This is a genomic window from Streptomyces sp. PH9007 (genome assembly GCF_059813725.1).
In genome coordinates, this window is sequence record NZ_CM187440.1 from 5,112,749 (window position 1) to 5,228,091 (window position 115,343).

Annotated in this window: 100 protein-coding genes and 1 CRISPR repeat array (2 of these 101 running past the window's edge); of the genes, 76 read left to right on the top strand and 24 right to left on the bottom strand. The window is 71.9% G+C overall.

The annotated features are described in order from the left end of the window. The 4 genes from ACTFAP_RS23590 to ACTFAP_RS23605 form a co-directional block, all read left to right on the top strand. Positions 1–662 carry the 3' end of an IucA/IucC family protein gene (locus ACTFAP_RS23590; RefSeq protein ID WP_500467332.1) on the top strand. Its footprint begins 1,273 nt before the window's first position, so only the last 662 of its 1,935 coding nucleotides appear in the window; its start codon lies off the left edge, out of view; its stop codon occupies positions 660–662. Positions 663–671: 9 nt separating this feature from the next. After that, positions 672–1,292, top strand: coding sequence for a GNAT family N-acetyltransferase (locus tag ACTFAP_RS23595; protein WP_400011624.1), 621 nt, complete (start codon positions 672–674; stop codon positions 1,290–1,292). Between the two features lie 96 nt (positions 1,293–1,388). Beyond that, the gene (locus tag ACTFAP_RS23600) at positions 1,389–3,080 is read left to right on the top strand and encodes an IucA/IucC family protein (protein WP_500469548.1); all 1,692 of its coding nucleotides are present in this window, start codon (positions 1,389–1,391) and stop codon (positions 3,078–3,080) included. 50 nt (positions 3,081–3,130) lie between these two features. Next, positions 3,131–5,143: an ATP-dependent DNA helicase gene (locus ACTFAP_RS23605; RefSeq protein WP_500467333.1), complete on the top strand. Its 2,013-nt coding sequence runs from the start codon at positions 3,131–3,133 to the stop codon at positions 5,141–5,143. 40 nt (positions 5,144–5,183) lie between these two features. Here the strand turns inward: ACTFAP_RS23605 and lexA are convergent, their stop codons facing one another. After that, a complete protein-coding gene (gene lexA / locus ACTFAP_RS23610) occupies positions 5,184–5,954 on the bottom strand; it encodes a transcriptional repressor LexA (protein ID WP_400011625.1) in 771 nt (256 codons plus the stop codon). Positions 5,955–6,388: 434 nt separating this feature from the next. Here lexA and nrdR point away from each other — a divergent pair, with 434 nt between their 5' ends. The 6 genes from nrdR (at position 6,389) to rnhB (ending at position 12,918) form a co-directional block, all read left to right on the top strand. Beyond that, a complete protein-coding gene (gene nrdR, locus ACTFAP_RS23615) occupies positions 6,389–6,883 on the top strand; it encodes a transcriptional regulator NrdR (protein ID WP_390121618.1) in 495 nt (164 codons plus the stop codon). 129 nt (positions 6,884–7,012) lie between these two features. Continuing rightward, complete coding sequence (locus ACTFAP_RS23620; protein WP_495682233.1) at positions 7,013–9,916, top strand: vitamin B12-dependent ribonucleotide reductase; 2,904 nt, start codon at positions 7,013–7,015, stop codon at positions 9,914–9,916. Positions 9,917–9,991: 75 nt separating this feature from the next. Next, the gene (locus tag ACTFAP_RS23625) at positions 9,992–10,777 is read left to right on the top strand and encodes an SDR family oxidoreductase (RefSeq protein WP_390121620.1); all 786 of its coding nucleotides are present in this window, start codon (positions 9,992–9,994) and stop codon (positions 10,775–10,777) included. A gap of 30 nt (positions 10,778–10,807) precedes the next feature. After that, on the top strand, positions 10,808–11,416 hold the full coding sequence (locus ACTFAP_RS23630) for a YdbC family protein (protein ID WP_453853552.1): 609 nt from the start codon (positions 10,808–10,810) through the stop codon (positions 11,414–11,416). A gap of 51 nt (positions 11,417–11,467) precedes the next feature. Next, the gene (locus ACTFAP_RS23635) at positions 11,468–12,151 is read left to right on the top strand and encodes a histidine phosphatase family protein (protein WP_500467334.1); all 684 of its coding nucleotides are present in this window, start codon (positions 11,468–11,470) and stop codon (positions 12,149–12,151) included. Positions 12,152–12,213: 62 nt separating this feature from the next. Beyond that, a complete protein-coding gene (rnhB, locus tag ACTFAP_RS23640; RefSeq protein WP_495682235.1) occupies positions 12,214–12,918 on the top strand; it encodes a ribonuclease HII in 705 nt (234 codons plus the stop codon). A gap of 13 nt (positions 12,919–12,931) precedes the next feature. Here the strand turns inward: rnhB and ACTFAP_RS23645 are convergent, their stop codons facing one another. Then, positions 12,932–15,136 (bottom strand): RecQ family ATP-dependent DNA helicase, encoded by a 2,205-nt coding sequence (locus ACTFAP_RS23645; protein ID WP_500467335.1) that lies wholly within the window; start codon positions 15,134–15,136, stop codon positions 12,932–12,934. 142 nt (positions 15,137–15,278) lie between these two features. Between ACTFAP_RS23645 and ACTFAP_RS23650 the strand changes: the two genes are divergently transcribed. From ACTFAP_RS23650 to ACTFAP_RS23670, 5 genes are all read left to right on the top strand, one after another. Further along, positions 15,279–16,475, top strand: a complete 1,197-nt coding sequence (locus ACTFAP_RS23650; RefSeq protein WP_495682237.1) for a DUF4192 family protein — start codon at positions 15,279–15,281, stop codon at positions 16,473–16,475. Further along, positions 16,475–17,248: an NUDIX hydrolase gene (locus ACTFAP_RS23655; protein WP_375879320.1), complete on the top strand. Its 774-nt coding sequence runs from the start codon at positions 16,475–16,477 to the stop codon at positions 17,246–17,248. The genes ACTFAP_RS23650 and ACTFAP_RS23655 overlap by 1 nt, the downstream gene beginning before the upstream one ends. A 180-nt stretch (positions 17,249–17,428) precedes the next feature. Next, complete coding sequence (locus ACTFAP_RS23660; RefSeq protein WP_495682238.1) at positions 17,429–18,394, top strand: FCD domain-containing protein; 966 nt, start codon at positions 17,429–17,431, stop codon at positions 18,392–18,394. A 321-nt stretch (positions 18,395–18,715) separates the two neighbouring features. After that, complete coding sequence (locus tag ACTFAP_RS23665; RefSeq protein WP_400011631.1) at positions 18,716–20,338, top strand: RNA polymerase sigma factor; 1,623 nt, start codon at positions 18,716–18,718, stop codon at positions 20,336–20,338. Between the two features lie 90 nt (positions 20,339–20,428). Then, entirely contained in the window at positions 20,429–21,253 is an 825-nt protein-coding gene (locus ACTFAP_RS23670; protein WP_500467336.1) for a S1 family serine peptidase, read from the top strand. Positions 21,254–21,370: 117 nt separating this feature from the next. Here ACTFAP_RS23670 and ACTFAP_RS23675 read toward each other — a convergent pair whose 3' ends face one another. Beyond that, positions 21,371–21,601, bottom strand: coding sequence for a DUF7455 domain-containing protein (locus ACTFAP_RS23675; protein WP_390121629.1), 231 nt, complete (start codon positions 21,599–21,601; stop codon positions 21,371–21,373). 414 nt (positions 21,602–22,015) lie between these two features. Between ACTFAP_RS23675 and ACTFAP_RS23680 the strand changes: the two genes are divergently transcribed. Next, complete coding sequence (locus ACTFAP_RS23680) at positions 22,016–24,133, top strand: DNA gyrase/topoisomerase IV subunit B (RefSeq protein WP_451750099.1); 2,118 nt, start codon at positions 22,016–22,018, stop codon at positions 24,131–24,133. A gap of 10 nt (positions 24,134–24,143) precedes the next feature. On the opposite strand, the gene ACTFAP_RS23685 is transcribed toward ACTFAP_RS23680, so the two are convergent. Together ACTFAP_RS23685 and ACTFAP_RS23690 are read right to left on the bottom strand one after the other, a co-directional pair. Further along, a complete protein-coding gene (locus ACTFAP_RS23685; protein WP_500467337.1) occupies positions 24,144–25,049 on the bottom strand; it encodes a ferredoxin family protein in 906 nt (301 codons plus the stop codon). Positions 25,050–25,229: 180 nt separating this feature from the next. After that, positions 25,230–27,704, bottom strand: a complete 2,475-nt coding sequence (locus tag ACTFAP_RS23690; RefSeq protein ID WP_500467338.1) for a DNA gyrase/topoisomerase IV subunit A — start codon at positions 27,702–27,704, stop codon at positions 25,230–25,232. Between the two features lie 217 nt (positions 27,705–27,921). Between ACTFAP_RS23690 and ACTFAP_RS23695 the strand changes: the two genes are divergently transcribed. The 3 genes from ACTFAP_RS23695 to ACTFAP_RS23705 all read left to right on the top strand — a co-directional run bounded on the left by ACTFAP_RS23695 (position 27,922) and on the right by ACTFAP_RS23705 (position 31,571). Next, positions 27,922–29,268, top strand: coding sequence for an insulinase family protein (locus tag ACTFAP_RS23695; protein WP_495682242.1), 1,347 nt, complete (start codon positions 27,922–27,924; stop codon positions 29,266–29,268). Further along, on the top strand, positions 29,265–30,683 hold the full coding sequence (locus ACTFAP_RS23700; RefSeq protein ID WP_400011640.1) for a M16 family metallopeptidase: 1,419 nt from the start codon (positions 29,265–29,267) through the stop codon (positions 30,681–30,683). Before ACTFAP_RS23695 ends, ACTFAP_RS23700 begins: the two co-directional genes overlap by 4 nt. Before the next feature lie 210 nt (positions 30,684–30,893). Then, positions 30,894–31,571: an FCD domain-containing protein gene (locus ACTFAP_RS23705; RefSeq protein WP_495682243.1), complete on the top strand. Its 678-nt coding sequence runs from the start codon at positions 30,894–30,896 to the stop codon at positions 31,569–31,571. A gap of 162 nt (positions 31,572–31,733) precedes the next feature. Here the strand turns inward: ACTFAP_RS23705 and ACTFAP_RS23710 are convergent, their stop codons facing one another. Continuing rightward, positions 31,734–32,015: an HPr family phosphocarrier protein gene (locus ACTFAP_RS23710; RefSeq protein ID WP_030730278.1), complete on the bottom strand. Its 282-nt coding sequence runs from the start codon at positions 32,013–32,015 to the stop codon at positions 31,734–31,736. 112 nt (positions 32,016–32,127) lie between these two features. Between ACTFAP_RS23710 and ACTFAP_RS23715 the strand changes: the two genes are divergently transcribed. The 4 genes from ACTFAP_RS23715 to ACTFAP_RS23730 all read left to right on the top strand — a co-directional run bounded on the left by ACTFAP_RS23715 (position 32,128) and on the right by ACTFAP_RS23730 (position 37,415). Continuing rightward, positions 32,128–34,845, top strand: coding sequence for a GNAT family N-acetyltransferase (locus ACTFAP_RS23715; RefSeq protein ID WP_495682244.1), 2,718 nt, complete (start codon positions 32,128–32,130; stop codon positions 34,843–34,845). A gap of 88 nt (positions 34,846–34,933) precedes the next feature. Continuing rightward, positions 34,934–35,521 (top strand): DUF5998 family protein, encoded by a 588-nt coding sequence (locus ACTFAP_RS23720; RefSeq protein ID WP_030730283.1) that lies wholly within the window; start codon positions 34,934–34,936, stop codon positions 35,519–35,521. Continuing rightward, complete coding sequence (locus tag ACTFAP_RS23725; protein WP_495682245.1) at positions 35,518–36,723, top strand: alkaline phosphatase family protein; 1,206 nt, start codon at positions 35,518–35,520, stop codon at positions 36,721–36,723. Before ACTFAP_RS23720 ends, ACTFAP_RS23725 begins: the two co-directional genes overlap by 4 nt. 17 nt (positions 36,724–36,740) lie before the next feature. Then, positions 36,741–37,415, top strand: coding sequence for a thymidine kinase (locus ACTFAP_RS23730; RefSeq protein ID WP_390121639.1), 675 nt, complete (start codon positions 36,741–36,743; stop codon positions 37,413–37,415). Here the strand turns inward: ACTFAP_RS23730 and ACTFAP_RS23735 are convergent. After that, positions 37,412–38,203: a VOC family protein gene (locus ACTFAP_RS23735; RefSeq protein ID WP_495682246.1), complete on the bottom strand. Its 792-nt coding sequence runs from the start codon at positions 38,201–38,203 to the stop codon at positions 37,412–37,414. The two genes, ACTFAP_RS23730 and ACTFAP_RS23735, sit on opposite strands and share 4 nt — an antisense overlap. A 129-nt stretch (positions 38,204–38,332) precedes the next feature. On the opposite strand from ACTFAP_RS23735, the gene ACTFAP_RS23740 reads away from it, so the two are divergent. Further along, positions 38,333–39,151, top strand: coding sequence for a sulfurtransferase (locus ACTFAP_RS23740; RefSeq protein ID WP_390121641.1), 819 nt, complete (start codon positions 38,333–38,335; stop codon positions 39,149–39,151). A 47-nt stretch (positions 39,152–39,198) separates the two neighbouring features. Here ACTFAP_RS23740 and sepH read toward each other — a convergent pair whose 3' ends face one another. Next, on the bottom strand, positions 39,199–40,185 hold the full coding sequence (gene sepH, locus ACTFAP_RS23745) for a septation protein SepH (RefSeq protein ID WP_390121642.1): 987 nt from the start codon (positions 40,183–40,185) through the stop codon (positions 39,199–39,201). Positions 40,186–40,657: 472 nt separating this feature from the next. Between sepH and ACTFAP_RS23750 the strand changes: the two genes are divergently transcribed. Continuing rightward, a complete protein-coding gene (locus ACTFAP_RS23750; RefSeq protein WP_495682248.1) occupies positions 40,658–41,785 on the top strand; it encodes a ferrochelatase in 1,128 nt (375 codons plus the stop codon). Between the two features lie 28 nt (positions 41,786–41,813). Beyond that, positions 41,814–42,632, top strand: a complete 819-nt coding sequence (locus ACTFAP_RS23755; RefSeq protein WP_451750089.1) for an inositol monophosphatase family protein — start codon at positions 41,814–41,816, stop codon at positions 42,630–42,632. A gap of 126 nt (positions 42,633–42,758) precedes the next feature. Here ACTFAP_RS23755 and ACTFAP_RS23760 read toward each other — a convergent pair whose 3' ends face one another. Beyond that, complete coding sequence (locus ACTFAP_RS23760) at positions 42,759–42,929, bottom strand: hypothetical protein (protein ID WP_390121645.1); 171 nt, start codon at positions 42,927–42,929, stop codon at positions 42,759–42,761. Positions 42,930–43,266: 337 nt separating this feature from the next. Between ACTFAP_RS23760 and ACTFAP_RS23765 the strand changes: the two genes are divergently transcribed. From ACTFAP_RS23765 to ACTFAP_RS23775, 3 genes are all read left to right on the top strand, one after another. Beyond that, entirely contained in the window at positions 43,267–43,920 is a 654-nt protein-coding gene (locus ACTFAP_RS23765; protein ID WP_030730307.1) for a response regulator transcription factor, read from the top strand. Between the two features lie 5 nt (positions 43,921–43,925). Next, positions 43,926–45,239: a sensor histidine kinase gene (locus ACTFAP_RS23770; RefSeq protein WP_390121647.1), complete on the top strand. Its 1,314-nt coding sequence runs from the start codon at positions 43,926–43,928 to the stop codon at positions 45,237–45,239. Positions 45,240–45,532: 293 nt separating this feature from the next. Beyond that, complete coding sequence (locus tag ACTFAP_RS23775; protein ID WP_030730311.1) at positions 45,533–45,829, top strand: DUF4193 domain-containing protein; 297 nt, start codon at positions 45,533–45,535, stop codon at positions 45,827–45,829. A gap of 21 nt (positions 45,830–45,850) precedes the next feature. Here the strand turns inward: ACTFAP_RS23775 and ACTFAP_RS23780 are convergent, their stop codons facing one another. After that, a complete protein-coding gene (locus ACTFAP_RS23780; protein WP_500467339.1) occupies positions 45,851–46,300 on the bottom strand; it encodes a DUF3093 domain-containing protein in 450 nt (149 codons plus the stop codon). 92 nt (positions 46,301–46,392) lie between these two features. Between ACTFAP_RS23780 and dut the strand changes: the two genes are divergently transcribed. The 7 genes from dut to ACTFAP_RS23815 all read left to right on the top strand — a co-directional run bounded on the left by dut (position 46,393) and on the right by ACTFAP_RS23815 (position 52,601). After that, the gene (dut, locus tag ACTFAP_RS23785) at positions 46,393–46,905 is read left to right on the top strand and encodes a dUTP diphosphatase (protein ID WP_234306823.1); all 513 of its coding nucleotides are present in this window, start codon (positions 46,393–46,395) and stop codon (positions 46,903–46,905) included. Position 46,906: 1 nt separating this feature from the next. Then, a complete protein-coding gene (locus ACTFAP_RS23790) occupies positions 46,907–47,662 on the top strand; it encodes a DUF3710 domain-containing protein (RefSeq protein ID WP_390121650.1) in 756 nt (251 codons plus the stop codon). Positions 47,663–47,760: 98 nt separating this feature from the next. Then, positions 47,761–48,042: a DUF6343 family protein gene (locus tag ACTFAP_RS23795; RefSeq protein ID WP_390121651.1), complete on the top strand. Its 282-nt coding sequence runs from the start codon at positions 47,761–47,763 to the stop codon at positions 48,040–48,042. 66 nt (positions 48,043–48,108) lie between these two features. After that, complete coding sequence (locus ACTFAP_RS23800; RefSeq protein WP_500467340.1) at positions 48,109–50,727, top strand: ATP-binding protein; 2,619 nt, start codon at positions 48,109–48,111, stop codon at positions 50,725–50,727. Next, positions 50,702–51,382 carry a response regulator gene (locus ACTFAP_RS23805; protein WP_400011654.1) on the top strand — a complete coding sequence of 227 codons (681 nt, stop codon included), beginning with the start codon at positions 50,702–50,704 and terminating at the stop codon, positions 51,380–51,382. Before ACTFAP_RS23800 ends, ACTFAP_RS23805 begins: the two co-directional genes overlap by 26 nt. A gap of 30 nt (positions 51,383–51,412) precedes the next feature. Then, on the top strand, positions 51,413–51,841 hold the full coding sequence (locus ACTFAP_RS23810; protein ID WP_390121654.1) for an OB-fold nucleic acid binding domain-containing protein: 429 nt from the start codon (positions 51,413–51,415) through the stop codon (positions 51,839–51,841). A 46-nt stretch (positions 51,842–51,887) separates the two neighbouring features. After that, the gene (locus ACTFAP_RS23815; RefSeq protein ID WP_030730345.1) at positions 51,888–52,601 is read left to right on the top strand and encodes a DUF3159 domain-containing protein; all 714 of its coding nucleotides are present in this window, start codon (positions 51,888–51,890) and stop codon (positions 52,599–52,601) included. 41 nt (positions 52,602–52,642) lie between these two features. On the opposite strand, the gene ACTFAP_RS23820 is transcribed toward ACTFAP_RS23815, so the two are convergent. Together ACTFAP_RS23820 and ACTFAP_RS23825 are read right to left on the bottom strand one after the other, a co-directional pair. After that, the gene (locus ACTFAP_RS23820; RefSeq protein WP_390121655.1) at positions 52,643–53,332 is read right to left on the bottom strand and encodes a potassium channel family protein; all 690 of its coding nucleotides are present in this window, start codon (positions 53,330–53,332) and stop codon (positions 52,643–52,645) included. Next, complete coding sequence (locus ACTFAP_RS23825; RefSeq protein WP_500467341.1) at positions 53,329–54,000, bottom strand: potassium channel family protein; 672 nt, start codon at positions 53,998–54,000, stop codon at positions 53,329–53,331. Before ACTFAP_RS23825 ends, ACTFAP_RS23820 begins: the two co-directional genes overlap by 4 nt. Before the next feature lie 267 nt (positions 54,001–54,267). Between ACTFAP_RS23825 and ACTFAP_RS23830 the strand changes: the two genes are divergently transcribed. The 21 genes from ACTFAP_RS23830 (at position 54,268) to mmuM (ending at position 80,694) form a co-directional block, all read left to right on the top strand. Beyond that, positions 54,268–55,626, top strand: a complete 1,359-nt coding sequence (locus ACTFAP_RS23830) for a class I SAM-dependent RNA methyltransferase (protein WP_390121657.1) — start codon at positions 54,268–54,270, stop codon at positions 55,624–55,626. A 361-nt stretch (positions 55,627–55,987) separates the two neighbouring features. Continuing rightward, complete coding sequence (locus tag ACTFAP_RS23835) at positions 55,988–56,191, top strand: cold-shock protein (protein WP_030730357.1); 204 nt, start codon at positions 55,988–55,990, stop codon at positions 56,189–56,191. Positions 56,192–56,489: 298 nt separating this feature from the next. Further along, on the top strand, positions 56,490–57,974 hold the full coding sequence (locus tag ACTFAP_RS23840) for a DEAD/DEAH box helicase (protein WP_500467342.1): 1,485 nt from the start codon (positions 56,490–56,492) through the stop codon (positions 57,972–57,974). Positions 57,975–58,045: 71 nt separating this feature from the next. Beyond that, positions 58,046–58,318 (top strand): SCO5918 family protein, encoded by a 273-nt coding sequence (locus tag ACTFAP_RS23845; RefSeq protein ID WP_500467343.1) that lies wholly within the window; start codon positions 58,046–58,048, stop codon positions 58,316–58,318. Positions 58,319–59,095: 777 nt separating this feature from the next. Further along, entirely contained in the window at positions 59,096–59,434 is a 339-nt protein-coding gene (locus ACTFAP_RS23850; protein WP_030730368.1) for a helix-turn-helix domain-containing protein, read from the top strand. A 263-nt stretch (positions 59,435–59,697) separates the two neighbouring features. Continuing rightward, positions 59,698–62,538, top strand: a complete 2,841-nt coding sequence (locus tag ACTFAP_RS23855) for a BTAD domain-containing putative transcriptional regulator (RefSeq protein WP_495682255.1) — start codon at positions 59,698–59,700, stop codon at positions 62,536–62,538. Between the two features lie 145 nt (positions 62,539–62,683). Then, positions 62,684–63,019 (top strand): hypothetical protein, encoded by a 336-nt coding sequence (locus ACTFAP_RS23860; RefSeq protein ID WP_390121661.1) that lies wholly within the window; start codon positions 62,684–62,686, stop codon positions 63,017–63,019. A gap of 27 nt (positions 63,020–63,046) precedes the next feature. Then, positions 63,047–63,361: a hypothetical protein gene (locus ACTFAP_RS23865; protein WP_390121662.1), complete on the top strand. Its 315-nt coding sequence runs from the start codon at positions 63,047–63,049 to the stop codon at positions 63,359–63,361. A 30-nt stretch (positions 63,362–63,391) separates the two neighbouring features. Continuing rightward, entirely contained in the window at positions 63,392–63,763 is a 372-nt protein-coding gene (locus ACTFAP_RS23870; RefSeq protein WP_400011661.1) for a hypothetical protein, read from the top strand. Between the two features lie 7 nt (positions 63,764–63,770). Continuing rightward, positions 63,771–65,273, top strand: coding sequence for a hypothetical protein (locus tag ACTFAP_RS23875; RefSeq protein ID WP_500467344.1), 1,503 nt, complete (start codon positions 63,771–63,773; stop codon positions 65,271–65,273). 119 nt (positions 65,274–65,392) lie between these two features. Next, positions 65,393–65,737, top strand: a complete 345-nt coding sequence (locus tag ACTFAP_RS23880; RefSeq protein ID WP_500467345.1) for a hypothetical protein — start codon at positions 65,393–65,395, stop codon at positions 65,735–65,737. Positions 65,738–65,807: 70 nt separating this feature from the next. After that, positions 65,808–68,222 (top strand): putative alpha/beta hydrolase, encoded by a 2,415-nt coding sequence (locus ACTFAP_RS23885; RefSeq protein ID WP_500467346.1) that lies wholly within the window; start codon positions 65,808–65,810, stop codon positions 68,220–68,222. Beyond that, on the top strand, positions 68,219–72,256 hold the full coding sequence (gene eccCa, locus ACTFAP_RS23890; protein ID WP_500467347.1) for a type VII secretion protein EccCa: 4,038 nt from the start codon (positions 68,219–68,221) through the stop codon (positions 72,254–72,256). The genes ACTFAP_RS23885 and eccCa overlap by 4 nt, the downstream gene beginning before the upstream one ends. Next, positions 72,253–73,698: a type VII secretion integral membrane protein EccD gene (gene eccD / locus ACTFAP_RS23895; RefSeq protein ID WP_500467348.1), complete on the top strand. Its 1,446-nt coding sequence runs from the start codon at positions 72,253–72,255 to the stop codon at positions 73,696–73,698. The genes eccCa and eccD overlap by 4 nt, the downstream gene beginning before the upstream one ends. Positions 73,699–73,706: 8 nt before the next feature. Beyond that, positions 73,707–75,161 carry a S8 family serine peptidase gene (locus ACTFAP_RS23900; protein ID WP_500467349.1) on the top strand — a complete coding sequence of 485 codons (1,455 nt, stop codon included), beginning with the start codon at positions 73,707–73,709 and terminating at the stop codon, positions 75,159–75,161. A 3-nt stretch (positions 75,162–75,164) separates the two neighbouring features. Further along, entirely contained in the window at positions 75,165–76,556 is a 1,392-nt protein-coding gene (eccB, locus tag ACTFAP_RS23905) for a type VII secretion protein EccB (protein WP_400011670.1), read from the top strand. Further along, entirely contained in the window at positions 76,553–77,704 is a 1,152-nt protein-coding gene (locus ACTFAP_RS23910) for a type VII secretion protein EccE (RefSeq protein WP_436978340.1), read from the top strand. Before eccB ends, ACTFAP_RS23910 begins: the two co-directional genes overlap by 4 nt. A gap of 26 nt (positions 77,705–77,730) precedes the next feature. Continuing rightward, positions 77,731–78,438: a hypothetical protein gene (locus ACTFAP_RS23915; RefSeq protein WP_390121672.1), complete on the top strand. Its 708-nt coding sequence runs from the start codon at positions 77,731–77,733 to the stop codon at positions 78,436–78,438. Between the two features lie 76 nt (positions 78,439–78,514). Next, positions 78,515–78,856 (top strand): MazG-like family protein, encoded by a 342-nt coding sequence (locus ACTFAP_RS23920; protein WP_495682264.1) that lies wholly within the window; start codon positions 78,515–78,517, stop codon positions 78,854–78,856. A 24-nt stretch (positions 78,857–78,880) separates the two neighbouring features. Then, positions 78,881–79,801 carry an LLM class F420-dependent oxidoreductase gene (locus ACTFAP_RS23925; protein ID WP_390121674.1) on the top strand — a complete coding sequence of 307 codons (921 nt, stop codon included), beginning with the start codon at positions 78,881–78,883 and terminating at the stop codon, positions 79,799–79,801. Next, positions 79,801–80,694: a homocysteine S-methyltransferase gene (gene mmuM / locus ACTFAP_RS23930; RefSeq protein ID WP_500467350.1), complete on the top strand. Its 894-nt coding sequence runs from the start codon at positions 79,801–79,803 to the stop codon at positions 80,692–80,694. The genes ACTFAP_RS23925 and mmuM overlap by 1 nt, the downstream gene beginning before the upstream one ends. A 287-nt stretch (positions 80,695–80,981) precedes the next feature. Here the strand turns inward: mmuM and ACTFAP_RS23935 are convergent, their stop codons facing one another. Further along, the gene (locus ACTFAP_RS23935; RefSeq protein ID WP_390121676.1) at positions 80,982–81,752 is read right to left on the bottom strand and encodes an alpha/beta fold hydrolase; all 771 of its coding nucleotides are present in this window, start codon (positions 81,750–81,752) and stop codon (positions 80,982–80,984) included. A gap of 71 nt (positions 81,753–81,823) precedes the next feature. Between ACTFAP_RS23935 and ACTFAP_RS23940 the strand changes: the two genes are divergently transcribed. Beyond that, positions 81,824–82,441 (top strand): class I SAM-dependent methyltransferase, encoded by a 618-nt coding sequence (locus ACTFAP_RS23940; protein WP_495682266.1) that lies wholly within the window; start codon positions 81,824–81,826, stop codon positions 82,439–82,441. A 2-nt stretch (positions 82,442–82,443) separates the two neighbouring features. On the opposite strand, the gene ACTFAP_RS23945 is transcribed toward ACTFAP_RS23940, so the two are convergent. The 5 genes from ACTFAP_RS23945 to ACTFAP_RS23965 form a co-directional block, all read right to left on the bottom strand. Continuing rightward, the gene (locus tag ACTFAP_RS23945; protein ID WP_500467351.1) at positions 82,444–83,877 is read right to left on the bottom strand and encodes a glycosyltransferase family 2 protein; all 1,434 of its coding nucleotides are present in this window, start codon (positions 83,875–83,877) and stop codon (positions 82,444–82,446) included. Then, positions 83,874–84,035, bottom strand: a complete 162-nt coding sequence (locus ACTFAP_RS23950) for a hypothetical protein (protein ID WP_168222790.1) — start codon at positions 84,033–84,035, stop codon at positions 83,874–83,876. Before ACTFAP_RS23950 ends, ACTFAP_RS23945 begins: the two co-directional genes overlap by 4 nt. A 106-nt stretch (positions 84,036–84,141) precedes the next feature. Next, complete coding sequence (locus tag ACTFAP_RS23955; protein WP_495682268.1) at positions 84,142–84,654, bottom strand: GNAT family N-acetyltransferase; 513 nt, start codon at positions 84,652–84,654, stop codon at positions 84,142–84,144. A 101-nt stretch (positions 84,655–84,755) separates the two neighbouring features. Then, on the bottom strand, positions 84,756–85,754 hold the full coding sequence (gene argF, locus ACTFAP_RS23960; RefSeq protein ID WP_500467352.1) for an ornithine carbamoyltransferase: 999 nt from the start codon (positions 85,752–85,754) through the stop codon (positions 84,756–84,758). 101 nt (positions 85,755–85,855) lie between these two features. Continuing rightward, entirely contained in the window at positions 85,856–87,091 is a 1,236-nt protein-coding gene (locus tag ACTFAP_RS23965; RefSeq protein WP_495682270.1) for an arginine deiminase, read from the bottom strand. Between the two features lie 112 nt (positions 87,092–87,203). Between ACTFAP_RS23965 and ACTFAP_RS23970 the strand changes: the two genes are divergently transcribed. Together ACTFAP_RS23970 and ACTFAP_RS23975 are read left to right on the top strand one after the other, a co-directional pair. Next, positions 87,204–88,496: an Nramp family divalent metal transporter gene (locus tag ACTFAP_RS23970; protein ID WP_495682271.1), complete on the top strand. Its 1,293-nt coding sequence runs from the start codon at positions 87,204–87,206 to the stop codon at positions 88,494–88,496. A 29-nt stretch (positions 88,497–88,525) separates the two neighbouring features. After that, a complete protein-coding gene (locus ACTFAP_RS23975; RefSeq protein ID WP_495682272.1) occupies positions 88,526–89,500 on the top strand; it encodes a CorA family divalent cation transporter in 975 nt (324 codons plus the stop codon). Positions 89,501–89,527: 27 nt separating this feature from the next. On the opposite strand, the gene ACTFAP_RS23980 is transcribed toward ACTFAP_RS23975, so the two are convergent. Then, positions 89,528–89,821 (bottom strand): hypothetical protein, encoded by a 294-nt coding sequence (locus tag ACTFAP_RS23980; protein ID WP_495682273.1) that lies wholly within the window; start codon positions 89,819–89,821, stop codon positions 89,528–89,530. 189 nt (positions 89,822–90,010) lie between these two features. Here ACTFAP_RS23980 and ACTFAP_RS23985 point away from each other — a divergent pair, with 189 nt between their 5' ends. From ACTFAP_RS23985 to ACTFAP_RS23995, 3 genes are all read left to right on the top strand, one after another. After that, positions 90,011–90,514 (top strand): hypothetical protein, encoded by a 504-nt coding sequence (locus tag ACTFAP_RS23985; protein ID WP_495682274.1) that lies wholly within the window; start codon positions 90,011–90,013, stop codon positions 90,512–90,514. A 63-nt stretch (positions 90,515–90,577) separates the two neighbouring features. Then, positions 90,578–91,138, top strand: coding sequence for a hypothetical protein (locus tag ACTFAP_RS23990; RefSeq protein ID WP_495682275.1), 561 nt, complete (start codon positions 90,578–90,580; stop codon positions 91,136–91,138). Next, complete coding sequence (locus ACTFAP_RS23995) at positions 91,135–92,325, top strand: MAB_1171c family putative transporter (protein ID WP_500467353.1); 1,191 nt, start codon at positions 91,135–91,137, stop codon at positions 92,323–92,325. The genes ACTFAP_RS23990 and ACTFAP_RS23995 overlap by 4 nt, the downstream gene beginning before the upstream one ends. Positions 92,326–92,327: 2 nt before the next feature. Here ACTFAP_RS23995 and ACTFAP_RS24000 read toward each other — a convergent pair whose 3' ends face one another. From ACTFAP_RS24000 to ACTFAP_RS24010, 3 genes are all read right to left on the bottom strand, one after another. Continuing rightward, positions 92,328–93,602: a hypothetical protein gene (locus ACTFAP_RS24000; protein WP_495682277.1), complete on the bottom strand. Its 1,275-nt coding sequence runs from the start codon at positions 93,600–93,602 to the stop codon at positions 92,328–92,330. A 101-nt stretch (positions 93,603–93,703) separates the two neighbouring features. After that, complete coding sequence (locus tag ACTFAP_RS24005; RefSeq protein ID WP_500467354.1) at positions 93,704–95,002, bottom strand: NlpC/P60 family protein; 1,299 nt, start codon at positions 95,000–95,002, stop codon at positions 93,704–93,706. Positions 95,003–95,402: 400 nt separating this feature from the next. After that, positions 95,403–96,053, bottom strand: coding sequence for a TetR/AcrR family transcriptional regulator (locus tag ACTFAP_RS24010; protein ID WP_500467355.1), 651 nt, complete (start codon positions 96,051–96,053; stop codon positions 95,403–95,405). A 191-nt stretch (positions 96,054–96,244) separates the two neighbouring features. Here ACTFAP_RS24010 and ACTFAP_RS24015 point away from each other — a divergent pair, with 191 nt between their 5' ends. After that, positions 96,245–98,551, top strand: a complete 2,307-nt coding sequence (locus ACTFAP_RS24015; RefSeq protein WP_500467356.1) for an MMPL family transporter — start codon at positions 96,245–96,247, stop codon at positions 98,549–98,551. A 110-nt stretch (positions 98,552–98,661) separates the two neighbouring features. Here ACTFAP_RS24015 and ACTFAP_RS24020 read toward each other — a convergent pair whose 3' ends face one another. Further along, entirely contained in the window at positions 98,662–99,114 is a 453-nt protein-coding gene (locus ACTFAP_RS24020) for an ATP-binding protein (RefSeq protein ID WP_500467357.1), read from the bottom strand. A 169-nt stretch (positions 99,115–99,283) separates the two neighbouring features. On the opposite strand from ACTFAP_RS24020, the gene ACTFAP_RS24025 reads away from it, so the two are divergent. Further along, positions 99,284–100,171 (top strand): helix-turn-helix domain-containing protein, encoded by an 888-nt coding sequence (locus ACTFAP_RS24025; RefSeq protein ID WP_500467358.1) that lies wholly within the window; start codon positions 99,284–99,286, stop codon positions 100,169–100,171. Continuing rightward, positions 100,168–100,359 carry a DUF397 domain-containing protein gene (locus tag ACTFAP_RS24030; protein ID WP_500467359.1) on the top strand — a complete coding sequence of 64 codons (192 nt, stop codon included), beginning with the start codon at positions 100,168–100,170 and terminating at the stop codon, positions 100,357–100,359. The genes ACTFAP_RS24025 and ACTFAP_RS24030 overlap by 4 nt, the downstream gene beginning before the upstream one ends. A 171-nt stretch (positions 100,360–100,530) precedes the next feature. Beyond that, positions 100,531–100,802: a CRISPR direct-repeat array (repeat unit 28 nt; unit sequence GGAACACCCCCGCAGGTGCGGGGACGAC). A gap of 156 nt (positions 100,803–100,958) precedes the next feature. Here ACTFAP_RS24030 and ACTFAP_RS24035 read toward each other — a convergent pair. Then, on the bottom strand, positions 100,959–102,488 hold the full coding sequence (locus ACTFAP_RS24035; RefSeq protein WP_030730432.1) for a helix-turn-helix domain-containing protein: 1,530 nt from the start codon (positions 102,486–102,488) through the stop codon (positions 100,959–100,961). A 180-nt stretch (positions 102,489–102,668) separates the two neighbouring features. Between ACTFAP_RS24035 and ACTFAP_RS24040 the strand changes: the two genes are divergently transcribed. The 10 genes from ACTFAP_RS24040 to dxs all read left to right on the top strand — a co-directional run. Further along, positions 102,669–103,394, top strand: a complete 726-nt coding sequence (locus ACTFAP_RS24040; protein ID WP_500467360.1) for a siderophore-interacting protein — start codon at positions 102,669–102,671, stop codon at positions 103,392–103,394. 178 nt (positions 103,395–103,572) lie between these two features. Then, on the top strand, positions 103,573–106,293 hold the full coding sequence (gene acnA / locus ACTFAP_RS24045; protein ID WP_500467361.1) for an aconitate hydratase AcnA: 2,721 nt from the start codon (positions 103,573–103,575) through the stop codon (positions 106,291–106,293). A gap of 209 nt (positions 106,294–106,502) precedes the next feature. Beyond that, on the top strand, positions 106,503–107,957 hold the full coding sequence (ngcE, locus tag ACTFAP_RS24050; RefSeq protein ID WP_500467362.1) for an N-acetylglucosamine/diacetylchitobiose ABC transporter substrate-binding protein: 1,455 nt from the start codon (positions 106,503–106,505) through the stop codon (positions 107,955–107,957). Next, complete coding sequence (locus ACTFAP_RS24055; protein ID WP_390121694.1) at positions 107,957–108,949, top strand: carbohydrate ABC transporter permease; 993 nt, start codon at positions 107,957–107,959, stop codon at positions 108,947–108,949. Before ngcE ends, ACTFAP_RS24055 begins: the two co-directional genes overlap by 1 nt. 14 nt (positions 108,950–108,963) lie before the next feature. Next, positions 108,964–109,824 carry a carbohydrate ABC transporter permease gene (locus ACTFAP_RS24060; protein WP_390121695.1) on the top strand — a complete coding sequence of 287 codons (861 nt, stop codon included), beginning with the start codon at positions 108,964–108,966 and terminating at the stop codon, positions 109,822–109,824. Positions 109,825–109,898: 74 nt separating this feature from the next. Next, entirely contained in the window at positions 109,899–111,068 is a 1,170-nt protein-coding gene (locus tag ACTFAP_RS24065; RefSeq protein WP_390121696.1) for an ROK family transcriptional regulator, read from the top strand. 216 nt (positions 111,069–111,284) lie between these two features. Beyond that, positions 111,285–112,400, top strand: coding sequence for a substrate-binding domain-containing protein (locus ACTFAP_RS24070; protein WP_500467363.1), 1,116 nt, complete (start codon positions 111,285–111,287; stop codon positions 112,398–112,400). A 76-nt stretch (positions 112,401–112,476) separates the two neighbouring features. Beyond that, complete coding sequence (locus ACTFAP_RS24075; protein ID WP_390121698.1) at positions 112,477–113,283, top strand: ATP-binding cassette domain-containing protein; 807 nt, start codon at positions 112,477–112,479, stop codon at positions 113,281–113,283. A 301-nt stretch (positions 113,284–113,584) separates the two neighbouring features. Beyond that, positions 113,585–114,811 carry a sugar ABC transporter permease gene (locus ACTFAP_RS24080; RefSeq protein ID WP_390121699.1) on the top strand — a complete coding sequence of 409 codons (1,227 nt, stop codon included), beginning with the start codon at positions 113,585–113,587 and terminating at the stop codon, positions 114,809–114,811. A 184-nt stretch (positions 114,812–114,995) separates the two neighbouring features. Continuing rightward, positions 114,996–115,343, top strand: the beginning of a protein-coding gene (dxs, locus tag ACTFAP_RS24085; protein ID WP_390121700.1) for a 1-deoxy-D-xylulose-5-phosphate synthase. It continues 1,557 nt past the right edge of the window; 348 of the gene's 1,905 nt are visible here — the first part of the coding sequence; its start codon is at positions 114,996–114,998; its stop codon lies off the right edge, out of view.

Consider the following 115,343-nt stretch of genomic DNA (forward strand, 5'->3'; position numbering starts at 1 on the left):
CCGCGCCGCGTCCCTGGCCGGGCGCCGGACCGTACCGGCTGCGTTCCCGGCTCGCCGACGTCGTGGGCACCCTGGCCGAACGCACCGGCCGCGGCGTCGCCTCGGTCTCCGCCGAGTGGTTCCTGCGCTATCTGCAGACGGTGGTCCGGCCCATCCTGTGGCTGGACGCGCAGGCCGGCGTCGCCCTGGAGGCCCACCAGCAGAACACCCTGGTGCTGCTGGACGCCGAGGGCTGGCCGGTGGGCGGCCGCTACCGCGACAATCAGGGCTACTACTTCCGCGAGTCGGCCCGGGAAGCACTCGACCGCCGGCTGCCCGGCATCGGTGAGCGGTCCGACACCTTCGTCAGCGACCAGGTCACCGATGAGCGCTTCGCCTACTACCTCGGCATCAACAATGTGCTCGGCCTGATCGGTGCCTTCGGCTCCCAGCGCCTGGCGGACGAGGCGCTGCTGCTCGCCGCGTTCCGCCGTTTCCTCGGCGGCCTGGCCACCGGCCGGGGCGAGCCGGTCTCCCGGCTCGCCGGCCACCTCCTGGACAGCGCCACCCTGCGCTGCAAGGGCAATCTGCTCACCCGGCTGCGCGGCCTGGACGAACTCGTGGGCCCGGTCGACGGCCAGTCCGTGTACGTCACGCTCCCCAACCCCCTCATCACCTGCTAGGAGGCGCCCGTGTCCATCCGCGAACCGGGCTGCGAGGACACCCTGGAACTGGAGCTGCCGCGCCCCGCCGCGCCCGCCCCACCGGTCGGTGCCATCGGTGACTGGGGCCCGGCCGGCACCGCGGGCGGAGAGTTCCGGCTGCGGCCGGTGGACCCGGAGCGCGACCTGGAGCTCATCACCGGGTGGATGAACGACCCAGCGGTGGACCGCTACTGGGCGCTGGCGGGCCCGCGCGAGCGCACCGCCGCGCACGTCGGCGCCCAGCTGGCGGGCGACGGCCGCAGCGTCCCGTGCCTGGGCCTGCTGGACGGGCGGCCGATGAGCTACTGGGAGATCTACCGGGCGGACCTCGATCCGCTCGCCCGCCACTACCCGGCGCTGCCCGAGGACACCGGCCTGCACCTGCTGATCGGCGCGGGCCGGGACCGCGGGCGCGGACTCGGCGCCGAACTGCTGCGCGCGGTGTGCGAGCTGGTGCTGCGGAACCGGCCGCGGAGCGGGCGGATCGTCGCCGAGCCCGATGTCCGCAACGCCGCCTCCATCGCGGCCTTCCGCGGCGCCGGTTTCCGCAAGACGGCCGAGGCCGACCTGCCGGACAAACGCGCCGTGATCATGCTCCGGGACCGCTGAGCGCGGATCCCGGCCGTCCATGTCCCCGACCGAGGAGTTCCGTTGCCCATATCCCCCGCGGCCTGGAACGACGCCGCGCGACAGCTGCTCGCCAAGATGCTCGCCGAGTTCGCCTACGAGGGCATCATCACCCCGGAGCCGGACGGCGCGGCCGGCCCCGGCGCGTACCGGCTGCCGGTCGCCCCCGGCACCGTCTACCGCTTCCGTGCCGACCGCGGCGCGTACGGCCACTGGCGCGTCGATCCCGCCTCGCTGCCCGCCGACGCCGACCCGCTCGCCTTCGTCGCCGCCGCCCACGACACCGTGCTCGGCCTCAGCGGCGACACCCTGGGTCATCTGCTGCGCGAACTCACCGCCACCCTCAGTGCCGACGTGGTGCTCGCCGAGGAGGCGCTCACCGCCGCCGAGCTGGCCGATCTGGACTACGCCGCGCTGGAGGGCCGCCAGGGAGGACATCCGTGGCTGGTCGCCAACAAGGGCCGGGTCGGGTTTTCGGCGGGGGACGCCGCCCGCTGGGCGCCGGAGGCGCGCACCCCGCGCGCGCTGCCCTGGCTCGCGGTGCACCGGGACCTCGCCCGCTACCGCGGGGTGCCGGCGCTGGCCGACCCCGGGACGCTGTACGCGCAGGAACTGCCCGAGCCGGTCCGCCGCGCCTTCACCGAGACCATCGCCGGGGCGGGAAGGAACCCGTCCGACTACCTGTGGCTGCCCGTCCACCCCTGGCAGTGGGACGAGACCATCGCCCCGCTGTACGCCCCGCAGCTCGCGGCGGGCCTGCTGATCGAGCTGCCCAGCGACGGGGAACTGCGGCTGCCGCAGCAGTCGATCAGAACGTTCCTCAACATCAGCAGGCCCACCGGGCGCAGCGTGAAACTGCCGCTGTCCATCCTCAACACCCTGGTGTGGCGCGGGCTGCCCACCGAACGGACGCTGGCCGCGCCCGCCGTCACGGACTGGATCCACACGGTCCGGGACACCGACCCGTATCTGCGCGAGACACGCGTGATCCTGCTGGGCGAGACGGCCTCGGTGACCGTCGCGCACCCGCTGTACGACCGGCTGCCGCAGGTGCCCTACCAGTTCCGGGAGCTGCTGGGCTGCATCTGGCGGGAGCCGATCGGGCCGGAGCTGGCGGCGGGAGAGCGGGCCCGCACCCTGGCGGCGCTGCTCCAGCGGGGACGGGACGGCCGGGCGCTGACGGCGGAGCTGGTGGGCCGCTCGGGTCTCCCCGCGGACGTCTGGCTGCAGCGGCTGTTCGCGGCGCTGCTGCCCCCGCTGCTGCACTTCCTGTACCGGTACGGCACGGTCTTCTCGCCGCACGGGGAGAACGCGATCGTGGTCTTCGACGAGCACGAGGCGCCGGTGCGGCTGGCGGTGAAGGACTTCGTGGACGACGTGAACCTCAGCGCCGAGCCGCTGCCGGAGTTCGACGACATCCCGCACGAGGTGCGCGAGGTGCTGCTGACCGAACCGGCGGACTTCCTGCCGCAGTTCATCCACTCCGGGCTGTTCGTCGGGGTCTTCCGCTATCTGGCGCCCCTGTGCGAGGAACAGCTCGGCGTGCGCGAGGACGACTTCTGGTCACTCGTACGGGCGGAAATTCTCCGCTACCAGCAGCGCTTCCCCGAACTGAAGAACCGTTTCGACGCCTTCGAGCTGCTGGCCCCGCGGATCCAGCGGCTGTGCCTGAACCGTAACCGGCTCCATCTGGACGGTTACCGGGACCGGGCGCAGCGGCCGCACGCCGCGATCGACGGCACGGTGGCGAACCCGCTGCACACCGGCTGAGGCCGATGTCCGACGGCACTGTCAGTGGTGCCACGTAAGGTGGCTGGCCTATGACTGTCACATCCGGGGGGCCGGCCCTCACCGACCTGCTGCACGCTGCCGTGACCGCCGTCGGCGGCAGCGAGCGGCCCGGCCAGATCGCGATGGCCGAGGCCGTCGCGGAAGCGATCGAAGGCGGCACGCACCTGCTGGCGCAGGCGGGCACCGGCACCGGGAAGTCCCTGGGGTATCTGGTGCCCGCGCTCGCCGGCGGTGACCGGGTCGTGGTGGCCACGGCCACGCTGGCGCTGCAACGGCAGCTGGTGGAGCGCGATCTCCCGCGCACGGTGGAGGCGCTGCGCCCGCTGCTGCGCCGCCGCCCCGAGTTCGCCACCCTCAAGGGGCGGGCCAACTATCTGTGCCTGCACCGGCTGCACGAGGGGGTGCCGCAGGAGGAGGACCAAGGTCTCTTCGACCCCTTCGAGGCCGCCGCCGCTGCCGCCGAGCGTGGGGGCGGCGGCCCCAGCAGCAAGCTGGGCAAGGATCTGCTGCGCCTGCGGGACTGGGCGGACGAGTCCGAGACCGGCGACCGGGATGAGCTGACCCCGGGTGTCTCCGATCGTGCCTGGTCGCAGGTGTCGGTCTCCTCCCGGGAGTGCCTGGGGGCGAGCAAGTGCGCCTACGGTGCCGAGTGCTTCGCCGAGGCGGCGCGCGAGCGCGCCAAGGTGGCCGATGTCATCGTGACGAACCACGCGCTGCTGGCGATCGACGCCATCGAGGGCGCGCCGGTGCTGCCGGGCCACGAGGTGCTGATCGTGGACGAGGCGCACGAGCTGGTCTCCCGGGTCACCGGGGTGGCCACCGGCGAGCTGAACCCCGGCGGTGTCGGCCGGGCGGTGCGCCGGGCCGCGAAGATCGTGGACGAGAAGGCGGCGGACGCGATGCTCACCGCGTCCGAGACCTTCGAGCGGCTGATGGAGACGGCGGAGCCCGGCCGGCTGACCGAGCTGCCCGAGGACCTGGCCTACGCCCTGGTGGCCCTGCGGGACGCGGCGCGCACCGTGATCACGGTGCTGGGCGCCACCCGGGACAGCTCGCTGAGCGACGAGGACGCGGTGCGCAAGCAGGCACTGGCCTCGGTGGAGCACGTGCACGAGGTCGCCGAGCGGCTGGTGGAGAGCTCGGAGTTCGACGTCATCTGGTGCGAGCGCCACGACCGGTACGGGTCCTCGCTGCGGGTGGCGCCGCTGTCGGTGTCGGGGCTGCTGCGCGAGAAGCTGTTCACGGAACGGTCGGTGGTGCTGACCTCGGCCACCCTCAAGCTGGGCGGGGACTTCAACGGGGTGGGGGCCTCGCTGGGGCTGGCACCCGAGGGAGCGCACGGCGAGGAGTCCCCGGAGTGGAAGGGCCTGGACGTGGGCTCCCCCTTCGACTATCCCAAGCAGGGGATTCTCTATGTGGCCAAGCATCTGGCGACCCCGGGCCGGGAGGGCAGCCGCGGGGACATGCTGGATGAGCTGGCCGAGCTGATCGAGGCGGCGGGCGGGCGCACGCTGGCTCTCTTCTCCTCGATGCGGGCGGCGCAGGCGGCGGCCGAGGAGCTGCGCGGGCGGCTGGAGATGCCGATTCTGCTCCAGGGCGAGGAGACACTGGGGGAGCTGATCCGGGCCTTCGCCGAGGACGCGCCCACCTGTCTGTTCGGCACACTGTCGCTCTGGCAGGGCGTCGATGTGCCCGGGCCCAGCTGTCAGTTGGTGGTCATGGACCGCATCCCGTTCCCCCGGCCGGACGATCCGCTGCTCAGCGCGCGGCAGAAGGCCGTGGAGGAGGCGGGGGGCAATGGGTTCATGGCGGTGGCCGCGACCCACGCGGCGCTGCTGATGGCCCAGGGCGCGGGCCGGCTGGTGCGGGCCACCGGGGACCGCGGAGTGGTGGCGGTACTGGATCCCCGGCTGGCGAAGGCGCGGTACGGAAGCTTCCTGCGGTCGTCGATGCCGGACTTCTGGACGACCACGGACCGCAATCAGGTGCGGCGCTCCCTGGCGGCGATCGACGCGGCAGCGCGGAACGCTGCCGCGTCCTGAGGCGGGCCAGGGAGGGAGAAGGGTGCGGCGCGGGCTCGGATCAGACGCGCCGCATGACGGCGACGACCTTGCCCAGGATGGTGGCCTCATCACCGGGGATGGGCTGGTACGCGGGGTTGTGCGGCAGCAGCCAGACCTGGCCGTCCTCACGGCGGAAGCGCTTGACGGTGGCCTCGCCGTCGAGCATGGCGGCCACGATGTCGCCGTTCTCGGCGACCGGCTGGCGGCGGACGGTGACCCAGTCACCGTCGCAGATGGCGGCGTCGATCATGGAGTCGCCGACCACCTTCAGCACGAACAGCTCTCCGTCGCCCACCAGCTGGCGGGGGAGCGGGAAGACGTCCTCGACGGACTCCTCGGCCAGGATCGGGCCACCGGCGGCGATCCGGCCGACCAGCGGCACGTAGGAGGCGGCGGGCTTGCCCGCGGTGTCGGCGGGGGGCGGGGTGGGGGTCTCGGCGCCCCGCACCTCGTAGGCGCGCGGCCGGTGGGGGTCGCGGCGCAGGAAGCCCTTGCGCTCCAGCGCCATCAGCTGATGGGCCACCGAGGAGGTGCTGGAGAGCCCCACGGCCTGGCCGATCTCACGCATGGACGGCGGGTAGCCACGACGCTGCACGGAGTCACGGATCACCTCGATCACCCGTCGCTGGCGGTCGGTGAGCCCCGAGCTGTCGGCGCGGATGCCGGGTGGCCGGCCGGGCAGTGACCGTGCGGCGCCGTTCTCCGGGCGCAGTGTCGCGCCGTGCTGTACGGACAGCCGCTCCTGGCGGCGCTCAGCGGCGGCGATGGCGTCGTCTGCTGCGGTGGTCATGTCGGCCCCTTCGTGGTGGTACTCCCTAGTCACACAACGGTAGTTGCTATCGAAAGGTTGCGCCAAACACACGTTCGAGTGAAATATCGCTGATCAGCTGACGTGATTGGTCACCGAGGTGTATGCGACGGCAACCGGTCACAGGCTGATGCGATAGCCTCCCATGCGCGCGTCCGCCGCGCATCGCCGCCCACCCCCTTCGCCGCACGACACGCGGCCCCGGCGCGTTCGCGCCGTAACCCTAGATCTAGTGGTTTGATGATGCGCGGCATCCCACAAGTTGTGGTCCCCCGTCATCGTCGGCGCAGCGGATCGCCTATGCTGGGGAGTGCTCAGGGGGTACGCCAGTGGCCCCCGTGAGGCTTGATGCGCCATGTCGGAGAGCAGCTGGCGAGCACGCTGCGTCATCGCGGCCAGGAGAAGGGAGAGGCGGCATGCACTGCCCCTTCTGTAGGCACCCGGACAGCCGGGTCGTCGACAGCCGCACCGCGGACGACGGCACGCTGATCCGGCGGCGCCGCCAGTGCCCGAGCTGTTCGCGGCGCTTCACCACGGTGGAGACCGCCTCGCTCATGGTGATCAAGCGCAGCGGCGTCACCGAGCCCTTCAGCCGCACCAAGGTCATCGCCGGGGTGCGCAAGGCGTGCCAGGGCCGTCCCGTCACCGAGGACGCCCTGGCCCTGCTCGGCCAGCGCGTGGAAGAGGCCGTCCGGGCCACCGGCAGCGCGGAGCTGTCCACGCACGATGTCGGCCTCGCCATACTGGGCCCGCTCCGCGAGCTGGACCTGGTGGCCTACCTGCGGTTCGCGTCCGTCTACCGGGCGTTCGACTCGCTGGAGGACTTCGAGGCGGCCATCGCGGAGCTGCGCGAGCGGGACCCCGCCGGCGGTGCCGGCACCGAGGTCGCGGTGGAGCCCGCCGCCGGATAGCCGGCGCCCGCCACCGGGACCCCAACAGACCGGCCGGAGCGCACAGCCGCGCCCCGGTCGGCGGAACAGACACCGTGACCGAGGAACAATCCGGTCACACCAGGGCGTTGTGCCCGACAGGGAGGCGGAATGACTGAGACGACGAGCGGCCCGGCACGGGGCGGCTCCCGCGCAAAGGGCGGCAAGGGCGTCGGAGGCAAGACCGGAAAGGGGCTGCGGATCGAACGGATCCACACCACCCCCGGCACGCATCCGTACGACGAGGTGGTCTGGGAGCGCCGCGACGTCGTCATGACGAACTGGCGCGACGGCTCGGTCAACTTCGAGCAGCGTGGCGTCGAGTTCCCCGACACCTGGTCGGTGAACGCGGTCAACATCGTCACCAGCAAGTACTTCCGGGGCGCGGTGGGCACCCCGCAGCGCGAGACCAGCCTGCGACAGCTCATCGACCGCGTGGTGCGCACGTACCGCGAAGCGGGCGAGAAGCACGACTACTTCGCCTCGCCCGCCGATGCCGAGATCTTCGAGCACGAGCTGGCGTACGCCCTGCTCCACCAGATCTTCAGCTTCAACTCCCCGGTGTGGTTCAACGTCGGCACCGCGCAGCCGCAGCAGGTCAGCGCCTGCTTCATCCTGTCCGTGGACGACTCGATGGAGTCGATCCTGGACTGGTACAAGGAAGAGGGGATGATCTTCAAGGGCGGCTCCGGAGCCGGCCTGAACCTCTCCCGCATCCGTTCCTCCAGGGAACTGCTCTCCTCCGGCGGCAACGCCTCGGGCCCGGTCTCCTTCATGCGCGGCGCGGACGCCTCCGCCGGCACCATCAAGTCCGGCGGCGCCACCCGCCGGGCCGCCAAGATGGTCGTGCTGGATGTCGACCACCCCGACGTCGAGGCCTTCATCGAGACCAAGGTGAAGGAGGAGGAGAAGATCCGGGCGCTGCGCGACGCCGGCTTCGACATGGACCTGGGCGGCGACGACATCACGTCGGTGCAGTACCAGAACGCCAACAACTCGGTGCGGGTGAACGACACGTTCATGCGCGCCGTGGAGAGCGGCGGGACGTTCGCGCTCACGGCGCGGAAGACCGGGGAGACCGTCGAGGAGATCGACGCCCGGGCGCTGTTCCGCAAGATGGCCGAGGCGGCGCACGCCTGCGCCGACCCCGGGATCCAGTACGACGACACGATCAACCACTGGCACACCTCGCCCGAGTCGGGCCGCATCAGCGCGTCCAACCCGTGCAGCGAGTACATGCACCTGGACAACTCCTCGTGCAACCTGGCCTCGCTCAACCTGATGAAGTTCCTGCGCGACGACGACCAGGGCCACCAGTCCTTCGACGCCGAGCGGTTCGTCAAGGTCGTCGAGCTGGTCATCACGGCGATGGACATCTCCATCTGCTTCGCCGACTTCCCCACCCACAAGATCGGTGAGACCACCCGCGCCTTCCGTCAGCTGGGCATCGGTTACGCCAACCTGGGCGCCCTGCTGATGGCCACCGGCCACGCCTACGACTCGGACGGCGGCCGGGCACTGGCCGGTGCGATCACCTCGCTGATGACCGGCACCTCCTACCGGCGCTCCGCCGAGCTGGCCGCGATCGTCGGCCCGTACGAGGGGTACGCGCTCAACGCCGAGGCGCACAACCGCGTCATGGAGCAGCACGCCCGGGCCAACACCGACGCGCGGCGGATGGACGACCTGGACACCCCGGTGTGGGCCGCCGCCACCGAGGCGTGGCAGGACGTCCTGCGGCTCGGCAGGAAGAACGGTTTCCGCAACGCCCAGGCATCGGTGCTGGCCCCCACCGGGACCATCGGCCTGATGATGGACTGCGACACCACGGGCATCGAGCCCGACCTGGCGCTGGTGAAGTTCAAGAAGCTGGTCGGCGGCGGGTCGATGCAGATCGTGAACAACACGGTGCCCAAGGCCCTCAAGCGGCTCGGGTACCAGCCCGAGCAGGTCGAGGCGATCGTGGCGCACATCGCCGAGCACGGCAATGTGGTCGACGCCCCGGGGCTGCGCACCGAGCACTACGAGGTCTTCGACTGCGCCATGGGCGAGCGCACCATCTCGCCGATGGGCCATGTGCGGATGATGGCGGCGGCCCAGCCGTTCCTGAGCGGGGCCATCTCCAAGACCGTCAACATGCCGAGCACCTCCACCGTCGACGACGTCGCCGAGATCTACCTCCAGGGCTGGAAGCTGGGCACCAAGGCGCTGGCCGTCTACGTGGAGAACAGCAAGGTCGGACAGCCGCTGTCGGCGAAGAAGACCTCCGCCAAGGAGAAGGAGGCGGAGCAGCCCGCCGCGTCGGCCGAGCCGGAGAAGGTGGTCGAGTACCGCCCGGTCCGCAAGCGGCTGCCGAAGGGCCGTCCGGGCATCACCACCTCGTTCACGGTGGGCGGCGCCGAGGGCTACATGACCGCCAATTCCTACCCGGACGACGGTCTGGGCGAGGTCTTCCTGAAGATGTCCAAGCAGGGCTCCACGCTCGCCGGCATGATGGACGCCTTCTCCATCGCGGTCTCGGTGGGCCTGCAGTACGGGGTGCCGCTGGAGACGTACGTCTCGAAGTTCACCAACATGCGCTTCGAGCCGGCCGGTATGACCGACGACCAGGACGTCCGGATGGCGCAGTCCATCGTGGACTACATCTTCCGCCGCCTGGCGCTGGACTTCCTGCCCTTCGAGACGCGCTCGGCGCTCGGCATCCACACCGCCGCCGAACGCCAGCGGCACCTGGAGACCGGCTCCTACGAGCCGGGCGACGACGAGCTGGACATCGAGGCGCTGTCCCAGTCCGCCCCGCGCGGCCTGGACACCTCCCCGCCGCGCCCGGAGCCCGAGGTCGCGGCCGAGGAGCGCCCGGCGCCGCGTGAGGCGCACAGCTCCACCGAGCTGCTGGAGATGCAGCTGGGGCTGAACGCGGACGCGCCGCTGTGCTTCTCCTGCGGTACGAAGATGCGCCGCGCCGGCAGCTGCTACCTGTGCGAGGGCTGCGGCTCCACCAGCGGCTGCAGCTGATCCGCCCCGGGGCCGGGGAAGGACCGTTCGGCGGTTCTTCCCCGGCCCCGGCGCGTTCGCGCCCACAATGGCGCCATGGTGGCGAAGCGCGGGGCGATCGTGGTGACCGGGGGGACGGGAACGCTGGGCCGGCAGGTGGTGCGGCGGCTGCTGGAGGACGAGCACGAGGTGCGCGTCCTCAGCCGGCACCCGCATCCGCGGGCCGACCGGACGCCCAGGGAGTGGGCGGTGGGCGACCTCACCACCGGCGAGGGACTGGACGCCGCGCTGGAGGGGGCGGGCGTGGTGGTGCACTGCGCCAGCGCCCCGGCCAAGGACGACAGGGTCACCACGCGCCATCTGCTGGAGGCGGCCCGGCGCGGCACACGGCCGCATCTGGTGTACATCTCCATCGTGGGCGTCGACCGGGTACCGCTGCGCTATTACCGGCGCAAGCTGGCGTGCGAGCGCCTCGTCGAGGAGTCGGGGCTGCCGTGGACCACCCTGCGGGCCACGCAGTTCCACGATCTGGTGGCCGGGCTCACCACGGCGCAGCGGCTGCTGCCGGTGGTGTTCACGCTGGGTGGGGAGGTCCGGCTGCAGCCGGTGGAGGTGCGGGAGGTGGGGGAGCGGCTGGCGGAGCTGGCGGTGGGGGAGCCGGCCGGGCGGGTGACCGATCTGGGCGGGCCGCAGATCCGTACGCTGCGGGAGCTGACCGGCCTGACGGTGCGGGCCCGGGGATGGCACCGGCCGGTGGTCCCGCTGCGGTTGCCGGGCAAGGTCGTCGGCGCGGTGCGCGGGGGCGGGCTGCTCACGCCGGAACACGCGGACGGGCGCGGCACTTTCGAGGAGTTCCTGGCCGCGCGGGGCGCGATGCGGTGAGGGTCCCCCGGATGGCCGTACGATGGCGCGGTGCTGGTCAAGTGGATGCGCTGCACCGTGATCGACCGAAGCGGCTTTCATCGGGGGCAGCAGGGATGGGCGGTTCTGCCCGGTGAGCCGGGATTCCGGGGGCAGGGCGGCGGCTGGAGCCGGCGGGATCCGGGGGTGGTGCATCTGTTCGCGTTCTGGGAGAGCCGTTCGCAGTACGACTCCTTCATGGCGCACTCCCACGAGCGCCTGGAGGCCGCGCAGCGGGACAGTTACCGGGACATGGCGGTGCGGCTGTTCGAGTACCGCTTCGACGTGAAGATGGGCTTCGAGCCCAGGTTCACGGACGCCGACCTGCTGCGGGTGGCGCACTGCCGGGTGCACGAGGACCGCGCCGAGCACTTCGCGCTGATGCAGGAGCGGGTGTGGAACCCGGCGATGGCCGGCTCGCCCGGGATGCTGCGCGGGGTCTTCGCCGAGGCGGCGCAGGATCACGAGTTCCTGGTGCTGTCGATGTGGAACTCGGCGGCCGAACGCGCCAAGTACCGGGCCGAACGGGTGGAACGGCTGGGCGTGCGCGCCCAGACCGGGGACGACATCGCCTCGCTCACCGGTGACGTCATCGATGTGGAGCCGTCCTGGACGGTGTGACCCGTTCGGGCGGTACGGGCGGCACGGCCCGCCGGGAACTAGGCTGACCGTATGGCACAGCCCAGGCGCATTGTTCTGCTCCGGCACGGAGAGTCACAGGGGAACTACGACGACTCGGTCTACGAGCGCATCCCCGACCATGCCCTGGAACTGACGGAGAAGGGGCGCCATCAGGCGGCGGAGGCCGGCACCCGGCTGCGGGAGGTCTTCGACGGGGAGGGCGTCTCGGCGTACGTCTCCCCCTACCGGCGCACCCTGCAGACCTTCCATCTGCTGGGGCTGGACCCGACGCTGGTGCGGGTGCGCGAGGAGCCCCGGCTGCGGGAGCAGGACTGGGGCAACTGGCAGGACCGCGAGGACGTACGGCGGCAGAAGCGCGCCAGGGACGCCTACGGGCACTTCTTCTACCGCTTCGCCCAGGGGGAGTCGGGCGCGGATGTGTACGACCGGGTGGGTGCCTTTCTGGAGAGTCTGTGGCGCAGTTTCGAGTCGCCCGACCATCCGCCCAATGTGCTGCTGGTGACCCACGGGCTGACCATGCGGCTGTTCTGCATGCGCTGGCTGCACTGGTCGGTGGCCGAGTTCGAGTCGCTGTCCAACCCGGGCAACGGGGAGACCAGGGAACTGCGTCTGGGGCGGGACGGCCGCTACCACATCGACCGTCCCTTCGAGCACTGGCACACTCCCGAACGCCCCTTCGAGAACGCCGGCATGAGGCCGCCCAGCCGTCCCTGAACAGCCCGCCGGGGCCCCGCGGTACGGCGCCGGCGCGGGCGCCGACTAGGCTGGGAAGTGCCATGGCCTACGAACCTCCTACTCATCGTGTCGAGCGGTCGCTGCGCGCCACCACCGGAGCGCGGATCGTCGCTGGGGTGGACGAGGTCGGCCGCGGTGCCTGGGCCGGTCCGGTCACCGTGTGCGCCGCCGTCACCGGGCTGCGCCGGCCGCCCGAGGGGCTGACGGACTCCAAACTGCTCACCCCCGCCCGCCGGGTCGCGCTCGCCGAGGTGCTCGGCGGTTGGGTGACGTCCCACGCGCTGGGCCACGCCTCGCCGCAGGAGATCGACGCGCTGGGCATGACGGCCGCGCTGCGGCTGGCCGCGGTGCGCGCCCTGGAGGGGTTGCCGGAACGACCCGACGCGGTGATCCTCGACGGAAAGCACGACTATCTGGGCCTGCCCTGGCAGGTCCGCACGGTGATCAAGGGCGATCTGTCCTGCGTGGCGGTCGCGGCGGCCTCGGTCATCGCCAAGGTGCACCGGGACGCGATGCTCGCCGAACTGGGCCGCGAGCACCCCGCCTTCGGGTTCGACAGCAACGCCGGTTATCCCTCACCGGTGCACCGGGCCGCGCTCGAGGAGCAGGGCCCCACCGAACACCACCGCCTTTCCTGGGCCTACCTCGACCAACTGCCGCGCTGGCGCCATCTGAAGCTGCCGCCGCACCGGGAGGCTCCGGAGCGTGAGTCGCTGGAGGACGCCGGCCAGCTGGGCTTCTTCTGACACCGGCGCCCGCTCACGCCTGCACGGCGAGCACCAGCGGCAGGACCGCGGTGGCGCCGGAGGTACGCAGCAGCCTGGCCGCCACCGCCAGCGTCCATCCCGACTCCGTGTAGTCGTCCACCAGCAGAACCGGGCCACCGGCCGAGCGCAACGCCTCGGCCAGCGAGCCCGACAGTTCGAGTGAGCCGTGCAGCGCCCGCAGCCGCTGGGCGCTGTTGCCGGGTGCGACCGGCCCCGCCGAGCCGTTGTGGTGCACGGTGCCCAGCAGGGGGAGCCGGCCCACGGTGGCGATCCGTTCGCCGAGCGAGTGCACCAGGCGCGGCCTGGTCCTGGAGTCCAGCACCACCACCCCGACCGGCCTGGCGGGGGCATCCGGGTCGCCCGAGGCCCAGCCGCCGGGGCCCTTGGCCCAGTCGGCGAGCACGGTGACCACGGCCTGGGCCACATCGTCGGGCACCGGGCCGTCCCCTGCGTCCGGGGTCAGCATCGGGCGCAGCCGGTTGCCCCAGCCGATGTCGGAGAGCCGCCCCAGGGCCCGCCCCGTGGACGCCTGTTCCTGCTGCGGGATGCGCCCCTTGAGGTCGAGACCGATCGAGGGCAGCCCCGTGGGCCACATCCGGCGCGGCTCCACGGCGGTTCCGGGCCTGGTCAGTTCGCCGTGCGCCGCGGCCAGGGACCCCGGGGCGACGACCGCGTCGAAGCGGGCGCCCGCGCAGTTGTCGCAGCGGCGGCAGGCGGTGGCCTCCGGGTCGTCCAGCTGCCGGCGCAGGAACTCCATGCGGCAGCCGTCCGCCGAGACGTAGTCGCGCATGGCCTGCTGCTCGGTCGTCCGCTGCCGGGCCACCCAGGCGTAGCGCCGGGTGTCGTACTCCCAGGGCTGCCCGGTGGCGATCCAGCCGCCACGCACCCGCCGTACCGCGCCGTCCACATCGAGGACCTTGAGCATCATCTCCAGCCGGGAGCGGCGCAGATCCACCAGAGGCTCCAGCGCGGGGAGCGACATCGGCGCGCCGGCGCCCTCCAGCGCGCGCAGGGTGCCGCGTACCTGTTCCTCGGCGGGGAAGGCCAGCGAGGCGAAGTAGCGCCAGATGGCCTCGTCCTCGGGCCCGGGCAGCAGCAGGACCTCGGCCTGCTCCAGGGCGCGCCCGGCGCGGCCGATCTGCTGGTAGTAGGCGATGGGGGAGGAGGGGGAGCCGAGATGGACGACGAAGCCCAGGTCCGGCTTGTCGAATCCCATGCCCAGCGCGGAGGTGGCGACCAGCGCCTTGACCCGGTTGGCCAGCAGGTCGGCCTCGGCGGCCTCGCGGTCGGCGTTCTCGGTCCGTCCGGTGTAGGAGGAGACGCGGTGGCCGCGTGCGCGCAGATAGGCGGTGACCTCTTCGGCGGCGGCCACGGTGAGGGTGTAGATGATGCCGGAGCCCGGCAGCTGCTCCAGGTGTCCGTCCAGCCAGGCGAGCCGGTGCGCGGCGTCCGGCAGCCGCAGGACGGACAGCCGCAGGCTCTCGCGCTCCAGCGGCCCGCGCAGCACCAGGGTCTCGCCGTCGCTGTCGGCGCTCGTCTCCAGCTGTTCGGCGACGTCGGCGGTCACCCGGGCGTTGGCGGTGGCCGTGGTGGCCAGCACCGGCACCCCCGTGGGAAGTTCGGTCAGCAGGGTGCGCAGCCTGCGGTAGTCGGGGCGGAAGTCGTGGCCCCAGTCGGAGATGCAGTGCGCCTCGTCGACCACCAGCAGACCCGTGGAGGAGGCCAGTTCGGGGAGCACCTCGTCACGGAAGTCGGGGGAGTTGAGCCGTTCGGGAGAGACCAGCAGGACATCCACGTCGCCCGCCGCCACCTCTGCGCGGATGGTGGCCCACTCCTGCGGGTTGGCCGAGTTGATCGTGCGGGCCCGGATACCGGCCCGTTCCGCGGCGTCGATCTGGTTGCGCATGAGCGCGAGCAGCGGGGAGATGATCACGGTGGGCCCGCGGCCCCGCTCGCGCAGCAGGGCGGTGGCCACGAAGTAGACGGCCGATTTGCCCCAGCCGGTGCGCTGGACGACCAGGGCCCTGCGCCGGTGGGCCACCAGCGCCTCCACGGCGCGCCACTGATCGGGGCGCAGCCGGGCGGTGCCGGTGGTGTCGGCCACCAGCCGCGCGAGCACGGCGTCGGCGGCCGTGCGCAGGTCCTCGGTCTCGGACGGGGAGAGCGGGGCGGGCCCCGCGGTGGTCTGCTGCTCCATGCGCCCCATGCAAACGGAAAGGGCGGCCGGATGCGAATGCGGGCTGTGGAAAACCGGGCCGACAATCCGCAAATAAAGCAGTATGTCCAGGGTTGTGGATAACTTTCGGCACGGATCGCGTGATGTCAGGCACAGTCATCGCATGACTCCACACGGCAACACCACGCAGCCCGTCACCGCCCTCGACTCCGACGTCACCCTGCGCAGCCCCGGCGACCTCGCGGACGCCCTTCCCTATCTGCTCGGCTACCACCCCGAGGACTGCATCGTGATCGCCGGTCTCTACGGAACGCGCGGCCGGGTCGTCGGCCGCATCCGCGCCGCACTCCCCGCCGACCCGGCCGAATGGCCCCTCCAGGCCGACGCGCTGGCGGCGGCCCTGGTGAGCGGCGGCCCGGTCGGCCCCGAGCCGCTCACCGGCGCCGTCGTCTACCTGTGCCCGAACGCCGATGACCCCGGCACCGGGCGCGAGGGCATGGAACGGCTGCGTCCCCTGGCCCAGTTGCTCCGCACCGCCTGCGGGGCCCGGGAGATCCCGGTGTGCGAGGCCCTGTTCATCACCGACCGCCGGTTCTGGTCCTACCTCTGCGTCCGCGGCGGCTGCTGCGACGCCGACGGCACCCCGCTGCCCGAGGCCGGTTCCACCGAACTGGCCGCGGCCTCGGCCGTCAGCGGCATCCGGGTCCAGGGCACCCAGCGCGAACTGGAGCGCCGGCTCCGTCCCCTGCGCGGACCGGCGGCCGGCCGCCAGATCAGGGAGCTGGACGCGGCGGCACGGACGCTGATGCCCCGGTTGCTGGGCCCCGAGGCGCCCGCGGTGCGCCAAGAGACGCTGGAGCTGGCCCGCCGGCTGGTGAGCCGGTTGCGCCGGGCCCCGGGCCCGGCCCTCGTGCCCGCCCAGCGGACCGCGGGCGGTGATCACGAGCAGCGCCCCGAGAAGGACCGGCCGGCCCGGCCGGACGACCGCGACGACGCGCTCATCACCTCGGACGAAGCCGCCCGGATGATCCTCGGGCTCCAGGACCTGGCCCTGCGCGACACACTCGCCGAGTGGATGGAGGGCCCGGACGCCGCGCCGGCCCTGCGGCTGTGGCGGGCGCTGGCCCGCCGCTGCGTCGCGGCCTACGAGGGGCACGCCGCCCCGCCGCTCACCCTGGCCGGCTGGGTCTCCTGGTGCGCCGGGGACCTGGTGGGGGCCCGGATCGCCCTGATGAAGGCCCTGGAGACGGACCCGGAGTATCTGTTCGCCGCGCTGCTGCACCAGGCGATGAACGAGGGCATGGACCCCGAGCCGCTGCGCCGCTGCATGCGCGGGCAGCGCTCCGTCCCAAGGCTCTGATGTGGCGTCATGGGGAGCCCTATGATCACGGCATGCCCTACGACCCGTCCGACTTCCCGCCGTTCGCCGTCACCGTCGATCTGGTCGTGCTCACGGTCCGCAGGCACGCGCTGTGCGCGCTCACCGTGCGGCGTGGCGAGGAACCGTACCGGGGGAGGTGGGCGCTGCCCGGCGGATTTGTCAGAACCGGTGAATGCCTCGACTCGGCGGCGGCCCGTGAGCTGTCCGAGGAGACCGGTCTGCGGGCGCACGGCGAGGGGAGCCGGCTGGCCGGCGCGCATCTGGAACAACTGGCCACCTACGGCGATCCGGATCGCGATCCGCGCATGCGGGTGGTCAGCGTGGCGCATCTGGTGCTGGCTCCTGACCTGCCGGCCCCGGTCGCCGGCGGTGACGCGGGCGGCGCCGAGTGGAAGCCGGTGCGTTCGCTGCTCGGTGACGCGAGCGGCGGTCCCGATGAGGAACTGGCCTTTGACCACGCGCGCATCCTCGCCGACGGAGTGGAGCGCGCCCGTTCGAAGATCGAATACTCCTCGCTCGCCGCCGCGTTCTGCCCCGCGGAGTTCACCGTGGGTGAGCTGCGCAGGATCTACGAGGCGGTGTGGGGAGTCTCCCTGGACCCCAGGAACTTCCACCGCAAGGTGACCGGCACCCCCGGCTTCCTGGTGCCGGTCGGCGGTACCACCACGCGCCAGGGAGGGCGTCCGGCCCAGCTGTTCAGGGCCGGCGGCGCCACCATCCTCAACCCGCCGATGCTGCGCCCCGAGGTCTAGGGCCGGTCTTCCGGAACAGCGCCCCGGGCCGCGGGAGGATGGGGAGTTGCCCGCTTCTGGGGGCGTGCGCGGCGCCGGGCGTGCGCCCAACTGGTCGGAGCCTCCCGGCATTGCCAGCGAGAAGTCCATTTCCGTCCGATTAGGCGTCAATTATGTGGGAGTCGCCGATCACCCTTTCGTGTGCTTTTCACCAAAGACCTCAAGGTGGTTGCGGGGTCCGCCGACAAAGGAGGCGTGACTACCCTTGCGCACTCGATGATGACCGCCACCCGTTCCACCGATTCCGGCCCGGCCGGTCCCGGTGGCCTCGACCGCTACTCCTACGCCGAGTCCACCGGCTCGGCCCGCACCACCAACGCCCCCGTGTGGGAAGGAACTGATACCGATCTCGGCCGTGTCGGCCGCCGCGCCGCCGGCAGCAGGGGCCGCGGGCTGCACGGTCAACTCGTGCAGCAGCTCGGCCAGATGATCGTCTCCGGCGACCTGGGTGCCGACCGTCCGCTGGTGCCCGAGGAGATCGGGCAGCGGTTCGAGGTCTCCCGCACCGTGGTGCGCGAGTCCCTGCGGGTCCTGGAGGCCAAGGGGCTGGTCAGCGCCCGGCCCAACGTGGGCACCCGGGTCCGCCCGGTGGGCGACTGGAATCTGCTCGACCCCGACATCATCGAGTGGCGCGCCTTCGGCCCGCAGCGCGAGGACCAGCGCCGCGAGCTGTGCGAGCTGCGGCTCACCATCGAGCCGCTGGCCGCCCGGCTGGCCGCCGGTGACATCCGGGAGGAGGTGCGCCAGCGGCTGGCCGACATGGTGGAGATCATGAACCACGCGCTCGGCCAGGGCGACGCGCTCACCTTCTCGCGGGCCGACGCCGAGTTCCACTCGCTGCTGCTCCAGGGCGCGGGCAACCGGATGCTGGAACACCTGTCCGGCATCGTGGCCGCCGCCCTGCAGGTCTCCGGCGGCGCGGTCTCCGGGTGCGAGCACCCCTCCGAGGCGTCCCTCGTCCTGCACCAGCGGATCCTGGACGCGATCAGCGCCGGGGAGCCCGTCGCCGCCGAGTCCGCCATGCGGCAGCTCCTCGCCGTGCACTCCGAGACGGCCGCACCGGCCGGATCCGCGGACCATGTGGTGCCCGCCCCCCGCGAGCACTGAGCGGGTGCAGGGCCTGTCCGGCACACCCCGTCCGGCCGGGGACAGGTGTCGGACAGGCCCCCGCGGCGTCGCCGGGGCCGGTCCGGGCAGGCCACCGGCGCCGTCGCGGCCTCCGCCCGATACAGTCGGGAGTGCGATGTGACTCGGGACACGCGAAAGCGGCGTAACACTTCGGGAAGCAGCGCGATGATTCAAGAGGTAGCAGCGGTGGCCGGTCCTGAGGACCGCCCCGCTTCCGCCACCGGTGGCCCGTCCGGCCGCCGGTCGGGCCTCCGCTTCCCGTGAGTGGTGCCCAAGCCGTTTTCCAGAGTTTCCGAGAGGTTGTTCGTGTCGGCCAGCACTTCCCGTACTCTCCCCGCGGAGATCGCCGAATCCAATTCTGTGATGGCGCTCATCGAGCGGGGAAAGGCCGAGGGGCAGATCGCCGGCGATGACGTGCGCCGGGCCTTCGAGGCCGACCAGATTCCGTCAACCCAGTGGAAGAACGTTCTGCGCAGCCTCAACCAGATCCTCGACGAGGAGGGCGTGACGCTGATGGTGAGTGCCGCCGAGGCCCCCAAGCGCACCCGGAAGAGTGCCGCCGCGAAGACGTCGGCCAAGCGCACGGCGACCAAGACGGTCGCCGCCAAGACCGTCTCCGTCCATCAGGCCACCGCCACCGCCCGCCCGGGTGCCACGGTCACCGACACCGAGGGTGCCGACTCCGTGGACGAGTCCCCGGCTGGCGTGAAGAAGGCCGCCGCCAAGAAGAGCGCGGCGAAGAAGACCACCGCGAAGAAGGTCGCCGCCAAGAAGGCGCCCGCGAAGAAGACCACCGCCAAGAAGACCGCGGCGAAGAAGACCTCCGCCAAGAAGGAGGTCGTCGACGAGCTCCTCGAGGGCGACGAGGAAGGTCTGGAGGAGTCGGCGGCCGAGCGCGCGGCCAAGGGCGGCAAGCTCGTCGAGGGCCCCGACGGCAAGCCCGAGAACGAGGGCTTCGTGCTCTCCGACGAGGACGAGGACGACGCCCCCGCCCAGCAGGTCGCCGCCGCCGGTGCCACCGCCGACCCGGTCAAGGACTACCTCAAGCAGATCGGCAAGGTCCCCCTCCTCAACGCGGAGCAGGAGGTGGAGCTGGCCAAGCGCATCGAGGCCGGTCTCTTCGCCGAGGACAAGCTCGCCGGGTCCGACAAGATCGCCCCCAAGCTCAAGCACGAGCTGGAGATCATCTCCGAGGACGGCCGGCGCGCCAAGAACCACCTGCTGGAGGCCAACCTCCGGCTGGTCGTCTCGCTCGCCAAGCGCTACACCGGCCGCGGCATGCTCTTCCTGGACCTGATCCAGGAGGGCAACCTCGGTCTGATCCGCGCGGTGGAGAAGTTCGACTACACCAAGGGCTACAAGTTCTCCACGTACGCCACCTGGTGGATCCGGCAGGCCATCACCCGCGCCATGGCCGACCAGGCCCGCACCATCCGTATCCCGGTGCACATGGTCGAGGTCATCAACAAGCTCGCCCGCGTCCAGCGGCAGATGCTCCAGGACCTGGGCCGCGAGCCCACCCCGGAGGAGCTGGCCAAGGAACTGGACATGACGCCCGAGAAGGTCGTCGAGGTCCAGAAGTACGGCCGCGAGCCGATCTCCCTGCACACCCCGCTGGGCGAGGACGGCGACAGCGAGTTCGGTGACCTCATCGAGGACTCCGAGGCCGTGGTCCCGGCCGACGCCGTCAGCTTCACCCTGTTGCAGGAACAGCTGCACTCCGTCCTGGACACCCTCAGCGAGCGCGAGGCCGGCGTGGTCTCCATGCGCTTCGGCCTCACCGACGGCCAGCCCAAGACGCTGGACGAGATCGGCAAGGTCTATGGCGTGACCAGGGAGCGGATCCGCCAGATCGAGTCCAAGACCATGTCGAAGCTGCGGCACCCGTCCCGGTCCCAGGTGCTGCGGGACTACCTCGACTGACACACCGTCCGGTGGCCCGTTCCGGATGCGCGAACGGGCCACCGCGATGACGCTGGGCGACGAAACGACCTCGTACGGTCAGGAGTCCCCATGTCGTACTTTCATCGGCCGCTGTTGCTCTCCGCGCTCACGGCCCTGTCCGCCACGCTGCTGCCAGCCTCTGCCGCCGCCGACGAACACATCGTCGGCGGCTCTTCCGTGTCAGTGACCGATCACCCCTGGGTGGTCGCCCTGGCCAGCCGGGACCGGTACGGCGAGGCCCGCTCCGGGCAGTTCTGCGGCGGCGCGCTGGTCGGCCCGGACACGGTGGTCACCGCCGCGCACTGCGTCAGCCCCGAGGTGCTGGGCCGCAGCGCCGACGATCCCGGTGATCTGAGGGTGATCGCCGGCCGTGACGATCTCGGTCAGGACGCGGGTCGCGAGGTGGCGGTGGGCGAGGTCCGGATCAACCCGGGCTACGACCCCGCCACCAACGCCGGCGACCTCGCCGTGCTCACGCTGACGGAATCGCTGCCTGCCGATGACGCCATCCGGGTGGCCGGCACCGGGCATCCCGGCTACGCCCCCGGTACCGAGGCCCTGGTGCACGGCTGGGGTGACACGACCGGGAGCGGCGGCTACGAGAATCTGCTGCGGGCCGCCGGCGTGCGGATGATCGCCGACGACGACTGTGCCCGTGCCTACGAGGCCGTGGGTGGCGGCTTCGAGGCGGAGTCGATGGTGTGTGCGGCGGCCCCGCAGGGCGGCCAGGACGCCTGTCAGGGCGACAGCGGCGGCCCGCTGGTGGCTGCCGGCGCGCTGGTCGGCCTGGTGTCCTGGGGCAACGGCTGCGGGGATCCCGCCTACCCCGGCGTCTACACCAGGGGCTCGCTGATCGCGGAACTGCTCGACCAGGAGGGCCGCGTCAGCGATTGAACGGATTCATGACAGGAACGGGCGGCCTTCCCGGTGTCACCGGGAAGGCCGCCCGTGGTCCGTCCGAAGGCCGGACCGGCCCGTCGTGAGGGCGGGGGACGCGATACGGCGTACGAGTCAGCGCTCGTCGTCGCCCGCGGTGGCCGGAGTCGCGGTGAGCTTCTCCGTCTCGTCCTGTATTTCCGCCGCGATCTTCTTGAGCTCGGGCTCGAACTTGCGGCCGTGGTGGGCGCAGAACAGAAGATCGCCACCGCTGGTGAGGACCACGCGCAGATACGCCTGGGCCCCACAGCGGTCGCAGCGGTCCCCAGCCGTCAGCGGGGTCGCGGGAGTCAGAACAGTAGTCACGTCGCCTCTTCTCTAGCTCGACGAGCTGTCGTACCAGGGTCAACATCCAACCAGGCCGAAAACGTTCCCGCTCGCGGCTTTCTTCCCCGAAATTCGCCGGTCGAGGTGGCCGAACGCTGCCGGGTGGCGGCGAATGAGCCGGATTGCAGTGCGTGTGGACAGTCGTGGATGGTGGTCGGCTGCTTCGGTGTATCGGGTCCTGCTCTGTTCAGGAGGACGTGCCCGGAGCCTAAATGGTTCATGCCCCGAAGGGAACGTGATGTACACGTCACCCGATAGAGTTATCGAACATGGGATCGATTTCGGACGGTTCCGGACACTCCCCCGGGGAGTGCACAACCGCTCTACAGGGCCTCGGTACCCTCTGAGCGGCGAACCCGCCACGAAAGAAGAATTCAGCGAGGAGCGAACTGCGTGACCGCCGACACGTCCGTGCCGTCCACCGCACTGCTGACCGGAAGTGACACCGGTGGCAACTACACCGCGCGGCACCTGCTCGTTCTTGAGGGCCTTGAGGCGGTGCGCAAGCGCCCCGGTATGTACATCGGCTCCACCGACAGCCGCGGGCTCATGCACTGCCTGTGGGAGATCATCGACAACTCCGTGGACGAGGCCCTGGGCGGCCACGGCGACCGGATCGAGGTCATCCTCCACGAGGACGGATCGGTCGAGGTCCGCGACAACGGTCGCGGCATCCCCGTCGACATCGAGCCCAAGACCGGCCTGTCCGGCGTCGAGGTCGTGATGACCAAGCTGCACGCCGGCGGAAAGTTCGGCGGGGGCGCGTACGCGGCCTCCGGCGGCCTGCACGGCGTCGGCGCCTCCGTCGTCAACGCCCTGTCCGCCCGCCTGGACGTCGAGGTCGACCTGGGAGGGGCCACCCACAGCATCAGCTTCCGGCGCGGCACCCCGGGCATCTTCACCGAGTCCGGCTCGGAGGCCCCCTTCGATCCGGGCAGCGGCCTGCGCAAGGGCAAGAAGATCCCGAAGAGCAGGACCGGCACCCGGGTGCGTTACTGGGCCGACCGGCAGATCTTCCTCAAGGACGCCAAGCTGTCCCTGGAGACCCTGCACGCCCGCGCCCGGCAGACCGCCTTCCTGGTCCCGGGGCTCACCCTCATCGTCCGGGACGAGCGCGGCATCGACGGTGCGGCCCCCACCGAGGAGACCTTCCACTACGAGGGCGGCATCAGCGAGTTCTGCGAGTACCTGGCGCAGGACAAGCCGATCTGCGACGTCCAGCGGCTGCGCGGCTCCGGGACCTTCAAGGAGACCGTCCCCGTCCTGGACGACCTGGGCCACATGATCCCGACCGAGGTCAAGCGGGACCTGGACGTCGACATCGCGCTGCGCTGGGGCACCGGCTACGACACCACGGTCAAGTCCTTCGTCAACATCATCGCCACCCCCAAGGGCGGCACCCACGTCTCCGGCTTCGAGCGCGCCGTCACCCAGACCGTGAACGAGGTACTGCGGTCCACCAAGCTGCTGCGGGTGGCCGAGGACAACGTCGTCAAGGACGACGCCCTGGAGGGCCTCACGGCGGTGGTCACCGTACGGCTGGCCGAGCCGCAGTTCGAGGGCCAGACCAAGGAGGTGCTGGGCACCTCGGCCGCCGCCCGGATCGTGCTCCAGGTGGTCTCCAAGGAGCTCAAGGCGTTCCTGACCTCCACCAAGCGGGACGACAAGCAGCAGTCCCGCACCGTCCTGGAGAAGGTCGTCGCGGCCTCCCGAACCCGGATCGCCGCCCGGCAGCACAAGGAGGCGCAGCGCCGCAAGACCGCCCTGGAGTCCTCCGCGCTGCCCGCCAAGCTCGCCGACTGCCGCAGCGACGACGTGGACCGCAGTGAGCTGTTCATCGTCGAGGGCGACAGCGCGCTGGGCACCGCCAAGCTGGCCCGCAACTCGGAGTTCCAGGCGCTGCTGCCGATCCGGGGCAAGATCCTCAACGTCCAGAAGTCCTCGGTCTCCGACATGCTGAAGAACGCCGAGTGCTCCGCCATCATCCAGGTGATAGGAGCGGGGTCCGGGCGCACCTTCGACATCGACCAGGCCCGCTACGGCAAGGTGATCTTCCTCGCGGACGCCGACGTCGACGGCGCGCACATCCGCTGTCTGCTGCTGACCCTCTTCCAGCGCTACATGCGGCCCATGGTCGAGCAGGGCCGGGTCTTCTCCGCGGTGCCGCCGCTGCACCGCATCGAGCTGAGCAATCCGAAGAAGGGCCAGGACAAGTACCTGTACACCTACTCGGACAACGAGCTGCGCCAGACCCTGCTGGACCTGGAGCGGCGCGGGACGCGCTACAAGGACGCCATCCAGCGCTACAAGGGGCTCGGCGAGATGGACGCCGACCAGCTGGCGGAGACCACCATGGACCCCCGCTTCCGGACCCTGCGGCGGATCAACATCTCCGACCTGGAGGCGGCCGAGACGGCGTTCAGCCTGCTGATGGGCAACGAGGTGGCGCCGCGCCGCGAGTTCATCACCAATTCGGCGGCCACCTTGGACCGGTCGCGGATCGACACCTGACCGGGGGAGATCAGGGCAGCGGACGGACGGCGGTGACGGTCATCCGGCTCTGCGGCTGCGGTGCCGCCCCGCAGCTCGCGGGCAGCGCTGGACCGTCCGCCGCCTGATCGACCGTGACGGCCCAGCGGCGGCCGTCGGTGTGCCGTACGGTCACCGCGGCCGTCGCCCCGTCCGTACCGCCCGCCTCGACGGTGAGCGCGTCCGGGCCCTCCTCGCCGGTCAGTTCGCGCACCGCCAGCTCGGCGGCCTGGCCGGGGCGGTCCCAGGCGGAGCGGCCACGGCAGTGCCGGGTCACCACCCGGTCCTCGCGCAGGGCGGTGGCCACCTCCTTGATCAGCGGCGCCGAGGCCCGGCCGTAGGCGTACCCGTGGGGCAGCATCAGCAGGGTCGGGGCGAACCGGTGGCCGCCGATGTGGGTGATCTCCCAGGCGGAGACGCCGCCGCCGGCCTCCAGCTCGGCGGCCAGCGGCCTGCCCAGCAGGGCGCAGCAGCGGTCCCGGCGGCCATTGGTGCACACCAGGGCGAGCGGATCACCGTGGTACGGGTCCCCCGTGCCGTCGTGTTCTCCGGCGCCCAGCCGGGTGAAGTCGAGGGCGAGCAGCCGCCGCGGGTCCTGGACGCGCAGCTCGCGCAGCCAGGAGCGCCCGGGGCGGGTGTGGGCCAGATACACCCGGCGTGACGGGTCGGCGGCGTCGGCCGCCGGCCGGCCGGGGCGGCGGATCAGCGCCACCCGGACACCGGTGCCCCGGGCCGCCGACTCCAGCGCGTCCCCGAGCACGGGATCGAGCCGGCTGCCGGTCAGCGCCTGCGGGCCCCAGGGTCCTGGCTGTTCCAGCAGCAGCCAGGTGGTGGCGGTGGCGGCGGTGCCCGCCAGCGGTTCCTCCCGCGTCCAGGACGCGGTCGCGCACATGCTCACACAGGTGAGCCTAACCTTTCCCGCCGCACCCGGCCCGGGGGCCACCGGAGCCCCGCGACCGGCCGGGCCCCACGCGACCGGCCGGCGCCCCTCCACGAGGGACCCCGGCCGGAAGCGGTGCGCGGTTCATCGGACGGCGGCGCCCCCATGGGGGCACCTCCCGGCGTGAGCCGGGGGAGATCACACGGGGCCGGCCACCACCGCCACGGCCTTCTCCAGCGGCACCCCGGAGCCGTCCCGGCGCGGGTCGATCTCCGGCAGCGACAGCGGCGCGCCGGTCTTGGACGCCGCCCTGGCCGGGGTCGCCCCCGCCCAGGCGAAGACCAGGTGGTCCTCGCCCTTGAGGAAGCGCTGACAGCGCACCCCGCCGGTCGCCCGGCCCTTGCGCGGATACTGGTCGAACGGCGTCACCTTGGCCGAGCCGTGCGAGCCGTCCAGCGTCTCCTCGCCGCTCGCGACCGTGAACACCACGGCCTCCGCGGCGGGATCGACCGCCGTGAAGGAGAGCACCCGGGCGCCCTCGCCCAGCTTGATCCCGGCCATGCCGCCCGCCTGCCGGCCCTGCGGCCGTACCTGCGCGGCCTGATAACGCAGCAGCTGGGCCTCGTCGGTGATGAAGACCAGGTCCTCCTCACCCGTGCGCAGCTCGACCGCGCCCACGATCACATCGCCCTCGCGCAGCGCGATGACCTCCAGCTCCTCCTTGTTCGACGGGAAGTCGGGCACCACCCGTTTCACCACACCCGACTCCGTGCCGATGGCCAGCCCCGGCGAGGACTCGTCCAGGGTGGTCAGACAGATCACCCGCTCGTCCGCCGTCAGCGACACGAACTCCGACAGCTGGGCGCCGCCGGCCAGCGCGGGCGCGGTGGCGGACGCCGGCAGCTGCGGCAGATCGATCACCGCCACCCGCAGCAGCCGCCCGGTCGAGGTCACCACCCCGATCTCGGCCCGCGCCGTGGAGGACACCGAGGAGACGATGACATCGTGCTTGGCGCGCCCGGCCGGCTCGGCGAAGTCGGTGTCCCCGTCCGCGGTACGGGCCAGCAGCCCGGTGGAGGACAGCAGCACCCGGCACGGATCGTCCGCCACCTCCAGCGGCACCGCCTGGGCCGGCGCCCCGTCACCCTCCAGCAACTGGGTGCGGCGCGGTGTGCCGTACTTCTTGGAGACCTGCGACAACTCGTGGGAGACCAGCTTGCGCAGTTCGGAGTCCGAGTCCAGGATCTGCGTCAGCTCCTCGATCTCCTCGCGCAGCCGGTCCCGTTCCGACTCCAGCTCGACACGGTCGAACCGGGTCAGCCGGCGCAGCGGGGTGTCCAGGATGTACTGGGTCTGGATCTCGCTCAGCGAGAACCGCTCCATGAGTGCGTCCTTGGCCTGGGCTGCGTTGTCGCTGGAGCGGATGAGCCGGATGACCTCGTCGATGTCGATGAGGGCCACCAGCAGGCCCTCCACCAGGTGCAGCCGGTCGCGCCGCTTGGTGCGGCGGAACTCGCTGCGCCGGCGCACCACTTCGAAGCGGTGGTCGACGTAGACCTCGAGCAGCTCCTTGAGACCCATGGTGAGCGGCTGCCCGTCCACCAGCGCCACGTTGTTGATGCCGAAGGTCTCCTCCATCGGCGTCAGCTTGTACAGCTGGGCGAGCACGGCCTCGGGGTTGAAGCCGTTCTTCACCTCGATGACCAGCCGCAGCCCGTGCTCACGGTCGGTCAGGTCCTTCACATCCGCGATGCCCTGGAGCTTCTTCGCGTTGACCAGGTCCTTGATCTTGGCGATGACCTTCTCCGGGCCCACCGCGAACGGCAGCTCGGTGACCACCAGACCCTTGCGGCGGGCCGTCACCGTCTCCACCGCGACGGTGGCCCGGATCCGGAAGGTGCCCCGGCCCTTCTCGTAGGCGTCGCGGATGCCGTCGAGGCCGGTGATCAGGCCGCCGGTCGGCAGGTCGGGCCCCGGCACGAACCGCATGAGCGCGTCCAGGTCGGCGTTCGGGTACCGGATCAGATGCCGGGCGGCCTGGATCACCTCGACCAGGTTGTGCGGCGGCATATTGGTGGCCATGCCCACCGCGATCCCGCTGGAGCCGTTGACCAGCAGATTCGGGTACGCGGCGGGCAGCGCCACCGGCTCCTGCTCGCTGCCGTCGTAGTTGGGCGCGAAGTCGACGGTGTCCTCGTCGATGGACTCCACCATCAGCGAGGAGGCCGGCGCCGAGCGGCACTCGGTGTAGCGCATCGCGGCGGGCGGGTCGTCGTTGCCGAGCGAGCCGAAGTTGCCGTGACCGTCCACCAGGGGGAGCCGCATGGAGAACGGCTGCGCCATCCGCACCAGCGCGTCGTAGATCGCCGAGTCCCCGTGCGGGTGCAGCTTGCCCATCACCTCGCCGACCACGCGGGCGCACTTCACGTACGCGCGCTCGGGGCGCAGCCCCATGTCGTGCATCTGGTACAGGATCCGGCGGTGGACCGGCTTGAGACCGTCCCGGGCGTCGGGCAGCGCCCGGGAGTAGATCACCGAGTACGCGTACTCAAGGAACGAGCCCTGCATCTCGTCGACGACGTCGATGTCGAGGATGCGCTCCTCCACATCGGCCCCGGACGATGTTCCGGCGGAACCCCTGCCGGGCGGGGTCTTCGAACTGCGGCGGGCCATCGGGCGCGGGCTCCTTAGTGTGAACTGAACAGAACGTACGAACCAACGACCAAACGGGCCGTGAACAGGCATGGTGCTGCGGACCATTGTGGCCCGACCCACCGACAGCCCGAATCCGACCCGGCCGCCGGTCCCGTACCGTACGGGAACTTCACACCTCGCGGCCTACCTTGCATAAGGTGACACATGTCTCCACCCTCGACAGCGAAGGGACCTCATGCCCATGGGCCACACGGCCATCCCGCAGGACACCACAGGCGGGCTGACAGCGACCGAGCACAAGCTGGCCAACGGGCTCAGGGTGGTGCTCTCCGAGGACCGGCTCACCCCGGTCGCCGCGGTCTGCCTCTGGTACGACGTCGGCTCCCGCCACGAGGTCCCCGGCCGTACCGGTCTCGCCCACCTCTTCGAGCACCTGATGTTCCAGGGCTCCGCGCAGGTCAAGGGCAACGGCCACTTCGAGCTCGTCCAGGGCGCGGGCGGCTCGCTGAACGGCACCACCAGCTTCGAACGCACCAACTACTTCGAGACCATGCCCGCCCACCAGGTCGAACTGGCCCTGTGGCTGGAGGCCGACCGCATGGGCACCCTGCTGACCGCGCTGGACGAGGAGTCCATGGAGAACCAGCGCGACGTCGTCAAGAACGAACGCCGCCAGCGGTACGACAACGTGCCCTACGGCACGGCGTTCGAGCGGCTGGTCGCCAAGATCTACCCCGAGGGTCACCCGTACCACCACACCCCCATCGGCTCCATGGCCGACCTGGACGCCGCCTCCCTGGAGGACGCCCGGGAGTTCTTCCGCACCTACTACGCGCCGGGCAACGCGGTGCTCTCGGTGGTCGGTGACATCGACTCCGCGCAGACACTCGCCTGGATCGAGAAGTACTTCGGCTCCATCCCGCCGCACGACGGCAAGCAGCCGCCGCGCGACGGGGCGCTGGAGGGTGTCATCGGCACCGAGCTGCGCGAGACCCTGCACGAGGACGTGCCCTCGCGCGCCCTGATGGCCGCCTACCGGCTGCCGCAGGACGGCGGGGGCGCCGCCGACGCCGCCGATCTGGCGCTCACCGCGCTCGGTGGCGGTGAGTCCTCCCGGCTGCACAACCGGCTGGTGCGCCGCGACCGCACCGCCGTCGCCGCCAGCTTCGGCATGATGCGGCTGGCCGGCGCGCCCTCGCTCGGCTGGCTGGACGTGAAGACCTCGGGCGACGCGCAGATCGCCGAGATCGAGGCGGCCGTCGACGAGGAGCTGGCCCGCTTCGCCGAGGAGGGTCCCACGCCCGAGGAGATGGAGCGCGCCCAGGCCCAGCTGGAGCGCGAATGGCTGGACCGGCTGGCCACCGTCGGCGGGCGCGCCGACGAACTGTGCAAGTACGCCGTGCTGTTCGGCGACCCCCAGCTGGCGCTCAGCGGTGTGCGGCGGATGCTGGAGATCACCCCCGAGGAGGTGCGGGAGGCGGCCGCCGCCTGGCTGCGCCGCGACAACCGGGGCGTGCTGGTGTACGAGCCCACCACCGACCGGGCGGACAGCGACGACGACAGCGAAGGGGCGGACCGGTGACGGACGCGATCACTCCCACCATGGACCAGCACCCCCAGCCCGCCGGCGGTGAGCCGAAGCCCTGGGCCTTCCCGGCCCCCGAGCGCTCCACACTGCCCAACGGGCTCACCGTGCTGCGCAGCCACCGCCCCGGCCAGCAGGTCATCGCGGTCGAGGTCAACCTCCTCGCCCCGCTGACCGCCGAGCCCGCCGGGCAGGAGGGCGTGGCCACCATCATGGCCCGCGCCCTGTCCGAGGGCACCGACACGCTCAGCGCCGAGGAGTTCGCCGCCGAGCTGGAGCGCTGCGGCGCCAACCTGGACGCCTACGCCGACCACCCCGGCGTACGGGTCTCCCTGGAGGTGCCGGCCTCCCGGCTGGTGAAGGCGCTGGGGCTGCTCGCCGACGCGCTGCGGGTCCCGGCCTTCCCCGAGCACGAGGTCGAGCGGCTGGTGCGCAACCGGCTCGACGAGATCCCGCACGAGCTGGCCAACCCCTCGCGGCGGGCCGCCATGGCCCTGTCCGCCTCGCTGTTCCCGGCCGAGCACCGCATGTCGCGGCCCCGGCAGGGCACGGCGCAGAGCGTGCAGCGGATCGACGCCAAGGCGGTGCGGGCCTTCTACGAGACCCATGTGCGCCCCTCCTCCACCACGGCCGTGGTGGTCGGCGACCTGACCGGCATCGACCTGGACGCGGTGCTGGCCGACACGCTGGGTGCCTGGCAGGCGGAGCCCGCCGTACCGTTCGCCATCCCGCCGGTCACCGCGGACGACACCGGCCGGGTCGTCATCGTGGACCGCCCCGGATCGGTGCAGACCCAGCTGCTGCTGGGCCGGATCGGCACCGACCGGCACGACCGGGTGTGGCCCGCCCAGCAGCTCGGCACCTACTGCCTGGGCGGCACCCTCACCTCCCGGCTCGACCGCGTGCTGCGCGAGGAGAAGGGCTACACGTACGGCGTGCGGGCCAGCGCCCAGGTGCTGCGCTCGGCCGCTGACGGCACCGGGCTCTCGCTGCTGGCCATCCACGGCTCGGTGGCCAGCGACGTCACCGGGCCCGCGCTGGCGGACCTGTGGCAGGTGCTGCGCACCCTGGCCGCCGAGGGCCTCACCGACGAGGAGCGCGACCAGGCCGTGCAGAACCTGGTCGGCGTGGCCCCGCTGCGTTACGAGACGGCCGGCGCGGTGGCCAACACCCTGGCGGACCAGGTCGAGCAGGAGCTGCCGGACGACTTCCAGGCGCAGCTGTACCTGCGGCTGGCGGAGACCGGCACCGTGGAGGCGTCCGCCGCCGTGGTGAACGCCTTCCCGGCGGACCGCCTGGTCACCGTTCTGGTCGGCGACCGCGAGCAGATCGAGGGACCGGTTCGGGAGCTGGGCATCGGCGAGGTCACCGTCCTCAGTGACGGCGGCGCCGAGGCCGACGACGACGCCTGATCCCGCACGGCGCGGCACACAGCAGGCAGGACGGCCCCGGCGGCCCGCACGGCGCCGGGGCCGTTCCGTGTCCTGAATTCCCCTGTGGCGGGCCGAAAGCCACCGCCTTTGCCAGGGCCCTATCGGCATTCCGACGCCCTTGTCATACAGTTCGGTTGAGTACCGGTGGCAATGCAGAAGGCTTTGCCGGTTATGGCAATGGGGGTTTTGATGCGTATCTCCGCGCACACGGTATGCACGGCGATTCGTGACGACATTGTCAACGGTGTGCTGCCGCCGGGATCCCGGCTGGCCGAGGAGCAGCTGGCGCAGCGCTACGGGGTCTCCCGGGTGCCGGTGCGCGAGGCGCTGCGCACCCTGGAGTCCGAGGGGTTCGTGGTCTCCAGGCGGCATGCCGGGGCGTGTGTGGCCCAGCCGGGCGAGCGGGAGGCCGCCGACCTGCTGGACATCAGGGCACTGGTGGAGCCGCTGGGAGCGGCGCGGGCCGCCCAGCGGCGCACCGAGGCGCATCTGAAGGTGCTGCGCGGGCTGGTCAGGCTGGGGCGCCAGCGCGCAGGTCAGGGGCAGGAGGCGGACCTGCGGTCGCTGGGGGACTGGTTCCACGAGACGGTCGCCCAGGCCACCGGAAGCCCCGGTCTCACCTCGATGCTGGTGCAGCTGCGCCGCAAGATCACCTGGCTGTACGCGGCGGAGCCGGTGGGCCGGGCGGTGGTCTCCTGGCAGGAGCGGGGCGCGCTGGTGGACGCGATCGCGCGCGGGGACGCGGAGCGGGCGCGGGTGCTGACGGCGACGCAGCTGGAGCGTACGGCCCCGGCCCGCAAGGTCACGCGCGCCGCCGGGGCGCGGGTGCTGAAACCTGCCGTCAACACGGGGCGCGGCCAGATTTAACAGCGGCCGTATACACCTGGTCGTCAGCCTCGGGAATTCCCTCGGTGATATTCCCGGGACGTCTTTCTGCTGCCCGGATTTCATATCCCGGTCACAAAAGTCGGCGGAGCGGCACGCGCATCCTGCGCGAAAACCGCTCCGCCGCAAAAAGAAGGCAAATCTTCAGACGGTTTCCGGGAGCTCCTCGAGCCCCTCGGCGACCAGCTTCGCCAGCCGGTCGAGGACCGCCTCGGCGTCGTCCGCCTCCGAGGTCAGCACGACCTCGTCGCCACCCTCGGCGCCCAGGCTCAGCACCGCCAGCATTGAGGCGGCGTTCACCGGGGCACCGTCCTTCTTGGCGATGGTGACCGGGACGCCGGCGGCCGTCGTGGCACGGACGAAGATCGAGGCGGGCCGGGCGTGGAGCCCTTCCGCCCAGCCGATGGTGACGCGGCGCTCAGCCATGGTGTTGCCCTTCAAGCTCGGAACGGCCCTCGCGGGCCTGTCATGCGTGGATCAAGGCCGCCCGAGGACGTTCGGCATCCCGCACGGCTGCCCTCAACCGTACTGTGAAGCCATGCGGACACCCGAACAGCCTGTCTATCCCGCGCACTGGGAGGCCGACGTCGTGCTGCGGGACGGCGGCACGGCGCGGATCAGGCCCATCACCCCCGCCGACGCCCAGCGGCTCGTCCGCTTCTACGAGCGGGTCTCGGACGAGGCGAAGTACTACCGCTTCTTCGCCCCCCACCCCCGGCTGTCCGACAAGGACGTGCACCGCTTCACCCATCACGACTACGACGACCGGGTCGGCCTCGCCGCCACCGTGGGCGACGACTTCCTGGCCACCGTCCGCTACGACCGCGTCGACCGGCACGGCAGCCCCGCCTCCCGCTCCCACCCCCCGGCCGGGGGCGCCCCCGTCGCCGACCGCGCCGAAGTGGCCTTCCTCGTCGAGGACGCCCACCAGGGCCGGGGGCTGGCCTCCGTCCTGCTGGAGCACATCGCGGCCGTCGCCCGCGAGCGCGGCATCCGCCGGTTCGAGGCCGAGGTGCTGCCCGCCAACAGCAAGATGATCAAGGTGTTCACCGACGCCGGCTACTCCCAGCGGCGCAGCTTCGCCGGCGGATCCGTCCACCTCACCCTCGACCTCGAACCCACCGCCGCCTCGCTCGCCGTCATGCGGGCCCGCGAGCAGCGCGCCGAGGCCCGGTCCCTCCAGCGGCTGCTCGCGCCCCGCTCGGTCGCCGTCGTCGGCGCCGGCCGCGCCCCGGGCGGCGCCGGCCGGCTGGTGCTCGACCGGCTGCGGGAGGGCGGCTTCGCCGGGCCGCTGTACGCCGTCAACCGCGCCCTGCCCGAGGACACCACCGAGATCGACGGAATCCCCGCGCACCGCTCGCTGCGCGAGATACCCGGGCCCGTCGACCTCGCCGTGCTCGCGGTGCCCGCCGACCGGGTCGACCAGGTGCTCACCGACTGCGGGGAGCACGGCGTCCAGGGCCTGCTGGTGCTCTCCACCGGCCACACCGGACAGGCCCAGCGCGCGCTGGTGCGCAGAGCCCGCTCGTACGGGATGCGGCTGATCGGCCCCGGAGCCTTCGGGGTGCTCAACACCGCCCCCGGTGTCCGGCTCAACGCCAGCCCCGCCCCGTACCTGCCGCCGCCCGGGCGGATCGGGGTCTTCACCCAGTCCGCGGCCATCGCCATCACCGTCCTGGAGGAACTGGAGGGTTCGGGCGCCGGACTCTCCAGCTTCATCTCGGCCGGCAACCGCGCCGACCTGTCCGGCAACGACGCCCTCCAGTTCTGGGACGAGGACCCGGACACCGATGTCGTGCTGATGTACCTGGAGTCGCTGGGCAACCCGCGCAAGTTCACCCGTCTCGCCCGCCGCACCGCCGCCGCGGGCAAGCCCGTGGTCGTGGTGCGCGGCGGCCGGCACAGCGGCGGCGCGCTGCCACCGGGCCATGTCGTCCCCGCCACCAGCACCCCCGAGGACACCGCCGCCGCCCTCATCCGGCAGGCCGGGGTGATCGAGGCGGACACCGTCACCGAACTGGTGGACACCGGTGTCCTGCTCGCCGGCCAGCCGCTGCCCCCCGGACACCGGATCGCCGTCCTCGGCAACGCGGAGGCCCTGGGCCTGGTCGCGCACGACGCCTGCCGGGCCCAGGACCTCAGCCCGCTGCCCACCACCGCGCTGCCCCCGGGCGCCGGACCCGAGGACTACCGGCGCGCGCTCGGCGCCGCACTCGCCGACCCCGACACCGACGCCGTCGTGGTCACCGCCGTCCCCACCGGCGGTGCCGGGCTCACCGCGCCCGCCCTCACCGACGCCCTGCACGCCGCGATCACCGCCGTGCCCGGGCGCCGGATACCCGTGGTGGTTGCCCATCTGGCCATCGACGGGCTCGCCACCGCCCTCAGCGCCCGGGGGATCCCCGGCTACCCCTCCGCCGAGCGCGCCGTCCGCGCGCTGGCGCACGCCGTGCGGCACGCCCGCTGGCGCGCCGACGCCGCCCTCCCCGGATCGGTCCCGGCCTTCGACGACATCGACGAACACGCCGCCACCCGGATCATCGCCGCCGCGAGCGCGGGTGAGGCGGCCGGCCGGCACCCCCTGGCCACCGACCGCGCGCAGCGGCTGCTCGCCACCTACGGCATCACCGTGCTGCCCGCCCTTGCCGCCCCCGGCCCGGACGCCGCCGTCCGCGCCGCCCGCCGTCTCGGCTTCCCGGTCGCGCTGAAGGCCACCGCCCCCGGGCTGCGGCACCGCGCCGACCTCGACGGCGTCCGGCTCGGTCTCGCCACCGAGGGCGAACTGCGCCGGGCCCACGCCGAACTGGCCGCACTCGGTTCGCACGACGCGCCCCGCCCCGTCGTCCAGGCGATGGCCCCGCGCGGTGTGGACACCGTCGTGCGCGCCGTCGCCGACCCGGCGATCGGCGCCGTCCTCTCCTTCGGCCTGGCCGGGCCCGCCTCCGAACTCCTGGGCGACATCGCGCACCGGCTGCTGCCGGTCACCGACCGCGACGTCGCCGCCCTGGTGCGGTCCATCCGTGCCGCCCCCATGCTGTTCGGCTGGCGCGGCGCGAGCCCGGTGGACACCGATGCCCTGGAGGAACTCCTGCTGCGGCTGGGCCGGCTGGTCGAGGACCATGCCGAGATCGCCGCCGTGACCCTGGAACCGGTGGTCGTCGCCCCGCGCGGACTGAGCGTGCTCGCCGCCACCGTCGCGCTGGCGCCACCGCCCCCGAGCCCGGACCTGGCCCCGCGCCGGCTTCCCGCGTACTGACCCGGCGCCCGGGACCGGGGCACGCACCCGGGCACGTACCCGGGCAAGGGGCCCATGGGTGTCGGTGGCGCCCCGTAGGATGGACTCCATGGCGAAGACCGGTACGACATCCCAGGGGTTGCGGGAGGCGATCGAGCGCAGCGGCTACTACCCGGCGCTGGTTGCCGACGCGGTGGAGGCCGCCGTCGGCCGGGAGGCCGTGGCCTCCTATGTGGTGCACCAGGAAACGACGTTCGACAGCAACGAGGTGCGCCGGCACGCCACCGTCCTGGTGCTGACCGGGACCCGGTTCATCGTCAGCCACACCGACGAGCAGTCCGCCGACAGCACCGCGCCCGCGCCGTACGCCACCACCTCCACCGAGTCCGTGAAGCTCGACCGGATCTCCTCCGTGGTGCTCAGCCGGGTCGTCTCCGACCCGCAGTCCTACAAGCCGGGCACCCTGCCCCGCGAGGTGGTGCTCACCATCGGCTGGGGCGCCGTCTCCCGGATCGACATGGAGCCCGCCAACTGCGGCGATCCCAACTGCGAGGCCGACCACGGCTATACGGGCTCGACCACCGCCGATGATCTCTCGCTGCGGATCAGTGAGGCGGGGGACGGCCCGGAAACCGTCCGGCAGACCCTGGAGTTCGCCCAGGCGCTGTCGGAGGCCACCGCGGCGGCCGGCAGGTGACGCGCGTCCCCGTCCATCAGCACGCGCCGGACCCGGTCCCCCTGGACCCGCGGCAGGCCCCTGCCCCGGCGTACGGCGCGGGGTCGCTCGCCGATCTGCTGCCCGCCTCCGTCCCGGAGCTGGCGTCCGGTGCCACCGGCGCGGACTTCGCGCTGGAGCCCGCCGACCGGGTCGCCGTCTTCCTCATCGACGGCCTCGGCTGGCGGGCGCTGCTCGACCATCCGCATCTCGCGCCGTTCCTCACCTCCCTGCTGCCCTCCTCCCGCGGCGGCACCGGCGCGCCCATCACCGCCGGTTTCCCCTCCACCACGGCCACCTCGCTGGCCTCGGTGGGCACCGGGCTGACGCCGGCCGCGCACGGCCTGGCCGGCTACAAGGTGCGCGATCCCGACCGCGGTGTCCTGATGAACCAGCTGCGCTGGAACCCCTGGACCGAGCCCACCCACTGGCAGCCGCACCCCACGGCCTTCCAACGGGCCCAGGACGCCGGGGTGGTCACCTCCCAGGTCTCCGCACCGCACTTCGAGCACACCCCGCTCACCCAGGTGGCGCTCAGCGGCGGCACCTTCCTCGGCCGGCTCGACGCCGGGGAGCGGATGGACGTGGCGGCCCAGCGGCTGGCGGCGGCCGACCGCACGCTGGTGTACACCTACTACGCCGAACTCGACGGCGCGGGACACCCGTTCGGCATGGACTCCGAGGCATGGCGCGGTCAGCTGCGCTACGCCGACTCGCTCGCCCAGCGGCTCGCCGAGCAACTCCCGCCGCGCAGCGCGCTGTACATCACCGCCGACCACGGCATGGTGGACGTGCCGCCCGGCGAGGAGTTCCGGCACGACTTCGACGAGGACTGGGAACTGCGCGCCGGAGTGGCGCTGCTGGGCGGGGAGCCCCGCGCCCGCCATCTGTACGCGGTGCCCGGCGCCGCCGCCGACGTGTACGCCGTGTGGCGCGAGGTGCTGGCCGATCACGCCTGGGTCGTCACCCGCGAGGAGGCCGTGGAACTGGGCTGGTTCGGGCCGCCGGGCGAGCCGATCCCGCCGCGCGTCGCGGGCCGGATGGGCGATGTGGTGGTGGCGATGACCGGCGACCACGCCGTCACGGCCACCCGCACCGAACCCAAGGAGTCCGCACTGATCGGCATGCACGGCTCACTCACGGCCGCCGAGCAGTTCGTTCCGCTCCTTGAAGTACGCACCTGACGGGAAACAACTGATCCGTGGCTGAACTCGCCTTCTTCTCCGGCACGATGGACTGCGGGAAGAGCACTCTCGCACTCCAGATCCAGCACAACCGGTCCGCGCGCGGGCTGTCGGGCATGATCTTCACCCGCAACGACCGGGCGGGGGAGGGGCGGCTCTCCTCCCGGCTCGGTCTGGTGACGGACGCCGTCGAGGCGGACGAGAAGTTCGACTTCCACGTGCATCTGGTGAAGCACCTCACGGCCGGTGGCCGGGTCGACTACGTGATCGCGGACGAGGCGCAGTTCCTGTCCCCGGACCAGGTCGACCAACTGGGCCGGGTGGTGGACGATCTGGGCATCGACGTCTTCGCGTTCGGCATCACCACGGACTTCCGTACCCGGCTCTTTCCCGGCTCCCAGCGGCTGATCGAGCTCGCGGACCGGGTGGAGGTGCTCCAGGTGGAGGCGCTGTGCTGGTGCGGCGCCCGGGCCACCCACAACGCCCGTACGGTGGGCGGCCGGATGGTGATCGAGGGAGCCCAAGTGGTGGTGGGTGACGTCGGCGACCCGGCGGGGGCGCGCGGCGAGATCGGCTACGAGGTGCTGTGCCGGCGCCATCACCGGCGCCGGCTGACCGCGGCCACGGCCGGCGCGGGGGCGTTGTCTCCCGAGGTCCTTCCGGTCGACAGCGCCCCCCCGGCTCGTCGCTAGCCGTTCTCCCGGCGGCTCGGGTCCACCAGGGCGAACGGCGCGCCCTCCGGGTCCTCCACCGCCGCCACGATCCCGAACGGGGTCTCGTGCGGCTCCTTCAGCAACCGCCCGCCCAGCTCGCCGACCCGCACCGCGTCCCGGTCGATGTCGCGCACCGAGAAGTACGTCATCCAGTGCGGCCCGCGGTCGTGCGGCAGTTCGGAGCCCACGCCGGCGATCCCGGCCACCGAGCGGCCGTCGAGCCGCAGGGTCAGGTGGTCCGAGCCCGCGGGCAGTGCCTGGGTGGGTACCGCCTCATAGCCGAAGACCATCGAGTAGAACTTGCTGACCAGCGAGGTCTCCGGGGTGATCAGCTCCGTCCAGGCGGGGGCGCCCGGGGTCTCCCGGAACGGCGCACCGTGGTACGTACGCCCCTCCCAGATGCCGAACGCGCCCCCGCACACATCCGCGGCGATGGCCAGCCGGCCGACCTGCTGGGCGTCCATCGGCCCGACCGCCAGCGTCCCGCCGCAGTCCCGGATCATGGCGGTGGTGGCGTCGGCGTTGCCCGTGGCGATGTACGGCAGCCAGGCGGACGGACGCTGGAGATCGGCGGCGATCTCCCCGACCCCGGCGACCGGACGCCCCTCGTGCAGCGCCCGGACATACAGGCCCAGCTGCCGGGGCCCTTCCTCGAACTCCCATCCGAACAGGCTCCGGTAGAACTCCTGGCTGCCTGCCAGGTCGTGCACCATCAGACTGGCCCAGCACGGGGTACCCGGTCTCGGTGGCGGCGTTCCTACGGTCATGCTCGTCTCCTTGTGACCCTCATCGATGCGGTCCGGCGTACGCCGGTGCCGCTCACTTCCAGTGTCCCCTGATCAAGGTCCCTACCGCTATGGCGCCTCGCCATGCCTGCCGGGCGCGAGAATGGCCGTATGAGCGTGCTGATCACGGCGACGGAGCTCGCCGCAGACCTTCACACCCCCACCCTGCTCGATGTGCGCTGGCAGCTGGGCGGACCGCCCGGACGGCCCGCGTACGAGGCCGGACATCTGCCGGGCGCGGTGTACGTGGACCTGGACACCGAGCTGGCGGGGCCGGCGGGCAGCGGCGGGCGGCATCCGCTGCCGGACCCGGCGGACCTCGGCGCCGCGATGCGGCGGGCGGGGGTACGGGCGGACCGGCCGGTGGTGGTGTACGACGGCGGGCAGGGCTGGGCCGCGGCGCGTGCCTGGTGGCTGCTGCGCTGGGCCGGTCACCCGCGGGTGCGGGTGCTGGACGGCGGGCTCGCCGCCTGGGAGGGCGAGCTGACGAGCGAGGTGCCGCGACCGGCCCCCGGCGACTTCACGCCGCGCCCCGGCGGGCTGCCGCTGCTGGACGCGGAGGGCGCCGCCCGGCTGGCCCGCGAGGGGCTGCTGCTGGACGCCAGGGCGGGGGAGCGGTACCGCGGCGAGGTGGAGCCGATCGACCCCGTGGGAGGCCACATCCCCGGCGCGGTGTCGGCGCCGACGACCGAGAACGTGGCGGCCTCGGGGCTGCTGCGCGCGCCCCGGGAGCTGCGGGACCGCTTCGCGGCCCTGGGCGCGGCGGAGGGCACAGCGGTGGGCGTCTACTGCGGCTCGGGGGTCTCGGGCGCGCACACGGTGCTGGCCCTGGCCACCGCGGGTGTCGAGGCCGCCCTGTACGCCGGCTCCTGGAGTGCGTGGACGGCCGACCCCACCCGGCCGGTGGCGACGGGCCCGCTCCCCGGCTGAGCACGACGCGGCGGAGGGCGGGCCCCGGTACAGCCCGCCCGCCCCGGTCAGTCCTTCTTCTTGCGGCGGGTGCCGAAGACGATCTCGTCCCAGCTGGGGACGGCCGCCCGGCGGCCCGGGCGGACGCCGTCCGCCTCGGCCTGCCGGTCCGTGCTGCCCGTCAGCCGGTCGCGGTGACCGGCCACCGTGCGGGGCATGAGGACATCCGCGTACGCCGAACCGGCGCTCGCCGCCGGTGCCGCCGGTTCCACGGCTGTCTCCTCGGCCTCCGCCTCCTGCGGCGGGTCCTCGGCGCCCGAGGTCAGCTCGGGCACCACCAGATCGCCGCGGAAGCTCGGCACCGCCTCCAGCAGGCTGGTCAGCGAGTCCGGCTCGCTCTCCGGCTGCTGCCGGGGCGGGGCGCTGCCCTCCCGGGGCAGCCGCGCGATCCGTGGCACGAACGGGGTGCTGGGCTCCGGCGGATCCTCGCTCTCGCCGAGCAGGGCCCGCGCCTCGTCGTCCACGGCCTGCACCAGCCGGCGCGGCGGGTCGTACATCCAGCTCGCGGAGTGCATCTCCCCGGCCACCCGGTAGACGAGCAGCACCTCCCAGGTGCCGTCGTCCCGGCGCCACGAGTCCCAGCGCACCGCGTCCTTGTCCGCGCCGCGCAGCATCAGCCGCTCGGCGACCGCGTCGCCCAGCTGCGGCCCCGCGCTCTCGCCGGGCCGCCGTACGGGGGTCTTGCGGGCGCGCTCCGCCATGAAGGCGCGCTCGGCCAGCACCGGACCCTCGAAGCGCCGTACCCGGTCCACCGGGATGCCGGCGAGCTGGGCCACCTCTTCCGCCGTGGCCCCGGCTCGTATGCGGGCCTGGATGTCCCGGGGGCGGAGGTGGTTCTCCACCTCGATCTCGATCTGCCCCAGCCGCGCACGGTCGTTGCGCACCGCGGCGCGCAGCCGTTCGTCGATCGGCAGGGTGTATTCCGTGTTGTCGGCAGCCTTGAGCACCAGACGTGTGCCGTCGTTGCTCACGGCCACGACACGCAGTTCGGGCACGAGGACCTCCCGGTGGTGCCTGCCGACGTCACGTACGTCGCTGCTCCCGCTGGACGAGTGTGACCTGCCCGGGTGCAGCCTGCCACAACCTTGCCGACCCGCCCGGCGTGTCGGGCCACGGCCCGACACGTCCGTTGTGGCACAGTCACCACTTTGCCACGTGTGGTGACCGGCGCGGATGTGGCGATCCGAGCGGTCCGGACAGGGGCTGAAGCCAGGAATGTTCACACTACTCCATTTGGGCCACGGGGGTGGGGCGCCGCGCCGTGGAACTTCTCCCGGGACAAGGGAGTTGGTCGCCGAGCAAAACATGGCATTCCGGGTGTCATCCCCTCCAAGACGGTGAAATCGGATGGCCCGTGCGGCCGGTCCCGCCGCCGTCCCCCGTCTTCCCGGGTGGAGTACACCGTTGTGCGGCACCCGGGGGAACCTCGGCCCCCGATCCTGCCGGGTGGGTGGCAGGATCGGTGTCATGGATCGCGCGACCGACCCCCGCCCCTATGACGCCCTGCTGCTGCTCTCCTTCGGCGGTCCGGAGGGCCCGGACGACGTACTGCCGTTTCTGGAGAACGTCACCCGGGGCCGCGGCATCCCCCGCGAACGGCTGGCCGAAGTCGGCGCCCACTACCACCTCTTCGACGGCGTCAGCCCGATCAACGGCCACAACCGCGACCTGCTGGCCGCGCTGCGCGCCGACTTCGCCGCCCACGGCCTGGATCTCCCGGTCTACTGGGGCAACCGCAACTGGGCGCCCTATGTGACCGACACCCTGCGCGAGATCGTCCGGGACGGCCACCGCCGGGTGCTCACCCTGGCCACCAGCGCCTACTCCTCGTACTCCAGCTGCCGCCAGTACCGCGAGGACCTCGCCGCCGCGCTGGCCACGCTCGCCGAGGAGGGCCTGGAGCTGCCGCACGTGGACAAGCTGCGGGTGTACTACAACCATCCCGGCTTCCTGGAGACCATGGCCGACGGGGTGCTCGCCGCCCTGGACGCGCTGCCCGCCGAAGTGCGGGACGGGGCGGTCCTCGCCTTCAGCACCCACTCCATCCCCACCGCGGCCGCCGACACCTCGGGCCCGCCCGAGGGACACGGCCCGGGCGGCGCCTACGTCGCCGAACACCTGGACGCCGCCCGCTGGATCGCCGACGCCGTGGCCGAACGCACCGGCGTCACCCGCGACTGGGAGCTGGTCTACCAGTCCCGCAGCGGCGCCCCGCACATCCCCTGGCTGGAGCCGGACATCTGCGACCACCTGCGCACCCTGCACGACAAGGGCGCCCCCGCCGTGGTGATGGTGCCGATCGGGTTCGTCTCCGACCACATGGAGGTCCTGTACGACCTCGACACCGAGGCGCTGGCGGTCGCTGCCGAGCTCGGCCTGCCCGCCGTGCGCTCCGCCACCGTCGGCACCGACCCCCGGTTCGTCGAGGGCGTCCGCGACCTGGTGCTGGAGCGGGCCGCCACCGAGCGCGGGGAGGACCCGCGGCGCTGCGCGCTCGGCACGCTGGGCCCCGGCCACGACCTGTGCCCGGTGGGCTGCTGCGCCGCCCGCACCCCGCGCCCGGCCGCCGCGGGCGCCGACAGCCCCTATGCCTGATCACCGACCCACCAAGGAGCCCCGGCCCATGCCCGAGTCCGTGTCCCCGACCGAACTGCTCGCTCTCGCCCGGGAGGCCGGGCGGCGCGCCGGTCTGCTGCTGCGGGACGGGCGGCCCGCCGATCTGGGGGTGGCCGCCACCAAGTCCAGCCCCATCGACGTGGTCACCGAGATGGACATCGCCGCCGAGAAGCTGATCACCGGCTATCTGTCCGAGCACCGGCCCGAGGACGCCTTCCTCGGCGAGGAGGGCGGCACCAGCACCGGCACCAGCGGGGTCCGCTGGATCATCGACCCGCTGGACGGCACCGTCAACTACCTCTACGGGCTGCCCCAGTGGGCGGTGTCCATCGCCGCCGAGCTGGACGGCGAGGTGGTGGCCGCCGCCGTGGAGGCGCCGATGCGCGGCGAGGCGTACTACGCGGTACGGGGCGGGGGCGCCTTCCGGGTGCGCGCCGGAAACGACCCCGAACAGATGTGCTGCCGTCCGGCCGCTCCGCTCGAACAGGCGTTGATCGGCACCGGGTTCAACTACGTGACCACCGTGCGCACCGCGCAGGCCGCCCTGGCCCAGCGGTTGATCCCGCAGGTCCGCGACATCCGGCGCTCGGGCTCTGCGGCCATCGATTTGTGCGACGTCGGAGGCGGCCGGCTCGACGGGTTCTACGAGCGCGGCCTGTTCCCCTGGGACCTGGCGGCCGGTGACCTGATCGCCCGGGAGAGCGGCGCCCGTACCGGCGGACGCCCTGGGCAGGGCCCGGACGGCGACCTCACGGTGGCGGCCACCCCGGCGGTCTTCGACCTGCTCCAGCCGCTGCTGGAGGAGCTGGGCGCCTGGCACGACTGAGCCCGCGGGGCCGGCCCCACCGGCACCGCGACAGCCGTACGGTCACCGGCACCGTCACCCGTACGGCACCGGCACGAACGAGGGCCCCGGGAGCAGCTGCTCCCGGGGCCCTCGCCCTGTCCAATGTCAGACGGCGGAGCCGACCTGCACACCGTGTTCCGCGGCCAGCCGGCGAAGATCGTCCAGCTCGGCCTGCTCGACATCCACGGTGAACACATCTCCTGCCTCGCGAGCGCGGTACAGATCGGACTCGGTGCTCTCGATGCGCTGCAGGATTCCAGTGGTGAACGCGTCCATGGTGCGCCCCCTCGTCTTCGATCGGCGGCACTGGGGAGGTGCCGGGTGGGTGCGGTCACGGCGGGCCCGACCGGTCAGCAGCACGCGTGGGCTTGCTGCCTGACGGGGGTGATCGCGGGGTTGGAGGGCTTTTCCCCGGCGCCCGCCGCCCGGAAACCTGCGCCCCGGGAAAAGTCCCCGCGCCGCCCGGACGCCATCCGCGATTCGCCCGCGGGTCGCCCGCGCGCCACCGGGGGCGGCCGGGTCCCTTACCACCGGTTTACCGGTGGGCGAGGCAGGATGGAGCGGGGAGCCCCGTCGGGGTCCCGTCGGGCTGTGCGAGGGAAGGATCAAGGACGTGCGCGTACTCGTCGTGGAGGACGAGCAGCTGCTCGCGGACGCGGTGGCCACCGGGCTGCGCCGGGAGGCCATGGCGGTGGACGTGGTGTACGACGGCGCCGCGGCCGGTGAGCGCATCGATCTCAACGACTACGACGTGGTCGTCCTGGACCGCGACCTGCCGTTGGTGCACGGCGACGACGTGTGCCGGCGGATAGTGGAGCTCGGGCTGCCCACCCGGGTGCTGATGCTGACCGCCTCGGGCGATGTCAGTGACCGCGTGTCGGGCCTGGAGCTGGGGGCGGACGACTATCTGCCCAAGCCGTTCGCCTTCACCGAGCTGGTGGCCCGGGTGCGGGCGCTGGGGCGCCGTTCGGTGGCCGCGCTGCCGCCGGTGCTGGAGCAGTCCGGCATCCGGCTCGACCCCAACCGCCGGGAGGTCTTCCGGGACGGCCGGGAGATCCATCTGGCGCCCAAGGAGTTCGCCGTGCTGGAGGTCCTGATGCGCGGCGAGGGCACGGTGGTCTCCGCCGAGCAGCTGCTGGAGAAGGCCTGGGACGAGAACGCGGACCCGTTCACCAATGTCGTCCGGGTGACCGTGATGACCCTGCGGCGCAAGCTGGGCGAGCCTCCGGTGATCACCACCGTGCCGGGCGCCGGATACCGGATCTGACCGCCATGGCCGCCGCTTCCTCCCCCTCCTCCCCGCCGCCACCGCCACCGCCCTCTCAGCCGCCGCACGCCTCCGGCCGCCCGGCGCCCAGACGGCCGGCCGCGCCGCCCCGCCCCGACTTCGACCCGCCGGAGGCCGATCCGCAGCGCAGCTGGCTGCGGCCCACGATCCGGATCCGGCTGACGCTGCTGTACGGCGGCATGTTCCTGTTCGCCGGAATGCTGCTGCTGACGATCATCTATCTGCTGGCGGCCGAGGCACTGCACAAGGGGAACGCGCTGCCGTTCCTGATCACCAGCGACACCCGGGTGCAGATCACCTCCGACTCCTGCCAGGGGATCTCCGGGAACGTCACCAGCGACCAGTTCAAGGACTGGCTGTCGGGCTGTGTGGACATCCAGCGGGACGTGGCGCTCAAGGCGCTGCTGCGGCGGTCGCTGATGGCGCTGCTGGGGCTCGCGGTGGCGGCGTTCGCGTTCGGCTACGTGATGGCCGGGCGGGTGCTGTCCCCGCTGGGCCGGATCACCCGCACCGCCCGTCAGGTGGCCGGGTCGGATCTGCACCGGCGGATCGAGCTGGACGGTCCGGACGACGAGCTGAAGGAGCTGGCGGACACCTTCGACGAGATGCTGGACCGCCTCGACCGGGCCTTCACCGCCCAGCAGCGGTTCGTCGCGAACGCCTCGCACGAGCTGCGCACCCCGCTGGCGATCAACCGCACGCTGCTGGAGGTGCAGCTCTCCGATCCGCAGGCGTCCCCCGAGGTGGTGCAGCTGGGCAACACGCTGCTGGCCACCAACCGGCGCAGTGAGCAGCTGGTGGAGGGCCTGCTGCTGCTGGCCCGCAGCGACAACCAGATCGTGGAGCGCAAGCCGGTGGACCTCGCCGAGGTGGCGGGGCAGGCGCTGGAGCAGACCCGTGGCGAGGCGCAGGCCAAGGGCGTGGAGCTGTCGGGGATACGGCCCCCGGTGTACGTCCAGGGCAACGGCGTGCTGCTGGAGCGGGTGGCGCTGAACCTCCTGCAGAACGCGGTGCGGCACAATCTCGCCGAGGGCGGCTGGGTCCGGGTGGACACGGAAGCCCGGCCGGGACAGGCGGTGCTGATCGTCGAGAACAGCGGGCCGATGGTGCCCGCCTACGAGGTCGATAATATGTTCGAGCCTTTCCGGCGGCTCGGCAAGGACCGCACCGGCAGCGACAAGGGAGTCGGGCTCGGCCTGTCGATCGTCCGCTCGGTGGCCAGGGCGCACGGTGGCCATGTGGTGGCCGTGCCCCGGGAGAGTGGGGGGCTCGTGATGCGGGTGACCCTGCCGGTCTGAGATCATGCACGGGCGGGATCTCGGTCGGCATTGAGCGGAAATAAGCCATATGTGATATATCGCATAAGCAAGCCCCATTTTTCGGGGATCGCGGCGGTTATTACTGGCTTGTCCGCTGTCCTGAGCCCGGTCGACGGGCGGAGATGATCACCTCTTCAGGCGTTCGATCGGGTGTCGATTGAGTAACAGGACTTGATGTGAGGCAAAATCTCCGCCTCGGGTCGGGCACAAAGTTCGACCCTCCCGCGTTACCTGCGCTGGAGAGACCACAGAACCCAGAGGGGGAGAGAATCATGGCTACGGATTACGACAGTCCACGCAAGACTGATGACGATGTCAACGAGGACAGCATCGAGGAACTCAAGGCCCGGCGGAACGACAAGTCGGCCTCGACGGTCGATGTCGACGAGTTCGAGCAGGCCGAGGGCCTGGAGCTGCCCGGGGCGGACCTTTCCAACGAGGAGCTGTCCGTCCGGGTGCTGCCGCGGCAGGCCGACGAGTTCACCTGCATGAGCTGCTTCCTGGTGCACCACCGTTCGCAGCTCGCCAGTGAGCGCAACGGTCAGCCGATCTGCCGCGACTGCGAGTGAGTGTCCGCCCGGACCCAGGCGTCAGGCCACGTCCGGGCGGGCCGAAAGCGCCGCGGCGAGTCGATCCGGCCGCCGGGTCGACAGATAGAGATACGGCGTCGGGTCCTCGGGGTCCGTCACCTCGACCCGGACCGCCGTGGGGATGTAGGCGCGCAGCAGCATATGAGCCCGGGCATCCGCATGATGGGTGCGCCACGCGCGCGCCTCATCGGCGTCGAGCGCCCGGGCCTCACCCAGGGCCGACAGCGGAATCCGGGCATCGCCCGCCACCAGTGCACCGGACACCACCCGGATCCGCGCGGCCCCGTAGCTGCTCAGCGCCACCCCCGCCACCGCGATCCCCACCACCAGACCGGCGATGAGCCCCGCCGTGCCCAGCGGAAGCAGCGAGATGGCCAGCAGCGCCACCACCCCGGCGGCCATCAGCCACCAGGAACGGGGCACGGTCAGTCGTTCGTCGTACGGCTTCATACGGCCAAGCATGGCAGGCAGCCCCCGGCGCTCGCGGGCGGCGGTAGGGTCTGCACCGTGAGTGCTCGCCGTACCCTCCCCGAGGTGACCCTGTGAACCCAGCCGCCCTGGACGTCCCCCTGAGGCGTATCGATCCGGAGGTCCCGATCCCCTCCCGGGCGCACCCCGGGGACGCGGGCGTCGACCTGGTCACCACCGAGCCCGCGGAACTGGCCCCCGGCGAGCGCGCCGTCCTGCCCACCGGGGTTTCCCTGGCCCTCCCCGAGGGGTACGCGGCCTTCGTGCACCCACGTTCAGGTCTCGCCGCCCGGTGCGGGGTGTCCATGGTGAACTCCCCCGGCACCATCGACGCCGGGTACCGTGGTGAGATCAAGGTCATCGCGATCAATCTCGATCCGCGGGAGAGCGTGCGGTTCGAACGATTCGACCGCATCGCACAACTGGTCGTCCAGCGGGTCGAGACCGTGCGGTTCCACGAGGTCGATCAGCTGCCGGAATCCGTACGTGCCACGGGGGGTTTCGGCTCCACGGGCGGTCATTCCGGCCTGGACAACCCCTATGCTGCGGTCGGCTCCGGCGGGATCGCCGGCCGGAAAGGACAGTGACGTGTTCGGACGTCGTCGCAAGAACGAGGAGCCCGAGGACGCGGTCGAGGCGACCGCGCAGGAGGCACCCGACGAGGCCGAGGTGCGCCGGGTCAAGCTGGAGCCCGCGCCCCGCCCCGAGGGGCCCTGGGATCTGAGCGAGGTCGGCAGCCCCGCCGAGGGCCGGGTCGACCTGGGCGGTCTGTACGTCCCCGGTGTCCAGGGCATGGAGCTGCGGGTCGAGGTCGCCGGGGACGCGATCGTCGCCGCCACCGTCGTCCTCAAGGACAGCGCCGTCCAGCTCCAGGCGTTCGCCGCGCCCAAGCGGGAGGGCATCTGGTCCGAGGTCCGCGAGGAGATCGCCTCCGGCATCACCCAGCAGGGCGGCGTCATCGACGAGACCGAGGGCCCGCTGGGCTGGGAACTGCGCGCGCAGGTGCCCGTCCAGCTGCCCGACGGCAAGCGCGGCATGCAGACCGTGCGGTTCGTCGGCGTGGACGGCCCCCGCTGGTTCCTGCGCGGCGTGATCTCCGGCCAGGGTGCCGTGCAGCCGCAGGCCGCCGGGGTCCTGGAGGGGATCTTCCGCGACACGGTCGTGGCGCGCGGCGACGGCCCGATGGCTCCGCGCGACCCGATCGTCCTCAAGCTGCCGGAGAACGCCCAGATGGTGCCGGACGGCGTCAAGCAGGAGCCGGCGGGCGAGCCCACCGAGACCTCCCGCTTCGCCGGCGGCCTCGACCACCTGCGCCGCGGCCCGGAGATCTCCGAGGTCCGCTAGCGCTTGCGCTGGTACGACGGCCGGGCCCAGGCGCGCGGACGTCCGTGTCACCGGCCTCCTCGCGGGTACCCGCCACGGGACTGTGAGGAGGCCGAACCATGGACAACCGCGATCCGCGGCGGCGCTCCGGCACCGAGCCGGTGACCGCCAAAAGCGATCTGCCGCTGCGCCAGCTGCTGTCGACGATCTTCATCCCGGTGTTCGCCGCGGCCACGGTGCTGTTCGCGATCTGGGCCGGCAACTCCACCTCCGGCTCCAGCCCGGGGCGCCCCGCGCTCATCACCCTGGCGATCGTCTGCGGCGTCCTGACCCTGATCGCGTTCCTCGACCTGCTGATCATCAGGCGCCGCAGACGCGAGGAGCGCGCCGCCCGCCGCTGACCACCCGCACCCCGCCCCACCCACCTGCCCGGCCGTGCTTTCCTGCCGGACACCGACAATGGATCCATGGCACGCCGCGGCACACTGCGCATCTACCTGGGGGCGGCCCCCGGGGTCGGCAAGACGTACGCCATGCTCAGCGAGGCCCACCGCCGCGCCGAGCGGGGCACCGACATCGTCGTCGGCTTCGTCGAGACCCACGACCGGCCCCGCACCGAGGCCCTGCTGCGCGGTCTGGAGACCGTCCCGCGCCGCACCCCGCCCGCGCCCCCGGGGGCCGGCCGCGGCGAGATGGACACCGAGGCCGTCCTGCGCCGCGCCCCGGCCGTGGTCTGCGTCGACGAACTCGCCCACAGCAACGCCCCCGGCTCCCGGCACGACAAGCGCTGGCGCGACATCGACACCCTGCTGGACGCCGGCATCGACGTCATCTCCACCGTCAACATCCAGCACCTGGAATCCCTGGCCGACGTGGTGGCCGCCATCACCGGGGTACGGCAGCGCGAGACCGTGCCCGACGCCGTGGTGCGCCGCGCCGACCAGATCGAACTGGTCGACATGACCCCCGAGGCGCTGCGCCGCCGGATGGCACACGGCAACATCTACGCCCCGGACAAGGTGGACGCCGCCCTCTCGCACTACTTCCGTCCCGGCAACCTCACCGCGCTGCGCGAACTCGCGCTGCTGTGGACCGCCGACCGGGTCGACGCGTACCTCCAGCGCTACCGCACCGAGCAGGGCATCCGCTCCACCTGGTACGCCCGTGAACGCATCGTCGTGGCGCTGACCGGCGGACCCGAGGGCTCCACCCTCATCCGGCGGGCCGCCCGGATGGCCGCCAAGAGCTCCGGCGGCGAGATCCTGGCCGTCCACGTCTCGCGCGCCGACCGGCTCACCGCCGTCTCGCCGCGCGAACTGGCCAGCCAGCGCACCCTGGTGGAACAGCTCGGCGGAACCTTTCACCACGTCATCGGCGACGACATACCCAGCGCCCTGCTGGACTTCGCCCGCGGCGTCAACGCCAATCAGATCGTGCTCGGCTCCTCCCGCCGCAAGACCTGGCAGTACGCCTTCGGGCCCGGCGTGGGCGCCAGCGTCGCCCGCGACAGCGGACCCGACCTCGACGTCCACATCGTCACCCACGCCGAGGTGGCGCGCGGGCGCGGACTGCCCAGCGCCCGGGGCGCCCGGCTCGGCCGCTCCCGCACCGTCGCCGGCTGGCTCATCGGCCTGGCCGGCCCGCCCCTGCTGACCGTGCTGCTGGCCGCGCCCCCGCAACCGCTGGCCGAGTTCGCCAGCGACGTGCTGCTGTTCCTGTCGGTGACCGTGCTGGCCGCCCTGGTCGGCGGCTTCTACCCGGGCCTGGTCTCCGCCGCGCTGGCCACCCTGCTCCTCGACTACTTCTTCACCGCACCGCTGCACGAGTGGGGCGTGGGCAGCGGCCACGACGTGATCACCGTCGTGATCTTCTTCGCCATCGCGCTGGCCGTCGCCTCGGTGGTCGACATGTCCGCCCAGCGCACCCAGCAGGCCGCCAGGCTGCGCGCCGAGTCCGAGACCCTCACCGTGCTCGCCGGCAGCGTGCTGCGCGGCGAGGACACCCTGCGCGCCCTGCTGGGCCGGGCCAGGGAGACCTTCGGCATGGACTGCGCCGCGCTGCTGGAACGCGATCACGACGGCGGTCGTTGGCGCTGTGTGGGAAGTGTCTCCGCCATCGCCGACAACCCCCGCCCGCTGTTGCGGCCCCAGGACGCCGACGTCGACGTGCCGGTGGGCGAGCACACCATGCTCGTGCTCTCCGGCCGGGTGCTGCCCGCCGAGGACCGGCGGGTGCTCAGCGCGTTCGCCGCGCAGGCCGCCACCATCCTGGACCGGCAGCGGCTGCTGACCGAGGCCGCCCGCGCGCACAAGCTCGCCGAGGGCAACCGCATCCGTACCGCGCTGCTGGCCGCCGTCTCGCACGATCTGCGCACACCGCTGGCGGCCATCAAGGCCTCGGTGTCCTCGCTGCGCTCGGACGACGTGGAGTGGTCCCCGCAGGACCGCGCCGGGCTGCTGGAGAGCATCGAGGACGGCGCCGACCGCCTGGACCAGCTGGTCGGCAACCTGCTGGACATGTCCCGCCTGCACACCGGCACCGTACGGCCGCTGATCCGCCGCACCGGCCTGGACGAGGTGGTGCTGCGGGCCCTGGCCGGGGTGCCCGTGGACGTCGTGGACCTGGACGTCCCCGAATCGCTGCCGTGGGTGGCCGCCGACCCGGGGCTGCTGGAGCGCTCGGTGGCCAACATCGTCGAGAACGCGGTGAAGTACCGCCCGCCGGACACCCGGGTGCTGGTGCGCGGCAGCGCGCTGGGCAACCAGGTCGAACTGCGCGTGGTCGACCGCGGCCCCGGCGTGCCGGACGCCGACAAGGGCCGGATCTTCGAGCCCTTCCAGCGGCACGGTGACATCCCGCGCGGCAACGGGGTGGGGCTCGGCCTGGCCGTCGCCCGCGGCTTCAGCGAGGCCATGGGCGGCACCCTGGACGCCGAGGACACCCCGGGCGGCGGGATGACGATGGTGCTCACCCTGCCCACCGACATCCCCGCCCAGACCGCCGCGGGAGCCGGGACACCCGCAGAACGAGAATCCGAACAAGGGGAACAGGGGGGAGCCCATGCACCGGGTACTCGTGGTCGATGACGAGCCGCAGATACTCCGTGCCCTGGTGATCAGCCTCAAGGCGCGCCAGTACGAGGTGGACACCGCCCCGGACGGCGCCACCGCGCTGCGGCTGGCCCACGAGCGGCACCCCGACGCGGTCATCCTGGACCTGGGGCTGCCGGACATGGACGGCACCGAGGTCATCGCCCGGCTCCGCGGCTGGACGCGGGTGCCGATCATCGTGCTCTCCGCCCGGCACACCTCCGACGAGAAGGTGCAGGCGCTGGACGCGGGCGCGGACGACTACGTCACCAAGCCGTTCGGCATGGACGAGCTGCTGGCACGGCTGCGGGCCGCCGTACGCCGCGCGGAGCCGGCCGCCGCCGAGGAGGACACGGTCATCCACACCGCCGACTTCACCGTCGACCTGGCCGCCCGCAAGATCCACCGGGAGGGCCGCGACATCCGGCTCACCCCCACCGAATGGCATCTGCTGGAGGTCCTGATCCGGCACAGCGGCCGGCTGGTCAGCCAGAAGCAGCTGCTCCAGGAGGTGTGGGGCCCCGCGTACGGCACCGAGACCAACTATCTGCGCGTCTACATGGCCCAGCTGCGCCGCAAGCTGGAGGCCGACCCCGCCCACCCCCGGCACTTCGTCACCGAGCCGGGCATGGGTTACCGCTTCGAACGCTGAGCGGGACGCGTGGGACGTTACGCTGAAGGCATGAGCGCGGGTGAACGGGCCGGGGAACACCCCGGCAGGCGGCGGGGCCGGCCACGGTGGTGGCCCGGCAGGTCGGCCGCCGAGGCACACGCCGCCGCCGAGGGCGCCGAGCGGGCAGCCGAGGAGGCCGAGCGGGCGCGCTGCACCCCCATCAGGGACTGCGCCGAGGGCCCGGCGGGCCGCCCGGTGGTCAGCGTGACCGGTACGCTGCGCTCGGTGAGTGAACGTACGGTGGCGGGGCTGCCCGCCCTGGCCGCCGAGCTGGACGACGGCTCCGCCCGGCTCGAGGTGATCTGGCTGGGCCGGGCCGCCATCGCCGGGATCGTGCCCGGCCGGGAGCTGGTCGCCTCCGGGCGGATCGCGCTGTCCCACGGCCGTCCGGTGCTGTTCAACCCCCGATACCAGCTGCGACCCCTCGACAAGGAGTAGCCAGGTGACCCCACCTGACCAGCAGTCCCCGGACGGACGACCGCCCATGGCCCCGCAGGCACCCGATCAGGCGGCCACCAAGGCGGCGTTCTTCGAGGCGTTCGGCGGCGTGCGCGGCATGGTGGAGACCACGGTGCCCGGCCTGGTGTTCGTCCTCAGCTACACGATCAACCGCGACATCAAGATCTCCGCGATCGCCGCCCTGACGATCTCAGCGGTGCTCGCGGTGAGCCGGCTGATCCAGCGCGACACCGTCAAGCACGCCTTCAGCGGCGTCTTCGGGGTGGCCTTCGGCGCGGTCTTCGCGATGATGTCGGGTGACGCCAAGAACTTCTACCTGCCCGGGATGCTCTACACCCTGGGCCTGGGCGTCGCCTATGTGGCCACGGCGGCGGCGGGCGTGCCCCTGCTCGGGCTGATCCTGGGCCCGGTGTTCCGCGAGATGCTCTCCTGGCGCACCCGCAACCCGGGGCGCAAGGCCGCCTACGTCAAGGCGAGCTACGTGTGGGGCGCGATCCTGCTGGCCAAGTCGGCGATCACCTTCCCCATCTACTTCTGGGGGGACGCCACCCAGCTGGGCTGGCTGCGGGTGGCACTGGGCATTCCACCGTTCCTGCTGGCCGTCTATCTGACCTGGATCATCCTGGTGAAGGCCCCGGCGCCGATCGATGTGGTCGCCGAGATGGAGGCCGAGGAGAAGGCCGAGAAGGAACGCGAGGCGGAGCGCAAGCGGGCCGCCGCCGCGGAGAAGATGCCCTAGCCTCCCCGGCCCCGTCCCGGCCGGGACGGGACAGGCCCGGTTCACCCGGTGTTCTTCTGGCCCTCCTTGGGCGGGCGCGGCGACAGCAGGGCCTGCAACTGGGCCTCGCGGGCGGGCGCGGCGACGAACAGCAGCTCGTCGCCCGCCGCCAGCGCGTCGTCCGGATCCGGGATCAGCACCTTCACCCCGCGGATGATCGTCACCAGCGCGGTGTCCTGCGGCCACGCCACCTCGCCGACCCGGGTGCCCACCAGCGCCGCGCCCTGCGGCAGGGTGAGCTCCACCAGGCTGGCCTCGCCCTGGCTGAAGCGCAGCAGCCGCACCAGATCGCCGACGCTCACCGCCTCCTCCACCAGCGCCGACATCAGCCGCGGCGTGGAGACCGCCACATCGACGCCCCAGGCGTCGTTGAACAGCCACTCGTTCTTGGGGTTGTTGACCCGGGCCACCACCCGTGGCACCCCGTACTCCGTCTTGGCCAGCAGGGAGACGACCAGGTTGACCTTGTCGTCGCCGCTGGCGGCGATCACCACCTGGCAGCGCTCCAGGGCGGCCTCGTCCAGGGTGGCGATCTCACAGGCGTCGGCGAGCAGCCACTCGGCCTCCGGGACCCGTTCCACCGCGACCGCCTCGGGCGCGTTGTCGATCAGCAGCACCTCGTGGCCGTTCTCCAGCAGCTCCCCGGCGATGGAACGGCCCACCGCGCCGGCCCCGGCGATCACCACCCTCATGCCTGCCGCCCCTCGTCGGGACCCTGCAGGCAGGCCGCCTCGACATCGGCCACCTGATCGCTGTACATCATCACGTGCACCAGATCGCCCTCCTGGAGAACGGTGCGCGACATCGGCAGCATCGCCTCACCCATCCGGGTGAGGAAGGCGACCCGGACACCGGTGCGTTCCTGGAAGTGGCTCACCTTGTGCCCCACCCACGCCGGGGTGATGTGCACCTCGGACAGCTGCACCCCGCCGCTGGGGTCGCGCCACAGCGGCTCGGCGCCGGCGGGCAGCAGCCGCCGCAGCATCTGGTGCGCCGTCCAGCGCACGGTGGCCACCGTCGGGATGCCGAACCGCTCGAACACCTCGGCGCGGCGCGGATCGTAGATCCGGGCGGTCACGTTCTCCACGCCGAACACCTCGCGGGCCACCCGGGCGGCGATGATGTTGGAGTTGTCGCCGCTGCTGACGGCGGCGAACGCCCCCGCGTCCGCCATCCCGGCCTCGGCCAGGATGTCCCGGTCGAAGCCGAGGCCGGTCACCCGCTGGCCGCCGAACCCGGAGCCCAGCCGGCGGAACGCCTTGGGATCCTGGTCGATGACCGCGACCGAATGCCCCCGCTCCTCAAGGGTCTGCGCGAGGGTCGCACCGACGCGTCCGCAGCCCATGATCACGATGTGCATAGCCGTTGCGCCCGCACCTTCTCTCCGCCGGCCGGTACCCGTTACCCGGCCCGTCGGCACCACGCTACCCGGCCGCCCCCGCACTGTCCGGCCGGGCGCCCGGCACGCGGGAAGCCGCTCACGTACGGGCCGCCGGGCACGGCGACGGCGCCCGGCCGGCGGCCGGGGAGGCGGGGCACTGCCGTTCGGCGGGCGGCGGGGGAGACCGTAGACTGGGCGGCCGTTGTTTCCCTCACCCCCTCTTCGCGCTCTGGAGCCGTCGCCACCATGCCTGAATCAACCCCCACGGCGGCGTCGCTGGTCGGCGAGGAGTACGAGGTCGAGATCGGCCCGGTCGCCCACGGCGGCCACTGCGTGGCGCGCACCCCCGGCGGCCAGGTCCTCTTCGTGCGGCACACCTTCCCCGGCGAGCGGGTCATCGCCCGCGTCACCGACGGGCGTGCCGACTCGCGCTTCCTGCGCGCCGACGCGGTCACCGTGCTCGACCCCGCCAAGGAACGCATCGAGGCGCCCTGCCCCTTCTCCGGCCCCGGGCGCTGCGGAGGCTGCGACTGGCAGCACGTGAAGCCGGGTGCCCAGCGCAAGCTCAAGGCGGCGGTTCTCACCGAGCTGCTGGGCCAGCTGGCCGGGGTCACCCCCGAGGAGGTCAGCTGGGACGGCACGGTCGAGCCCGCCCCCGGTGACAAGGTCGCCCCCGGCGAGGTGCCCGCCTGGCGCACCCGCGTGCAGTACGCGATCGACGCCGAGGGCCGCGCCGGACTGCGCCGCAGCCGCTCCCACGAGGTGGAGCCGATCGACCGCTGCCTGATCGCGGCCGAGGGCGTCAGCGAGCTGGGCGTCGAGGCGCGCAGCTGGCCGCAGATCGCCTCCGTGGACGCGATCGCCGCGACCGGCTCCAACGACCGCATGGTGGTGCTCACCCCGCGTCCCGGCGGGCGGCTGCCGCTGGTCGAGCTGGACCGGCCGGTGTCCGTGATGCGCGCCCAGGAGAAGCGCGGCAAGGGCGGTGGCCCCGGGCAGCGCACCCTGCACCCGGTGCACGGGCGGACCTTTGTACGGGAGCGGGCCGACGGCCGTACCTGGCGGGTCGGCGAGGGCGGCTTCTGGCAGGTGCACCCGCAGGCCGCCGAGCTGCTGGTGGACGCCCTCATGCGCGGGCTGACCCCGCGCAAGGGCGAGACGGCGCTCGATCTGTACTGCGGCGTGGGCCTGTTCGCGGGCGCGCTGGCCGCCCGCGTGGGTGAGACCGGCGCGGTGGTCGGCATCGAGTCCTCCAAGCGTGCGGTGGAGGACGCCCGGCACAACCTGGCGGACGCCCCCCGCGTCCGGATCGAGCACGGCCGGGTCGAGCAGGTGCTGCCGCGCACCGGAATCACCCGCGCCGACCTGATCGTGCTGGACCCGCCCCGGGCGGGTGCCGGCAAGCGGACGGTGGAACACCTGGCCACCCTGGGCGCCCGCCGCATCGGCTACGTGGCCTGCGACCCGGCCGCCCTCGCCCGCGACCTGGCGCACTTCCGCGCGGTCGGCTACGTCCCGCGCTTCCTGCGGGCCTTCGACCTGTTCCCGATGACGCATCACATGGAGTGCGTGGCGATCCTGGAGCCCGCTGCCAAAAGCGCCTGAGCCGCGGTGATCGCCGGGGTCCGTCGCGTGCCCGCGCGGACTCCGGCGATCGCCGTCACGGCGACGCTGCACTCCGCGTGAACCAATATCTGTGTCCGTGAGGTAAGAATTTCACGGGCCGTGCGGCGAGGCTTTTTGCCGCAACGGGTGACGGGAAATTACTCACCCGGCACGCGCTGTTCCCGTGTGCTACTGTCGGTCCCAGTTGCAGTTGTGGTTCCCGAAACTTCAAGTGCCCTCCCCGGCCTCGCCGGGCGAGAGCTCTTTTATATTTCCGGTCATTTCCGGGCGGGTTGATCATTGCGGCAATACGGAGTCCGTGCAATGCGGGCCTCGATATACTGCCCAAAGGAGATATGAAATGGCTACTGGCACCGTGAAGTGGTTCAACGCGGAAAAGGGCTTCGGATTCATCGAGCAGGACGGTGGCGGCGCCGATGTGTTCGCCCACTACTCGAACATCTCGGCCCAGGGCTTCCGTGAGCTGCTCGAGGGTCAGAAGGTGAGCTTCGACATCGCGCAGGGCCAGAAGGGCCCGACGGCCGAGAACATCGTTCCGGCCTGACACCGACGCACTCAACGCAGCTGGGGTCGTATCCTTCGGGGTACGGGCCCAGCTCCGTGCGTTTTTCCGAGCCGGTGCTCATCCGTTCGGCGAACCGGAGCGTTGTGCGGGATTTTCCCCAGAATTCTGGGCGCACCGATATGACGCCCCCATCGCCTCACGTATTTCGCACCCGCGCCGGTACAAACGTCATCCGGCCCTGTCAGGGCTTTTTCTGCCATCGGTCCATACTTGTATTCTCCGGGCTGCTCACAGCCGCGGGATTCCTTGATATGTGCCGTATCGAGGAGGATTCCGCATGAACCGCACCCGTACGAAAGACCGCTCCGCCGGCACCCGGCACACCGGTTCGGGCACCGGAAAAGGCGGCGGCCGCTTCGGCGTGTCCGCGCCGCGCCGTTCCGACAGACCTGCCCGCTCCGGTGGTCAGGGCCACCGGAACGCCGCGGCACAGGGTGAGTTCGCTCCGCCCAAGACGATCACCCCCGCGCTGCCCGCCGCCGCGGCCTTCGCCGATCTCGACATGCCGCGGCAGCTCCTGGCCGAACTCGGGAAGCAGGGTGTGACCGCCCCGTTCCCCATCCAGAGCGCGACGCTGCCGAACTCGCTCGCCGGCCGCGACGTACTGGGGCGCGGTCGCACCGGTTCCGGCAAGACGCTCGCGTTCGGTCTCGCCCTGCTCGCCCGCACCGTCGGCCGGCGTGCCGAGCCGCGCCAGCCGCTGGGGCTGATCCTCGTGCCGACGCGTGAGCTGGCACAGCAGGTGACCGACGCGCTCACGCCGTACGCCCGCTCCGTCAAGCTGCGGCTGGCCACGGTGGTGGGCGGGATGTCGATCGGCAGGCAGGCCAGTGCCCTGCGCGGCGGGGCCGAGGTCGTTGTCGCGACCCCCGGCCGGCTCAAGGACCTCATCGCCCGGGGCGACTGCCGGCTGAACCAGGTGGACATCACGGTGCTGGACGAGGCCGACCAGATGGCCGACATGGGATTCATGCCGCAGGTCACCGCGCTGCTCAACCAGGTACGCCCGGAAGGGCAGCGGATGCTGTTCTCCGCCACCCTGGACCGCAACGTCGATCTGCTGGTGCGCCGCTACCTGACCGACCCCGTCGTGCACTCGGTCGACCCCTCGGCCGGTGCGGTGACGACCATGGAGCACCACGTCCTGCACGTCCACGGTGCCGACAAGCACGCGGCCACGACCGAGATCGCCGCCCGTGACGGACGCGTGATCATGTTCCTGGACACCAAGCACGCCGTGGACCGGCTGACCAGGGATCTGCTCAGGAGCGGAGTCCGTGCCGCCGCGCTGCACGGCGGCAAGTCACAGTCGCAGCGGACCCGCACGCTGGCGCAGTTCAAGGCGGGGGACGTCAGTGCGCTGGTGGCGACCAACGTCGCGGCGCGTGGCATCCACGTGGACAACCTGGACCTCGTCGTGAACGTCGATCCGCCGGCCGACCACAAGGACTACCTCCACCGAGGCGGCCGTACCGCCCGCGCCGGCGAGTCCGGCAGTGTCGTCACCCTCGTCACGCCGAACCAGCGCCGGTCCATGGCCAAGCTCATGGCGGACGCCGGGATCCAGCCGCAGACCACGCAGGTCCGCTCGGGCGACGCGGCGCTGAGCCGGATCACCGGAGCCCAGGCGCCGTCCGGCATCCCGGTCGTCGTCGCGGCACCGGTGGCGGCCGAACGCCCCAGGAGCAGCGCTTCCTCCCGGGGTCGGCGTCGTCCCACCGCGGCGGCCCGGCGCGCGTCCGCGCGCAAGCCTCAGCCGTGACCGCCGCGGCGCGCTGAACCCGTCATGTCTCCGGTCGGACCCCTCCCCTCTCCTTCTCGCTGTGAGGTCACATGCGCTGCGTCATCGCCCGTTTCCCCTTCGAGCTCACCAAGGAGGGCGTGCTGGAATCGATGAAGGGCGTCAAGCCCGAACCGATCACGGGGGAATCGGTGATCATCGGCCGGCGCCACTACCCGGTCAAGCAGGTCGGCCAGGTCATCACCCGCCAGGACCGCCGTGACTTCAGCGCGGGCGAGGTCCTCCGGGCCATGACGCGGCTCGGTTTCACCTGCCGTTCTCTTCCCGACGCGGTGCCCGCGCCCACGAGCGGCCCGCTCCCGTAACGTCCCGGGGCGCGTGGCGCCCCCACCCGCCCCTGCCTTCCGGCCCGGCCTCCCGGATCGACCACGTCGATCAGCGGTGTGCCGGGCTTCGGCATGCGGCGCATCGCTTCCACCGGCCGCAGGGCACCCGGGCAGCTGGCCGGGGCGGCGGAGCCGCTTCGCGTCCCGGGATCGGGCAGCACGTTTTCTCCCCTTCGGGCAGACAGAAAATCTATGTCGGCTGGAGTAGCTTTTCGACGGCAGCGCCGCTATGGTTTCTCTTGTAGCGGAGATCAGGGAAGCCCGGCAGACACGAACTGCCGGGCAGCTGTACACGCAGTTCGCAGGACGGTGCGGTGGTGGAGCGTCGGAGCCGGAGTTGTCGCAGGGTGACGGGGCTGACGACCGGACCGGGTGGCCCGCGGTGATCAGGGGCCACCGCGAGCGGTAAATTGGCTGAGCGGCGGCGCTTCATCCTCGGCGTCGCCGCTGCAGCAGCACAGGGCAGTACGCAGTGTCCGTTTGACGAGTCAGGGATTCAGAGGGAAGAACGGAGGACTTCGGCGCCATCGGGATCGCCCGGGCGGCAGACATGAGCCCGGTACCGCGGGACACCGACAGACAGGTGATCTCCGGTCACACATCCGCGATCTCCGTGTTCCCCGCCCCCTCCCGGGTGGGCCCGTGGAACAAGAAGGCCGGTGCTGAACAGAGGCCGGCAGATGGTGTAGCAGTTCCTTCAGGGCCCTGGTGCCGGTATGGCACCAGGGCCCTCCAGGCGTTCCACAGAGAGGCAAGATGACAGCAGACGACTCCTTCGGCCGTCTCGACGACGACGATTACCCCGCCTACACCATGGGCCGGGCTGCCGCGATGCTCGGCACCACGCCCCAGTTCCTCCGCGCCATCGGTGAGGCCCGGCTGATCACCCCGCTCCGCTCGGAGGGCGGCCACCGGCGCTACTCCCGCTACCAGCTGCGCATCGCGGCCCGCGCCCGGGAACTCGTCGATCAGGGCACCCCCGTCGAGGCCGCCTGCCGCATCGTCATCCTCGAGGACCAGCTCGAAGAGGCCCAGCGCATCAACGCCGAACACCGCCGCGCCGCCGGCCCACCCGACTCCCCGGGCGAGGCATGAGACGAGGGCGCCCCCGTCACCTGCGGCCCGGGGCGCCGCCGTGTGGCCGTGGTGCCCCTTCGAGGATCCGGGCGCTCACCCACCGGCCGGGCGGCCGAAGAACCCCCTGACGCCCCGTGGTTCCCCCCGGTCATGGCGGAGCCGGTGGCCACCGCGCCGGGACGGGGGTGGTGTTGTCGCCGGGGTACGGGAGAATGGCCCGGTACAGCAGCAGGCTCCGCCGCGTCCGACCAGCGCGGTGGGGGTGACCGCTTGGGGGCTCCATGGACATCCGGCTGCTCGGCCCGCTGGAAGTGCGGGCCGACGATGGTTCCGAGATCGGCGTGAGCGCTCCGATGCTGCGCGCCACGCTCGCCGCCCTGGCGCTGCGCGCCGGGCAGGTGGTTCCGGTGGACGAGCTGGGGCAGGGGCTGTGGGGCGGCCACGTACCGCCCAGCGCCCGTACCACGCTGCGCAATTACGTCATGCGGCTGCGCAAGGCCCTCCCCGGGGAGCGGCTGCGCACCGTGTCCGGCGGCTATCAGCTGGACGTCCGGGACGAGGAGACCGACCTGGGACGGCTGCGCGCCGCGCTCGGCAGGGCCCGTGAACTGGCCGGGCGGGAGCCGGACGGCGCGGCGGCCCTGCTGGACGGGGCGGTGCGGCTGTGGCGCGGCACCCCGCTCTCCGATCTGCCGGACAGTCCGCTGCGCACCGTGGAGCGGGCCCGGCTGACGGAGCTGTATCTCACCGCGGTGGAGGAGCGGTTCGGGCTGAAGCTGGATCTCGGGGAGCACGGCGCCGTCGTGGACGACATCGCCGCCGCGGCGCGCGCCCATCCGCTGCGTGAACGGCTGGTACGGCAGTTGATGCTCGCGCTGTACCGGGGCGGGCGCACGGCGGAGGCGCTGACGGTCTACCGGGAGGCGCGACGCCGGCTGGTGGACGAACTGGGGATCGAGCCGGGCGGCGAACTGCGGGAGCTGGAGGGGCTGATCCTGCGCGGGGACGCGCGGCTGGCGGTTCCGGCGCCCGTGCGGGAACCCGCCCCGCCGGTGGCACCGCCGGCGCCGGGCCAGGTGACCTTCCCCGCGCGTGGCCGGGCGGCGTTCCCGCCGGCCATCGCCACCTTCGTCGCCCGCGCCGTCGAACTGGGCCGGATCCGTACCCGGTTGAGTGACGCGGTGGCGGCGCCGGCCGTCTGCCTGATCGACGGCCCCGGCGGGGTCGGCAAATCCGCGCTGGCGGTGCGCGCCGCCCGGGAGGTGGCCGACCGGTTCCCCGACGGACTGCTGTACGTGGATCTGCGCGGCGCCGATCCGCGCAACGCGCCGCTGGCGCCCGCCGAGGCACGGCAGCGGCTGCTGGCGTCGCTGGGCGCCGCGGGCAAGGAGATCCCGGGTGACCCGGAGGCGGCTGCCGCGTACTACCGGGAGTGGTTCACCGGCCGCCGGGTGCTGGTTCTGCTCGACAACGCGCTGGACGCCGCGCAGGTCGCCGAGTTGCTCCCCACCGAACCCGGCTGCGCCGCACTGGTCACCAGCCGCGCGGCGCTGACCGGGGTGCACGGCGGGCACCATCTGCATCTGTCCACCCTGACCACGGCGGACGCCATCACCTTCGTCCAGTCCATCGCCGAGGGCGCCGCCGAGCGCGGCACCCCCGCGCAGTGGGAGGAACTGGTCACGCTGTGCGGGCATCTGCCCCTGGCGCTGCGCATCATCGCCAACCGGATGGCGGCCAGGCCCCGGTGGAGCGTCGCGGACTGGACGGCGGTCCTGCGCGACGAGCGGCGGCGGATGGACGAACTGTCCGTGGACGACCTGGACCTGCGCACCAGTGTGATGGTGAGCATCGATCAGCTGGGGGACGTACCGGCCGCCCGGATCTTCCCGCTGCTGGGCACGGCCGCGGTGCTCTCCTACAGCCCGGAGGCGGTGGCGGAACTGGCCGGCTGCGATGTGCGCCGTGCCCGGGAGGCACTGGAGCGGCTCACCGACGCCCAGATCGCCACCTGCCCCAGGCCCGGGGTGTACGTCCTGCACGATCTGGTGCGGTCGGCGGCGGCGTGGCAGGCGGACCGGCTGCCCCCGGAGCGGACGCGGGAGGCGCTGGCCGGGCTGGCCGGGTGGTGTGTGGGATCCCTGCACCGCTCGAACGCACCGCTGGCACTGGCACAGCACTTCGCCAAGCGGTACGCGCGGGGGGAGGCGCGCTTCACGCAGGGCCGCACGTTCCGTTCCGTGGACGAGTCGCTGCCGTGGATGGATGAGGTGCTGGAGGACGTCCTGGCGCTGGCGGCACAGTTGTCGGCGCCGGAGTTCGACACGGGGGAGGAGCTGGCCGGGCGTCCGCTGTCGTGCTTCGCGCTGGAGAGCGTCCGGGCGCTGGAGACGTACATCGGGTTGCGGCTGAGCTGGCGGGCCCAGCGGCGGCTGTGCGAACTGGCCCTGGCGGTGGGCGAACGGCAGGGCGATGTGTTCGCTCAGGGGGTGGCCTACGGGCAGTTGGGCAAGGCAGCCGGCCAGCAGGGCGATGCCTCGCGCGGGATGGCGCTGCTGGAGCGTGCGACGACGCTGTTCCGTTCGCTGGGGGACCGTGGGGAGGCGCTGGGCACGATGATGAACATGGTGCCCACCCTCGGTTCGGCGGGCCGGCTGGCGGAGGCGGTGGAGGTGGGGCGCCGCGCGCTGGCCGAGGCGGAGGACCTGGCGAACACGGACTCCCGCGCCCAGATCATCAACAACCTCGGCCGCTGCCACCTCTATCTCGGTGAGCACGGTCAGGCGCACCGGCTGTTCATGTCCAACTACGAGGCGGTCACGGTGCCGTACGAGCGCACCATTTCGGCCGGGCTGCTGGCCGAGTACCACCTGAAGGTGGGGGAGTTCGAGGAAGCGGCGCGCTGGGCGGACCGGGCGCTGCGGCACGCGGCGGAGCAGCCCTTCGACCCCTTCGTGGCCGCGCAGCAGCGCACCTGGCTGGCGGCGGCGCTGCGCGGACTGGGGCGCGAGGAGAGCGCGCAGGCGGAGGAGTTGCGGGCCCAGGTGATGCTCGACGACCTCAACAGCCGCGAGAACATTCACTTGCGGGTGCGAACCGAGGACCGCTACTCGATCGGTTAGCCCCGCGAAATGCGCGGCCCCAACGTCCCAGGGGGCCGCTGCTACGGATCTGATACGCAGCTGCTACGCCTGGACGGTACGTGACGTCAGGTGGCGCGGTAGCCTTCCCCTTGGTCGCAGACGCAAACATCGTGCAGGGGGAACCATGAGCGACGAAGTCAAGCTCTCACCGGACGAGTTGAGCCGGGTGATGGGCATCGTCAACGACGCCTACACCGAGATGCAGGAGGTCGCGCTCGGCATCAGCGGGCAGGGGGAGGGTTTCGCCGCCGGGTACAACGGCCTCGGTACCGCGCGCGGCGTGGAGAACTACGAGAACCTCGGCCGCAACGGAGACGCCCTGGCGCGCGCCCTCGACGGGCTGGCCACCGACCTGGGCGAGACCCTCAGCCACGGCCAGAACGCCGACGAGGAGGCCGAGACGCTGATCACCCAGGCGTCGGGGTCTCAGTCGATCTCCAACGACCGCGCGTTCGGCTGAGCATCCACACGAGGAAGAGGTCACACCATGTCGTACGGAAAGAACCATGTCTCCTTCCGGCCCGAAGCACTCGACGACGTGCGGGGGCAGACGAACACCCAGCAGGACCGGTACCGGGAGATCTGGGACGGCGTCCACTCCGAACTGCTCGGCCTGATCGAGCGCGGCGAGGTCGACGCAAGCCTCGGCGGGGTGCTGGAGGAGCGCGACCAGGAGTTCCGCCGGCAGTCCAACCGCTTCGACGACGAAGTCGAGTCGGCGAAGCGGGCCGGCGAGGGCGTCAAGAACGCGGGAATCGAGGGCGGCCACCTGATGCGGCGCGCCGCCTCCGGGTCCAACTGACGCGGGAGACCCGAGGGGACGGGGAGCAGGGTGACGGACGGCGAGCAGATCCTCAACGCCTCGGCGGCGCGCCGGGCGGGGGAGACGACGGGAAGCGGTGGGGAGAGCGCGTCGGACGCGCTGATCCGTATCGCCTCGGCACAGGGGCTGTTCGGTTCGGTGCCGGAGGGGGCGGCGGCCGAGAGCGCGCTGGCCTCAGCGGCCGCCAGTGTGCTGGATGCCTGGATCGCCAACGAGGTGAGCGTCGAGGACATCAGCGCCAGCGCACACACCGTGGCCGATCTGGCGGAGGAGACCGACGAGACGGCTGCCGCCATCACGGCCTCGGCCGCCGAGGCAGCGTTCGGTTACACGGAGCGGATGATGAACGGTGAGGAACTGAACACCGTGGAAAGGATCTGAGCGGATCATGTCCACGGACGATGAGATGGCCGCGCTGCTGGACCACATCTTCAGCGCGGAGCACATGCGGATCCACGGTGCGTCCGGTGCCTGGCTGGCGATGGCCTCGCTCTCCGCCTCCTCCGACGACTGGCTCAGTTCGGCGGCCTCCGACACGGCGGCCGAACCGGGGGTCGGGCTGATCGAGCTGGCGGAGCGGATGGAGGGCAGCGCCGCCACCGCACAGGAGATCGCGGTGCTCGCCGGCCGGATCGCGGGTCAGCTGTCCGCCGCCGCCGAGGCGTCGGCCCAGGCGACGGAGAAGGCGATCAACCTGCTCTTCGCGTACCACGCCGTGACCGAGGAGCAGCCGGCCCAGGATGTCGGCATGGCCGCGGTCACCTTCTACGAGCGGCAGCGCGAGGCGAAGCGGGAGCTGATCGCCGAGGCCGAAACGGTGCTGGCGAGGCTGGGGACGAGCATCTCGCAGGTCACCGGGGGAGAGGTGACCGGCGGGGGCGGGGGAGGCGGCGGTGCCGGCGGCGGAGGGGGCGTCGGCACCGCTGCGGGGGGCGCGGGGGGAGCCGCCGGATCCGCCGGGGCGGGAGCGTCGGGGGCGGGGTCCGCCTCGTACGCCGCCGCCAACGGCAGCCAGGTCGGCGCGGGCACGTATCCGCACGCCGCCGTCCAGGGCCCCGAGCGGGGGGACTTCGCCGGCTGGGTGCAGAGCCCGAACACCGGTTTCCTCGTCGACCCGGCCACCGGCCGGGAGTTCGATCCGGTGACCGGCCGCTGGATCGACCCGGTGACGGGGCGGCCGTTCGGTGAGGTCACCGAGTACGCCGCCCGGCTCTCCGGGCTCGGCACCGGGCCGGGCACGGTGGTCAGTGGCGCCGGGCTGGCCGCCGTGGGGGGCGGCGCGGCGACGGCCGGTCTGGCAGGGCTCTACGGCGGCACCGTGCCGCCGAGCGTGGGGAACGCGGGGCCCGCCCGTCCGCAGATGGCGCAACAGGCGATGCGGAACCTCGGCCAGCGGGCCGCCGTCGCCAACAGTTTCGCGATGCGCGAGGCGGCCACCGGCGGCCGCCCGTACAGCCCGCCGCCGGGGGCGTCGGCGGGCGGGCAGCAGGGCGGTGCCCGCGCGGGCAGACCGGGCCGGCCCGGCGCGGCCGGCACGGCGCTGCGCGAGCCGGCCGCCACCTGGCGGTCGGGCACCGGCGCGGCGGCGGCCGGGCGCCTCGGGGGCCACCAGCCGGCTCCGGCACCCGGCGCGGGCGCCGCCGGCCGGCCCGCGGGCGGGGCCGGCGGGGCCGCTCGCACGGGGGCGGGAGGGCTCCGGGAGCCCGCCGCCACCTGGCGTTCCCCCGGTTCCGGCGAGGCGGCCCGCCGCCTGGCCCCGCCCGCCGCGCCGGCCAACCGGGCCCTCCCGCGCGAGGAGCCGAAGAACACGGGAAAGCCCACGCGCCTGACGGAGGACCCCACTGTCTGGGCGCCCAGCGGCACTGCGACGCAGGGCGTCCTCGGGGACTGACCATCCCCGATATCCCGGCGGCCCCGCGCTGAGGGGGACGGGGCCGCCGGGGCCGCGGATCGCCCGGGTGGGACACGGCAGGGGCGGTCGCCCCGGCCGCAGGAGTGAGAGGAGAGGCAATGAGTGACGACAGCCTGGAATACCTGCCCGAACAGTTCCGCACCAGCGCCGGAGGGCACCACGACGCCGCGGACGGAGCCGACGCGCTCTCCCGCCGCCTGGGATCGGTCTCCGCCTCGGCCTCCCAGTTCGGCGGCGCCGGCGCGGCGATGTTCAGCGCGTCGCTGACCGCCGCCGCGGGCGACCGCAGCCAACGGGCGCAGCGCGCCGGGGAAGACCGCACCTCCATCGGCGAGGGAGCGGTCGCCGCTTCCTCCTACGGAGAGGAAGCGGACGCCGACGCCAACACATTTTTGACCATCACCACCACAGACGTGAGCCGTGGCATCGCCGACAGCATCTGACCGCCACTGATCACACGTCGCCGTCCGGGGGCCCTTGCGCATGTCCGACATCAGCTTCACCCGCCAAGAGGTGGCCGACGAGGCCGGCTGCGATCCGTGGAAAGAGAGAACCGACTTCCAGAACGAGACCGACGCGGAGGAGATCTTCACCCTCTCCAGCGTCTTCCGCAACGGCTCGGAAGTGGCCGAGGAAACGGGTTCCGTCGCTCAGTACGCTTCCGATCTCGAAGAGCGTGCCGGTACCCGGGGCAGCAACGCCATCTATGAGAGCGCGGCGGAGCACCTCGTCCAGACCCACGCGGACCTGGGCGGCGAGAACCTCGAAGTCATCGCGCGGATCCTCGGTGAAGTCGCCGAGGAGGTGGAAACGGTTCTCGAACAGAACGAGGAAGCCATCACCGGCGACATGGGCATGAACGGGGAGATGGACCGCCACGAGTCCGATGCCAATTCCGCGTTCGACAGCTTCGAGACCTGGCTGGCCGCCCAGGTCTACGGCGTCGGCTCGAGTCTCGAATACACGATCTACGATTGCACCTTCACCTCGGTTTATGGAAAGTTTCCCGTCGACAAGGTGCGCGACCACGTCAAGAAGACCCATCTTGATCTGCTGGCCGACTTCGCTACGGAGGTCCACGAGGGCATCACGGAGCGGATCGAGGACTATTACAGCCTGCTCTACCGCAAGGAATCCGAACTCGGCGACTACGGCTACAACACCGTCGACAGTCCGCTGGACTTCTGGTTCACGCCGGGTCGTGCGGAGTACGAGGCGGAGCAGCTCGAGATCGAGCTGAACAAGGAGAACCCCGACCCGGAGAAGCTCGACCAGTACACCAGCAACCTGGGACGGATCGCGGAGTCGGTCTACGGCGACCCCCCGATGGATCCGCCGGGCACGCTGGAGGACTGGCAGTACGAATACCTGCAGACGTACTACGACACGCTGAGCCCCGACGTGTTCGAACTGCTCAGCGGAAACATGCCGGCCGATGAAGTCGGGCTGGGCGTGGGCATGGGCGCGGTCCAACGGGCGGAGCTCAACGCCGGTTTCCACCGTGCGCAGCTCGCCCTCGCCAACGGCATCAACATGGTGACGAACCCGGAACTCCTCGACGAGAACTCACGGTTCCGTGGGGACGAGGCGTACATCCCGGCGTCCATCGCCCCGTTCTTCGACCCCTGGGGAGGCGGCTCCCATACGGACCCCGACGGCCCTGGCATCACCGCGTTCAACGGCTTCGCGGAGACAATGACACATGCCACCGTCGCGCCCGGCGACGACTACGCCTTCAAGATGGCCAACGCCGCCATGGACTGGTGGGACTACACACAGATCAACCCCGACCCCTCCGGCGTGTGGAACACGGGCAGTGATGACCTGCTGCAGTCCGTGTCCCTGAACGGCGGTGTGTCCACGCAACTCCTCAATGACGACGTCTATCTGAACCGGGTGCTCGACGCCGAGTGGGGCGACGCGCCGGGGGCGGCCAGTCTCATCCGGGCGGGCACCATGCCCGAAGACGGCGAGCCGAACGAGGAACAGCTCGACGCCGCGAGAAACGTCATCATGGCGGCTTCGTCCGAGCCGGACGGCGGACGGGCGATGCTCATCGCGGTGGACATCCAGGACGCGATCTCGGACGTCGGCATCTACCACCTCGACTCCCTGGTCGCGGTGGAGGAGCACGGTCAGGTCAAGGACATCTTCGGCGAACCGATCTCCGGATTCAACATCTCGGGGGAGGAGCGCGAGGCTTTCTACCAGTTCATGGCGCGCACCAGCGAGGACGTCCAGATGTCGCACATCGCCGGTATGCAGGCCTACGGATACACCGAATCCCTCAAGGCATTCGAATCCGGCAGCGGCACGGCCATCGACAACGCGATGGAGCGCATGGGCGTCATCACCGGAGTCTTCGAGCGGGAACAGATCCTGCACCAGTTCTCCGAGGACAAGCAGGACGACAAGCGCGCGGCCGACATCAACGCGATGTGGCGCACCGGTACGTCGGTGGGGATCTCGGCGGTGGGCGCCATCGCCACTGGTGGCCTCTCCACGGCCGCCACCTGGACCGGCATGGGGAACTCGGTCATGCAGGCGATCATCCCGCCGCCGACGCCGACAGCGGAGAACAACCTGAACCTGGCGCAGTACGAGGAAGTCTTCAACACGGGTGCGCCCATGCGGCACGTCTTCGTCCAGGCGGCGGCCGACGCCGACTACGGGAGCGCCCGGCAGGACATGGAGCGGCTGGAGATCCCGGACCTGCACAGCGCGTCGTCGAGCGAGACCGCTCCGCTCTACGAAAGCAGGGCTTTCCACGAGGCCCTGAAGGCCGTGGAGATGCAGGAAGGCGTGGAGAGCGGCGGGAGCGACCTCCGGGCCAGCGATTACTCCTGGGACAACTCGAGTTACCTCGACCCACGCACGGACATCATCGGGGCTGACCCCTTCAACCGGAACAAAGACGATGGATCATGATGAGTCACAACGGGGATCGCCCCTCGACCGGACCCCTGGTCGTCATGCGCAGGCCGGCCCGGCAGGGCCGGCCCCAGGTGCCCGAGAAGGAGCTGGTGCTCCAGGCGCCGCCCGAGCTGCCCAAGCCGGAGGACAGCAACGTCTGGATGACCGCGCTGCCCGCGCTCAGCGGGCTCGGCTCGGTGCTGTACATGCTGACCATGGGCCGCGGCCCCATCGGCTACGTCGTCGGCTCCATGTTCCTGGTCTCCTGCCTCGCCATGGTCATCGGCTCGGTGGTGCGCCAGCGCGGCGCCGGGAAGAGCCAGGCCCGCAACGACCGGCGCGAGTATCTGCGGTATCTGGAACGCACCCGCACCGACGTACGGCGCACCGCCGACGCGCAGCGCATCGCCCTGGAGTGGGACGCGCCCGCGCCCGGAGCGCTGTGGGCGGTGGCGACCAGCCGCCGGTTGTGGGAACGGCGCAGCGCCGACCCGGACTTCGGCGTCGTGCGGATCGGCACCGGCCCCCGCTACCTGGCCACCCCGCTGGTGCCCGGTGAGTCGGCGCCCGTCGAGGACCTGGACCCGCTGTCCTCGGTGGCGCTCAAGCGCTTCGTCGACACCCACTCGGTGGTGCCCGCACTGCCGGTGCAGCTGGCGCTGCGCCGCTTCGCCGCCGTGCACGTCACCGATTCCGGGAGCGAGGACGGGGACCACGCCCGCGCCCTGGTACGGGCCGTGCTCGCGCACGCCGTCACCTTCCACTCGCCCAAGGACCTGCGTGTCGTGGTGTGCACCCCCGACATCGAGGGCGAGCGGTGGGGCTGGGTCAAGTGGCTGCCGCACGCCCACCATCCCGAGGAGGCCGACCATGTCGGCCCGGTGCGGATGCTGCACCCCTCGCTGGCCGTCCTGGAGGACTGGCTGGGCGCCGAACTGACCCGCCGCACCCGGTTCAGCCGCACGGCCGAGCCCGATCCGGACGTCCCGCACCTGCTCGTCGTGCTCGACGGCGGCCTCGCCACGGGCGCCGAGGCGCTGCTCGACCCGCACGGCATGCAGGGCGTCACCCTGCTGGACCTGGACGGCCGCGCCCTGCCGCTGGCCGACGCGCACGGGGTGCGGCTGGACCTGGATGGCGAGTCCCTGGCGGTGCTCGCGGGCGAGACCCGCGACGGTCTCGGCGCCGCCGACGGTCTCACCCTCGCCGAGACCGAGGCCCTGGCCCGGCTGCTGGCGCCTTACCGGATGGACACGGCCTCCCCGGTCGCGGACAGCCAGGACCTGGACACCGCCGTCAACACCCTGCCCGCCCTGCTGAACATCCCCGACCCCGGACGGCTCGACCTGGACACCCTGTGGCGCCCGCGCCCGATGCGCGACCGCCTGCAGGTGCCCATCGGTGTGTCGGCCGACGGGGGGCTCCTGAGCCTGGACATCAAGGAATCGGCGCAGAACGGCATGGGCCCGCACGGCCTGCTGGTCGGCGCCACCGGTTCCGGCAAGTCGGAGCTGCTGCGCACCGTCGTCCTCGGGATGGCCGCCACCCACTCCTCCGAGCAGCTCAATCTCCTGCTCGTCGACTTCAAGGGCGGCGCCACCTTCGCCGGGATGGCGGAACTGCCGCACGTCGCCGCCGTCATCACCAACCTGGAGGACGACCTCAGCCTCGTGGACCGCATGAAGGAGGCACTCTCCGGCGAGATGAACCGCCGCCAGGAGGTGCTGCGGGACGCGGGGAACCTCGTCTCGGTGCGGGACTACGAGCGGGCCAGGCAGCGCGGAGCCGATCTGCTGCCGCTGCCCAGCCTGTTCGTGGTGGTCGACGAGTTCTCCGAACTGCTGACCCAGAAGCCGGACTTCGCCGAACTGTTCGTCCAGATCGGGCGGCTCGGCCGGTCCCTGGGGCTGCATCTGCTGCTGGCCTCCCAGCGGCTCGAGGAAGGCCGGCTGCGCGGCCTGGAGGCTCATCTGTCCTACCGCGTGGGCCTGCGCACCTTCTCCGAGTCCGAGAGCCGCACCGCCATCGGCGTGCCCGACGCCAACCACCTGCCCAGCGCCCCAGGACACGGCTATCTCAAGACCGACACCGCCACCCTCAAGCGGTTCCGGGCCGCCTATGTCTCCGGCCCCTACCGCAGCGAGGATCAGGGCGGCGGCCCGGCCCTCGGCGGCGCGACCGGCGTGCGGGAGTTCCCCGCCGGCTACGTACCGGTCCCCGCCGACGAACGGCCCGCGGAGCCCGAACCGGAGCAGGACGCGGATGAGTTCGCGGAGAGCGAGGAGCTGGGCAGCACCGTGCTCGGTGTCATGGTCGAGCAGATGACCGGCCAGGGCCCGCGCGCCCACCAGGTGTGGATGCCGCCGCTGGACCACCCGGAGCCGCTGGACGCCCTGCACGGCGACCTGGCGGTACGCCCCGGCCGCGGCTTCGGCAGCTCCCCCGCGCGCCCCGAACTCACCGCGCTCATCGGCATCGTGGACCGCCCCTTCCACCAGCGCCGGGACCCCCTGGAGCTGAACCTGGCCGGAGCCGGCGGTCACGTGGCCGTCGTCGGCGGCCCGCACAGCGGCAAGTCGACGGCCGTCCGCAACCTCATCGCCTCGCTCGCCCTGCGCCACACCCCGGCCGAAGTTCAGTTCTACTGCCTGGACTTCAGCGGCACCCTGTTCCCCTTCGGCAAGCTGCCGCACACCGGCGGCGTGGCCTCCCGGCTCGACTCGGAGACCGTGAACCGCACGGTCGCCGAGGTGCTGGAGGTCATGGAGAGCCGCGAGGGCCGCTTCCGGGACCTGGGTGTGGAGTCGATGGCCGACTACCGGCGGGCCCGCGCCGAGGGCACCATCACCGACGACCCGTTCGGCGACGTCTTCCTGGTCGTCGACGGTTGGCAGGTGCTGCGGCAGAGCTACCCCGACCTGGAGGCCGCCCTGATGGGCGCCGCCGCCCGGATGCTCACTTACGGCGTGCACCTCGTCATCACCGGAAACCGCTGGCTGGACATGCGCATGGGCCTGCGCGACCTCATCGGCACCAAGGTGGAGCTGAAGCTCGGCGACGCCCTGGACTCCGAGGTCGACCGCAAGGCGCAGCGCGGCATCCCCGCCGGCCGCCCCGGCCGCGGCATCACCGCCGAGAAGCTGCACTTCCTCACGGCCGTGCCGCGCGTGGACGGCGTCCACTCCGACGCGGGCGTCTCGGACGGGGTCGCCGACTTGGTCCGCCGGATCGACGGCGCGTGGGAGGGCGAACGGGCCCGCCGCGTACGGCTGCTGCCCACGTCCTTCACCCTGGCGGAGGCAACGGCCCCCGACCGCCCCGGAGTCACCGTGGCACTGGAGGGCAACCGCCTGGAGCCGGTGGTCTTCAGCCCCGGCGAGGACCCCGGACTGATCGCCGTCGGCGACACCGAATCCGGCAAGACCTCGCTGCTGCGCGCCATCGCCCGCCAGATCGTGACCACCCGCACCCCCGACGAGGCCCGGCTGATCATCCTGGACCACCGGATGTCCCTGCTGCGGGAGTTCGACGGCCCGCACATGCTCGGCTACTCCACCACCCACGAACGCTCCACGGAGGTCCTGGCCGGCGTGGCCGAAGGGCTGAAGAAGCGGATCCCGGGCACCGACGTCACCCCGGAGCAACTGCGCGACCGCTCCTGGTGGAAGGGCGCCGAGATCTACGTCCTGGTCGACGACTACGACCTGGTCGCCACCTCCCGGGGCAACCCGCTGCGCCCCCTGATCGACTACCTGCCGCAGGCCCGCCAGATGGGGCTGCACCTGTACATCACCCGGCAGGCGGGCGGCGCCTCCCGCGCCGTCGGCGACCCGGTGCTGGGCCGCATGAAGGAACTCAACTTCCCCGCCGTGCTGATGAGCGTCCCCAAGGACGAGATGCCGATCTGGGGCGTGCGTCCCGCCCAGCGCAAGAAGGGCCGCGGCCTGCTGCTGCACCGCCGCCTCGGCAACACCCCCGTCCAGCTGATCCGCACCCCCTCACCCCTCGCCCCGGCCACCGACGACACCACTCCCGGGAAGCAGCCATGAGCGTCCCCACCACTCAGCGGCCGGCGACCGTGCCGCCCCGGCACACGCCGTCCCCCACCGCCCGCACCACCGAGTTCGTCCGCATCGGCCTGGCCGGTCCCGCCGGCCGCGCCGACCTCGCGGTGCCCGCCACCGTGCCGCTGGCCCGGCTGCTGCCCACGCTCCTGCGGCACACCGGCGAGGAGCCGGGAGCCGACGGCGGGGTGCGGCACGGCGGCTGGATCCTGCGCCGGGACGACGGCAGCGCCCTGGACGCCGCCGACTCGCTGACCTCACAGGGCGTGCGCGAGGGCGACCTGTTGTTCCTCGGGCACGGCCACGACGACACCACCCCGCCGCTGTACGACGACGTGGTCGAGGTCATCGGCGACCACGGGGTGCGCGGGCCCTGGCCGTCCTCCGCCACCCGCCGCACCGCCGCCGGGATGGCCGTCGTCGCCACCCTCGCCGCATGCGGCGCGCTGGTCGCCGCCCCCGGCCGGCTGCCGGGCTGGCTCGGGCTGGCCACGGCGCTGCTCGCGCTGGCGGTCGGCGTGCTGATGTCCCGGGCCTTCGCCGACCGCGAGGCGGGCACCTTCGCCGCCGCCCTCGCCACGCCGCTCGCCGTCCTCGGCGCCGTCCGGCTGCTGGGCACCGATCCGGACCTCGGCGGTCTCGGCGCCGGCCATGTGCTGCTCGGCTGCGCCACCATCGCGGTCATCGGCGCCGTGGGGCCCCTGATCGTCGGTGGCGGCGAGGGCACCTTCACCGCGCTGGTCACGGCCGGTCCGCTGGGGGCCGTCGCCCCGCTCGCCGCAGTGCTGTGGGACGCCGAGCCCGCCCGTGGCGCCGCCGTCGCCGCGCCCCTCGCCCTGGCCCTGACCACCGTGTGGCCGACGCTCGCGCTGCGGTTCGCCCGGATCCCCGCCCCGTACGTGGCCGCCTCGGCCGAGGACCTGGAGGAGCTGCCCAGCCAGCTGGAGCACGAACGGCTGCGGGCCCGGATCGAACAGGCCCGCCGGCTGCTGCTCGGCATGCTGCTGGGCAGTCACCTGGTGGCCGGGGCCGGTGCCCTGGTGCTGTTCGCCTCCGGCGGGGTCTACCCGACCGTGCTCGGCGGCGTGCTGGTGCTGGTGATGATGCTGCGGGCCCGGCTGTTCAAGGAGACCCGCCAGGCAGCGGTTTCCCTGGTCACGGCCCTGCTGGCCACGCTGGGAGGCGCCGCCGCCCTCGTCCTGGGCCAGGCCGGCCACACCCTGGCGCTGCTGGGCATCGCCCTGCCGCTGGCCCTGGTCACCGCCCTGGTGGCGGGCAGCGTCGCGGTCGCCGCCGGCCGGGTCCGGGTCAACCCGAGGCTGCTGCGCGGCCTGGACATGCTGGAAACGGTCGTCCTGGTGTCCGTGGTGCCGCTGGTGCTGGCGGTCTGGCAGGTCTACTCCACCCTGCTCAACCTCAAGGTGTGAGGGCCCGGATGACCAGCGCTCACCCGGCCCGGGGTGGCACTGCGGCGGCAGCGGCACGGCGCCGGGCGGCCGTCCTGCTCGGCCTCACCGCCGCGCTCACCCTGGCCCCCCTGACCCCGCTCGCCCCGCCCGGCACGGCTCTGGCTGCCGAACCGTGCCGGCAGGAGGTCACCGGGGCCGACCTGCCCGACGGCGGCCCCCACCCGCTGATCGATCTGCTCGGCCTGCGCCAGACCTGGGACCTGGCCACCGGCGCGGGGGTGACCGTGGCCGTCGTCGACTCCGGCGTGGACGCCCGGCATCCGGACCTCGCGGACGCCGTCGTCACCGGCAGCGAGTACGTCATGGTCCCCGCCGAGCAGGGCTTCGCACGCTCCACCCCCGCGCCGGAACAGGACTGCGAGGGGCACGGCACCGCCGTCGCCGGTCTGATCGCCGCCGACCGCACCGAGGGGGACCGGATGACAGGCGTCGCCCCCGACGCCGCCGTCTACCCGGTCCGGGTGGCCGACGGCGTGGACCGGGCCAGTTTCGAGACGCTGGCCGCCGCCATCGACGACGCGGTGGACTCCGGCGCCGCCGTCGTCAATCTCTCCTTCGCCATCCCCGGCGACCGCGAACCGGTGCGCGAAGCCGTCGAGCGGGCGGTCGACGCCGGGGTACTGGTGATCGCCGCGGCCGGCAACGAGGGCAACCGCGACCCGTCCCAGTCCATGTACCCGGCCGCCTACGACGGCGTGCTCGCGGTGGCCGCCGTCGACGGCACCGGCGCGCCCATGCAGTCCTCCAACGCCGCCGAATGGGTCGACCTGGCGGCCTACGGCGAGAACCTGCCCGTGGTGGCGCCCGGCGGCTCCGGCTACCGGGGCGAGTCGGGGACCAGCTTCGCCGCCGCGCAGGTCTCCGGCGCCGCCGCCCTGGTCCTGTCCCGCTTCCCCGAAATGAGCGCCGACGAGGTCGCCCAGCGGCTCATCGCCTCCGCCTCGCCGGTCGGCGGCGGACGCAACGACCTGACGGGCGCGGGCATCGTCGACCCGTTCGGCGCGGTGACCGGTCTTGGCCTGGAAGGGGGCGGCGCGGCCGGCGACACCGGGGAGACGACACCCGGCCGCATCCCGGTCCAGGCGGTGCCGCGCCCCGAGCCGGCACTCTCCGGCACCGCCGTCACCGCGCTGGCGGTCAGCGGCGGGCTGCTGCTGTCCGTGGTGCTCGGTCTGCTGGCGGCGCCCGCGGTCCGCCGCGCCGCCCGCCGCGGCTGGCACCCGGGACCGCTCGACACGGCGCCCGAGGGCCCGCCCGCCGGCCACCCCCCGCCCCGCCCCCCGGCCGGGACCCGGCTCGACTGGCTGGACGGCACCGACCTCCCGCCGGCCGCCGCCCGTTCCACCGGCACCCCGGCCGGCCGCCTCCCCCGCGGCAGGCACGCCACCACCGCCCCGCCCCCCACCCGGAACCGGACCTGATACATGGCCACCACACGCGAACAGGCCGAGGCGTACGCCTACGACAACCGCCGCCGCACCACCAGCCTCTTCCGGGGCACCGACGAGGCCAGAACCGACCCCCGGCGCCGCCTCAACCGCGCACTGGGCAGCGGCGTCGCGGTCGGCGTCCTCATCATGGCCGGCTTCGGCATCGCCGGCATGCTCGGCGCGGGCCGGGGCCCAGGACTGCCCGCCACCGGAGCCGTCGTCGCGGGCGGCAGCGGTGACCGCTACGTCGTCAGCGACGGCACCGTCCACCCGGCGCTCAACCTCGCCTCCGCGCTGCTGGCCGGCGGCGGGGAGGTCACCTCGGTACGCCAGTCCGTCCTGGACGCCGCCCCCCGCGGACTCCCGGTCGGCATCCCCGGCGCGCCCGACGCGCTGCCCGGCGCCGACGCACTCGTCGACGAGGTGTGGACGCTGTGCGCCGTCCCCGCCGAGAACGGCGGCGACCCGGCCAGGACGGCCCTGTACGTCTCCGTCCCGGAGGCGGCCGCCACCGCCGAGCACCCCGCGACGGTGCTCGCCGAGGACGAGGAGGGCGACCTGTGGCTCCTCACCGAGGGCCGCCGTCACTCCCTGGAACAGGGCATCCGCGATCTGCTGAGCCTCACCCGGGACCCCGTCCCGCTGCCGCTGCGGATCATCGCGACCCTGCCCGAGGGCCCCGGGATCACCATCCCCGAACCGGGCAGCGGCACCGGGGACGCCCCCGACGCCGAACTGCCCTTCCCCGCCGGCGTCAACGACCTCGCGCACACCGACCCCGGCGGCGGCAGCCCGCAGTACTTCCTGGTCCGTCCCGACGGCCTGGTCTCCGTACCGGAACTCGTGCACACCCTGCTGGGCGCGCACGCCACCACCGACCACACCATCACCGCCACCGCCGCCGCCCGGGCACCGCGCTCGGCGCAATCCGTCCCCGGTGACCGCTCGTGGCCCGACGCCCGTCCCGTGGCGACCGACCCCGGCCGCAACCAGCCGGTGTGTGTCAGCACCCCGCCCGGCGGCCAGCCCGGCGACGCGCCGTGGCAGGCCACCGTGCACCTGCCCGCCACCCTGCCCGAGCCCGGCGGTCTCACCCCGGTCCGGGCCGGGGACGGACGGCTCGGACTGCTGGACGAGATCTACGTACCGGCCGGCTCCGGCGCGGTCGTGCGCGCCACCACCTCGGCCGGCGCGGGCGGCACGTACACCCTGGTGACCGACGGCGGCCTGGCGTACCCGTTCGCCTCGCCCGAGGCGGTGGAACGGCTGCGGTACGCGCCGGGCGCCGCGCCCACCGTGCCGGCCAGTTTCGTCGGGCTGCTGCCGGCCGGGCCCGTGCTCGACCCGCTCGCCGCCGTGGTCGAGCAGAAGGGAAACCAGGAATGATCAGGGGATTCGGCAGGGCCCGCTGGGTGGCCGTCCAGGCCGGCCTCGGCGCGGCGGCGACCGGCGTCGCGGTCGGTGGCATCGCCGGCGGCGCGCTGGTGGGCGGCGGCGTCGTGGCCCTGACCGGCGCGCTGCTGCGGCGGCGCGGCCGGTGGGCCGACCAACTGGTGACCGCCCGGCTGCGGCAGGACGGCGGGCACCGCGTCACGGCCGGGGACGACGCCCCGGAGCCGGACCACCCGGACGCGCCGTACGGGCGCGGGACGCTGGGCCTGGCCCGGACGCTGCTCCCCGCCCTGGACATCACCGCGGTCGCGGACCGCAACGGCCCGCCGGTGGGGGTGCTCGCGGACGGCCGGGGCCACGCCGCCGTGCTGGCCTTCCCCGGCGGCACGGTGCCCTCGCTGCCGGTGGACCTCATCGCGCGGGCGCTCACCGAGGACCCGGCGCGGCCGGCCGCCGCCCAGATCCTGGTGGAGCAGTTCGGGGTGCCGCCGTGGGACTTCCACTACCGCTACCAGCCCACCGTCGCCTACCGGCAACTGCCCTCCGGGGGGCGGCCGGTCGCGGTCCGGGCCTATCTGGTGCTGCGCTACGAGCCGCTGGACGCGCCGCAGGCGGCGCTGCGCCGCGGCGGCGGCGCGGCCGGCGGACGGGCCGCGGTGGTGGCCGCGCTGGCCCGGCTCCGGGCCCGGCTGGCGGCGCAGGGGATGCGGTCCGATCCGCTGGGGCCGCAGGAGACCGCCGCCCTGCTGCGGCAGATGGGCGACGCGACCGGCGAGGGCCGGGCGCTGCCCGGCAGCTGGGCGGGGAAGGGTGCCACCCACTGCACCATGACCGTGCCGGTCGCCGCCGCCGCCGACTGGGCCCGGCTGATCACCGCGCTGGGCGGCTGCGCGGCGGACCGGGTGGTGACGGCGGCCACCCTCACCCACGACGACGGCATCCGGGTGCGGACGGCGGTACGGCTGGTGTCCACCGTCGCCCAGCACGCCGCGGCCGAACGCGACCGCCTGGTACGTACCGGCGTCGTCGGCCCCCCGGCGGCGGACCAGCGGGCCGGCCTGATGGCGACCCTGCCCCTGGCCCACCCGGCCCGCTCCGTGTGGGAGGCGGCGGGCCTGGTCCCGTCCGGGGCCGCGCGGTGACCGGGACGAAGCGAAAGGAGCAGGCTGTGCGCAGTCAGGGGGCCACCCCGGCGGTCATCCCCGCCCAGCGGTGGCGGGACGAGGGCCGCGGCGGGATTCACCCGCTGCCGGTACGGGCCGGGATCCATCTGGGGACCGACCGCGCCGGACAGCCGGTGTCGGTGCCCGCCCTCGGCGCCACCGGCATCCGGATCGGGGTGCTGGGCGAGTCGCTGTTCGGCCGGCTCTTCGCGCTGCGGCTGCTGGCCGCCGGTGCCCGGGTCACCGCGAGCACCCGGGTGCCGGACCAGTGGTCCGGGGTACGCCACGCCGCCGGTGACCGACTGGAGTTCGCGGAGGGCGAGGGCACCGGGGACTGGCCCGCCCACACCCCCGCCCCGCCCACCGTGGAGGCCGGTCCGCAGGCCCTGATCAGCGACCGCCGCCGCCCGCCGCCCGTGGCGTGCGCCGCCGGCCCGTGGCGCACCGTGCTCCATGTGACCCGCGCGGTGCCTCGGCACTCGGCGTTCTGGGGCGGGGCGGACGCCGTCCTCGCGCTGGACGCCCAGTTTGCCCCGATGGCCGCCCGGGTGCTGGGCGAGGAGGCGGGCCGGCTCACCGCGTCCCTGGCGCCGGGGCAGATCGCCCTGTTCCGGCCCGCCGCCGGCAGCGCGGAGGTGCTGCGCCCCGATGTGTCGCCGGGGGAGAGCGCGCTGCTGACCCCGGGGGCACCGGCGGCACGGCGCGGCGGCTGACCGGCCCCGTCCCCGCGCTCCGTACCGCCCGGTGGCGGGCCCGGTGCCCGCCGCCCGGCCGGACGGTGATAGACCCATGGGCGTGACCGACTCCGCAGACCCTCACCGGATCGCCGCCCTCCAGGACCGGCTGGCGGCCTTCGCCGCCGCCCGGGACTGGGGGCAGTACCACACGCCGAAGAACCTGGCGGCCGCCCTGAACGTGGAGGCCGGGGAGTTGCTGGAGATCTTCCAGTGGCTCACCCCCGAGCTGTCCGTGACCGTCATGGAGGACTCCGAGAGCGCCGCCCGGGTCGAGGACGAGATCGCCGACGTGCTCGCCTACCTGCTCCAGCTGTGCACGGTGCTCGGCGTGAATCCGCTGGCCGCGCTCGACGCCAAGATCGACCGCAACGAGGAGCGCTTTCCCGTTCAGTGATCTCCAGGGGACACAATGGGGCCCATGGATCTGCGTATCTTCACCGAACCGCAGCAGGGCGCCAGCTACGAGACCCTGCTGTCCGTCGCCAAGGCCACGGAGGAATACGGCTTCGACGCCTTCTTCCGGTCCGATCACTATCTGAAGATGGGCAGTGTGGACGGGCTGCCCGGCCCGACCGACGCGTGGATCACGCTGGCCGGCCTGGCGCGCGAGACCAGCCGTATCCGCCTGGGCACCCTGATGACCGCGGGCACCTTCCGGCTGCCCGGCGTGCTGGCCATCCAGGTGGCCCAGGTGGACGCCATGTCCGGCGGCCGGGTCGAACTGGGGCTCGGCGCGGGGTGGTTCGAGGAGGAGCACACCGCGTACGGCATCCCGTTCCCGAAGGAGAAGTTCCCCCGCCTGGAGGAGCAGCTGGCCATCGTGACCGGCCTGTGGGAGACCCAGCCGGGCGACACCTTCTCCTATGACGGCGCCTACTACCAGCTGGCCGACTCGCCCGCGCTGCCCAAGCCCGCGCAGGCAAAGGTGCCGGTGCTGCTCGGTGGCCTGGGTCCGAAGCGGACCCCGGCGCTGGCGGCCCGCTACGCGGACGAGTTCAACATCCCCTTCGCCTCGGTCGCCGACAGCGCGGCCCAGTTCGACCGGGTCCGGGCGGCCGCCACCGAGATCGGCCGGGACCCGGGCGAGCTGATCTACTCCAACGCCCTGGTGGCCTGTGTCGGCCGGGACGACGCCGAGGTCGCCCGCCGTGCGGCGGCGATCGGCCGCCAGCCGGACGAGCTGCGCGAGAACGGACTGGCCGGCTCGCCCGCCGAGGTGGTCGACAAGATCGGCCGCTACGCCGAACTCGGCGCCACCCGGATCTACTTCCAGATCCTGGACCTGTCCGACCTGGACCATCTGGAGCTGATCGCCTCCCAGGTGCAGAGCCAGCTCTGATGCCGCCCCCCGCGCCCCTGGTTCTCGACGGCGGTCTCTCCGACCGGCTCCGGGACCAGGGGTGCGAGCTGTCCGGGGAGCTGTGGACGGCGCGGCTGCTGGCGGACGATCCGGGGCAGTTGCTGGCGGCGCACCGCGCCTACGCGCGGGCCGGGGCGCGGGTGTTGATCACCGCGAGCTATCAGGCGTCCTTCGAGGGCTTCGCACGCCGGGGCATCGCGGCTCCGGCGGCGGCCGGGCTGCTGCGCGACAGCGTGGCCCTGGCCCGCGAGGCGGCCGGCGCGGAATGGGGGCACCTCCCGGCCGAAGGCCGGGGGAAGGTGGCCGCGTCGGTGGGCCCGTACGGCGCGGTGCTGGGGGACGGCAGCGAGTACCGGGGCGGGTACGGGCTGACGGAGGCCGAGCTGACCACCTTCCACCGGCGCCGCATCGAGGCGCTGGCGTCCGCCGGGCCCGATCTGCTGGCGCTGGAGACGGTGCCGGAGGTGACCGAGGCGCGGGCCATGCTGCGGGCGGCGCGCGGCTGCGGCATCCCGGTGTGGCTGTCGTACACGGTGGCCGGCGGGCGCACCCGGGCCGGGCAGCCGCTGGCGGAGGCGTTCGCGCTGGCGGCGGAGGAGGAGCAGGTGGTGGCGACCGGGGTGAACTGCTGCGCGCCGGACGAGGTGACGGACGCGGTACGGCTGGCGGTGCGGCTCACCGGCAAACCGGCGGTTGCCTATCCCAACAGCGGTGAGCTGTGGGACGCGGCGCGGGGCGGCTGGTACGGCCCCGACCGGTTCGATCCGGCGCTGGCCCGGGAGTGGCGGGCGGCGGGGGCCGGGCTGATCGGTGGCTGCTGCCGGGTGGGGCCGGCCCGGATCGCCGAGCTGGCAGCCGTGTTGCGGGTGTGAATTCCAGCCGTGTTGTGGGTGCGGGCGGCGGCCCGGTTGTGGTGCGCGGGCGGACAGAAGCCCAGGTGAGCACCGTCGCGCTGAGCTTGAATCTTTAACAGTACGTAGTGGTTGGGCTACACGTGGTGACTTGATCACGGTGTCACGGTGCGCGGGCCGTGCGGTACTCCGGCAGAATTCCACCGGTGCCGCGAACCTCCGCCGTGCAGGGCAGAGGTGCGCCGCCACCTCCGGAGCGCGCGCCGGCCATCGCTTCCCCGCCCGTCCGGCCCGCGCTCCGGCCCTCCTCACAAGGGGTCGCGCAGAAAACCCGCCAGCAGCTCGGCCACCTCCGCCGGGCGCTCCAGGGACGGCAGATGGCCGGCCCAGGGCAGCTCCAGGTGGCGGGCGTTGGGCAGCTCGTGCGGCAGGGACGCGGCGATCTCGCGGAAGTCGGCGAAGTCATGGGCGCCGGAGACCGCCAGCACGGGAATGGCGCCGATCCGAGCCGGCCGCAGTGGTTCCGGCGGCGGCAGCGCGTCGAACTCCTCGGCCGCCAGCTGCACATCGAACGCCCGCCGCTGCATCAGCCGCACCATCGCCCGGGTGTTGCCGTCGGCGTCCGGGCCCAGCCAGGTGCTCACGTTCAGCTCGACCGCCCCGGCGATGTCATCCGCCTCGATCAGCTGCTCCTCCTTGTCGGAGAAGGCGGCCAGCGAGGGCGAGGGCCGGTGGCCGGGGGCGCCCGCGCACAGCAGGGCGAGCGAGCCGACCCGTTCGGGCCAGCGGGCGGCGAACTCCAGCGCCACCCGCCCCCCGAAGGAGGAGCCGACCACGGCCACCCGGTCCACGGTCAGCTCATCGAGCAGATCCCGGACGTCCTCCGCGTCACTGTGCGGACCGAGCGGGGCCGCGCTGTCACCGTGCCCCCGGAAGTCGGGCCGGATCAGCCGGAAGCCCGCGTCGATCAGGACCCGCCACTGCGGGTCCCACATCCGGCGGTCGCAGACCGAGGAGTGCAGCAACAGCACCGCCGGTCCTTCTCCTGCAACATCATGGGAGAGATAAGGGTGGCTCATCCGATTCCTTCGTTGCGGAACCCTGTGAATCCCCTCGTTCACGAGGAGTAGGTCAGGGACATCATCACCCCATGACGGAGCGTGGGACAAACGCCTACAAGCAACTCACCGATGTGCCCCCACCGGTGGCGCGGGCCGTACGGGCGGCACGGGCGGCGGGCTTCGCCTTCTCGTGCCGCCCGGAGCAGGGCCGGCTGCTGTACGCGCTGGCGGGCGGGGCCACCGCGGCGATCGGGGAGACCGGTACCGGCTGCGGCGTCGGGCTGGCCTGGCTGGCCGCCGGGGCGGGGCGCGGGGTGCGGCTGGTGAGTGTGGAACGCGACGCGCGGCGGGCCGCGCTGGCGGCCGAGGTGTTCGCGGACGACGCGCGGGTCACCGTGGTGCACGCCGACTGGACCGCCCTCGCCGCGCACGGCCCGTTCGACCTGCTGGTGCTGGACGGCGGCGGCCAGGGCAAGGCGCCCGGGGACACCCCGGCCGATCCGCGAGAACTGCTCGCCCCGCGCGGCACGGTGGTCATCGACGACTTCACGCCGTCCACCGCCTGGCCGCCCACCCACGGGGGAGCCGTCGACCACGCCCGCCTGCACTGGCTCACCCACCCCGCCCTGCGCGCCACCGAACTGCGCCTCGCCGCCGGCCTGGCCGCCGTGGTGGGGACCCGGCGCCATCCGTCGGACACCGCCTAGGCTCAGGTCCCGGCCGGCTCCCGGCGGGTGACGAGGTCGACCTCCACGGCGGAGCGGGTGCCCCAGCGGTTCACCCGGTGGCAGGTGGCCATGGCGTACAGGTACAGCGGACGCAGCACCACCGTGCGCCAGGCGGCGGCGAGCGGGGCGGCGGCGAACAGCAGCGCGGTCTGCCACCCGGTCATGTCGGTGCGCCCGACCGTGAACAGGCGCAGGGTCATCAGATAGCTCATGGCGACCCCGATGAGCAGACCCAGCGTCACGATCGTGCCCAGATGGGGCCGGTAGCCGGGGTGCGCGAGCAGGGCCACCGGGATGACGAGGCCGAGCAGGATGTGCAGATACTCGGCGACCGTGGTCCAGAACACCACGCCACCGGCCGGCATGTAGCGCAGCCACCACAGATGCCGCACCGTGGTGCCGCGCATCCACCGCATCTGCTGGCGCAGATAGTGCGACCAGCGCTGCGGCACGAGGGTGAAGACCAGCGCGGACGGCTGGTGGACGGTGTCCCCGGCGAGCAGCGCGTAGAAGGTGAGCATCGAGTCGTCGTTCATCTGCATCGGCCGCCCGCGAAACCGCTCGTTCTCGTAGACGCCCGCGGCGGCGCGCACCGGACCGGCGCGGTAGAAGGCGAGGGTGCCCGAGTTGATGGTGACCCGGCGCAGCACCGACTGGGCGCTGCGCAGGCCCCGGGTGAACGGCAGATAGAGCAGGGTGATCAGCCGGGTGAGCGCGTTGGCGTCGTGGTTGAGCACCAGCACCTGGCCCGCCACGGACTGCACCGCGGGGTCGGCGAAGGGCTTGAGACCTTCCGCCACGGCGTCCGGGTCCAAGACGGAGTCGCTGTCGAGGGTGACGAAGATGTCGGCGTCGTCCTGCGCCAGGACGTGCATCTGGGCGTGCCGTTTGCCCCGGTTGGGGGTCCGGTCCCAGGTCGCGGTGATGCCGCGGGCCGCCGCGCGCCGCAGGAACGCGTCGCGGACGCCGTCGTAGGTGAGGGGAGTGCCGTCCGGGTGCGCCGATCCGTCGTCGACGACGCGGATCCGGGTGACCGGCCTGGACTGTACGAGCACCGAGTGCAGGCAGGCGCGCAGGATGGCCGGGTCCTCGTTGTAGACCGGGATCTGCACCGTCACCGTGAGGGCATCCGGGTGATGGCCGGCGGCGGGTGCCGGTCTCCTGGGGCGTTCGAGCCAGGAGAGCGGCACCCACCACAGCAGGACGAAGGAGACGAGCCAGGGAACGGCCAGGCCGCCCGGGTGCGCTCCCAGGAGTTCGCGCACGGTGGTCACGGCGTGTGCGATGACCCAGGCGGCGAAGCCGGTCAGCGGTACCAGGCCCAGCGGGACGAGCAACCAGGGGGAACGGTGCCAGGCCCGGTGCAGTACGGGGACGCCCGGCCAGCGGCCGCCCCCGGCAGCCCGGTGCGTCACGGCGAGAGCGCCCCGCGCCGCCGCCGGAAGGACACCCGCACCACGAGCGCCCCCACCAGGACGAAGGCGGCACTGGCCACCACGAGCCACAGCTGTCCGGCGGCCAGCCCGGTGGCGGCGAGGGTTCCGCCGGGCCCGGCGATCGATCCATAGGACATGAGCACCTCCACGGGAAGCGATACCGGGAGACTATGGCCATTTGTCCTGCGGCGCAGCGCGGCGGAGGGGCGCCTCGAGGGCCCCCGTCCGCCGCCCGGCGATGGCTCAGCCGGTGTACTCCGGGGGCCGCAGTTCGTTCTCCAGCACGGTCATGAGGATCAGGTCGTACCAGCGCCCGTCGCGGCGGAAGCCGTCGCGCTGCCGGCCGTCCTCGGTGAAACCGGCCTTGGCGTACGCGCGGCGGGCGGCGGCGTTGTCGGCCGCCACCCACAGCGTGATGGAGTGCAGTCGCAGCTGGTCGAAGCCGTAACGGCACAGCGTGCGGACGGCGTCCGTGCCGTAGCCCTGGCCCCAGGAGTCCTTCTCGCCCAGATAGATGTCCAGCACGGCCATGCCGTTCTCGGCCTCGAAGTCGCGCAGATCGGTCACTCCGATCAGCCGGCCCTCGTCCCGGGTCTCGACGGCCAGCAGCAGCCGCTCGTAGCTGCTGTTGGGTTCCCGTTCCTCGATCCGGCGGCGGGTCTGCGCGAGTGACTGGGGGTAGGAGGTGTCCAGCCAGCGCATCACCTGCGGGTCGTGGTTCCAGCGCCACAGGGCCTCGGCATCGTCGGGCTCCATCGCCCGCAGTCGTACAAGATCTCCGGTCAGCATCCCTGACAGATACCAGCCAACCCCGCCCGCGCTCAACGCATTTCCCGGCGCGGGCGGTCACCGGGGCGTCAGCCCAGGGTCGCCACCATCACTGCCTTGATGGTGTGCATCCGGTTCTCGGCCTGGTCGAAGACCACCGAGTGCTCCGACTCGAAGACCTCGTCGGTGACCTCCAGCGAGCTGAGGCCGTACCGTTCGTGCAGCTCACGGCCCACCTGGGTGCCCAGGTCGTGGAAGGCGGGCAGGCAGTGCAGGAAACGGACGTCCGGGTTGCCGGTGGCACGCAGCACGTCCATGGTGACGGCGTACGGGGTCAGCAGCCCGATTCGCTCCTCCCACGCCTCGACCGGCTCGCCCATCGAGACCCACACGTCGGTGGCCACGAAGTCCGCGCCCGCCACACCCCGGTCCACGTCCTCGGTCAGCGTGATCCGGGCCCCGGTGCGCTCCGCCAGCTCCCGCGCCCCGGCGACCACCGCGTCCTCGGGCCACAGCGCGCGCGGCGCGACGATCCGTACGTCCATGCCGAGCAGCGCGCCGGTGATCAGGTAGGAGTTGCCCATGTTGTTGCGGGCGTCGCCGAGGTAGGCGTAGGAGATCTCCTCCAGCGGCCGGTCGCTGTGCTCGGTCATGGTCAGCACGTCGGCGAGCATCTGGGTGGGGTGCCAGTCGTCGGTGAGGCCGTTGTACACCGGGACCCCGGCGTGCGCGGCCAGCTCCTCCACCGTCTGCTGGGCGGAGCCCCGGTACTGGATCGCGTCGAACATCCGGCCGAGCACCCGGGCGGTGTCCTTGGCCGACTCCTTGTACCCGACGTGGGTGCCCGAGGGGTCCAGGTAGGTGGTGGCGGCCCCCTGGTCGGCCGCCGCCACCTCGAACGAACAGCGGGTACGGGTGGACGCCTTCTCGAAGATCAGCGCGATGTTCTTGCCCACCAGCCGCCGCTCCTCGGTCCCGGCGCGCCGGGCGGCTTTCAGCTCGGCGGCCAGGGTGATCAGGGAACGGAACTCCTCCGGGGTGAGGTCCAGTTCCTTGAGCAAGTGGCGGCCGGTGAGTTCTGTCGCCATGAGAGGGCTCCTGATCCGAAAAGATGACTGACGGTGTTCGATGACTGGAAGTCTATACGGGCCCTCTCATGGCTATGCAAGGGCTGTCGGGCCCGGCCGGCTCAGCTCACCGGATCCCGCTCCACCGGGCAGCTCATGCAGCGCGGCCCGCCCCGCCCCCGCCCCAGCTCACTGCCCGGGATCTCCAGCACCTCGATGCCGCTGCGCCGCAGATACGTATTGGTCGTCACGTTGCGCTCGTACGTCACCACCACCCCCGGCTCCACCGCCAGCACGTTGCAGCCGTCGTCCCACTGCTCGCGCTCCGCCGCGTGCACATCCTGCGTCGCGGTCAGCACCCGGATGGAGTCCAGGCCCAGCGCCGCCGCGATCGCCCCGTGCATGTGCTCCGGCGGATGGTCGGTCACCTTCAGCCCGCCGTCGTCCGAGCCCGGCTCGATGGTGTACGACCGCAGCATCCCCAGCCCCGCGTACTGGGTGAAGCTCTCCGCGTCCACCATCGTCAGCACCGTGTCCAGGTGCATGAACGCCCGCCGCTTGGGCATGTCCAGCGCCACGATGGTGCGCGCCGAACCGGTCGCGAACAGCCGCCGCGCCAGCAGCTCCACCGCCTGCGGGGTGGTCCGCTCGCTCATCCCCACCAGCACGGCGCCGCCGCCGATCACCAGCACGTCCCCGCCCTCGATGGTGGACGGATGCCCGCCCTGCCCCTCCGACCAGCGGTGGAACGGCCCGGCCCCGGGGCCGGCGAACAGCGGGTGGTGCCCGTAGACCGCCTCGAAGTGCACGCTCTCGCGCTGCCTGGCCGGCCAGCGCATGGCGTTGATGGCCACCCCGTCGTACACCCATGCCGAGGTGTCCCGGGTGAACAGGTGGTTGGGCAGCGGCTGGAGCAGGAAGTCGTCCTGCTCCATCACGTGGAACCGCACCGAGGACGGCTCGCGGTGCGCGGCCAGGTACTCCCGCTTGGTCATGCCCCCGATCAGCGCCTCGGCCAGCTCCTCGTCCGGCAGTCCCTCGAACACCGAGCGCAGTTCGTCGGTGGCCAGCGGCCCGTACTCGCGCTCGTCGAAGACCCGGTCGAGCACCAGGCCCCGGGCCGCCGGGATCGCCAGCGACTCGGCGAGCAGCTCCCCGAACAGATGCACGGTGACGCCGCGCTCGCGCAGCAGCTCGGCGAAGGTGTCGTGCTCCTGCTGCGCCCTGCGCACCCACAGCACGTCGTCGAAGAGCAGGTCGTTCTTGTTGCTCGGGGTGAGGCGCTTCAGTTCAAGACCGGGCCGGTGCAGGATGACGCGGCGCAGCCGCCCGGTCTCGGAGTCGACATGGAAGGTCATGTCCCCATCCTGCGTCATCCGTCCCATGCCGCCCCTCCTGTTGCGCGATCAGGTTCCTGACAATCGTTCTGGTGTGCGTATTGTGACGTGAGTTTCTGGGCAGACTCCTGCGGTGACGACGACGCGCGAAGAGGCCCAGCCCCAGCCGCCCGTGAAGCGGCGCTGGCGTTCCATCGGTCCGGGCATCGTGGTGGCGGCCACCGGGGTCGGCGCCGGCGACCTGGTGGCGACCACCGTGGCGGGCAGCAGATTCGGGTACACGCTGGTGTGGGCCGCCGTGGTCGGCTGCCTGATCAAGATCTCGCTGGCCGAGGCCACCGGCCGCTGGCATCTGGCCACCGGCCGCACCATCTTCGACGGCTGGCGCTCGCTCGGCCGCTGGACCGTGTGGTACTTCGGCATCTACATCGTCGTCTGGGGCTTCGTCTACGGCGGCACGGCCATGACGGCCAGCGCGCTGCCGCTCGCCTCGCTCTTCCCGGACACCTTCGCGCTGTCCACCTGGGGCATCCTCTGCGGGCTCATCGGCCTGGTCTTCGTCTGGCTGAACCGCTACGCCGTGATCGAGAAGATCATGATGGTCCTGATCGGCGTGATGTTCGTCGTCGTGGTCGGCATCGCCCTGCGGGTGGCCCCCGACACCGGCGCCCTGATCGCCGGAATGGCGCCCACCCTGCCGGACGGCTCCATGGTCTACACGCTGGGCCTCATCGGCGGCGTCGGCGGCACCATCACGCTGGCCGCGTACGGCTACTGGGTCAACGCCAAGGGGTGGAACGGCCCCGGCTGGATCGCCATGATGCGGCTGGACAACCGGGTCGCCTACCTCACCACCGGCATCTTCGTCGTCGCCATGCTGATCATCGGCGCCGAACTGCTGCACGCCACCGATGTCGCCCTCACCAGCGGTGACCGCGGCCTGCTGGACCTGGGGAACGTCCTGGAGGACCGCTTCGGCGCCGCCACCTCCACCATCTTCCTCATCGGCTTCTTCGCCGCCTCCTTCAGCTCCCTCATCGGGGTCTGGCACGGGGTGAGCCTGCTGTTCGCCGACTTCGTCGCCCGGCAGCGCGCCGGGGACGGCGACCCCGAGGCCGGCGCCACCGAGCAGGTCACCCGCGGCGCCCGGGAGCGCTCGCTGCCCTTCCGGGCCTACCTGCTGTGGCTGACCTTCCCCCCGATGGGCCTGCTCTTCCTCGACCGGCCGATCCAGCTGATCCTGGCGTACGGGGTCCTCGGCGCGTTCTTCATGCCGTTCCTGGCCATCACCCTGCTGTGGATGCTCAACACCGACCGCGCGCCACGCGAATGGCGCAACGGTCCGCTCAGCAACGCCATGCTGGCGCTGTCCGCCCTGCTGTTCGTGGTGCTGTGCGTCCACGAGGTGATCGAACTGCCATGGTGAGTGCCCGGAAAGCGGCCTAATGTCGGATCATGGCGCGTACCCGGCTCTACCGTGACGGCTCCCTGGTCCTGGAGAACTTCCCGGTCCGCGACATCTCCGAGCACCTGACCGAACCCGGTGCGCTGATCTGGCTCGACCTCTTCCGGCCCACCCCGCACAAGCTGGCCCGGGTCGGTCAGGAGTTCGGCCTCCACGAACTGGCCCTGGAGGACGCGGCCACCGCCGGCCAGCGGCCCAAGCTCGACCGCTACCGGGCGCACGAGTTCTTCAGCGGCTACGCGGCCACCGTCGACCCGGGCGGCGGACGGCTGCGGACCACCGAGATCGCCGCCTTCATCACCCGCCAGGCCCTGATCACCGTGCGCCAGGACGACCTGCTCGACATCGACGACGTCGCCGCCCGCTGGGACGACAGCCCCGACCTCGCGAGCCAGGGCGTCGGCTTTCTGCTGCACGGACTCCTCGACCATCTGGTGGACGGGCACTTCCAGGCCGTCCAGCAGATGGACGACGCCATCGAGGAGCTGGAGGAACTGCTGTTCGCCGAGGACCCGGGGCGGATCCGTCAGGTGCAGCGCGACGCGTACGAGCTGCGCAAGTCCCTGGTGGGGCTGCGCCGGGTGGTGCTGCCGATGCGCGAGGTGGTCAACACCCTGATGCGCCCCGGGCTGCGGGTGGTGACCGATCCGCTCATGCCGTACTACCAGGACATCTACGACCACGTACTGCGCGCCGCCGAGTGGACCGAGTCACTGCGCGACATGGTGGCCTCGGTGATGGAGACCAACCTCTCCATCCAGAGCAACCGGATGAACCTCATCATGAAGAAGGTGACCAGCTGGGCGGCGATCATCGCCGTGCCCACCGCGATCACCGGGTTCTACGGCCAGAACCTGCCGTACCCCGGCTTCAGCGACCACCTGGGGCTGATCACCTCCAGCGCGCTGATCGTGGGCGTCACCGTGCTGCTGTTCGTCCTCTTCCGCCGCAACGACTGGCTGTGACGCCCACGGGGCGCAGGGCCGCGCGGGTCAGGGCAGGAAGGCCCCGGCCAGCAGATAGGGCAGGCTCCCGGCCAGCAGCCCGGCGAAGATCACGGTGGCGGCCGTCGTCGCGACACTGTCGTGCCGCCGGGCCAGCACCCCGGTGGCGACCAGCCCACCCGCGCCGGACAGCAGCCCGTACAGCGCGAACGCCGGAGAGACCGCCAGGGCGAGCAGGCCCGTCACGGAGAACAGCACCAGTGTCCAGCGGGCGGTGCGATGGTCCATGGTGTTGCGGCCCGTCGCCCGATCCGTCGTCGTCCGGCTCGTCGTCTGGTTCATCGCGGAACTCCTCAGCACAGTCAGAGGGTTGACCGTCCGGTGAGGAATGGTTCCCCGGTCCCGCACACGATCATGCACGGATGTCCGCACCGATCACACACTTTTGTGATGTCGCCGTTGCCTGCCGCGCCGGGCGCGGCCGACGGTGGACGATACTGAGGGCGACCGGTGGCGGAGGGGGCGAAGAACGTGGACGAGCGAGACGGCGAGGACGCGGCGGTGGAGCCGGAGGGCGAACGGCTCGGGCGGCGGATCGAGTTCCTCTTCACCTATGTGCAACCGCTGGGGCGGCGGTACACACTGAAGGAAGTGGTGGACGGGATCCGCGCATCGGCCCGGCCCGGGGACCCCAAGATCTCGGTCGGCCGGCTGTGGACGCTCCTCAAGGGACGGGCCGGGAACCCCACCGTCGGCACTCTGCGCGCGCTGGGCGACTTCTTCGGCGTCCCGCAGTCGTACTTCATCGACGACGAGGTGGCCGACCGGGTCGCCGCCCAGCTCGAGCTGATCGCGGCGATGCGGGCCAACGACGTACGGTCGGTGGCGCTGCGGGCCGCCGCCGTGGCGACCATGTCGGCGCACGGCGTGGACACGGTGCGCTCGCTGGTCGAACGCAGCGCGAGGCTGGAGGCGGAGGCCGAGGCCGAGGCGGAGGGGACCGGCCGGCCGGATCCGCCGGGGCCGGTCGTCTAAACTCCGTCCGGGTGCCGGAGGGGACCGTGGGGGACGGGGAACTGTGCTGACACGGGGGCACATATGGAGGACCGGCAGTGGCGTGCGTTCACGGCACGCTGCGATGGCCTGATCGGCCGGCTGGCCGTCCCGGGACCGTTCACGATCGAGGCCCTGGCCGAGGCGGTGGCCCGGCGCCGCGGCCGGCCGCTGCGGCTGATCCCGCTGGCCGAAACGGACACCGGCGGATCGGGAGTCTGCGGGGTGTGGATCGCCTTCGCCGGGGCCGATCACGTCTACTACTCAGTGGTGACCAGCCCCGTCCACCAGGCCCACATCGTGCTGCACGAACTGGCGCACATCCTGCTGGAGCACCGGCAGGACGGCGCACCGGACCACGCGAGCCTGCGGCAGCTCTTCCCCGACCTCGACCCCGCCATGGCCGCCCGGCTGCTGGCCCGTGACCGCACCCGGGCGACCACCGACCAGGAGCAGGAAGCCGAGCTGCTGGCCTCCCTGATGTGGCAGCACTTCGACACCCTTCCGGCGACCCGGCCGGGCGCCTCGCGCGCCTCGGCCGACACCCTCTCCCTGGTGATGTGCACCTTCGCCGAGGTCTACGAGTGGAAGGGACCGACCGCTTGAGGCCGTACGAGATGGCGGTGCTGCCGCTGCTCTGGAGCCTGTCCCTGTACAACCTCGGCCGATGGCGGACCGCGCCGCGGCGCAACCGGGTCCTCACCGCGGGCTGGACCTGCCTGGCGCTCTCCGCGACGCTGGGCACACCGGCGGTGCGGCGGATGATCGACGCACTGATCGGCATCAACAGCGTCACCGCCCTGCTGGTACATCTGCTGGGACTGACCGGGGCGGCGGCCCTGGTGGAGTTCGTCCGCGAGATGACGGGACGGGCCCGGGGGCGGCTCTCGCGGCCGAACCTCGCCACGCTGGCGGCCGGGGCGATCGTGCTGACCACCGCGTTCGCGCTGATGCCGCGCCCGCACGGGGACATCGACCTGCTGACGTACAGCCGGTCCTCCTGGGCGGGTTACACCTACTGGGCCGTGCTGACCGGCTACACCGCCTTCGGTCTGCTGACGATCGCGCGGATCTGCTGGATCGACGGACGCCACGCCTCGCCGGGCCCCGCCCGCACCTCACTGCGGCTGATGCGGATCGCCACCCTGCTCGGCGCCGCCTATCTGCTGCACCGGTTCGGCTATGTGACGGCCCGGTTCGCCCAGTGGCCGCTGCCGGACGCGCGCCTGATCACCGGGGCCACCCAGGTGCTGCTGGCGGTCATGCTGCTGCTGTTCGCGCTCGCCGTCATCTGGCCGGCACACGCCGAACACCAGCTGAAGCGGGCGGCGGCCCGGCAGGCCGACCGGATCGCGCCGCTGTGGCGGCTGCTGCAGACCGCGACCCCCGGTGTGGTGCTGCCGCTGCCGGCGGAAGTACGCCGGAGGAACCCCCGGCTGCGGCTGTACCGGTACGTCATCGAGATCCGTGACAGCGCGCTGGCCGTGGAGACCCACCTGGGCCCCGGCCACCCGCCGGCCGCCGAGGCCGCCTTGCGGGCAGCCGGGTTCGACGGGGCCGGGATGGCCCCGGCGGTGGAGGCGGTGCTCATGCGGTACGCGGTCTCGGCCCGGCTGTCCGGTCGCGAGGGGGCGCACGGGGGGCGGTCCGCCGTCCGGGAAACGCTGGACCTGGAGGCCGAGATCAGCTGGTTCGAGGAGGTCGCGGCGGCGCTGGAACTGCCCGCCGTGGTGGCCGCCGCCGAACTGCTGCACACGGTGCCCGGCGCACCGGTGAACGGTGCGCCGGGCTGAACTCAGCCGCGTGCGTCCCAGTTGCCGGCGACGGGGATGTCGCCGGTGGTGCCCCACTTGATGACGCGGGTTTTGCCGTCGTCGAGGCGGAGGTGGAACTCGCTGGTGCTGGGTCGGTAGATGCCGACGTTCGCGGCGTGGCCGCCGTCCCAGTTGGCGGAGACGGGCTTGTCGCCGGTGGTGCCGTACTTGATCACCGTGGTCTTGCCGTCGTCCATGCGGAGGTGGAACTCACCGGTTGAGGGCCGGTAGACCCCGATGTTGCCGGCATGCCCGCCGTCCCAGTTCCCGGCGACGGGAACGTCGCCGGTGGTGCCGTACTGGATGACGCGGGTCTTGCCGTCGTCCATCCGCAGATGGAACTCACCCGTGGACGGCCGGTAGATGCCGACGTTCCCGGCATGGCCGCCGTCCCAGTCACCCGAGATCGGCACATCACCCGTGGTGCCGTACTTCAGCTCGATCAGCCCACCGTCGTCCTTGCGGAGATGGAAGGTGCTCGTGGAAGGCCGGTAGATCCCGACGTTCTCGAGATGACCGCCGTCCCAGTTCCCGGAGACCGGGACATCACCCGTCGTGCCCCACTTGATCTTCTGGAGGCTGCCGTCGTCCTTGCGCAGATGGAACTCGCTGGTGGACGGGCGGTAGATCCCGACGTTGTCCGGCCCCGGATCCACCGGCGGGGTGGTCCACAGCGCGGCGACGATGCGCCGGCCGTCAGCGGCCTGGACCTGGTACCGGTCCGGGTAGGCGGAGCGCTGGACCGCCTGGCAGACCTCGCCCATCGGCCGGGTCTGCCAGTTCGGCACGTTCAGCAGTGCGTTGAGGAAGGCGTTGGTAGCCCAGGTTGGGTTCATCCGGTTCTGGAAGGAACCCCAGCTGGCCCGCTGCTGGAAGAGGCCCACGCTGTCGTGGTCCTCCATGTTGGGGTTGTTGCGCAGCGTGGTTTCGACGATCGAGGTGGTCACGGCGAGTTCGGCGGCTCGCTGGGGAAGGCCCCGGGCCTGAACCGCCTGGACGATGGCCCGGGCGCAGGACACCCGGTAGGCCGTCAGATAGTTGCGCAGGGTGCCGGTCAGCGTGCTGCTGAGCTGCTGGGCGATGGTGGAGTCGGCGGCGACGATCGTGCCGCAGGAGTAGTCGGGGGCGGCGAGGGCGAAGGCTGTCGGGTTGGAGAGGTCGAACTCGTCCTCGTCGGCGTGTGCGGCCGGCGCGGCGCCGAGCAGCGCGGCGGCGATGGCCGTGATGGCGGCGACGGAGGCAAAGCGGTGACGCACAGTGCGGTTCACAGAAGGTTCTCGGCTTCCGGTCGGATGACGGTGGGGTGGGAGGCCCCGGTGGCGTGGCGGGGGGAGTCACGCCACCGGGGAGTGTGGTGTCAGCCGCGTGCGTCCCAGTTGCCGGCGACGGGGATGTCGCCGGTGGTGCCCCACTTGATGACGCGGGTCTTGCCGTCGTCGAGGCGGAGGTGGAACTCGCTGGTGGAGGGCCGGTAGATCCCGATGTTGCCGGCGTGGCCGCCGTCCCAGTTGGCGGAGACGGGCTTGTCGCCGGCGGTGCCGTACTTGATCACCGTGGTCTTGCCGTCGTCCATCCGGAGGTGGAATTCACCGGTGCTGGGCCGGTAGATGCCGATGTTGCTGGCGTGGCCGCCGTCCCAGTTCCCGGTGATCGGCACATCACCCGTGGTGCCGTACTTGATCACCCGTGTCTTGCCGTCGTCCATCCGCAGATGGAACTCACCCGTGCTGGGCCGGTAGATTCCGACGTTCCCGGCGTGGCCGCCGTCCCAGTCACCGGAGATCGGCACGTCACCGGTGGTGCCGTACTTGAGTTCGATCAGCCCGCCGTCGTCCTTGCGGAGGTGGAAGGTGCTGGTGGAGGGCCGGTAGATCCCGACGTTCTCCAGATGTCCGCCGTCCCAGTTCCCGGAGACGGGGATGTCTCCGGTCGTCCCCCACTTGATCTTCTGGAGGCTGCCGTCGTCCTTGCGCAGGTGGAACTCATTGGTGCTGGGCCGGTAGATTCCGACGTTGTCCGGCCCCGGATCCACCGGCGCCGGCGGGGTGACGTCATCCACGATGCTGTTGTTGCGGACCGGCTTGAACGTCCCGTACCCGGAGTAGTAGGGGTACGGAATGGTCCGGTAGTGCACTCCGCTGCCGGTGAACTCGTACCCCCGGTACGAACTCTTCGACGCGTCCGTCCAGCCGGCGAACAACACGATGTGACCGCTGGCGCCCGCCGCGTCGTTGAGCAGGGCGTCGCCGGGCTTCAGGGCGTCCTTGCCTATCCAGGAGGCGTAACCCCTGGGGACGAAGCTGGTGGTGTCGAGCCCGGGGGTGCCGAGCTTCCAGGCCATCGACACATAGCCGGAGCAGTCGGTGCGGTACCCCTGGTAGGTGTTGGTCCAGCTGTACTGGAGTCCTCTGCCGACCCAGTTCGCCGCCCGGTTGATCACCTCGGTACGGGTGATCTGCGGCCCGACGGCAAAGGTGGAGAACTCGGCGGGCGCGCCCTGACCGGCGCCGCCCTTGTCGATGGCCGCGATGTCGGCGGCGGACAGCGGAACGTCGTCGCCCGAGGCGGACGCCGGTGCGGCGGCGAGGCCCCCGGCGAACAGCAGGGCGACGGCCGTACCGGCCAGCGCGCGGTTCAGGGCGTGTTTGGTGGACATGACTGGTACTCCCCGTGTGACAGATGTCGGAAAGCGCTGGTCCCGCCCGCTTGGCGGGACCAGCGCGTGACCCGCGCGTTGGGTGGGGCTTGTGTGGACGCCCGGTGCAGATGTGACGGCTGGTCACGCAGGAGCATCATTCGGCGTCACTCGGAGAGAGTCAATCTTTAGTGAAAATGAGGAGTGAGTAGCCTGGCTTGATCGGCACATATCAAGCCGGTGCCAAATCATGAAATAGCGGGTTGAAGCGGCGGGATGTGCAGGTGATGCCTCACGTCTCCAGCGCTGTCTTATGGCTCAAAGATTCACTAAAGAATCAGAGGGCGTCGCTTCTGAGGTTGAGGCGAACTGTCCTCCGTCGCCGCCGTGCCGGATCCGCCGGCGTCCTTTCCCGGTCCCGTCAGGGCGCCGGCACCTGGCCGGCCGGCGGCGCGAGAAGACGTTCCAGCAGCAGGAGACCGCTCTTGAGATCGGCGCTTCCGTCGAGCAGCCACTGGGTGCTGAGGCCGTCGGCCGCCGCGAGGACCAGCGAGGCGGCCTCGTCCAGCGGGATGTCAGACCGTACCGTTCCCGCCGCCCGGCCTTCTTCGAGAAGCGCCTGGATCCCTCCCCGCAGATGGGCGTACCGCTCGGAGAAGTGCGCCCGCGAGCGATCGTTCCCGGCCTCCAGCGCGTGCGCCACCATGCTGTTCAGCAGGGCCATCAGCCCCGGTACCCGCAGGCTGTGCTCGGCCGAGCGCTGGACGAGGTCGATGAAGGAGCCGCCGCCCTCGTCGGTGGCGTCGAGGAAGCGCCGGTCGTACTCCTGGAGCACCTCCAGGAAGAGCTGTTCGCGGGTGCCGAAGTGGTGCTTGAGCACCGGATGCGTCACCCCGATCGCCTCCGCTACGGCGCGCAGCGATGTTCCCTCGAACCCCAGCCGGTCGTAGACCGCCAGCACTTCGTCGATGATCTGCTGCCGCCGGGCGAGGCCCTTGGCGTACTTCCCCCGCTTCGCCGCTTCGCCGTCCTGCCGGGGCGGCCGGACGCCCGATGGGCCCTGGTCGGTCATGGCACACCTCCACTGCGCTCGCCGGGCCGGTGCGGCGCGGTTCCGCCCGATCCTATGACCGCGACCGTGAAAATATCCACCTGGATATTTTTGCGGTACGGTCGTCCCACCGGCCGCTCACGAAGGTGACTTCACGGGTGCCGCACCCCGCCGACACGCGGCTCGGACGGGCACACACAGGAGGAATGGCCATGGCATGGCAGTTGTTCAGGCTCGGACGCTGGTCGTTCCGGCACCGCTGGACCGTGGTGGGAATCTGGACCCTGCTGCTCCTCACCATCGCCGTCGGAGCGGCGACCCTCTCCGGTAAGACGAACGACAACTTCGAACTGTCCGGCCTCGAATCGACCCAGGCGTTCGACCTCATCAAGGAACGCGACCCCGAGGCGGCCCCCGACGGCGCCACCGCAAGGATCGTCTTCCAGGCACCGGAGAACACCTCCCTGACGGACCCGGCTGGCCAACAGGCGGTGACCGAGGCCCTCGCCGCACTGACCACCGACAACGTCATCGCGGTCCTCGACCCGTTCACCACCGGCACGATCACCGAGGACGGACACACCGCCTACGCCTCCGTCAGCTACGCCCACAGCGCCGCCGACCTCACCCCGGCGGACCGAGAAGCCCTCGACACCGCCCGCGACATCGCCGAGCGGGCCGGCCTGACGGCCACAGTCGGCGGCGACGTACTCGGTGTGGAGATGGACGGGGCCCTCGCCGAACTGATGGGCATCGCCATCGCCCTCGTGGTGCTCGCCCTGACCTTCGGATCGCTCCTCGCGGCCGGAATGCCGCTGCTCACCGCGCTGATCGGCGTCGGCATCGGCGTCGCCGCCATCGCCACCCTGACCGGCTTCACCGAGCTGAGCACCACGACTCCCGCGCTCGGCACGATGCTCGGTCTGGCCGTCGGCATCGACTACGCGCTGTTCATCCTCTCCCGCTACCAGAGCGAGGCGCGTCAGGGCCGTCCGTTGGAGGAGGCGGCGGGCCGCGCCGTGGGGACCGCCGGTTCGGCGGTGGTCTTCGCCGGACTCACCGTCATCATCGCGCTCGTCGGCCTCTCCGTGTGCGGCATTGGCTTCCTCACCGAGATGGGCTTGGGCGGGGCGTTCACCGTGGCCATCGCCGTACTCGTCGCCCTCACCCTGCTGCCCGCACTCCTCGGCTTCGCCGGCACTCGCGTCACCGGACGACGCTCCCCGAAGAACTCCACCACCCCACCCGGCACCGACGACACCTCCGCCACCCACCCCCGTACCCTCGGCCGCCGCTGGGTCGAAAGCCTCGCCCGGTACCGCTGGCCGGCACTCGTGGCCGGGATCGCGATCGCCGCCGTCGCCGCCCTCCCCGCGGCCTCCCTGCAACTCGCGCTTCCCGGCGACAGCACCAAGCCCGCCGACAGCGACGCCCGCGTCGCCTACGACCTCATCTCCGACGAGTTCGGCGCCGGAGCCAACGGCCCGCTGCTCGTCGTCATCGACACCGACCAGGCCCCCGACCCTGCCTCGGCGGTCGACACCGCCACGCAGACCCTGGCGACGCTGGCCGCCCGCGACGACTCCGCCGTCGCCGCCGTCATCCCGGCTCTCACCAGCGACAACCCCGAAGCGGTACAGGCCTACACGCGGCAGCTCACCACGGCCCGCCTCGCGACCCTCACGGTGATTCCCGTCGCCGGCCCCTCGCACCAGTCCACCAAGGACCTCGTCGCCGACCTCCGCACCACCCTGGCGGACCTGCCCGAGCAGACCGGCGCCCGTGCGATGGTCACCGGCCTCACCGCCGTCGATGTCGACATCTCCAACGCACTCATCGACGTGTTCCCGCTCTACCTCGCCGTCGTCGTGGGACTGGCCGTCATCCTCCTGATCGCGGTCTTCCGTTCCATCTGGGTGCCGCTGAAGGCCGCCCTCGGCTTCCTCTTCTCCGTCGGCGCCTCACTGGGTGCGACCGTCGCGGTCTTCCAGTGGGGCTGGCTGAACGAACTCGTCGGACTCGATGCCACCGGCCCGGTGCTGTTCCTGCTGCCGATCCTGCTCACCGGCATCCTGTTCGGCCTGGCGATGGACTACGAGGTCTTCCTCGTGACCCGTATGCGGGAGGCGTACGTGCACGGAACCCCGGCACGTCAGGCGGTCATCGACGGATTCACCCACAGCGCCCGCGTCGTCGGCGCCGCCGCCCTCATCATGGTCGGTGTCTTCGCGGGCTTCACGCTCACCGACGACATCATCCTCAAGACCATCGGCTTCGCCCTCGCGGTCGGCGTCCTCGTCGACGCGTTCCTGGTGCGCATGCTCATCGTCCCCGCCGTCATGTTCATCATCGGCTGGCGCATCTGGTGGATGCCCCGCGCGCTGGACCGCCTCGTGCCCACCGTGGACGTCGAGGGCGAGGCACTCGCCGCACGCCTCGCGGCGAACGGCCCGCGCACGCCGGAGAACAACGCCACGGCAGCCCCTAACAGGTCAGCCACGAGGGAACCCATCGCTTAAGACCTTTAAGCGACGCCTGACCGTTCACGGCAACGGACACCACCGGGCGTCGCACCACCGGCCACCCCCGCCGGGCGGGAGCACACCACTCCCCGCCCGGCGGGCGCGCGTCAGCCACCATCCCCTCGCGTCGAGAGCACCGCCCGGACCGTCTTCCCACTCGGCGGATACGGAACGGCGTCCCAGTGATCGCTGAGCGCCGCGACCAGCGCCAGACCACGCCCGGACGGCAGCAATTCATCGACCGTCGCACACGCCGGGGGAGCCTGCGGGAAGACATCCCCCCGGGCGTCCGTGACCTCGACTCGCAGACAGCCGGCCGCAGGGGCGAAGACCATCCCGAGCCGGAAGTCCCGTCCTGGCACCCGGCCGTGCAGCACGGCGTTGGTGGCGAGTTCCGCGATGACGATCTCGGCCCGCTCGACCAGATCCTCCGGCGCGCCCCAGCACCGCAGCTCATCCACACCCAGCAGCCGCGCGAGCCGCGCCCCGCGCCAGGTGGACGAGAACAGCTGGGTGGAGGTACGGACGGAGGTGCCGACGTGTGGAGTCGCTCGGTTCATGCCGCCAGATTGGCGGCCGTTCCGCGCGTCCGCGATCCCTTCGCCCCGTACACGGCGTCAACGTACGCACACGCGGAGTGGACAGTACGCGGGCGGTGTCATCAGGCTGGAGGCGCGTGGGAGAGCGCTCGGAGCACGTCGCGGAGCGGCGCGGAGAGGAAGGCGGCGCATGGACATCGCCGAAGACAACCAGGCCCCGGCCACGGTCGCGGGAGAACTCCCGGCTCCGGCGGGGGAGTACGAACGCGAACCCCATCCCTCCGACAGTCTCCGCACCTTCGGCGCGGTCGTCCAGGCCCTGCGCGAACACGCCGGACTGAGTCGCGTCGAACTCGCCGAACGGGTGCGGTACTCCAGGCACACCGTCGAATCCGTGGAACTGGGCCGCCGGATGCCCGACGAGGCGTTCGTGGAACGCGCGGAAGAAGCCCTCGGCAACACCGGCGCCCTCCGCCGCGCCGCCCGCCACCTCACCCGGGGGGAGGCCGGGTTGGCGGCATGGTTCCGCCGCTGGGCACGCCTGGAACGGGAGGCGGTGAGCCTGTGCACGTACGAATGTCGACTGGTGCCGGGGCTGTTGCAGTCGCAGACGTACGCACGGGCGGTGTTTCACAACAGTATTCCGTTGCTGACGGATGAGCAGACAGAGGCACAGCTCGCGGCTCGCATGACGCGACAAGACATGTTGCGGGACAGGCCCACCGTTCCATTCGACTTCATCGTGGAGGAGGCTGTCTTCCGGCGCAGGCTGGGCGGAGTACAGGTGCAGTCATCCATGCTCGACCACGTGCTGGACCTCACCGCCTCCCGCAACGTGACCCTGCAGGTGGTGCCGTTGGAGGCAGAGCTTCACGGCTGTTTGGACGGACCCATGCGCATCCTGGAAACCGCTGAGGGGCGGCGACTCGGGTACTCCGAGGGACAACAGAACGGGAGGCTCATCTCCGACCTGAAAGAGATGAGTGTGCTGTGCCGACGCTATGACACACTGCGCTCGCAGGCCCTCAACCCCAACGAATCGCGGGACCTGCTGGAGCGACTGCGAGGAGAACTATGAGCAGCGGTGCGAAAGAACTCGCCTGGTTCAGGTCCAGCTACAGCGGCACGCAGGGCGACGACTGTGTGGAGATCGCGATCGCCGAACGTACCGTCCACGTCAGGGACTCCAAGGACACCACCCGCGCGCCCTTCACCATCAGCCGCCCAGCCTGGGCCCCATTCGTACGGTTCGCGGCCCAGCACTGAACAGACGGCTCGGCCTGCCCGCCGCCCGGAAACCCCGGGCCCGGACAGCCAAGAGGCGCACGTTAGCGCCCGGTGACCGGTGCTGGACCCTAAACCAGCCTTGACTGCGTAGGAATCAGGGAATTCCCCAGGGGGCGACCGAAGAACTGGATGGCGGTCGCGTCGTATCCCGGAACACCCCCGCAGGTGCGGGGACGACGACATCAGCTCGGCAGCGCTGGCGTCGGGCTCGGGAACACCCCCGCAGGTGCGGGGACGACCTTCACCTGCGCAGACTCCCGGGGGCCGGTCTCGGAACACCCCCGCAGGTGCGGGGACGACCATCCCCTGCCGTCGCGGAGCAGATCGCCGAGGGGAACACCCCCGCAGGTGCGGGGACGACGAGGCGATCGGGCGGGCGCGGTCGGAAGCGGAGGGAACACCCCCGCAGGTGCGGGGACGACCGCCGCATGGTGCGGGTGTACGCCGCCCTCAGCGTGCTCCCCGCACACGCGGGGATGGTCCCATGGGCAGCGCCGACGCCCCCGACTGGCAGCCGTGGTCCCCGCACACGCGTCCAGACGTCTGGAGAGCGGACGGGGCGCGGGGGCAGCCGCCAGTCAGATGTCGCGGAACGTCTCGATCTGGGCGCCCACCGAGTTGAGGCGTTCGGCCAGGTCTTCGTAGCCGCGGTTGATCACGTAGACGTTGCGCAGTACCGAGGTGCCCTCGGCCGCCATCATCGCCAGGAGGACGACCACCGCCGGGCGCAGGGCCGGCGGGCACATCATCTCGGCGGCGCGCCAGCGGGTGGTGCCCTCGACCAGGACGCGGTGCGGGTCCAGGAGCTGGAGGCGTCCGCCCAGGCGGTTGAGGTCGGTGAGGTAGATGGCGCGGTTGTCGTAGACCCAGTCGTGGATGAGCGTCGAGCCGTGCGCCGAGGCCGCGATGGCGGCGAAGAACGGCACGTTGTCGATGTTGAGGCCGGGGAACGGCATCGGGTGGATCTTGTCGATGGGCGCCTCCAGCTTGGAGGGGCGCACGGTCAGATCGGCGAGCCGGGTGCGGCCGTTGTCGGCCGGGTACTCGGCGGAGAGGTCGTGGTTGAGGCCCATGCCCTCCAGGACCGCCAGTTCGACCTCCAGGAACTCCACCGGGACGCGCCGGATGGTGAGTTCCGATTCGGTGATGACGGCGGCGGCGATGAGGCTCATGGCCTCGACCGGGTCCTCGGAGGGGGAGTAGTCGACGTCGCGGTCGATGTCGGGCACGCCGTGCACGGTGAGGGTGGTGGTGCCCACGCCCTCGACGCGGACGCCCAGTTCCTCCAGGAAGAAGCACAGGTCCTGGACCATGTAGTTGGAGGAGGCGTTGCGGATGACCGTGACGCCGTCGCGCCGGGCGGCGGCCAGGACGGCGTTCTCGGTGGCGGTGTCGCCGCGCTCGGTCAGGACGATCGGGCGCTCGGGGTTGATCTGCCGGTTGACCGTGGCGTGGTACATGCCCTCGGTCGCGGTGATCTCCAGACCGAAGCGGCGCAGCGCCGTCATGTGCGGCTCGATGGTGCGGGTGCCCAGGTCGCAGCCGCCCGCGTAGGGAAGCTTGAAGTGGGTCTCGCGGTGCAGCAGCGGGCCCAGGAACATGATGATGCTGCGGGTGCGGCGGGCCGCGTCCGCGTCCATGCCGTTCAGGTCGAGCTGGGCCGGGGGCTGGATCTCCAGGTCGGCGCCGCCGTTGATCCAGCGGGTGCGGACGCCGATGGAGTTGAGGACCTCCAGGATGCGGAAGACCTCTTCGATCCTGGCCACCCGTCGCAGCACGGTGCGGCCGGAGTTGAGCAGCGAGGCGCACAGGAGGGCGACGCACGCGTTCTTGCTCGTTTTGACGTCGATGCTCCCGGAGAGCCGGCGTCCGCCCACCACCCGCAGATGCATCGGCCCGGCGTATCCGAGGGAGACGATCTCGCTGTCGAGGGCTTCCCCGATGCGCGCGATCATCTCAAGGCTGATGTTCTGGTTCCCTCGCTCGATCCGGTTAACGGCGCTCTGCGAAGTGCCGAGCGCGTCCGCGAGTTGCAGTTGCGTCCAGCCACGATGTTGGCGGGCGTCCCGGATGAGCTGCCCGATCCGGGCGAGGTAGTCATCGGTCATGTGAGCGACCCTATCTCAGATATGAGATGAGGCATCCGGGCGGGGGCCATTCGGGTGAGAGGCCCGCCATGGCCCGGCGAAACGCCGGCGCGTGCCCGGATCGGGGGGTCGGGCGTCGCCGAGACAGTTAGGTTAGGCTAACCTTCCTTTCACTGTCCGGCCGACCGCGGGAGATCATCGATGGCACGCATCCCGAAGTTCTTCGCCGACTACGCGGAACGGCGGGGCTTCGTCACCCGGGTGGACGCGGTCGAGCCGGTCGGTGAAGGGCTGCTGCGGATCGCCTTCGCGGGGGAGGGGCTGCGGGCCGTGGAGCCGGGGCCCTGCGACGTCACCGCCTTCCGGATCGCCGCCAACGACTTCCGGCACTACACCCCCGAGACGCTGGATCCCGCCGCCGGCCGTGCCACCGTCCTCTTCCACCGCCACGGGCAGCCGGACGCCCCCGGCCTGGCCATGGTGGAGGCACTGGCGCCGGGGGACGCCGTCACCTGGTGCGGGCTGGCCTCGGCGCGCGGCTTCCGCTGGGACGCGCCGCGCCGGGTGCTTGCCCTGGGCGACGCCTCCACGGCCGGGCTGCTGGTCTCGCTCACCGACCGGGCCCGCGCGGACGGCGCCGAGCTGCTCGCGGTCATCGAGGTCGAGGAGCCCGGCCGCGCCGTGGTGGCTGAACTCTTGCCCAGCGCAGTGGTGCTGGCGGCAGGGCCGCAGCCGGGTGACGCGCTCGCCGGGTGGCTGACCGGCGCCACTGACGCCGTGGCGCGGCTCGCCCCCGACGCCGTGTATCTCGCCGGGCACGGCCAGTCCGTCCAGGCCCAGCGCGATCTGCTGCGCACCGCCCACGGCCTGGACCGCCGTACCATCCGCACCCAGCCGTACTGGGCGACGGGGAGGACGGGCCTGTAGCGCGCCGACCCCCACGCACCCTTCTCCGCAGCCTTCAGGCGGCCCCGACCGGCCGCCTCTTCGGCGTGTCCGCGCCGGGTCCGCTCAACACGGGCCCCTCAACGTGTGGGTCCAGGCCCGATGTACTAGAGTTATCTCGACATCGAGATATCTAGTAGGGTCCCTGAAGGAGAAAGTCGTGTCGGCCAACACCTTCGACGCCCGCGCCACGCTGCGAGTGGGCGACGAGTCGTATGAGATCTTCCGGCTGGACAAGGTGGAGGGCGCCGCCCGCCTCCCGTACAGCCTCAAGGTGCTCCTGGAGAACCTGCTCCGCACCGAGGACGGGGCGAACATCACCGCCGAGCACATCAACGCGCTCGGTTCCTGGGACCCGAACGCCCAGCCCAGCCAGGAGATCCAGTTCACCCCCGCCCGGGTGATCATGCAGGACTTCACCGGCGTGCCCTGCGTGGTGGACCTCGCCACCATGCGCGAGGCGGTCCGTGAGCTGGGCGGCGACCCGGCCCGGATCAACCCGCTGGCCCCCGCCGAGCTGGTCATCGACCACTCGGTCATCGCCGACAAGTTCGGCACCCCCGAAGCTTTCCAGCAGAACGTGGAACTGGAGTACGGCCGCAACCGCGAGCGCTACCAGTTCCTGCGCTGGGGCCAGACCGCCTTCGACGAGTTCAAGGTCGTCCCGCCCGGCACCGGCATCGTCCACCAGGTCAACATCGAGCACCTGGCCCGCACCGTCATGGTCCGCAACGGCCAGGCGTACCCCGACACCCTGGTCGGCACCGACTCGCACACCACCATGGTCAACGGCCTGGGCGTGCTGGGCTGGGGCGTCGGCGGCATCGAGGCCGAGGCGGCCATGCTCGGCCAGCCGGTCTCCATGCTCATCCCGCGCGTGGTCGGCTTCAAGCTCACCGGCGCGCTGCCCACCGGCACCACCGCCACCGACCTGGTGCTCACCATCACCGAGATGCTGCGCAAGCACGGTGTGGTCGGCAAGTTCGTCGAGTTCTACGGCGAGGGCGTCTCCTCCATCCCGCTGGCCAACCGCGCCACCATCGGCAACATGTCGCCGGAGTTCGGCTCCACCGCCGCGATCTTCCCGATCGACGAGGAGACCATCAGCTACCTGCGGCTCACCGGCCGCGACGCCCAGCAGCTGGCGCTCGTCGAGGCGTACGCCAAGGAGCAGGGCCTGTGGCTGGACACCGACAATGAGCCGGTCTTCTCCGAGTACCTGGAGCTGGACCTGGCCACGGTCGTCCCCTCGATCGCCGGCCCCAAGCGCCCCCAGGACCGCATCGCGCTGGCCGACGCCAAGCAGAAGTTCGGCGCGGACGTGCGCAACTACGTCGCGGCCGCCGACATCGACGAGGCGGGCAAGGAGTCCTTCCCGGCCTCCGACGCCCCCGCCGTCTCCAACGGTGTGCCCTCCAAGCCGGTCACCGTGACCACCGCCGACGGTTCGACCTTCGAGCTGGACCACGGCGCCGTCACCGTCGCCGCCATCACCTCCTGCACCAACACCTCCAACCCGTCCGTCATGGTCGGCGCGGCGCTGCTGGCCAAGAAGGCGGTCGAGCGCGGCCTCACCCGCAAGCCCTGGGTCAAGACCACTCTGGCGCCCGGGTCCAAGGTCGTCATGGACTACTACGACCGGGCCGGCCTCACCCCGTACCTGGACAAGCTCGGCTTCAACCTCGTCGGGTACGGCTGCACCACCTGCATCGGCAACTCGGGCCCGCTGCCCGAGGAGATCTCGCAGGCGGTCAACGACAACGACCTCGCCGTCGTCTCGGTGCTCTCCGGCAACCGCAACTTCGAGGGCCGGATCAACCCCGACGTCAAGATGAACTACCTGGCGTCCCCGCCGCTGGTGGTCGCCTACGCGCTGGCCGGCTCGATGAAGATCGACATCACCACCGAGCCGCTGGGCACCGACTCCGAGGGCAAGCCGGTCTACCTGGCCGACATCTGGCCCACGGAGAAGGAGATCGAGGACGTCGTGGCGTCCGCGATCGGCCAGGAGATGTTCGGCCAGAGCTACGCCGACGTCTTCGCCGGCGACGCCCAGTGGAACTCCCTGCCGATCCCCACCGGTTCCACCTTCGAGTGGGACCCGGAGTCCACCTACGTCCGCAAGCCCCCGTACTTCGAGGGCCTGACGATGGACCCCTCCCCGGTCACCGACATCACCGGCGCCCGGGTGCTCGCCAAGCTCGGCGACTCGGTCACCACCGACCACATCTCGCCGGCCGGCGCCATCAAGGCCGACACCCCGGCGGGCAAGTACCTCACGGAGCACGGCGTGACCCGCCGTGACTTCAACTCCTACGGCTCGCGCCGCGGCAACCACGAGGTGATGATCCGCGGCACCTTCGCCAACATCCGGCTGCGCAACCAGATCGCGCCGGGCACCGAGGGCGGCTACACCCGCGACTTCACCCAGGCGGACGGGCCGGTCTCCTTCATCTACGACGCCTCCCAGAACTACCAGGCCGCCGGCACCCCGCTGGCCATCCTGGCCGGCAAGGAGTACGGTTCCGGCTCCTCCCGCGACTGGGCCGCCAAGGGCACCGCGCTGCTGGGCGTGCGCGCCGTCATCGCCGAGTCCTACGAGCGCATCCACCGCTCCAACCTCATCGGCATGGGCGTCCTCCCGCTCCAGTTCCCGGCCGGCGCCAGCGCCGAGTCGCTGGGGCTGACCGGCGAGGAGACCTTCTCCTTCACCGGGGTCACCGAGCTGAACGAGGGCCGCGTCCCGGCGACCGTCAAGGTCACCACGGACACCGGCGTGGAGTTCGACGCCACCGTGCGGATCGACACCCCCGGCGAGGCGGACTACTACCGCAACGGCGGGATCATGCAGTACGTCCTGAGGTCGCTGCTGCGCAAGTGACCCACGAGGGCCACGCGTCGACGGGCCGTCCTTCCCCCCGATCGGGGGAAGGGCGGCCCTTTCGCGTGTATCCCGCAGATCTCAACTCGGAAAAGCCTTCCCACAAGCACCGTTGGCGACCTTCCCCGGCCGCGGCGATTGGACTATACCTGTCGGCACCCGGGCGGGGCCCGCCGCCCGAGTTCCGTATGAAGGCGAGGACTTGAGCCATGACGTCACGTCCGCACAGTCCGCACACCCCCCACCCCCGGTACGTCGGCCGCCGCACCCTGCTGACCCGTACCGCGGCCGCCTCCCTGTTCGGCATCCCCGCGCTCGGCGCCCTGACCTCCTGTGCCAGCGGCGGCAGCGGAAGCGGCGGCAACACGAACGTGGAACGCGTCGACCCCACCGCCGACAACCCGCTGGGCGCCCACCCCGACGGCGAGATCGAGGTCGTCATCTTCGACGGCGGCTTCGGCGACCAGTACGCCATCGACGCCGAGAAGCTCTACGAGGAGCGCTTCGGCGCCGTCACCCACGTCAAGACCCAGGAGATCCAGTCCCGGATCCAGCCGCGCATGGTCAAGGGCGATCCGCCGGACGTCATCGACAACTCCGGCGCCGAGGCCATGGACATCGCCGCGCTCATCCGCAACGACCAGGTGCACGACCTCACCGAACTCCTGGACGCCCCCTCGCTGGACGACCCGTCCGTCACCGTCCGCGACACCCTGCAGCCCGGCACCGTGGAGATGGGCCAGTTCGGCACCCAGGCCGTCTACCGCATCAACTACGCCTACCACGTATACGGTCAGTGGTACTCCCGCACCGCCCTGGACCGCCTGGACGCCGAGTACCCGCGCACCTGGGACGAGATGATCGCGGTCTGCGAGAAGGCCAAGCGCGCCGGCATGGCCGGCTGGACGTACGCCGGGCAGTACCCGTACTACTTCAACTTCACGCTGTACCCGTTCATCGCCAAAATCGGCGGCGCCGACGTGCTGCGCGCCATCGACAACCTGGAGCCCAACGCCTGGCGCCACGAGGCGGTCCGCGCCGCCTTCGAGGCGTACCACGAACTGACCGCGCGCGGTTACGTGCTGGAGGGCAGCCCGGGGCTCAGCCACGAGGAGTCCCAGGACGAATGGTGCGCCGGGCGCGCCCTGTTCATCCCCAACGGCTCCTGGGTGGAGAACGAGGCCGCCAAGAACACCCCGGCCGACTTCGACATGGCGGTCGGCCCGCCCACCTCGCTGGACGCCTCCGACGCCATGCCCTTCGAGACCATCTGGGCCTCCCCGGGCGAGCCCTTCTTCGTCCCCTCCGACGCCGCCAACGTCGCCGGCGGCATGGAGTTCCTGCGCATCATGCTGGGCCGGGAGTCCGCCCGGAACTTCACCCAGCTGGTGTCCTCCCTCACCTGCGTCCGCGACTCGGTCGACGGCCTGGACCTGCCGCCCGGCCTCACCTCCGCCAACGACACCCTGACCGCCGCGGGCGACCACCTCGTCACCCCGCGGATGCCCGACTGGTACCGGCAGCTCAACAACGAGGAGATCGGCGGCGCCATCGCCGCCATGATGGCCGGCGACATCGACCCCGACGAGGCGATCACCCGCTGCCAGCGCGCGGCGGACGCCGCCGCCGCGGACGACTCCCTCGTCAAGTTCGAGCACATCTGATGGGGTGGGGGGACCGGCTGCTGCTGGGGGCGGCGCTCTTCCTGCCGCCCCGCCTGACCCCGCGGCGGATACGCGGCAGCCGGCACTACCGCACCATCGACCAGTACCGCTTCATCGGCTGGTTCCTGGCCGCCCCGGTGCTGGTGTTCGCGGTCTTCGTGGTCTCGCCGTTCGCCCAGGCGTTCTTCTACTCGATGACCGACTGGACCGGCTACAGCGCCGAGTTCACCTTCACCGGCACCGAGAACTACGAACGGCTGTGGAACGACGCCAAGTTCTGGGATGCGCTGCGCAACAGCCTGCTGCTGCTCGTGCTCGCCCCGCTGATCACCCTGTCGCTGGGCCTGTTCTTCGCCTTCATGCTCAACGCGGGCGGGCGCAGGCGCGGCGGCCAGGCGATCGCCGGGGTGGCCGGCACCCGCCTGTACAAGATCTTCTACTTCTTCCCGCAGGTGCTGTCCATCGCGATCATCGCCGTGATCTGGTCCCGGATCTACTCACCGCGCAGCGGCATCCTCAACGAGGGGCTGCGCACGGTCGGTCTGGACTCGCTGCGGCAGAACGACTGGCTCGGCGGCAGATTCGCCGTGTTCTGCGTCCTGGCGGTGCTGTGCTGGGCCTTCGTCGGCTTCTACGTGGTGCTGTTCTCCGCCGCGATGAGCTCGATCCCGCACGAGATCTACGAGGCGTCGCTGCTGGACGGGGCGACCCGGCCGGTGACGTTCTTCCGCATCACCCTGCCACTGACCTGGGGCACCGTGCGCACCGGCTGGATCTACATGGGCATCCAGGCCCTGGACGCCTTCGCGCTGGTCTCCATCATGGTCCCCGAACACGGCATGGACGTGCTGCCCAGCTACCTGTACGACAAGGCGTTCCGGGACGGCCAGGCCGGCTACGCCACCGCCGTCGGCGTCGTGCTGTTCGCCGTCACCCTGCTGTTCGCCGGCCTCATGATGCGCCTGGCGCGGAGGGAGCGGATCGAGCTGTGAAGGAGCCTCAGACCATGAGCCGAACCCGCGGCGACACCCGCCGCACCGAGGGCGGGGCGCTCAATGTCTTCGCCCACTCCTTCCTGGTGCTGTGGACCCTGCTGGCGGCCGGCCCGCTCATCTGGGTGCTGCTGGCGGCCCTCCGCCCGCACGTGGACATCGTCTCCGACCCCTTCGGGCTGCCCACCGCGCTGCACTGGGAGAATTTCACCAACGCCTGGACCACCGCCAACATCGGCCGCTACACCCTCAATTCGCTGATCATCCTCTCCGGTTCGCTCACCGGCACCATGCTGCTGGGCGCGATGGCCGCCTATGTGATCGCCCGCTACGACTTCCGCGGCAACCGGGCGGTGCATCTGCTGTTCACCGGCGGCCTGATGTTCCCCGTCTTTCTCGCCCTGGTGCCGCTGTTCTTCGTCCTCGACAATTTCGGACTGCTGAACACACGGCAGGGCCTGATCCTGGTCTATATCGCCTATTCCCTCCCGTTCACCGTCTTCTTTCTGGTGTCCTTCTTCCGCACCCTGCCCGGCGCCGTCCAGGAGGCCGCCCTGCTGGACGGCGCCTCCCACACCCGGATCTTCTTCCAGATCATGATGCCGATGGCCAAACCGGGGCTGATCAGCATCGGGATCTTCAACTTCCTCGGTCAGTGGAACCAGTTCGTGCTGCCCAAGGTGCTCAACATCGGCTCCCCGGAGGACGCGGTGCTCCCGCAGGGCCTGGCCGCCCTGATGGTGCAACAGCAGTACGAGGGCGACTGGGGAGCCCTGTACGCGGGCGTCTCGATGGCGATGCTGCCGGTCCTGGTGGTCTACGTGACCTTCCAGCGGCAGGTGCAGTCCGGCCTGACCGCAGGAGCCGTGCGGTAACCGGCCGCTTCCCCTCCGGCCCCGCATGCGGTCAAATAGTGTACGCGGGCGGTGAGACAAGGGGAGCGTGAGCCGTGCAGACTCCGGGGTCGCAGTCGTCACTGCACCGTGCCAACCTGGAACGGGTGGTGCGCGCGGTGCGCACCGCCGGAGCCCTGACCCAGGCGGACATCGCCCGGACCACGGGACTGTCGGCGGCCACCGTGTCCAATATCGTGCGGGAGCTGAAGGACGGCGGGCACGTCGAGGTGCGCACCACCTCGGCGGGTGGCCGCCGGGCCCGCAGCGTCTCGCTGGCCGCCGACGCCGGCATCGTGGTGGGCATCGACTTCGGCCACTCGCATCTGCGGGTGGCCGTGGGCAACCTCTCCCACCAGGTGCTCGCCGAGGAGGCCGAGCCGTTCGACGTGGACGCCTCCGCCGCCGAGGGGTTCGACCGGGCCGAGAAGCTGGTGTCCCGGCTGCTGGGCACCGCAGGGGTGGACCGGGCCAAGATCCTCGGCATGGGCCTGGGCGTGCCAGGGCCCATCGACGTGGCGACCGGCATCCTGGGCTCCACCGCCATCCTGCCGGGCTGGCGCGGCACCAACCCGCGCGAGGAACTCGCCGCCAGGACCGGCGTACCCGTCCATGTCGACAACGACGCCAACCTCGGCGCGCTCGGCGAACTCGTGTGGGGCTCCGGGCGCGGCTGCGACGACCTCGCCTACATCAAGGTGGCCTCCGGGGTCGGTGCCGGCCTGGTCATGGACGGCCGCATCTACCGGGGCCCCGGCGGCACCGCCGGGGAGATAGGCCACATCACCCTGGACGAATCGGGCCCGGTGTGCCGCTGCGGCAACCGTGGCTGCCTGGAGACCTTCACCGCAGCCCGCCACGTCCTGCCGCTGCTGCACGCCAGCCACGGCCCCGATCTGACGATGCGCCGGGTGGTGCAACTGGCCCGCGAGGGGGATCCGGGCTGCCGCCGGGTGGTCGCCGACATCGGCCGCCACATCGGCTCGGGCGTCGCCCATCTGTGCAACCTCCTCAACCCCTCCCGGGTCGTGCTCGGCGGCGATCTGGCCGAGGCGGGCGAGGTCGCGCTCACCCCGATCCGCGATTCGGTCAGCCGCTACTCGATCCCCTCCGCCGCCCGTAACCTCACCCTCGTCCCCGGTGCGCTCGGCGGGCGCGCGGAAGTTCTCGGCGCGCTGGCCCTGGCGCTGAGCGAAGTGGGCGACGCGGCATTGGTGGACCACTGAGAAAGCGGTCCGGAAAACCACAGAAGAAGGCCGGAAAATCGCCCGAACGGGCAACACGCGTTCACCTCTTGAAACCACGCCCACGGGCCGGACGGCGAATCCGTATCGTTTTGCGAGATGCCTGTTTTAAGTATTGACGGCGGCGAATTCGCGGAGTTATCTCTTGCGCCGACACCGGCCGCACCGTGGCAGCCGGGACAGGGAGGCGAGAACATCATGCGTATGCAGTTGCGCCCGATAGCCGTGGGCATCGTGTCCCTCGGTCTTGCGGCGGCCCTGACCGCCTGCGGCGAGGCGGGCGGCGGCGGTGGCTCAAGCGACGGCGACGGCAAGGGCGGTGGGGAGGGCAAGGAGTCCGGCACCATCGGACTGCTGCTGCCGGAGAACTCCACCACCCGCTACGAGTCCTTCGACCGGCCGTCCATCGAGGGCAAGATCGCCGAGCTGTGTCCGGACTGCAAGGTCCAGTACAACAACGCCAACGAGGACACGGCGCTCCAAAAGCAGCAGTTCGACGCGATGCTCACCCAGGGCGTCGACGTGATCATCCTGGACGCGGTGGACTCCGCGAGCACCGCCTCGTGGGTGGAGGAGGCCGCCGCCCAGGACGTTCCCGTGGTGGCCTACGACCGGCTCGCCGAGGGCGACGTGGCCGCCTATGTCTCCTACGACAACTTCGAGGTCGGCCGGCTCCAGGGCCAGGCGCTCATCGAGGCGCTGGGCGACGACGCCGAGGGCGCCGGCGTGGTGATGATCAATGGCTCGCCCACCGACCCCAACGCCGCCATGTTCAAGGCGGGCGCCCACGAGGTCCTGCACGGGGTCGTGGACATCGTCTACGAGTCGGACGTGGACGGCTGGGACGCCGCCCTGGCCAACGAGGACGTCACCGGCGCGGTGGAGTCCCTGGGCGGCGACGCCATCGACGCGGTGTACTCCGCCAACGACGGCATGGCGGCCGGCATCATCACCGCCCTGCACGCCGCCAACCTGCACGACCTCGTGGTCGGCGGCCAGGACGCCGAACTCGCCGGCCTCCAGCGGATCATCGCCGGTGAGCAGACCTTCACCATCTACAAGGCGCTCGTCCCGCAGGGTGAGCTGACCGCCGAGGTGGCGGTCCGGGTGCTGCGCGGCGAGGACTTCTCCGACCTCACCCCGGACGCCATCGACTCGCCCACCACCGAGGGCGTGCCCAGCGCGCTGCTGACCCCGGTCACGGTCACCGTCGAGAACATCAACGACACGGTCATCGCGGACGAGTTCTACGCCCCCGAGGCCATCTGCACCCGGGACTACGCCGACGCCTGCGCCGCCGCCGGCATCGGCTGACCGTACCCGCCTCATCCTCACCCGGGGCCGGGCCGCACCCGCGCCCGGCCCCATCACCAAGGAGAACGACCCTCACATGACCGCCGCCCCCGTACTGGAGTTGCGCGGTGTCTCCAAGCGGTTCGGCGCCGTACAGGCGCTCACCGACGTCGATCTGGAGATACGCCCCGGCGAGGTGACCGCCCTGGTGGGCGACAACGGTGCCGGAAAGTCCACGCTCGTCAAGACCATCGCCGGGGTGCACCCCATCGACTCCGGCGCACTCCTCTTCCGCGGCGAGCCGGTGCGGATCACCCGGCCGCACGACGCCCAGGAACTCGGCATCGCCACCGTCTACCAGGACCTGGCGCTGTGCGACAACCTCGACGTGGTCGCCAACCTCTTCCTGGGCCGCGAGATCCGCCGCCACGGGATGCTCGACCACGTCACCATGGAGCAGCGCTCCCGCGAGCTGCTCGACACCCTCTCCATCCGCATCCCCTCGGTGCGGATCCCGGTCGCCTCGCTCTCCGGCGGCCAGCGGCAGGTGGTCGCCATCGCCCGGGCCCTGGTCGGCTCGCCCGAGGTGGTCATCCTGGACGAGCCCACCGCCGCCCTCGGCGTCGAACAGACCGCCCAGGTCCTGGACCTGGTGGAGCGGCTGCGCGAACGCGGCCTCGCCGTCATCCTCATCAGCCACAACATGGCCGACGTCCAGGCCGTCGCCGACCGGGTGGCGGTGCTGCGCCTGGGCCGCAACAACGGGGTCTTCCCGGTGTCCGGCACCTCGCACGAGACGATCATCGCCGCCATCACCGGCGCCGCCGACAACGCGGTCAGCCGCCGCCGCGACCGCCTCGCCACGCCCGAGCCGGACGAGCGGCCGCAGGAGGAACAGTCTTGACCTCTCTCCTCATCCGAAGCAGGAGATTCACCCCTCGCGGGTTGAGCTTTCTGCTTCATCGACAGCAGCCGACCCGCACAAACGGCAGGGGTTGGAGTGCCAACCATCGGTCTTACGCCAGCTCCACAGACCTGACATCCCTCCAGCCCGGAGGTAGGCCCGGACGGCTTGGTTATCACCGCCCGGACACCACGACCCTACCACCCGTACGGACGCACCTACACACCGTGAGGGAACCGTGCTTCGCGGGACGTCCAATACCTCTCCCGGCCGAAGCCGGGAGTCTCCTCGGAGGCATTCGATGACCCAGCCCGCCCCCGACCCCCGGCTGCTGGTGCGCGAACGCGGCCTGGCCGGCTACCTCACCGAGTTCCGCCGCCGGATCAGCGGCGGCGAACTCGGCTCGCTGCCCGTCGTCGTCGGCCTGATCATCATCGCCGTCGTCTTCGAGATCCAGACCGGCACCTTCCTCACCCCCGGCAACCTCAGCAACATCTCCGTCTACATCGCCGGCCCCGGCATCATGGCGGTCGGCATCGTGCTGGTGCTGCTGCTGGGCGAGATCGACCTGTCCATCGGCTCCATGGCCGGCCTGTCCGCCGCCCTGTGGGCCGTCCTGTCCGTCACCCACGGCGTGCACGACCTGCTCGCCATCGCCCTGGCCATCGCCGCCGGTGCCGCCGTCGGCACCCTCCACGGCTTCTTCTTCGCCAAGATCGGCGTGCCCGCGTTCGTGGTCACCCTCGCCGGCTTCCTCGGCTGGAGCGGCCTGCAGATCTGGGTGATGGGCAACGAGGGCACCATCAACATCCCGCGCGACTCCCTGGTGCGCGACTTCACCACGCACTACTTCTCGGACATCGCCTTCGCGTACGGGCTCGCCGCGCTGATCACCGCCGGCTACGTCCTGGCCCTGCTGCGCACCGAGCGCCGCCGCGAGCGCGCCGCCCTGGCCACCCGCCCGGTCGCCGAGATCGTGCTGCGCGGGGCGCTGGTGGCGCTGGCCTCCTTCACCGTCGCGTACACCCTCAACCAGCACCGCGGCCTGCCGCTGGCCCTGGTGATCTTCCTGGGCATCCTGTTCGCCGGCCACTTCGTCCTGCGGCACACCACCTACGGCCGGCAGATCTACGCGGTGGGCGGCAACGCCGAGGCCGCCCGCCGGGCCGGCATCAACGTCGTCCGGGTCCGGATGACCGTCTTCACCATCGCCAGCTCGCTGGCCGCTCTCGGCGGTTTGTTCTGGGCGGCGCAGGCCGGCGGCGCGTCCAAGTCCCTGGGCTCGGGCAACCTCCTGATGAACGTCATCGCCGCCGCCGTCATCGGCGGCACCAGCCTCTTCGGCGGTCGGGGCTGGGTGTGGTCGGCCCTGCTGGGCACCCTGGTGATCCAGTCCATCACCACCGGACTGAACCTGCTGGGCATGGCCGCGGAGATCCAGTACATGATCACCGGCGCGGTGCTGCTGCTGGCGGTCGTCCTCGACTCCGTGTCCCGGCGCACCCAGCGCACCGCGGGGCGCACCTGACGCCGTAAGGTGAGCGGATCATCACCGGGCTCTGCGCGGTCGGTACGCCCCATGGACGATCACCCCCGGGGCCCGGTGACGTATCTCGCATACTGGGACCCCTGCCTGCGGGCAGGGGACCATAAACTGCTTGACGTACCGGCATCAGGCTGAACCGTCGAACGCTCGACAGCTAGGAGGAACGGTGGCGCTGCTGACCCGTCTGACGGGACCGCGCGATCTGGACGGGCTCACTCCGGAGCAGCTGGACCAGCTGGCTCAGGAGATCCGCACCTTCCTCATCGAGTCCGTCGCCAGAACCGGCGGCCACCTCGGCCCCAACCTGGGCGTCGTGGAACTCACCATCGCGCTGCACCGGGTCTTCGACTCGCCGGCGGACTCGATCCTGTTCGACACGGGGCACCAGTCCTACGTGCACAAACTGCTCACCGGCCGCCAGGACTTCTCCAGGCTGCGCGCCAAGGGCGGTCTGTCGGGCTACCCCTCGCGCGAGGAGTCCCCGCACGACATCATCGAGAACAGCCACGCCTCC

Bases quoted from the DNA above. Each gene is read 5' to 3' on its own strand.
- ACTFAP_RS23695 (WP_495682242.1), top strand. From the start codon at position 27,922: ATGCCCATGGGCCACACGGCCATCCCGCAGGACACCACAGGCGGGCTG.
- ACTFAP_RS24035 (WP_030730432.1), bottom strand. From the start codon at position 102,488: ATGACCGATGACTACCTCGCCCGGATCGGGCAGCTCATCCGGGACGCC.
- ACTFAP_RS23705 (WP_495682243.1), top strand. From the start codon at position 30,894: ATGCGTATCTCCGCGCACACGGTATGCACGGCGATTCGTGACGACATT.
- ACTFAP_RS23980 (WP_495682273.1), bottom strand. From the start codon at position 89,821: ATGAACCAGACGACGAGCCGGACGACGACGGATCGGGCGACGGGCCGC.
- ACTFAP_RS23800 (WP_500467340.1), top strand. From the start codon at position 48,109: ATGGCACGCCGCGGCACACTGCGCATCTACCTGGGGGCGGCCCCCGGG.
- ACTFAP_RS23690 (WP_500467338.1), bottom strand. From the start codon at position 27,704: ATGGCCCGCCGCAGTTCGAAGACCCCGCCCGGCAGGGGTTCCGCCGGA.
- ACTFAP_RS23655 (WP_375879320.1), top strand. From the start codon at position 16,475: ATGTGGCGTCATGGGGAGCCCTATGATCACGGCATGCCCTACGACCCG.
- ACTFAP_RS23805 (WP_400011654.1), top strand. From the start codon at position 50,702: ATGCACCGGGTACTCGTGGTCGATGACGAGCCGCAGATACTCCGTGCC.
- ACTFAP_RS23750 (WP_495682248.1), top strand. From the start codon at position 40,658: ATGGATCGCGCGACCGACCCCCGCCCCTATGACGCCCTGCTGCTGCTC.
- ACTFAP_RS23940 (WP_495682266.1), top strand. From the start codon at position 81,824: ATGACGGAGCGTGGGACAAACGCCTACAAGCAACTCACCGATGTGCCC.
- ACTFAP_RS23645 (WP_500467335.1), bottom strand. From the start codon at position 15,136: ATGGAGCAGCAGACCACCGCGGGGCCCGCCCCGCTCTCCCCGTCCGAG.
- lexA (WP_400011625.1), bottom strand. From the start codon at position 5,954: ATGACCACCGCAGCAGACGACGCCATCGCCGCCGCTGAGCGCCGCCAG.
- ACTFAP_RS23720 (WP_030730283.1), top strand. From the start codon at position 34,934: ATGGCGAAGACCGGTACGACATCCCAGGGGTTGCGGGAGGCGATCGAG.
- ACTFAP_RS23600 (WP_500469548.1), top strand. From the start codon at position 1,389: ATGCTCGCCGAGTTCGCCTACGAGGGCATCATCACCCCGGAGCCGGAC.
- ACTFAP_RS24030 (WP_500467359.1), top strand. From the start codon at position 100,168: ATGAGCAGCGGTGCGAAAGAACTCGCCTGGTTCAGGTCCAGCTACAGC.
- ACTFAP_RS23975 (WP_495682272.1), top strand. From the start codon at position 88,526: ATGGCGCGTACCCGGCTCTACCGTGACGGCTCCCTGGTCCTGGAGAAC.
- ACTFAP_RS23735 (WP_495682246.1), bottom strand. From the start codon at position 38,203: ATGACCGTAGGAACGCCGCCACCGAGACCGGGTACCCCGTGCTGGGCC.
- mmuM (WP_500467350.1), top strand. From the start codon at position 79,801: ATGCCGCCCCCCGCGCCCCTGGTTCTCGACGGCGGTCTCTCCGACCGG.
- ACTFAP_RS23925 (WP_390121674.1), top strand. From the start codon at position 78,881: ATGGATCTGCGTATCTTCACCGAACCGCAGCAGGGCGCCAGCTACGAG.
- ACTFAP_RS23830 (WP_390121657.1), top strand. From the start codon at position 54,268: ATGCCTGAATCAACCCCCACGGCGGCGTCGCTGGTCGGCGAGGAGTAC.
- ACTFAP_RS23715 (WP_495682244.1), top strand. From the start codon at position 32,128: ATGCGGACACCCGAACAGCCTGTCTATCCCGCGCACTGGGAGGCCGAC.
- ACTFAP_RS24025 (WP_500467358.1), top strand. From the start codon at position 99,284: ATGGACATCGCCGAAGACAACCAGGCCCCGGCCACGGTCGCGGGAGAA.
- ACTFAP_RS23855 (WP_495682255.1), top strand. From the start codon at position 59,698: ATGGACATCCGGCTGCTCGGCCCGCTGGAAGTGCGGGCCGACGATGGT.
- ACTFAP_RS23865 (WP_390121662.1), top strand. From the start codon at position 63,047: ATGTCGTACGGAAAGAACCATGTCTCCTTCCGGCCCGAAGCACTCGAC.
- ACTFAP_RS23955 (WP_495682268.1), bottom strand. From the start codon at position 84,654: ATGGAGCCCGACGATGCCGAGGCCCTGTGGCGCTGGAACCACGACCCG.
- ACTFAP_RS23760 (WP_390121645.1), bottom strand. From the start codon at position 42,929: ATGGACGCGTTCACCACTGGAATCCTGCAGCGCATCGAGAGCACCGAG.
- eccCa (WP_500467347.1), top strand. From the start codon at position 68,219: ATGATGAGTCACAACGGGGATCGCCCCTCGACCGGACCCCTGGTCGTC.
- ACTFAP_RS23710 (WP_030730278.1), bottom strand. From the start codon at position 32,015: ATGGCTGAGCGCCGCGTCACCATCGGCTGGGCGGAAGGGCTCCACGCC.
- ACTFAP_RS24020 (WP_500467357.1), bottom strand. From the start codon at position 99,114: ATGAACCGAGCGACTCCACACGTCGGCACCTCCGTCCGTACCTCCACC.
- ACTFAP_RS24005 (WP_500467354.1), bottom strand. From the start codon at position 95,002: ATGTCCACCAAACACGCCCTGAACCGCGCGCTGGCCGGTACGGCCGTC.
- ACTFAP_RS23875 (WP_500467344.1), top strand. From the start codon at position 63,771: ATGTCCACGGACGATGAGATGGCCGCGCTGCTGGACCACATCTTCAGC.
- ACTFAP_RS23815 (WP_030730345.1), top strand. From the start codon at position 51,888: ATGGCCCCGCAGGCACCCGATCAGGCGGCCACCAAGGCGGCGTTCTTC.
- ACTFAP_RS24010 (WP_500467355.1), bottom strand. From the start codon at position 96,053: ATGACCGACCAGGGCCCATCGGGCGTCCGGCCGCCCCGGCAGGACGGC.
- ACTFAP_RS23880 (WP_500467345.1), top strand. From the start codon at position 65,393: ATGAGTGACGACAGCCTGGAATACCTGCCCGAACAGTTCCGCACCAGC.
- ACTFAP_RS23620 (WP_495682233.1), top strand. From the start codon at position 7,013: ATGACTGAGACGACGAGCGGCCCGGCACGGGGCGGCTCCCGCGCAAAG.
- ACTFAP_RS23845 (WP_500467343.1), top strand. From the start codon at position 58,046: ATGCGCTGCGTCATCGCCCGTTTCCCCTTCGAGCTCACCAAGGAGGGC.
- ACTFAP_RS23740 (WP_390121641.1), top strand. From the start codon at position 38,333: ATGAGCGTGCTGATCACGGCGACGGAGCTCGCCGCAGACCTTCACACC.
- ACTFAP_RS23965 (WP_495682270.1), bottom strand. From the start codon at position 87,091: ATGACCTTCCATGTCGACTCCGAGACCGGGCGGCTGCGCCGCGTCATC.
- ACTFAP_RS23990 (WP_495682275.1), top strand. From the start codon at position 90,578: ATGGAGGACCGGCAGTGGCGTGCGTTCACGGCACGCTGCGATGGCCTG.
- ACTFAP_RS23950 (WP_168222790.1), bottom strand. From the start codon at position 84,035: ATGTCCTATGGATCGATCGCCGGGCCCGGCGGAACCCTCGCCGCCACC.
- ACTFAP_RS24015 (WP_500467356.1), top strand. From the start codon at position 96,245: ATGGCATGGCAGTTGTTCAGGCTCGGACGCTGGTCGTTCCGGCACCGC.
- ACTFAP_RS23635 (WP_500467334.1), top strand. From the start codon at position 11,468: ATGGCACAGCCCAGGCGCATTGTTCTGCTCCGGCACGGAGAGTCACAG.
- argF (WP_500467352.1), bottom strand. From the start codon at position 85,754: ATGGCGACAGAACTCACCGGCCGCCACTTGCTCAAGGAACTGGACCTC.
- ACTFAP_RS24055 (WP_390121694.1), top strand. From the start codon at position 107,957: ATGGGGTGGGGGGACCGGCTGCTGCTGGGGGCGGCGCTCTTCCTGCCG.
- ACTFAP_RS23860 (WP_390121661.1), top strand. From the start codon at position 62,684: ATGAGCGACGAAGTCAAGCTCTCACCGGACGAGTTGAGCCGGGTGATG.
- ACTFAP_RS23850 (WP_030730368.1), top strand. From the start codon at position 59,096: ATGACAGCAGACGACTCCTTCGGCCGTCTCGACGACGACGATTACCCC.
- eccD (WP_500467348.1), top strand. From the start codon at position 72,253: ATGAGCGTCCCCACCACTCAGCGGCCGGCGACCGTGCCGCCCCGGCAC.
- ACTFAP_RS23920 (WP_495682264.1), top strand. From the start codon at position 78,515: ATGGGCGTGACCGACTCCGCAGACCCTCACCGGATCGCCGCCCTCCAG.
- ACTFAP_RS23605 (WP_500467333.1), top strand. From the start codon at position 3,131: ATGACTGTCACATCCGGGGGGCCGGCCCTCACCGACCTGCTGCACGCT.
- ACTFAP_RS23900 (WP_500467349.1), top strand. From the start codon at position 73,707: ATGACCAGCGCTCACCCGGCCCGGGGTGGCACTGCGGCGGCAGCGGCA.
- ACTFAP_RS23910 (WP_436978340.1), top strand. From the start codon at position 76,553: ATGATCAGGGGATTCGGCAGGGCCCGCTGGGTGGCCGTCCAGGCCGGC.
- ngcE (WP_500467362.1), top strand. From the start codon at position 106,503: ATGACGTCACGTCCGCACAGTCCGCACACCCCCCACCCCCGGTACGTC.
- rnhB (WP_495682235.1), top strand. From the start codon at position 12,214: ATGGCCTACGAACCTCCTACTCATCGTGTCGAGCGGTCGCTGCGCGCC.
- ACTFAP_RS23755 (WP_451750089.1), top strand. From the start codon at position 41,814: ATGCCCGAGTCCGTGTCCCCGACCGAACTGCTCGCTCTCGCCCGGGAG.
- ACTFAP_RS23780 (WP_500467339.1), bottom strand. From the start codon at position 46,300: ATGAAGCCGTACGACGAACGACTGACCGTGCCCCGTTCCTGGTGGCTG.
- ACTFAP_RS24040 (WP_500467360.1), top strand. From the start codon at position 102,669: ATGGCACGCATCCCGAAGTTCTTCGCCGACTACGCGGAACGGCGGGGC.
- ACTFAP_RS24060 (WP_390121695.1), top strand. From the start codon at position 108,964: ATGAGCCGAACCCGCGGCGACACCCGCCGCACCGAGGGCGGGGCGCTC.
- ACTFAP_RS23835 (WP_030730357.1), top strand. From the start codon at position 55,988: ATGGCTACTGGCACCGTGAAGTGGTTCAACGCGGAAAAGGGCTTCGGA.
- ACTFAP_RS23770 (WP_390121647.1), top strand. From the start codon at position 43,926: ATGGCCGCCGCTTCCTCCCCCTCCTCCCCGCCGCCACCGCCACCGCCC.
- ACTFAP_RS23650 (WP_495682237.1), top strand. From the start codon at position 15,279: ATGACTCCACACGGCAACACCACGCAGCCCGTCACCGCCCTCGACTCC.
- ACTFAP_RS23935 (WP_390121676.1), bottom strand. From the start codon at position 81,752: ATGAGCCACCCTTATCTCTCCCATGATGTTGCAGGAGAAGGACCGGCG.
- ACTFAP_RS23795 (WP_390121651.1), top strand. From the start codon at position 47,761: ATGGACAACCGCGATCCGCGGCGGCGCTCCGGCACCGAGCCGGTGACC.
- ACTFAP_RS23820 (WP_390121655.1), bottom strand. From the start codon at position 53,332: ATGAGGGTGGTGATCGCCGGGGCCGGCGCGGTGGGCCGTTCCATCGCC.
- ACTFAP_RS23625 (WP_390121620.1), top strand. From the start codon at position 9,992: ATGGTGGCGAAGCGCGGGGCGATCGTGGTGACCGGGGGGACGGGAACG.
- ACTFAP_RS23840 (WP_500467342.1), top strand. From the start codon at position 56,490: ATGAACCGCACCCGTACGAAAGACCGCTCCGCCGGCACCCGGCACACC.
- ACTFAP_RS23825 (WP_500467341.1), bottom strand. From the start codon at position 54,000: ATGCACATCGTGATCATGGGCTGCGGACGCGTCGGTGCGACCCTCGCG.
- ACTFAP_RS23670 (WP_500467336.1), top strand. From the start codon at position 20,429: ATGTCGTACTTTCATCGGCCGCTGTTGCTCTCCGCGCTCACGGCCCTG.
- nrdR (WP_390121618.1), top strand. From the start codon at position 6,389: ATGCACTGCCCCTTCTGTAGGCACCCGGACAGCCGGGTCGTCGACAGC.
- ACTFAP_RS24080 (WP_390121699.1), top strand. From the start codon at position 113,585: ATGACCCAGCCCGCCCCCGACCCCCGGCTGCTGGTGCGCGAACGCGGC.
- ACTFAP_RS24075 (WP_390121698.1), top strand. From the start codon at position 112,477: ATGACCGCCGCCCCCGTACTGGAGTTGCGCGGTGTCTCCAAGCGGTTC.
- ACTFAP_RS24070 (WP_500467363.1), top strand. From the start codon at position 111,285: ATGCGTATGCAGTTGCGCCCGATAGCCGTGGGCATCGTGTCCCTCGGT.
- eccB (WP_400011670.1), top strand. From the start codon at position 75,165: ATGGCCACCACACGCGAACAGGCCGAGGCGTACGCCTACGACAACCGC.
- ACTFAP_RS23775 (WP_030730311.1), top strand. From the start codon at position 45,533: ATGGCTACGGATTACGACAGTCCACGCAAGACTGATGACGATGTCAAC.
- ACTFAP_RS23810 (WP_390121654.1), top strand. From the start codon at position 51,413: ATGAGCGCGGGTGAACGGGCCGGGGAACACCCCGGCAGGCGGCGGGGC.